This window comes from Saccharothrix stipae, from assembly GCF_054781895.1.
Window position 1 is genome coordinate 1 of sequence record NZ_BAAGTN010000012.1, and the last position, 113,331, is coordinate 113,331.

At 72.5% G+C, this 113,331-nt stretch carries 106 protein-coding genes (1 of these 106 only partly in view); 47 read left to right on the forward strand and 59 right to left on the reverse strand.

Annotation, left to right across the window (positions count from 1 at the left end; genetic code table 11):
• The 3 genes from ACYVLT_RS26670 to ACYVLT_RS26680 form a co-directional block, all read left to right on the forward strand.
• On the forward strand, positions 1–355 hold a 355-nt coding region (locus ACYVLT_RS26670; protein ID WP_461122951.1), incomplete at its 5' end, for an SCP2 sterol-binding domain-containing protein.
• A 368-nt stretch (positions 356–723) separates the two neighbouring features.
• The gene (locus ACYVLT_RS26675; protein WP_461122952.1) at positions 724–1,287 is read left to right on the forward strand and encodes a hypothetical protein; all 564 of its coding nucleotides are present in this window, start codon (positions 724–726) and stop codon (positions 1,285–1,287) included.
• Positions 1,288–1,291: 4 nt separating this feature from the next.
• Complete coding sequence (locus ACYVLT_RS26680) at positions 1,292–2,512, forward strand: DUF6239 family natural product biosynthesis protein (protein WP_461122953.1); 1,221 nt, start codon at positions 1,292–1,294, stop codon at positions 2,510–2,512.
• Positions 2,513–2,589: 77 nt separating this feature from the next.
• Here the strand turns inward: ACYVLT_RS26680 and ACYVLT_RS26685 are convergent, their stop codons facing one another.
• Together ACYVLT_RS26685 and ACYVLT_RS26690 are read right to left on the reverse strand one after the other, a co-directional pair.
• Positions 2,590–3,720, reverse strand: a complete 1,131-nt coding sequence (locus ACYVLT_RS26685) for a winged helix DNA-binding domain-containing protein (protein WP_461122954.1) — start codon at positions 3,718–3,720, stop codon at positions 2,590–2,592.
• A 39-nt stretch (positions 3,721–3,759) separates the two neighbouring features.
• Positions 3,760–4,185, reverse strand: a complete 426-nt coding sequence (locus tag ACYVLT_RS26690; protein ID WP_461122955.1) for an Hsp20/alpha crystallin family protein — start codon at positions 4,183–4,185, stop codon at positions 3,760–3,762.
• A 318-nt stretch (positions 4,186–4,503) separates the two neighbouring features.
• Here ACYVLT_RS26690 and ACYVLT_RS26695 point away from each other — a divergent pair, with 318 nt between their 5' ends.
• Positions 4,504–4,845 (forward strand): VOC family protein, encoded by a 342-nt coding sequence (locus ACYVLT_RS26695; RefSeq protein WP_461122956.1) that lies wholly within the window; start codon positions 4,504–4,506, stop codon positions 4,843–4,845.
• Between the two features lie 107 nt (positions 4,846–4,952).
• Here ACYVLT_RS26695 and ACYVLT_RS26700 read toward each other — a convergent pair whose 3' ends face one another.
• From ACYVLT_RS26700 to ACYVLT_RS26720, 5 genes are all read right to left on the reverse strand, one after another.
• Positions 4,953–5,369, reverse strand: coding sequence for an RbsD/FucU domain-containing protein (locus ACYVLT_RS26700; protein WP_360455234.1), 417 nt, complete (start codon positions 5,367–5,369; stop codon positions 4,953–4,955).
• A 5-nt stretch (positions 5,370–5,374) separates the two neighbouring features.
• On the reverse strand, positions 5,375–6,835 hold the full coding sequence (locus ACYVLT_RS26705) for a family 43 glycosylhydrolase (protein ID WP_461122957.1): 1,461 nt from the start codon (positions 6,833–6,835) through the stop codon (positions 5,375–5,377).
• Between the two features lie 281 nt (positions 6,836–7,116).
• The gene (locus tag ACYVLT_RS26710) at positions 7,117–7,680 is read right to left on the reverse strand and encodes a YdeI/OmpD-associated family protein (RefSeq protein ID WP_461122958.1); all 564 of its coding nucleotides are present in this window, start codon (positions 7,678–7,680) and stop codon (positions 7,117–7,119) included.
• A 54-nt stretch (positions 7,681–7,734) separates the two neighbouring features.
• Positions 7,735–8,022: a hypothetical protein gene (locus ACYVLT_RS26715; RefSeq protein WP_461122959.1), complete on the reverse strand. Its 288-nt coding sequence runs from the start codon at positions 8,020–8,022 to the stop codon at positions 7,735–7,737.
• A 110-nt stretch (positions 8,023–8,132) separates the two neighbouring features.
• Entirely contained in the window at positions 8,133–8,699 is a 567-nt protein-coding gene (locus ACYVLT_RS26720; protein ID WP_461122960.1) for a CGNR zinc finger domain-containing protein, read from the reverse strand.
• A 129-nt stretch (positions 8,700–8,828) separates the two neighbouring features.
• Here ACYVLT_RS26720 and ACYVLT_RS26725 point away from each other — a divergent pair, with 129 nt between their 5' ends.
• The 6 genes from ACYVLT_RS26725 (at position 8,829) to ACYVLT_RS26750 (ending at position 14,844) form a co-directional block, all read left to right on the forward strand.
• Positions 8,829–9,686 carry an alpha/beta fold hydrolase gene (locus tag ACYVLT_RS26725; protein WP_461122961.1) on the forward strand — a complete coding sequence of 286 codons (858 nt, stop codon included), beginning with the start codon at positions 8,829–8,831 and terminating at the stop codon, positions 9,684–9,686.
• Positions 9,687–9,986: 300 nt separating this feature from the next.
• A complete protein-coding gene (locus tag ACYVLT_RS26730) occupies positions 9,987–10,955 on the forward strand; it encodes an arabinan endo-1,5-alpha-L-arabinosidase (protein WP_461122962.1) in 969 nt (322 codons plus the stop codon).
• A 206-nt stretch (positions 10,956–11,161) separates the two neighbouring features.
• Entirely contained in the window at positions 11,162–12,433 is a 1,272-nt protein-coding gene (locus ACYVLT_RS26735; RefSeq protein WP_461122963.1) for an ABC transporter substrate-binding protein, read from the forward strand.
• Positions 12,430–13,401 carry a carbohydrate ABC transporter permease gene (locus ACYVLT_RS26740; RefSeq protein ID WP_461122964.1) on the forward strand — a complete coding sequence of 324 codons (972 nt, stop codon included), beginning with the start codon at positions 12,430–12,432 and terminating at the stop codon, positions 13,399–13,401. The genes ACYVLT_RS26735 and ACYVLT_RS26740 overlap by 4 nt, the downstream gene beginning before the upstream one ends.
• Positions 13,398–14,234 carry a carbohydrate ABC transporter permease gene (locus ACYVLT_RS26745; protein ID WP_461122965.1) on the forward strand — a complete coding sequence of 279 codons (837 nt, stop codon included), beginning with the start codon at positions 13,398–13,400 and terminating at the stop codon, positions 14,232–14,234. The genes ACYVLT_RS26740 and ACYVLT_RS26745 overlap by 4 nt, the downstream gene beginning before the upstream one ends.
• A 4-nt stretch (positions 14,235–14,238) precedes the next feature.
• Positions 14,239–14,844 (forward strand): hypothetical protein, encoded by a 606-nt coding sequence (locus ACYVLT_RS26750; protein WP_461122966.1) that lies wholly within the window; start codon positions 14,239–14,241, stop codon positions 14,842–14,844.
• Here ACYVLT_RS26750 and ACYVLT_RS26755 read toward each other — a convergent pair.
• Positions 14,808–15,803: a LacI family DNA-binding transcriptional regulator gene (locus ACYVLT_RS26755; RefSeq protein WP_461122967.1), complete on the reverse strand. Its 996-nt coding sequence runs from the start codon at positions 15,801–15,803 to the stop codon at positions 14,808–14,810. The genes ACYVLT_RS26750 and ACYVLT_RS26755 overlap by 37 nt on opposite strands.
• A gap of 116 nt (positions 15,804–15,919) precedes the next feature.
• On the opposite strand from ACYVLT_RS26755, the gene ACYVLT_RS26760 reads away from it, so the two are divergent.
• Positions 15,920–17,110 carry an MFS transporter gene (locus ACYVLT_RS26760; protein WP_461122968.1) on the forward strand — a complete coding sequence of 397 codons (1,191 nt, stop codon included), beginning with the start codon at positions 15,920–15,922 and terminating at the stop codon, positions 17,108–17,110.
• Between the two features lie 20 nt (positions 17,111–17,130).
• On the opposite strand, the gene ACYVLT_RS26765 is transcribed toward ACYVLT_RS26760, so the two are convergent.
• Together ACYVLT_RS26765 and ACYVLT_RS26770 are read right to left on the reverse strand one after the other, a co-directional pair.
• A complete protein-coding gene (locus tag ACYVLT_RS26765; RefSeq protein WP_461122969.1) occupies positions 17,131–19,491 on the reverse strand; it encodes an ABC transporter permease in 2,361 nt (786 codons plus the stop codon).
• Positions 19,488–20,180, reverse strand: a complete 693-nt coding sequence (locus ACYVLT_RS26770) for an ABC transporter ATP-binding protein (RefSeq protein ID WP_461122970.1) — start codon at positions 20,178–20,180, stop codon at positions 19,488–19,490. The genes ACYVLT_RS26765 and ACYVLT_RS26770 overlap by 4 nt, the downstream gene beginning before the upstream one ends.
• A gap of 205 nt (positions 20,181–20,385) precedes the next feature.
• Here ACYVLT_RS26770 and ACYVLT_RS26775 point away from each other — a divergent pair, with 205 nt between their 5' ends.
• Positions 20,386–21,723, forward strand: a complete 1,338-nt coding sequence (locus ACYVLT_RS26775) for a sensor histidine kinase (RefSeq protein WP_461122971.1) — start codon at positions 20,386–20,388, stop codon at positions 21,721–21,723.
• On the forward strand, positions 21,720–22,391 hold the full coding sequence (locus ACYVLT_RS26780; protein WP_461122972.1) for a response regulator: 672 nt from the start codon (positions 21,720–21,722) through the stop codon (positions 22,389–22,391). Before ACYVLT_RS26775 ends, ACYVLT_RS26780 begins: the two co-directional genes overlap by 4 nt.
• Positions 22,392–22,395: 4 nt before the next feature.
• On the opposite strand, the gene ACYVLT_RS26785 is transcribed toward ACYVLT_RS26780, so the two are convergent.
• Positions 22,396–23,604, reverse strand: a complete 1,209-nt coding sequence (locus tag ACYVLT_RS26785) for an alpha/beta hydrolase family protein (protein WP_461122973.1) — start codon at positions 23,602–23,604, stop codon at positions 22,396–22,398.
• 71 nt (positions 23,605–23,675) lie between these two features.
• Positions 23,676–27,014, reverse strand: coding sequence for a BTAD domain-containing putative transcriptional regulator (locus ACYVLT_RS26790; protein WP_461122974.1), 3,339 nt, complete (start codon positions 27,012–27,014; stop codon positions 23,676–23,678).
• A 181-nt stretch (positions 27,015–27,195) separates the two neighbouring features.
• Between ACYVLT_RS26790 and ACYVLT_RS26795 the strand changes: the two genes are divergently transcribed.
• Positions 27,196–28,068, forward strand: a complete 873-nt coding sequence (locus ACYVLT_RS26795; RefSeq protein WP_461122975.1) for an alpha/beta fold hydrolase — start codon at positions 27,196–27,198, stop codon at positions 28,066–28,068.
• Between the two features lie 211 nt (positions 28,069–28,279).
• On the opposite strand, the gene ACYVLT_RS26800 is transcribed toward ACYVLT_RS26795, so the two are convergent.
• Together ACYVLT_RS26800 and ACYVLT_RS26805 are read right to left on the reverse strand one after the other, a co-directional pair.
• Complete coding sequence (locus ACYVLT_RS26800; protein WP_461122976.1) at positions 28,280–29,305, reverse strand: TerC family protein; 1,026 nt, start codon at positions 29,303–29,305, stop codon at positions 28,280–28,282.
• Between the two features lie 21 nt (positions 29,306–29,326).
• Positions 29,327–29,473: a hypothetical protein gene (locus tag ACYVLT_RS26805; RefSeq protein WP_461122977.1), complete on the reverse strand. Its 147-nt coding sequence runs from the start codon at positions 29,471–29,473 to the stop codon at positions 29,327–29,329.
• A gap of 142 nt (positions 29,474–29,615) precedes the next feature.
• On the opposite strand from ACYVLT_RS26805, the gene ACYVLT_RS26810 reads away from it, so the two are divergent.
• From ACYVLT_RS26810 to ACYVLT_RS26820, 3 genes are read left to right on the forward strand one after another with little or no spacing between them, the layout of a single operon-like run.
• Entirely contained in the window at positions 29,616–30,002 is a 387-nt protein-coding gene (locus ACYVLT_RS26810; RefSeq protein WP_461122978.1) for an STAS domain-containing protein, read from the forward strand.
• Positions 30,003–30,051: 49 nt separating this feature from the next.
• Complete coding sequence (locus ACYVLT_RS26815) at positions 30,052–30,819, forward strand: YwaF family protein (protein WP_461122979.1); 768 nt, start codon at positions 30,052–30,054, stop codon at positions 30,817–30,819.
• Entirely contained in the window at positions 30,797–31,342 is a 546-nt protein-coding gene (locus ACYVLT_RS26820; protein ID WP_461122980.1) for a GNAT family N-acetyltransferase, read from the forward strand. Before ACYVLT_RS26815 ends, ACYVLT_RS26820 begins: the two co-directional genes overlap by 23 nt.
• A 92-nt stretch (positions 31,343–31,434) precedes the next feature.
• Here the strand turns inward: ACYVLT_RS26820 and ACYVLT_RS26825 are convergent, their stop codons facing one another.
• Positions 31,435–33,441: a GTP-binding protein gene (locus tag ACYVLT_RS26825; protein ID WP_461123058.1), complete on the reverse strand. Its 2,007-nt coding sequence runs from the start codon at positions 33,439–33,441 to the stop codon at positions 31,435–31,437.
• A gap of 308 nt (positions 33,442–33,749) precedes the next feature.
• Here ACYVLT_RS26825 and ACYVLT_RS26830 point away from each other — a divergent pair, with 308 nt between their 5' ends.
• On the forward strand, positions 33,750–34,295 hold the full coding sequence (locus ACYVLT_RS26830; RefSeq protein WP_461122981.1) for a hypothetical protein: 546 nt from the start codon (positions 33,750–33,752) through the stop codon (positions 34,293–34,295).
• A 54-nt stretch (positions 34,296–34,349) separates the two neighbouring features.
• Here the strand turns inward: ACYVLT_RS26830 and ACYVLT_RS26835 are convergent, their stop codons facing one another.
• The 8 genes from ACYVLT_RS26835 to ACYVLT_RS26870 all read right to left on the reverse strand — a co-directional run bounded on the left by ACYVLT_RS26835 (position 34,350) and on the right by ACYVLT_RS26870 (position 47,567).
• The gene (locus ACYVLT_RS26835) at positions 34,350–37,631 is read right to left on the reverse strand and encodes a discoidin domain-containing protein (protein WP_461122982.1); all 3,282 of its coding nucleotides are present in this window, start codon (positions 37,629–37,631) and stop codon (positions 34,350–34,352) included.
• The gene (locus tag ACYVLT_RS26840; protein ID WP_461122983.1) at positions 37,628–39,058 is read right to left on the reverse strand and encodes a glycoside hydrolase family 43 protein; all 1,431 of its coding nucleotides are present in this window, start codon (positions 39,056–39,058) and stop codon (positions 37,628–37,630) included. Before ACYVLT_RS26840 ends, ACYVLT_RS26835 begins: the two co-directional genes overlap by 4 nt.
• 29 nt (positions 39,059–39,087) lie before the next feature.
• Complete coding sequence (locus tag ACYVLT_RS26845) at positions 39,088–41,586, reverse strand: beta-L-arabinofuranosidase domain-containing protein (RefSeq protein ID WP_461122984.1); 2,499 nt, start codon at positions 41,584–41,586, stop codon at positions 39,088–39,090.
• Positions 41,587–41,652: 66 nt separating this feature from the next.
• Positions 41,653–42,495, reverse strand: coding sequence for a hypothetical protein (locus ACYVLT_RS26850; RefSeq protein WP_461122985.1), 843 nt, complete (start codon positions 42,493–42,495; stop codon positions 41,653–41,655).
• A 64-nt stretch (positions 42,496–42,559) separates the two neighbouring features.
• On the reverse strand, positions 42,560–43,363 hold the full coding sequence (locus ACYVLT_RS26855) for a carbohydrate ABC transporter permease (RefSeq protein ID WP_461122986.1): 804 nt from the start codon (positions 43,361–43,363) through the stop codon (positions 42,560–42,562).
• Entirely contained in the window at positions 43,360–44,331 is a 972-nt protein-coding gene (locus ACYVLT_RS26860) for a carbohydrate ABC transporter permease (RefSeq protein ID WP_461122987.1), read from the reverse strand. The genes ACYVLT_RS26855 and ACYVLT_RS26860 overlap by 4 nt, the downstream gene beginning before the upstream one ends.
• A 67-nt stretch (positions 44,332–44,398) precedes the next feature.
• A complete protein-coding gene (locus tag ACYVLT_RS26865) occupies positions 44,399–45,667 on the reverse strand; it encodes an ABC transporter substrate-binding protein (protein ID WP_461122988.1) in 1,269 nt (422 codons plus the stop codon).
• Between the two features lie 64 nt (positions 45,668–45,731).
• Positions 45,732–47,567, reverse strand: coding sequence for a glycoside hydrolase family 127 protein (locus ACYVLT_RS26870; protein ID WP_461122989.1), 1,836 nt, complete (start codon positions 47,565–47,567; stop codon positions 45,732–45,734).
• A 241-nt stretch (positions 47,568–47,808) separates the two neighbouring features.
• Between ACYVLT_RS26870 and ACYVLT_RS26875 the strand changes: the two genes are divergently transcribed.
• Positions 47,809–48,834: a LacI family DNA-binding transcriptional regulator gene (locus ACYVLT_RS26875; protein WP_461122990.1), complete on the forward strand. Its 1,026-nt coding sequence runs from the start codon at positions 47,809–47,811 to the stop codon at positions 48,832–48,834.
• A 121-nt stretch (positions 48,835–48,955) separates the two neighbouring features.
• Here the strand turns inward: ACYVLT_RS26875 and ACYVLT_RS26880 are convergent, their stop codons facing one another.
• The 4 genes from ACYVLT_RS26880 to ACYVLT_RS26895 form a co-directional block, all read right to left on the reverse strand.
• Positions 48,956–51,247: a heavy metal translocating P-type ATPase gene (locus ACYVLT_RS26880; RefSeq protein WP_461122991.1), complete on the reverse strand. Its 2,292-nt coding sequence runs from the start codon at positions 51,245–51,247 to the stop codon at positions 48,956–48,958.
• Positions 51,240–52,187, reverse strand: a complete 948-nt coding sequence (locus ACYVLT_RS26885; RefSeq protein WP_461122992.1) for a hypothetical protein — start codon at positions 52,185–52,187, stop codon at positions 51,240–51,242. Before ACYVLT_RS26885 ends, ACYVLT_RS26880 begins: the two co-directional genes overlap by 8 nt.
• A 149-nt stretch (positions 52,188–52,336) precedes the next feature.
• Positions 52,337–52,543 (reverse strand): heavy-metal-associated domain-containing protein, encoded by a 207-nt coding sequence (locus ACYVLT_RS26890; RefSeq protein WP_461122993.1) that lies wholly within the window; start codon positions 52,541–52,543, stop codon positions 52,337–52,339.
• A 28-nt stretch (positions 52,544–52,571) separates the two neighbouring features.
• Positions 52,572–52,853, reverse strand: a complete 282-nt coding sequence (locus ACYVLT_RS26895; RefSeq protein ID WP_461122994.1) for a metal-sensitive transcriptional regulator — start codon at positions 52,851–52,853, stop codon at positions 52,572–52,574.
• Between the two features lie 473 nt (positions 52,854–53,326).
• Here ACYVLT_RS26895 and ACYVLT_RS26900 point away from each other — a divergent pair, with 473 nt between their 5' ends.
• Entirely contained in the window at positions 53,327–54,133 is an 807-nt protein-coding gene (locus ACYVLT_RS26900) for an alpha/beta hydrolase (RefSeq protein WP_461122995.1), read from the forward strand.
• Between the two features lie 4 nt (positions 54,134–54,137).
• On the opposite strand, the gene ACYVLT_RS26905 is transcribed toward ACYVLT_RS26900, so the two are convergent.
• Positions 54,138–54,356 (reverse strand): hypothetical protein, encoded by a 219-nt coding sequence (locus tag ACYVLT_RS26905; protein WP_461122996.1) that lies wholly within the window; start codon positions 54,354–54,356, stop codon positions 54,138–54,140.
• 198 nt (positions 54,357–54,554) lie between these two features.
• Here ACYVLT_RS26905 and ACYVLT_RS26910 point away from each other — a divergent pair, with 198 nt between their 5' ends.
• The 5 genes from ACYVLT_RS26910 (at position 54,555) to ACYVLT_RS26930 (ending at position 58,973) form a co-directional block, all read left to right on the forward strand.
• Positions 54,555–55,199, forward strand: a complete 645-nt coding sequence (locus tag ACYVLT_RS26910; RefSeq protein WP_461122997.1) for a helix-turn-helix transcriptional regulator — start codon at positions 54,555–54,557, stop codon at positions 55,197–55,199.
• Entirely contained in the window at positions 55,196–56,287 is a 1,092-nt protein-coding gene (locus ACYVLT_RS26915; RefSeq protein ID WP_461122998.1) for an alanine racemase, read from the forward strand. Before ACYVLT_RS26910 ends, ACYVLT_RS26915 begins: the two co-directional genes overlap by 4 nt.
• Entirely contained in the window at positions 56,284–57,213 is a 930-nt protein-coding gene (locus tag ACYVLT_RS26920) for an ornithine cyclodeaminase family protein (protein ID WP_461122999.1), read from the forward strand. The genes ACYVLT_RS26915 and ACYVLT_RS26920 overlap by 4 nt, the downstream gene beginning before the upstream one ends.
• A gap of 120 nt (positions 57,214–57,333) precedes the next feature.
• The gene (locus ACYVLT_RS26925; protein ID WP_461123000.1) at positions 57,334–58,491 is read left to right on the forward strand and encodes a glycoside hydrolase family 6 protein; all 1,158 of its coding nucleotides are present in this window, start codon (positions 57,334–57,336) and stop codon (positions 58,489–58,491) included.
• A 122-nt stretch (positions 58,492–58,613) separates the two neighbouring features.
• The gene (locus ACYVLT_RS26930; RefSeq protein WP_461123001.1) at positions 58,614–58,973 is read left to right on the forward strand and encodes a DUF2203 family protein; all 360 of its coding nucleotides are present in this window, start codon (positions 58,614–58,616) and stop codon (positions 58,971–58,973) included.
• 64 nt (positions 58,974–59,037) lie between these two features.
• Here ACYVLT_RS26930 and ACYVLT_RS26935 read toward each other — a convergent pair whose 3' ends face one another.
• The 5 genes from ACYVLT_RS26935 to ACYVLT_RS26955 form a co-directional block, all read right to left on the reverse strand.
• Positions 59,038–60,636, reverse strand: a complete 1,599-nt coding sequence (locus ACYVLT_RS26935) for a S8 family peptidase (protein ID WP_461123002.1) — start codon at positions 60,634–60,636, stop codon at positions 59,038–59,040.
• Positions 60,637–60,832: 196 nt separating this feature from the next.
• Positions 60,833–61,471 carry a hypothetical protein gene (locus ACYVLT_RS26940; RefSeq protein WP_461123003.1) on the reverse strand — a complete coding sequence of 213 codons (639 nt, stop codon included), beginning with the start codon at positions 61,469–61,471 and terminating at the stop codon, positions 60,833–60,835.
• A complete protein-coding gene (locus ACYVLT_RS26945) occupies positions 61,455–61,895 on the reverse strand; it encodes a DUF4383 domain-containing protein (RefSeq protein ID WP_461123004.1) in 441 nt (146 codons plus the stop codon). Before ACYVLT_RS26945 ends, ACYVLT_RS26940 begins: the two co-directional genes overlap by 17 nt.
• 5 nt (positions 61,896–61,900) lie before the next feature.
• Positions 61,901–62,551, reverse strand: coding sequence for an STAS domain-containing protein (locus ACYVLT_RS26950; RefSeq protein WP_461123005.1), 651 nt, complete (start codon positions 62,549–62,551; stop codon positions 61,901–61,903).
• Entirely contained in the window at positions 62,523–63,479 is a 957-nt protein-coding gene (locus ACYVLT_RS26955) for a Ppx/GppA phosphatase family protein (protein WP_461123006.1), read from the reverse strand. The genes ACYVLT_RS26950 and ACYVLT_RS26955 overlap by 29 nt, the downstream gene beginning before the upstream one ends.
• A 100-nt stretch (positions 63,480–63,579) precedes the next feature.
• Here ACYVLT_RS26955 and ACYVLT_RS26960 point away from each other — a divergent pair, with 100 nt between their 5' ends.
• Positions 63,580–64,386 (forward strand): SDR family NAD(P)-dependent oxidoreductase, encoded by an 807-nt coding sequence (locus tag ACYVLT_RS26960; RefSeq protein WP_461123007.1) that lies wholly within the window; start codon positions 63,580–63,582, stop codon positions 64,384–64,386.
• Positions 64,387–64,469: 83 nt separating this feature from the next.
• Here the strand turns inward: ACYVLT_RS26960 and ACYVLT_RS26965 are convergent, their stop codons facing one another.
• Positions 64,470–64,649, reverse strand: a complete 180-nt coding sequence (locus tag ACYVLT_RS26965; protein ID WP_461123008.1) for a hypothetical protein — start codon at positions 64,647–64,649, stop codon at positions 64,470–64,472.
• A gap of 51 nt (positions 64,650–64,700) precedes the next feature.
• Here ACYVLT_RS26965 and ACYVLT_RS26970 point away from each other — a divergent pair, with 51 nt between their 5' ends.
• The 6 genes from ACYVLT_RS26970 to ACYVLT_RS26995 are packed head-to-tail and all read left to right on the forward strand — an operon-like array spanning position 64,701 to position 70,627.
• On the forward strand, positions 64,701–65,072 hold the full coding sequence (locus ACYVLT_RS26970; protein WP_461123009.1) for a hypothetical protein: 372 nt from the start codon (positions 64,701–64,703) through the stop codon (positions 65,070–65,072).
• Positions 65,073–65,082: 10 nt separating this feature from the next.
• Complete coding sequence (locus tag ACYVLT_RS26975; protein WP_461123010.1) at positions 65,083–65,577, forward strand: GNAT family N-acetyltransferase; 495 nt, start codon at positions 65,083–65,085, stop codon at positions 65,575–65,577.
• A 55-nt stretch (positions 65,578–65,632) separates the two neighbouring features.
• On the forward strand, positions 65,633–66,550 hold the full coding sequence (locus tag ACYVLT_RS26980; protein WP_461123011.1) for an anti-sigma factor RsbA family regulatory protein: 918 nt from the start codon (positions 65,633–65,635) through the stop codon (positions 66,548–66,550).
• 25 nt (positions 66,551–66,575) lie between these two features.
• Entirely contained in the window at positions 66,576–69,005 is a 2,430-nt protein-coding gene (locus ACYVLT_RS26985; protein ID WP_461123012.1) for an NACHT domain-containing protein, read from the forward strand.
• Positions 69,006–69,014: 9 nt separating this feature from the next.
• Positions 69,015–69,662, forward strand: coding sequence for an HAD family hydrolase (locus tag ACYVLT_RS26990; RefSeq protein ID WP_461123013.1), 648 nt, complete (start codon positions 69,015–69,017; stop codon positions 69,660–69,662).
• 8 nt (positions 69,663–69,670) lie between these two features.
• The gene (locus ACYVLT_RS26995) at positions 69,671–70,627 is read left to right on the forward strand and encodes an LLM class F420-dependent oxidoreductase (RefSeq protein WP_461123014.1); all 957 of its coding nucleotides are present in this window, start codon (positions 69,671–69,673) and stop codon (positions 70,625–70,627) included.
• Positions 70,628–70,659: 32 nt separating this feature from the next.
• Here ACYVLT_RS26995 and ACYVLT_RS27000 read toward each other — a convergent pair whose 3' ends face one another.
• The 4 genes from ACYVLT_RS27000 to ACYVLT_RS27015 all read right to left on the reverse strand — a co-directional run bounded on the left by ACYVLT_RS27000 (position 70,660) and on the right by ACYVLT_RS27015 (position 74,618).
• Positions 70,660–72,009: a serine/threonine-protein kinase gene (locus ACYVLT_RS27000; RefSeq protein ID WP_461123015.1), complete on the reverse strand. Its 1,350-nt coding sequence runs from the start codon at positions 72,007–72,009 to the stop codon at positions 70,660–70,662.
• Between the two features lie 298 nt (positions 72,010–72,307).
• On the reverse strand, positions 72,308–72,796 hold the full coding sequence (locus ACYVLT_RS27005) for a hypothetical protein (RefSeq protein WP_461123016.1): 489 nt from the start codon (positions 72,794–72,796) through the stop codon (positions 72,308–72,310).
• Between the two features lie 32 nt (positions 72,797–72,828).
• The gene (locus tag ACYVLT_RS27010) at positions 72,829–73,293 is read right to left on the reverse strand and encodes a hypothetical protein (protein ID WP_461123017.1); all 465 of its coding nucleotides are present in this window, start codon (positions 73,291–73,293) and stop codon (positions 72,829–72,831) included.
• Between the two features lie 56 nt (positions 73,294–73,349).
• Positions 73,350–74,618: a PucR family transcriptional regulator gene (locus ACYVLT_RS27015; protein ID WP_461123018.1), complete on the reverse strand. Its 1,269-nt coding sequence runs from the start codon at positions 74,616–74,618 to the stop codon at positions 73,350–73,352.
• A gap of 213 nt (positions 74,619–74,831) precedes the next feature.
• Here ACYVLT_RS27015 and ACYVLT_RS27020 point away from each other — a divergent pair, with 213 nt between their 5' ends.
• The 3 genes from ACYVLT_RS27020 (at position 74,832) to ACYVLT_RS27030 (ending at position 77,962) form a co-directional block, all read left to right on the forward strand.
• Complete coding sequence (locus tag ACYVLT_RS27020; RefSeq protein WP_461123019.1) at positions 74,832–76,262, forward strand: aldehyde dehydrogenase family protein; 1,431 nt, start codon at positions 74,832–74,834, stop codon at positions 76,260–76,262.
• Between the two features lie 183 nt (positions 76,263–76,445).
• Complete coding sequence (locus tag ACYVLT_RS27025) at positions 76,446–77,072, forward strand: hypothetical protein (protein WP_461123059.1); 627 nt, start codon at positions 76,446–76,448, stop codon at positions 77,070–77,072.
• A complete protein-coding gene (locus tag ACYVLT_RS27030) occupies positions 77,072–77,962 on the forward strand; it encodes a DUF4231 domain-containing protein (protein WP_461123020.1) in 891 nt (296 codons plus the stop codon). The genes ACYVLT_RS27025 and ACYVLT_RS27030 overlap by 1 nt, the downstream gene beginning before the upstream one ends.
• 131 nt (positions 77,963–78,093) lie before the next feature.
• On the opposite strand, the gene ACYVLT_RS27035 is transcribed toward ACYVLT_RS27030, so the two are convergent.
• Positions 78,094–78,582: a hypothetical protein gene (locus tag ACYVLT_RS27035; RefSeq protein WP_461123021.1), complete on the reverse strand. Its 489-nt coding sequence runs from the start codon at positions 78,580–78,582 to the stop codon at positions 78,094–78,096.
• Between the two features lie 139 nt (positions 78,583–78,721).
• Here ACYVLT_RS27035 and ACYVLT_RS27040 point away from each other — a divergent pair, with 139 nt between their 5' ends.
• Both ACYVLT_RS27040 and ACYVLT_RS27045 read left to right on the forward strand, forming a co-directional pair.
• Positions 78,722–79,705, forward strand: a complete 984-nt coding sequence (locus ACYVLT_RS27040) for an ArsR/SmtB family transcription factor (protein ID WP_461123022.1) — start codon at positions 78,722–78,724, stop codon at positions 79,703–79,705.
• A gap of 407 nt (positions 79,706–80,112) precedes the next feature.
• Entirely contained in the window at positions 80,113–80,628 is a 516-nt protein-coding gene (locus ACYVLT_RS27045; protein WP_461123023.1) for a lytic polysaccharide monooxygenase auxiliary activity family 9 protein, read from the forward strand.
• Positions 80,629–80,885: 257 nt separating this feature from the next.
• On the opposite strand, the gene ACYVLT_RS27050 is transcribed toward ACYVLT_RS27045, so the two are convergent.
• From ACYVLT_RS27050 to ACYVLT_RS27060, 3 genes are all read right to left on the reverse strand, one after another.
• On the reverse strand, positions 80,886–81,614 hold the full coding sequence (locus ACYVLT_RS27050) for an SDR family NAD(P)-dependent oxidoreductase (RefSeq protein WP_461123024.1): 729 nt from the start codon (positions 81,612–81,614) through the stop codon (positions 80,886–80,888).
• Positions 81,615–82,008: 394 nt separating this feature from the next.
• Positions 82,009–82,602 (reverse strand): UdgX family uracil-DNA binding protein, encoded by a 594-nt coding sequence (locus ACYVLT_RS27055; RefSeq protein ID WP_461123060.1) that lies wholly within the window; start codon positions 82,600–82,602, stop codon positions 82,009–82,011.
• Positions 82,603–82,636: 34 nt separating this feature from the next.
• On the reverse strand, positions 82,637–82,819 hold the full coding sequence (locus ACYVLT_RS27060) for a CsbD family protein (RefSeq protein ID WP_360455476.1): 183 nt from the start codon (positions 82,817–82,819) through the stop codon (positions 82,637–82,639).
• A gap of 74 nt (positions 82,820–82,893) precedes the next feature.
• Between ACYVLT_RS27060 and ACYVLT_RS27065 the strand changes: the two genes are divergently transcribed.
• Both ACYVLT_RS27065 and ACYVLT_RS27070 read left to right on the forward strand, forming a co-directional pair.
• A complete protein-coding gene (locus ACYVLT_RS27065; protein ID WP_461123025.1) occupies positions 82,894–83,022 on the forward strand; it encodes a hypothetical protein in 129 nt (42 codons plus the stop codon).
• A 335-nt stretch (positions 83,023–83,357) separates the two neighbouring features.
• Complete coding sequence (locus ACYVLT_RS27070) at positions 83,358–83,861, forward strand: ANTAR domain-containing protein (protein ID WP_461123026.1); 504 nt, start codon at positions 83,358–83,360, stop codon at positions 83,859–83,861.
• On the opposite strand, the gene treZ is transcribed toward ACYVLT_RS27070, so the two are convergent.
• The 6 genes from treZ to ACYVLT_RS27100 form a co-directional block, all read right to left on the reverse strand.
• A complete protein-coding gene (treZ, locus tag ACYVLT_RS27075) occupies positions 83,821–85,569 on the reverse strand; it encodes a malto-oligosyltrehalose trehalohydrolase (RefSeq protein ID WP_461123027.1) in 1,749 nt (582 codons plus the stop codon). The two genes, ACYVLT_RS27070 and treZ, sit on opposite strands and share 41 nt — an antisense overlap.
• An 8-nt stretch (positions 85,570–85,577) precedes the next feature.
• Positions 85,578–87,854 (reverse strand): malto-oligosyltrehalose synthase, encoded by a 2,277-nt coding sequence (treY, locus tag ACYVLT_RS27080; RefSeq protein ID WP_461123028.1) that lies wholly within the window; start codon positions 87,852–87,854, stop codon positions 85,578–85,580.
• Positions 87,851–89,974, reverse strand: a complete 2,124-nt coding sequence (gene glgX, locus ACYVLT_RS27085) for a glycogen debranching protein GlgX (protein ID WP_461123029.1) — start codon at positions 89,972–89,974, stop codon at positions 87,851–87,853. Before glgX ends, treY begins: the two co-directional genes overlap by 4 nt.
• 53 nt (positions 89,975–90,027) lie before the next feature.
• The gene (locus tag ACYVLT_RS27090) at positions 90,028–90,366 is read right to left on the reverse strand and encodes a hypothetical protein (protein ID WP_461123030.1); all 339 of its coding nucleotides are present in this window, start codon (positions 90,364–90,366) and stop codon (positions 90,028–90,030) included.
• 88 nt (positions 90,367–90,454) lie between these two features.
• Positions 90,455–92,344, reverse strand: a complete 1,890-nt coding sequence (gene malQ, locus ACYVLT_RS27095) for a 4-alpha-glucanotransferase (protein ID WP_461123031.1) — start codon at positions 92,342–92,344, stop codon at positions 90,455–90,457.
• A 107-nt stretch (positions 92,345–92,451) separates the two neighbouring features.
• Positions 92,452–93,369 carry a LacI family DNA-binding transcriptional regulator gene (locus tag ACYVLT_RS27100; RefSeq protein ID WP_461123061.1) on the reverse strand — a complete coding sequence of 306 codons (918 nt, stop codon included), beginning with the start codon at positions 93,367–93,369 and terminating at the stop codon, positions 92,452–92,454.
• Between the two features lie 109 nt (positions 93,370–93,478).
• On the opposite strand from ACYVLT_RS27100, the gene ACYVLT_RS27105 reads away from it, so the two are divergent.
• Entirely contained in the window at positions 93,479–93,943 is a 465-nt protein-coding gene (locus tag ACYVLT_RS27105; protein ID WP_461123032.1) for a peroxiredoxin, read from the forward strand.
• 7 nt (positions 93,944–93,950) lie between these two features.
• Here the strand turns inward: ACYVLT_RS27105 and ACYVLT_RS27110 are convergent, their stop codons facing one another.
• The 6 genes from ACYVLT_RS27110 to shbA all read right to left on the reverse strand — a co-directional run bounded on the left by ACYVLT_RS27110 (position 93,951) and on the right by shbA (position 101,504).
• Positions 93,951–94,532, reverse strand: coding sequence for a TetR family transcriptional regulator (locus ACYVLT_RS27110; RefSeq protein WP_461123033.1), 582 nt, complete (start codon positions 94,530–94,532; stop codon positions 93,951–93,953).
• 2 nt (positions 94,533–94,534) lie between these two features.
• Entirely contained in the window at positions 94,535–95,485 is a 951-nt protein-coding gene (locus ACYVLT_RS27115) for an LLM class F420-dependent oxidoreductase (RefSeq protein WP_461123034.1), read from the reverse strand.
• Between the two features lie 187 nt (positions 95,486–95,672).
• Positions 95,673–96,482, reverse strand: a complete 810-nt coding sequence (locus ACYVLT_RS27120) for a M23 family metallopeptidase (protein WP_461123035.1) — start codon at positions 96,480–96,482, stop codon at positions 95,673–95,675.
• Between the two features lie 408 nt (positions 96,483–96,890).
• Positions 96,891–99,005 carry a transglycosylase domain-containing protein gene (locus tag ACYVLT_RS27125; RefSeq protein ID WP_461123036.1) on the reverse strand — a complete coding sequence of 705 codons (2,115 nt, stop codon included), beginning with the start codon at positions 99,003–99,005 and terminating at the stop codon, positions 96,891–96,893.
• 380 nt (positions 99,006–99,385) lie between these two features.
• A complete protein-coding gene (locus tag ACYVLT_RS27130; protein WP_461123062.1) occupies positions 99,386–100,438 on the reverse strand; it encodes a PfkB family carbohydrate kinase in 1,053 nt (350 codons plus the stop codon).
• 370 nt (positions 100,439–100,808) lie between these two features.
• Positions 100,809–101,504 (reverse strand): RNA polymerase sigma factor ShbA, encoded by a 696-nt coding sequence (shbA, locus tag ACYVLT_RS27135; RefSeq protein WP_461123063.1) that lies wholly within the window; start codon positions 101,502–101,504, stop codon positions 100,809–100,811.
• A gap of 297 nt (positions 101,505–101,801) precedes the next feature.
• Here shbA and ACYVLT_RS27140 point away from each other — a divergent pair, with 297 nt between their 5' ends.
• From ACYVLT_RS27140 to ACYVLT_RS27150, 3 genes are read left to right on the forward strand one after another with little or no spacing between them, the layout of a single operon-like run.
• Positions 101,802–102,647 (forward strand): alpha/beta fold hydrolase, encoded by an 846-nt coding sequence (locus tag ACYVLT_RS27140; protein WP_461123037.1) that lies wholly within the window; start codon positions 101,802–101,804, stop codon positions 102,645–102,647.
• Positions 102,648–102,672: 25 nt separating this feature from the next.
• Complete coding sequence (locus tag ACYVLT_RS27145; RefSeq protein WP_461123038.1) at positions 102,673–102,870, forward strand: helix-turn-helix domain-containing protein; 198 nt, start codon at positions 102,673–102,675, stop codon at positions 102,868–102,870.
• Between the two features lie 4 nt (positions 102,871–102,874).
• Complete coding sequence (locus tag ACYVLT_RS27150; RefSeq protein WP_461123039.1) at positions 102,875–103,441, forward strand: nucleotidyltransferase family protein; 567 nt, start codon at positions 102,875–102,877, stop codon at positions 103,439–103,441.
• Positions 103,442–103,483: 42 nt separating this feature from the next.
• On the opposite strand, the gene ACYVLT_RS27155 is transcribed toward ACYVLT_RS27150, so the two are convergent.
• Both ACYVLT_RS27155 and ACYVLT_RS27160 read right to left on the reverse strand, forming a co-directional pair.
• Positions 103,484–104,107, reverse strand: a complete 624-nt coding sequence (locus ACYVLT_RS27155; protein ID WP_461123040.1) for a DivIVA domain-containing protein — start codon at positions 104,105–104,107, stop codon at positions 103,484–103,486.
• A 23-nt stretch (positions 104,108–104,130) separates the two neighbouring features.
• Complete coding sequence (locus tag ACYVLT_RS27160) at positions 104,131–104,949, reverse strand: lysozyme (protein WP_461123041.1); 819 nt, start codon at positions 104,947–104,949, stop codon at positions 104,131–104,133.
• A 294-nt stretch (positions 104,950–105,243) separates the two neighbouring features.
• Between ACYVLT_RS27160 and ACYVLT_RS27165 the strand changes: the two genes are divergently transcribed.
• Both ACYVLT_RS27165 and ACYVLT_RS27170 read left to right on the forward strand, forming a co-directional pair.
• On the forward strand, positions 105,244–105,621 hold the full coding sequence (locus ACYVLT_RS27165) for a hypothetical protein (protein ID WP_461123042.1): 378 nt from the start codon (positions 105,244–105,246) through the stop codon (positions 105,619–105,621).
• Positions 105,622–105,756: 135 nt separating this feature from the next.
• Complete coding sequence (locus tag ACYVLT_RS27170) at positions 105,757–107,889, forward strand: transglycosylase domain-containing protein (RefSeq protein WP_461123043.1); 2,133 nt, start codon at positions 105,757–105,759, stop codon at positions 107,887–107,889.
• Here ACYVLT_RS27170 and ACYVLT_RS27175 read toward each other — a convergent pair.
• The gene (locus ACYVLT_RS27175) at positions 107,874–109,043 is read right to left on the reverse strand and encodes an MFS transporter (protein ID WP_461123064.1); all 1,170 of its coding nucleotides are present in this window, start codon (positions 109,041–109,043) and stop codon (positions 107,874–107,876) included. The two genes, ACYVLT_RS27170 and ACYVLT_RS27175, sit on opposite strands and share 16 nt — an antisense overlap.
• A gap of 1 nt (position 109,044) precedes the next feature.
• Positions 109,045–109,800, reverse strand: coding sequence for a DeoR/GlpR family DNA-binding transcription regulator (locus tag ACYVLT_RS27180; RefSeq protein ID WP_461123044.1), 756 nt, complete (start codon positions 109,798–109,800; stop codon positions 109,045–109,047).
• A 112-nt stretch (positions 109,801–109,912) separates the two neighbouring features.
• On the opposite strand from ACYVLT_RS27180, the gene ACYVLT_RS27185 reads away from it, so the two are divergent.
• Positions 109,913–110,653: an SIS domain-containing protein gene (locus tag ACYVLT_RS27185; protein WP_461123045.1), complete on the forward strand. Its 741-nt coding sequence runs from the start codon at positions 109,913–109,915 to the stop codon at positions 110,651–110,653.
• Between the two features lie 62 nt (positions 110,654–110,715).
• On the forward strand, positions 110,716–112,284 hold the full coding sequence (locus tag ACYVLT_RS27190) for a penicillin-binding transpeptidase domain-containing protein (RefSeq protein WP_461123046.1): 1,569 nt from the start codon (positions 110,716–110,718) through the stop codon (positions 112,282–112,284).
• Positions 112,285–112,310: 26 nt separating this feature from the next.
• On the opposite strand, the gene ACYVLT_RS27195 is transcribed toward ACYVLT_RS27190, so the two are convergent.
• A protein-coding gene (locus ACYVLT_RS27195; RefSeq protein ID WP_461123065.1) for an ABC transporter ATP-binding protein crosses the window boundary here: on the reverse strand, positions 112,311–113,331 show its 3' portion. The gene runs 896 nt beyond the window's last position; only the last 1,021 of its 1,917 coding nucleotides appear in the window; the start codon falls outside the window, past its right edge; the stop codon is at positions 112,311–112,313.

Here is a 113,331-nt window from a genome sequence, read left to right on the forward strand (position 1 = left end):
CGCACCCATCAGCGTCGACTCCCTCATGCTCGCCCTCCACACCCTCTACGACCCACACCGCGCCGGGGAACTCACCGCTCAGGGCGCCACGCACGTCGCGCTCCAGCTGGGCGAGGAGACCGTCCACACCACCATCAGCCCGGACGAGGACACCCTCCAGGTCACCCGCAACCCCACCCACGGCCGCGAACCGCACGTGGTCATCCACACCGACACCACGACCCTGAACAGCGTCATCCAGGGGCGTCAGACCCTCACCGACGCCCACGCCGCGGGACACCTCACCGTGGACGGCGACACCGCCGTCGCCACCCGTTTCGTCACCCTCTTCCCGTTCTCGCCGGCCACCGCCTGACGGGCGACGGGCACCCGCCGGCCGAGCGCCGACCGCCCGTCCGACAATCGCGCGCACATCGGAAAGCACACCGGAACCTTGCGCGCTACTTCCGCGTTGCGCATTTCGCCGATGACGCGGATTCTTGACCGCTTCGTTGTCGACCGGTGACCGCACGGCAGAAGAGGACCGGGCACCCGGACGCCTAATAACATCGGCTCGCGGGTGTCGCACTGCCAACGAGGGCGACCACAGTACCGGCATTTGGACTACCGGGCTTCTCCAGGATTGCGGTGTCCGCACCTATGCGTTCTTCACGAGCCCGAAATCCCATATCGTCGCTGGTCAGGTGAAATGAACCGGTCGGGGCGAGCCATCAGGAGGAGCACATGGTCGACGCACAAGCCCATACGCACGCCAGGGGAGGCTCGCTCAACACCCACTGGCACAAGCCGGCGCTCTACGCGTTCATGCTGATCGTGATCGCGCACTGGGTGGAGCACATCACGCAGGCCGTGCAGATCTACGCCCTGGGCTGGCCGGTGCCGCAGTCCAAGGGCGCGCTCGGCCTGTGGTTCCCGTGGCTGGTCACGTCCGAGGTCATGCACTACGGCTACGCGCTGATCATGCTCACGTTCCTCTTCGCGCTGCGCAAGGGGTTCGTCGGGCGCGCGAAGACGTGGTGGACGATCTCGCTGGGCCTGCAGTTCTGGCACCACATCGAGCACCTGCTGCTGATCATCCAGTCGTCCGCGGGCACGAACCTGCTCGGCAAGCCCGCGCCGACGAGCATCATCCAGTTGATCATCCCGCGGGTGGAGCTGCACCTGTTCTACAACACGATCGTGTTCATCCCCATGGTGATCGCGATGGTGCTGCACATGCGGCCGTCGCGGGAGGAACGCGCGGAGATGCAGTGCACGTGCGCGCTCCCGGTCGGCGCTTCGGCCTGATCGCATGCACAACCACGGCGCCGTCGGCCTGCCGCTCGGTTTCACGCTCCTGCGGTTGATCCTCCTCGGCGCGGTGACGGTGGTCGCGGGTTGGGCCCTGGTCCGACCGTTCGCCCCCGCCGCGTCGGGGTTGGTGACGCGGCGGGTGGTCACCGGGTTCGCGGGCATCGGTGGCGTCGTGGTGCTGCTCATCGCGGAAGCCTCGTGGATGCCGGGGCTCGCCGCGGTGGCGTTGATCGGGCTGCTCGCGGCGCCTCCCGCGTTGCGCCGCGAGCGACCGGTGCTCGGCCTGCTCGTGGTGGCGGTTGCCGTGGTGACCGCGGCAGCCGCCGGCGCGTGGTTCGCCGGACCGCCGTCGTCGTCCGCCTACATCACGTTGATGGCGGCGTTCGTCGCGGCGTCCTGGCTCGCGCTGTGCCCGCCGACCGCGGTGGTGCGGGTCGTCGGGGCGGCGCTCGGCGTCACGCTGCTGGTGGGTCTGGGCACGGTCACGATCGCCGGACAGCTCACCACCCCGGCCGCGGGCGACCCGATGCTGACCCGCGTGCCGCTCGGCGGGAACCCGGTCGACGTGCTCGTGGTGCCGCACATGCCGGGCTGGAACATCGTGCACACCACCGACGTCCCGCTGTCGGTGGGCAACGCGTCGAACGCCCTCGTGCCCGCCGTGGCGCGGCCGGGGATGACGGGTCGGTGGGCGTTGGTCTGGCTGCCCGAGGGCCGCAGCGACCTGTGGCTGGAACGGGCGGGCACGCGCACCACGGTCCCGGTGGACACCGGTGGTGTGGCGTGGACCGGTCCCGACATCCGCGGCGCGGAGGGTCCGGACTACGCGTCGGCGGTGTTGGCCGCGAAGCTGACCGGCAAGCGCGGCGACCTGCCGTGGCCCGGGCTGACCGGTGACGACGCCGCGGTGCTGCGCGCACGGGTCGCGTCGATCGACGGGCCGTTCGCCGTCGTGTCGGACGGTTCGGCCCGCGCGGTCGAGGCCGCGGAGGTCGTCCGGGAGGAGGCCGCGCGCCTGGGCAGGACCATCACGCCCGACGCGTCGGACGTCCTGGTGCTCGGTGGCACGCCGCCCGCCGACCGGCGACACCACCTCGCGCCCTGGCTGACCCCGCCGGACCTGACGACGCCCGAGGCACGTCGGTACGTGCGGACGCTCGCGGCCGCGTTCCCCGGCGCCGCCCCGTCCCGTTCGGGACTCGCGGCCTGGACCGGCTAGACCGCCGCGAACCCCTGCCGGAAACCCTGTCCCACCGGTCTTCCACCCGGTCCCTGGTTGGTCGGTGAACCCGTTCTCTAATCACCCGGCAGCACGCGGACCTCGGCGGCGGGCAGGTCGGACCACCACCGGTCGTAGCGGCGGTAGGCGCCTGGTTCCCGGTCGGCGAGCAGGGCCACCAGCGCACGGGCCTCGACCGCGAGCCCTTGCCACACCTCGTCCGGCAGCGGGTGGAACGCGGTCGCCTCGACCCCTCCCCCGGCCGGTCGCCACACGCCGGCCACGTGGCCGTCCACGAGCAGGGTCGGCAGCACGTCGCCGTTGGCGCGGGTGACCAGCTTGCGGTACCCGGCCGGGATGATCCGGGACCGGTCGGCGTAGGCGAGCAGGGTGCTGTCCCACATGGCCATCAGCCTCGGCGGGGCCGGGGTGTCCTCGGGCGGGCGTGGTGCGTCGGGGAGGTCGAGCAGCTTCGTGCCGTCGGGGCCCTCCAGTCGTTCCAGGGTGTCGGAGAGGACGGCTACGGCGTCCCGCACCCTGGAGCGCTGCACCAAGGCGAACTGCGCCACGTCGGCCACCGACGCCGGGCCGAAGCCCTCCAGGTAGCGCCGGACCACCGCGGGCAACGACTCGTCGGGGGTGCCCGCGGGCTCGGTGTGGGCGGTGACGTAGGACGGCCGGGGGCCGAACGACCACGCGCCGCCCACCGGGGCGTGCAGCAGCGGCGCGAACGTGCGCAGCGCCCACCACACGCCCTTCGGCGGCACGTCCAGTCGCGCCGCGAGCCAGGCCTCGACCTCAGCGGCCGTGCGGGGTTGACCGGTGAACGCCAGCAGGTCCGGCACCACCGCGTCGGCCTCGGCGACGGACAGCCCGCTCGCGGTGAACCGGCGGTCGCCGAGCCTGGCCCCGCGCAACGTCGGCCGCATCGCGGTGTGCATGGCCGCGTGGTCGTCGGCGTGCACGAGGTGCAAGGTGATCCGCAGCAACGTCGCCTTCACCAGCGTGCGGTCGGCGATCGCGGCGTCGAGGGCGACCGGGTCGAAGTCGGTGAGCCGGTTCCACAGGGCGACGTACGGCGAGGCGGGGTGCTGCGCTTGCACCGCGACCACGCGGCGGACCGCCTCACCGACGTCGAGCGCCTCCCGGCGCAGGAGGAGCTGTCGGTGGAGCGTGGCCCGGTTGAGGCCGCGTGCACTGATCCGCATGCGGGGCAGTTTCCCCCACCGGCGGCGGGACCCACGCGCCTACCTGGTCGGCACCCGCACGACCACCATGCCGTCGAGCAACCACGCGTCGATCCGCTCGACGTCGACCGCCGCGGGCACGGTCGCGCAGTAGTAGTAAGTGCGCGTGGACCGGGTCGGGCGCACCGTGATCCCGACGCGGTCGCGCCTGATCTGCGTCCCGTCCGGCCGCAGGTCCTGGTCGCGCACCTCGACCCGCACGTCCCGCGGCCCCACGTCCTCCAGCAGCGTGGCGAAGAAGTAGGCCTTCGCGGTCACCGCCACGTCGACCAGCAAGGGCCGCTCGTCGGCCGTGGCCAGGTCCCACTCGCGGCCCAGGCTCCGACCGATGCGCTCCCACCACACGTCCATCTCGACCACCGGGTCCGGGCCGGAGTCCGTGCCCTCGCAGGGCTCCCGGCGTCGGACTGTCAACCGCTCGACCACGACGCCACCTTTCCGTTTGCCCCACCCTCGACCCGGGAAATACCCGATGTCACGGGGGTTCACGCTCGGTCGATCGGGTGAAGTCGGCGGCCGAATCCGCCGTGCTCGGCGCAGCGCGGTTCGGCCGAACGCGCGCGGGTGCTCCGACCGGGCAAGCGTCCACCCCGAGGAGTGGCGCGGTTCCGACCCGTCGACCGGCGAACGCGGCCGCCGATCCGCAGGCGGGCGCACCGCGCGGCTTCCTCGTTTTTGCTGGATCCGCCGCAGCGGCGGCGGTCCGATTGACGGCCTGCCGGGGAGCTCATTAGCTTGCAACACGTGGCTGCCGAACGCATTGCTCCCGTTGTCCCGACAGACGATCTCGCCGGCGCGGTCGAGCGGTGGTCGGCGTTGCTCGGCGTGGCGCCGACGTTCGTCGACGGCGACCGCTGGGCCCAGTTCGACGTCGCGGGCGGTCGGCTCGCGCTGTCCGGCGCGGACCGCGTGCACGACGGTCCGGCGATGCTGGTGAAGGTGCCCGACCTCGAAGAGGCACGGGAGCGCGCGCAGGCGCTGGGTTTCCAGGTCGGCGAGATCAGCACCGGCCCGCACGAGCGGCGGTGCGTCGCCGTCGGCCCGGACGGGTACGCGGTGATCCTGCACAGCCCCTTGGCTTCCTGACACCTCGGCGCACGGCCGTCCTCAGTGGACCCGAAGCCGCGTTCTCCGTCCACAACGGACCAGGCCCGGCTCCGGCCCGCACGCGGACGTGCGGGCCGGAGTCGGGATCAGGCGACGAACCCGACCGTGAGCAACAGGTTCGCGTAGAGCCGCCCGTCACCGGTGGCCACGCACACCGCCAGTTCCGGCGATCGGCACGCCGCGTAGAAGTCCTGCCGCGCCAACGGTTGCAACGGCAGGTCCGGCCCGAGGATCCGCTCGTAGTCGGCCCAGACCGGTGGCGTGCCCAGGTCGTCCGGCCGCATGGTGTGCACCGCCTCCACCGGGATCGCCGACAGCACCGGCTCCAGCACGTCGTCGACCGGGACGAGGCCGGGGCGCAGGTTGAGGTGGATCAGCGTGGCCCGGTGGTGCACGTTGGTCCGGTGCGCGTAGTTCGCGTCGGCGAGCAGGACCTTCGACCCGTGGCCCGCGGTGGCCAGGGCGTGCAGCAGCGGTGGGTGGAGCAAGGGGTAGCGCAGCACAGGGGTCACTCCAGGATGAAGGTGGCGTCGGCGCGTGCGACGGTGTCGGGCGTGGTGGTCAGGTTGATGTTGGTGCCATTGTGGCGGATGTACTCGCCGGGGTAGTTCTGCGACTCGAACGAGACGCCGGAGCCGGAGGCCAGCCCGGCGCGGCGGAAGAACGACGCGTCTGCGCGGAAGATGGCGCTGCCGTCGTTGCGCTCCACCCACATCTCGTGGTTGCGGTGCCGCAGGTAGTAGCCGGGGAAGTTGGTCGACTCCAGCGACACCGTGCCCGACCCGTTCAGGCCTGTGACGATGCGGAACTGGGAGTCGGCGAGCGGGTTCACGTTCGCCTCGACCCGGCCCCGGTACTCCCAGTGCCGGACGAACCGGTCCGGGTAGTTGTAGGACTTCAGCCGCACGGGCGTGACGCCGTCGGCCACCGGGATGCCGAAGTTCGGCGTGCCGTCGGCGTTCCAGTAGACCTTCTGCGCGCGGGTGCGCCGGTTCGGGTCGCGCAGCGGGTCGCCGGAGATGTCGCGGTAGTTGCGGTCGTGGTAGACGAGGATGTCGCTCTGGCCGTCCTCGGACACCGTGAACGAGTTGTGCCCGGGGCCGTACTGGCCGGTCGCGGCGTTGGAGGCGAACACCGGGTTCGCGCTCTTGCTCCACGACGAGGGGTTGAGCAGGTCCGCCGACGCGGAGGCGGTCAGCATGCCCAGGCAGTAGTTGGCGTCCGTGGCGCTGGCCGAGTAGGTGAGGAAGACCCGGCCGCCGCGCTGGATCACCGAGGGCCCTTCGGCGACCTTCACCCCGCCCCGCATCTCCCACGCCAGCGTCGGCACGGTCAGCCGGGTCACCGTGCCCGTGATCGACCACGGGTCGGCGCCCATGCGGGCGAGGTAGAGGTTGGAGTTCGTGGCGATGCCCGGCTCCGACTGCGCCCAGGTCAGGTACCGCACGCCGTTGACCGTGAAGGTCGACATGTCCAGGGAGAAGGTGTCCCACGGGACGTTGACCTTGCCCCGCTCGGTCCACGTGCCGGTCAGCGGGTTGGCGCTGCCGTTCTCCAGCACGTAGGGGCGGATGCGCCAGATGTCGTCGGTGCGACCGGCGGCGAAGTAGACGTACCACTTGCCGTTGATGAAGTGGATCTCCGGCGCCCAGATGTGCGCCCCCATCTCACCCGACGAGTGCCTGCGCCAGATCACCGACTCCGGTGCGGTGGCCAGGCCCTGGATCGTGGTCGCGCGGCGCAGGACGATCCGGTCGTACTCCGGCGCGGTCGCGGTGAAGTAGTAGTAGCCGTCGGTGTGCTTGAAGATGTGCGGGTCCGCCCGTTGGGCCGCCAGCGGGTTCGTGTACTGCACGGCGGGTGAGGCCTGTGCGGCGGGCGTCACGGCCAGGCCCGCGAGGGCGGTCACGGCCACCACCGCGACCACCGCCAACCGGCGCGATATCCAGCGGGGAACGGCACTGTTCATCGGATCCACTCCATCGTGGCGTCGGGACGTGGCGGCTGTTAACGCTAACAGCGCAGGTCCGCGCGCCTCAATACCCACTTACGAGACGATTGAGGTCTGAGATCCAGTGGGTTGCACCCGCTTGACGGCCGCACTTCATAGGGGCTGGTTATCGGCATGATCAGCAAAGAGGGCTGGTGTTAGCGATAACATTGCGCTACCTTCGCCGACACGCGAGCCCCGACTTGCCGGGTGGGCGGACGCGACTCTCCCCCGTCCCCCCACCCGGCCTCCACCTCACGTCACCGCGTCAGCTCACCGACGATCCGCCGCAGCTGCACGGCTCGGGCGGCCGGTGTCCTCGCCTTCATGAGCCGGAGGAACAGCGCGTACTGCCGGGTCCGGTCCAGCAGTCCGAACCGCTCGCGGGCGCGTTCGTCGGCGGCCAGCGCTTTGGCCAGGTCGGGCGGCACGGTGGCGTCGCGCTGCCGCTCGTAGGCCGCGTCCCACCGGCCGTCGGCCCGGGCGGCCTCGATCGCGGCGAAGCCCGGTGCCCGCATCCGCCCGGCGGCGATGAGCGCCTCGGCCTTCTCGACGTTGACCCGCGACCAGGAGCCGCCCGGTCGGCGCGGCGAGTACCGCTGGAGGTAGTGGTGCTGGTCGAGGCCCCTGCGGTGGCTGTCGATCCACCCGTGGCACAGGACGACGTCGAGCGCCTCGGTGATGGTGACCGACGACCGCCCGGACCCCTTCTTGGCGATCTTGAGCCAGACCCCGTCGCTGGTGTCGTGGTGCTCGGCCAGCCACGACGCCCACCCGGCGGCGTCGGCGAAGTCGAGCGTCTGCGGTTCGGTGCGCGCGTCCATGCCCCCATGGTGCGCCGGCAAAGTGCTCACCGAGTGAGCACTTTGCCGAAGCGGTCAGGCGTCGGACTCGCGTCGTTCCGCCATGGTGTCCGGTGCGGACTCCGGAACCTCGGTGCGCACGTCCGAGTCGCGCAACACCTCGCGTGCCTGGGCCTCGGGATCGGCGCTGCCGGTCCCCAGCTCCTCCGGCAGCAGGTTGGCCCTGGTCCGCGCCCGGCGGTCGACGTCGTTGCGCCGGTCGAAGACCTCCGGCCGGTCGAGGTCGTGCTCGCGCCTGGTGCGCTCCTCCTCGTCGGGCGACAGCCCGGTCGCGCCGAGGTCCAGCGGTTCCTGATGCGTCATGTGCCTTGCCATACCCCACCGGCGCCCGGTTGACGCCCCGCGCGGCGGCAGGGGTTCGGCACGGCCGGGTTCGGATGCTCGGGGTTCGGCGCGGTCAGGGTTCGGCGCGGTCAGGGTTCGGCGCGGAGCCTGCTGTGGTGGCGGCGGGCCTTCAGCCGGTTGCCGCAGGCCGTCATCGAGCACCACAGCCGCCTGCCGGTGCGCGAGGTGTCCTGGAAGTGCAGGACGCACTCCGGGTTCGCGCACTTGCGGATGCGGTCCGGGGTCGCCTCGCGCAGGCCGACGAAGTCGCGCAGGCACGCCCAAGCCGCGCGCCACCGCGGGTCGGCGACGTCGTCGTGCTCGACCCGGCCGTGCTCGTCGACCGCCAACCGCACCCGCCCCCGTGCCAGCAGGGAGTTGAGCGCGGTGTGGTCGGCCGGGTCCGCGATCACGGCGGCCAGCGCGTCCCGGGCCTGGCGCAGCGGCTGCCGGGGCACGGGTCGGCCGGCGGGGAGTGCCCGGTCCGCGAGCCAGGCCCCGGTCAGGTCGTCGTGGTCGAGCAGGTCGTACGGCACGCCGCCGGTCACCCAACGGGTGTTCAGCAGGTCGATGGCCAGGGGTTGGTCCGCCAGCGGACGCGCGGGCCAGCCGCGGGCCAGCAGCGCGCCGGTCACGGCGTCATCGGCACCGAGCACGGCCCGCACCTCCCCCTGCCTAACCGTTGAGAGTCGCTTGACAGGTTAACACGTGGCTGCTTACCTGAGCTCCCGCCTAACCGTTCATAGCCATCAGAACAGTTAGACCGTTCGAGACAGGAGCAGTCGATGACCTCGTACCGGTACGCCGACGTCAACGGGCAGCGCGTGTTCTACCGGGAGGCGGGCCACGCCGACGCCCCGGCCCTGGTGCTGCTGCACGGCTTCCCCACCAGCTCGCACATGTTCCGCGAGCTGATCCCGGAGCTCGCCGACCGCTACCGCGTGATCGCGCCGGACCACGTCGGCTTCGGCCACAGCTCCGCGCCGTCGGTGGACGAGTTCGACTACACCTTCGACGCGCTCACCGACATCACGCTCGGACTGTTGGACCACCTCGGCGTGCGGCGGCACGCGCTGTACGTCCAGGACTACGGCGCACCCATCGGGCTCAAGATCGCGTCACGCCACCCGGAGCGCGTCACCGCGATCATCACCCAGTCCGGCAACGCCTACACCGAGGGCTTCACCCCGTTCTGGGAGCCGTTGTTCGCCTACGCCACCGACCCCGGCCCCGACACCGAACCGGCGGTGCGCGCACTGCTCACGCCCGACGCGACCCGCTGGCAGTACACCCACGGCGTCAAGGACCCGAGCCGGATCGACCCGGACACCTGGGCGCACGACCAGGCCCTGCTCGACCGGCCCGGCAACGCCGAGGTGCAGCTGGCACTGTTCCGCGACTACCGCGACAACCTGGACGCGTACCCGGTGTTCCAGCAGTACTTCCGCGACACCCGGGTGCCGCTGCTCGCCGTGTGGGGACGGCACGACGAGATCTTCGGCCCCGACGGCGCGCTGGCGTACCGGCGCGACCTGCCCGACGCCGAGATCCACCTGCTCGACACCGGCCACTTCGCGCTGGAGGACCGCCTGGACACCGTCACCGGCTACATCCGCGGCTTCCTCGGTCGGGTGCTGAGCTGATCAGCCCGTTTGTGAGCGCTAACAGACACTGATGTCCGACCTGGGCAAGCCTGCCTGTTAGCGATAACAGACAGGCTTGCCCACCCCGACGGGGCTGCGCTACGGTGCCGGGAAGCGCTCCCGGTCAGGCCGCTCCGCAGGCGACCGGAGGCGCGTCACGATTCCTGCTCGCAAGGAGGCGACGCATGAGTCCGCGCACGTCGACATCTGTCGGGCCGAGACGCCGCGCCGTCCTCCCCTAGTCCACTCCGGACACCCCGCCGCCGCGTCCGCTACACCCCCCGAGAGATCGAGGAAACCGTGGCTGCATCGAGGAAACGCGCCCTCGGCCTGATCGCCGCGCTCGCGATGACCACCGCGTCGGTCGCGATCGCGCCGCAGGCTTCCGCCTACCCCGGACCCGGCGTGGTCACCGGCGACATCAGGGTGCACGACCCCAGCGTCGTCAAGCGACCCGACGGCAGTTACCTGGTCGCGCACACCGGTGACAACATCGGCCTGAAGACCTCCACCGACCGCACCGCCTTCCGCAACGCGGGCGTCGCCTTCCCCAACGGCGCGTCCTGGACCACCACCTACACCAACGGCAGCCGCAACCTGTGGGCGCCGGACATCTCCCACCGCAACGGCCAGTACTACCTGTACTACTCGGCCTCGACGTTCGGCTCGAACCGCTCGGCGATCTTCCTGGCCACCAGCCCCAGCGGCAACTCCGGCACGTGGACCCACCGCGGCCTGGTGATCGAGTCGCGCACCAGCGACAACTTCAACGCCATCGACCCCGACCTGGTGGTGGACGACCAGGGCCGCTGGTGGCTGAGCTTCGGCTCGTTCTGGTCCGGCCTCAAGATGATCGCGCTCAACCCGTCCACCGGGCTGCGGTCGGACTCGTCGCTGCGCTCCATCGCCGGCCGCAACGGCGGCCCGATCGAGGCGCCGAACATCGTCAAGCGCGGTTCCTACTACTACCTGTTCGCGTCCTTCGACTACTGCTGCCGCGGCGCGTCGAGCAACTACCGGGTCGTGGTCGGCCGCTCGACCAGCGTCACCGGCACCTACTACGCCCGCAACGGCACGGCCATGACCTCCGGTGGCGGCACGGAGATCCTCGCGGGTCAGGGCAGCATCCACGGCCCCGGCCACCAGGACGTGTTCTCCGACGTCGACAGTGACATCCTCGTCTACCACTATTACGGCGACGACGGCGCTTCGAGGTTGGGTATCAATTGGCTCGCTTGGGATTCCGCAGGGTGGCCCTACGTCCGATGACACTCGTGCGACTTGCCACCGCCCCTGGTCACCGCGCTCCGCGGTGGCCGGGGGCGGCGGCACCGCCGGACGGTCGCCGATCGGCCGCCGAACGGCTGCCGAAGCGGGCATTGACGTTTGCGCACCCTGCTCGTAGCCTCCCGGAAAGCGCTTTCCCCGCCGCACCGCCCTCAACGTCGGCAAGCGGTTGAGACCGGAGGAATCGAATGGGTGCACTGAAACGTTTCAGAGTCCTGGCGACGTCGGCCGTCGCGCTGCTGGCGGTCGCCTGCGGCGGCAGCGGTGGCGGCGGCGAGGAGACCCAGGCCGGTCCCGCCACGTTGCGGTTCTCGTGGTGGGGAAACGCCGAGCGCGCCGAATTGATGCAGAAGGCCATCGACCTCTTCCAGAGCAAGAACCCCGAGATCAAGGTGACGCCGAGCTTCCAGGAGTTCGAGGCGTACTGGCAGAAGATGGCCACCGAGACCGCCGGCGGCAACGCGCCCGACGTCCTGCAGATGGACTTCGCGTACCTGCGCGAGTACTCCGATCGCAACGCGCTGTACGACCTGAAGAAGCAGGAGGGCAAGAACCTCGAACTGGGCGACCTCCTGTCCGGGCTCAAGGGCGCCGGTGAGATCGACGGCAAGCTGTACGGCGTGCCGACGGGCGCCAACACCTGGGGTTACATCTACAACCCGGCGTTGTTCACCCAGGCCGGCGTCGAGGAGCCGAAGGAGGGGTGGACCTGGGACGACTACCGCGACGCCATGAAGACGATCGCGGACAAGACCGGGGTGCCCGGCGGCGGCAACTACGTGGGCAGCTACTACAACCTGGAGCTCCAGCTGCGCCAGGAGGACGGGTTGCTCTACACCGAGGACGGCAAGCTCGGGTTCGACAAGGCCCGGCTGGCGGAGTTCTTCAAGGAGGGCAAGGAGTTGGCCGACGGCAAGGTCGCGCTGCCGATCGAGAAGGGCGTGCAGATCAAGCCGTCGCACGCGCTGGAGCAGGACCTGGTCGCCGGTGACCTCGGCTGGGACAACTTCATGGCGCGCTACGACAAGGGCGCCAAGGCCGAGTTGAAGCTGGGGCCCGTGCCGACCGACAAGGCGGGCACGTCCGGCCAGTACCTGAAGCCGTCGATGCTGCTGAGCGTGTCGCAGAAGACCGAGCACCCGGCGGCGGCGGCCAAGCTGGTGTCGTTCATGGTCAACGACCCCGAGGTCGGCAAGATCTTCGGCGCGAACCGGGGCCTGCCGCCGACCAACGCCCAGCGCGCAGCCGCCCAGCTAGAAGGACCGCTGGCCGCCGTGGCCGCCTACGAGGACGGGCTGAAGGACAAGTTCGGCAAGACGCCTCCCGCGCCGCCCAAGGGCGCCGGCACGCTGGAGCAGGCGTTCATCCGGATCACCGAGGAACTCCAGTACGGCCGCATCACCGTGGACGAGGCGGTCGAGCAGTTCTTCACCGAGGCCGAAGAGACCCTCGGGTCGTGACGAAGGCGACGATCGCGCCGGACCGGCGCGCCGAGGTCGCGGTGCCGCGGCAGGCGGGTCCGCGCAAGCGGGCCCGCCTGTCCGGTGACGGGCCGGCGGGCTACCTGTTCCTGTCGCCGTGGATCATCGGGATCGTCCTGCTGACCCTCGGGCCGATGGTGACCTCGCTGTACCTCTCGTTCACCGACTACGACCTGTTCAACACGCCGACCTGGATCGGGCTGGAGAACTACCAGCGGATGTTCACCGACGCGCGGTGGCTGCGGTCGGTCGAGGTCACCGCGATCTACGTGGCGCTGGCCGTGCCGATCAAGCTGGCCGTCGCGCTGGCCGTGGCCGTGCTGCTCAACGGCAAGCGGGCGGGCCAGGGCTTCTACCGGGCCGCGTTCTACGGGCCGTCGCTCATCGGCGGCAGCGTCGGCGTCGCGATCGTGTGGAAGATGATGTTCAGCGACGACTCGGTGGTCGACCAGGTGCTCCAGCGGTTCGGCATCGACACCGGCGGCTGGGCGGGCAACCCGGACTTCTCGCTGATGATGCTGGTGCTGCTGGCCACGTGGCAGCTCGGCGCGCCGATGGTGATCTTCCTGGCCGGGCTCAAGCAGGTGCCGCGGGAGCTGTACGAGGCGGCCGAGGTCGACGGCGCGAGTCGGGCGCGGCGGTTCTGGTCGATCACGTTGCCGATGATCTCGCCGGTGCTGTTCTTCAACCTGCTGCTGGAGACGATCAACTCCTTCCAGGTGTTCACGTCGGCGTACGTGGTGGGCGGGCCGAACGGCCAGCCGGCGGGCAGCACGCTGTTCTACACGATCTACCTGTTCGACCGGGGTTTCGGCGACTACCGCATGGGTTACGCGTCGGCGATGGCGTGGATGCTGCTGCTCGGCGTCGGCCTGGTCACCGTGTTCCTGTTCCGCACCGCGCGCGGGTGGGTCTTCTACTCCGGGGATTCGGGGGACCGGCGATGACGCTGTCGTTGAGGCGGGTGGCGTGGCACGTCGGCGTGCTGGCGCTGCTGGCCGTCGTGCTGTACCCGATCGTGTGGGTGGCGGCGGCGACGTTCAAGCCGTCCGAGGCCATCATCGGGAGCCTGCGACTGCTGCCGAGCGAGCCCACGCTGGCCAACTACGAGCGGGTGTTCGAGGGCGTGGTGGGGATCGGCGTCGGCCGGTTCTTCTGGAACTCCGCGGTGCTCGCGGTGCTCTCGGTGGTGGGGACGGTCGCGTCGTCCGCGCTGGCCGCGTACGCGTTCGCCCGCCTGCGGTTCCGCGGTCGGACGGTGCTGTTCGGGATCATGATCGCGACGCTGCTGCTGCCGTTCCACGTGTTGATCATCCCGCAGTACGTGGTGTTCCAGAACCTCGACCTGGTCGACACCTACGTGCCGTTGCTGGCGGGCAAGTTCCTGGCGTCGGAGGCGTTCTTCGTCTTCCTGATCGTGCAGTTCATCCGGCAGCTGCCGCGCGAGCTGGACGAGTCGGCGAAGCTCGACGGCGCCGGGCACTGGACCGTGTTCTGGCACATCATCGTGCCGCTGTGCCGGCCGGCGCTCATCACCACCGCGATCTTCACGTTCATCTGGAGCTGGAACGACTTCTTCGGGCCGCTGATCTACCTGAGCACGCCGGACAAGTACCCGTTGCCGCTGGCGTTGCAGCTGTTCATCGACGAGTCGACCGGGTCGGACTTCGGCGCGTTGATGGCGATGTCGATGCTGGCGCTGGTGCCGGTGATCCTGTTCTTCCTGTTCTTCCAGCGGTTCCTGGTGGAGGGCGTGTCCACGTCGGGGTTGAAGGGGTGAGCCGGTGAAGCGGTTCGCGTTGTTCGGTGAGTGCCTGACCGCGGGGTTGCTGGTGCTGCTCGTCGCGCTGCCGGTGGTGACCCTGATGCCGGCGCTCGCGGCCGGGTGCGCGCACATCAAGGCGCACGTCGACGGGGAGACCACGTCGATCCGGGCGTTCTTCGAGCGGGTGCGGGCGGCGCTGCCCGGCGGTTGGGTCGCGTCGATCGCGGTGGTCGGCGCTTTCGCGGTGCTTGCGGTGGACGTGGTGCTGTTGCGGACGCGGGTGGCGGGGGGCGGGCTGGTGGCCGTCGTGTGCGGTGTGGCGGCGGTCGGTCTGGCGGTGGTGGTGCTCCGCGCCGCGGCGGCGTGGTCGGAGGACGTGCGGTGGGCGGTCGTGGGGCGTGCGGCGGCGCGGCGGGCCGCCGTCGATCCCGGTGGGTCGCTGCTGCTGGTGATGGCCCTGGCCGTGCTGCTGATCGTGACCTGGCAGCTGCCGCCGTTGGTGGTGCCGATGGTCGGGTGCGTGCTGATGGCGGCGGTCGCGGTGGATCGGCGGCACGCCACGGCGGCCACGCGGCCGCGACCCGGTGGTCAGGCGCTGTCCCGCAGGACCAGCGTGGAGGGGTAGAAGGTCAGCGGGCCCGGGGCGCGGCGGTCCAGGACGGCGGTCGTCGCTCCGGTGGCGATGGCCTCGACCGGGTTTGTGGTCGTGGTCAGGCCGGGGTGGCTGAGGGCGGCGAAGGCGATGTCGTCGAAGCCCGCGACCGCGACGTCGCCCGGCACGTCCACACCCGCGCGGCGCAGCGCGTCGAGGGCTCCCAGCGCGCAGAGGTCGCCCAGCGCGAAGATCGCGTCGGTGTCGGGCCAGCGGGCCATGATCTCCGCGGCCGCCGACTCGCCGCGGGCGGCGGTGAAGTCACCGGGGACCGAGCGGGGCGGGGTGGCCGACTCGGCCATGGCCCGGTGGTAGGCCGCGAGTGCCCGTTGGGTGCACGGCAGCCACGACGGACCGGTGATCATGGCGACGCGTCGTCGGCCGCCCGCCACGAGGTGCTCGACCAGGCGGGTGGTGGCGGCGCCGTTGTCCACGTCGAAGGACGGCACGTCGCGGGTGCCGACGCCGATGGCCGCGATCCGGCCACGCGCCGCACGCGGGACCGCGGCCAGGGCCGGTCGGGTCGGGTTCACCAGGACGATGCCGCCGATGCCCCGGTCCTCCGCCAACCTGCCCAGCTCGCCCGGGTCGTGCAGCGGCAGCCAGCGCACGGACACGCCGACGTCGCGGGCGGCGGCGGTGCGGGCGGTCGCGGTCAGGACGCGGGCGACGTACGGGTCGTCCAGCACGTGCGCGGTGTGGCCGCCGACGGCGACGACGACGTGGGTGCCGCTGCGGGTGGCGAGGGCGCGTGCGGCGGCGTGCGGGACGTAGTCGAGTTCGCGGGCGGCCGCGGCCACCCGGGTGCGCGCGGCGTTCGACGCCGGTCCGCGGCCGGTCAGCGCGCGGGACGCGGTGGCCACCGACACGCCCGCCTTGCGTGCCACGTCCTCCAGCGTCGCCTCGCGCCGCCGTGCCGGATGTGCGACCACGGCGCCAGTGTGCCGGCTCCGGACCTTGCGGTGGAAGCGCTTCCATGGGTGGGGTGGAGACGCCGGGGGTGGGTGTCGGGGAACGAGCGAGGCAGGAGCCGATGGGACGAGCACGCATGTCGGTCACCGGGGGGACGGACGGCTCGGCCGCCAGGTCCGTCCGCGCCACCACCGTCGGGGTCGCGGTGACGTTCGGGCTGAACGGGGTGGCGGTGGCGTCCTGGTTCGCCCGCGTGCCCGCCGCCCGCGACTCGTTGCACCTCGACCCCGCCGCGCTCGGCGTGCTGCTGCTGGCCATGTCGGCCGGCGCGACGGTGGCGATGCTGACGGCCGGCGAGGTGACCCACCGGCTGGGCGCGCGGCGCACGGTCCGCGTGTCGACCGCCGGTGTCGCGGTCGGGCTGGTGGTCGCGGGCGTCGCCATCGGCACGTGGCCGTCCGCCGCGGCGGCGGGGATCGGGTTGTTCCTGCTCGGCTACGGGTCGGGCACCTGCAACGTCGCGATGAACGTCGAGGCGGCGGCCGTGGAGCGCGAGCTCGGCCGGACGGTCATGCCGCGCTTCCACGCGGTCTGGAGCCTGGGCACGGTCGCGGCGGCCGGGTCGGCCGCGCTGGCCGCGTGGGCGCGCCTGCCGGTGACCGCCCACCTGTCGGGTGTCGCGGTGGTGACGTTGGTCGGCACGGTCGTCGCGGCGCGCACCTTCCGCCGCGGTGGCGACGACGCGGTGGGCGCGAAGAGCGGCGTGCTGGCGGCCTGGCGCGAGCCGCGCACGCTGCTGATCGGGTTGCTGGTGCTGGTGCTGGCGTTCACCGAGGGCACCGCGAACGACTGGCTCGCGGTGGCGTTCGTGGACGGCTACGCGTTCGGGCCGGCGGCGGGCGCGGTGGTGTTCGGCGTGTTCGTGTCCACGATGACGCTCGGGCGGCTGGTGGGCACGGTCGCGCTCGACCGCTGGGGACGGGTGCCGGTGCTGGTCGGCACGATGCTGCTGGCGATCGGCGGCGTGACGACGGCGGTGCTGGGCGGGTCGCCCGCGGTGGCCGTGGCCGGGGTGGCGCTGTGGGGGTTGGGCACCTCGCTCGGCTTCCCGGTGGGCATGAGCGCGGCGGCCGACGAGGAGGGCCGTGCGGCCGCACGGGTCGGCGTGGTGGCGGTGATCGGGTACACCGCGTTCCTGGCGGGCCCGCCGGTGGTCGGCATCCTCGGCGACCAGGTCGGCGTCCTCCGCGCGTTGCTGGTCGTGCCGTTGCTGCTGGTGCCCGCGCTCGCCCTGGTGCCCGCCCTCCGCCCACCTTCGCGGCGGTAGGCGGAGGGCGGGCACAGGCCCTACTCGGTGCGCAACGCGGTGGCGGTGGACGTCCGGGCCGCCCACGTCGCCGGCGGCAACGCCCCCACGATGGCGATCAGCAGGCCGCCGACGCCCAGCGCGACGAGCCGCAGTGGCTCGTGCACGGCGAAGGCCGACGCGGGCAGGCCGATGCCGGCGCTCTCGCCCATGGCGGGCAGCACCCACTGGTGCAGGGCGACGCCGACGGGCACGCCGACCGCACCGCCGAGCACGCCGATCACGACGACGGACCCCAGCACCATCGCGACGGTCTGCCGCGGCGTCATGCCGAGTGCTTTGTGGACGCCCAGGTCGCGGACCCGTTCCCGGGTGTCGAGCAGCACGGTGTTGAGCACGCCCATGGCGGCGACCGCGACGAGCATGAGGGTGAGCACCGCGGTCAGGCTGTTGATCAGGATGATCGTGTCGCTGGCCTGGTCGTCCCCACCGGGTGCCGCAGTGGCCCCCAGCGATTCCAGCGCCTTGTTCAGGCTCTCGACGTACGCGGTGACGTCGGTGCCCGGTTGGACCGCGATGTGGTGGCTCACGTCGGTCGGGGTGCCGGCGAACGTGGCGGTGTCGGTGAGGACGACCATGCCGTCGTTGCTCATCTCGAAGACGTCGCCGACGATCCGGACGGTGACCGGTTCGTCCCCGTCGTGCAGCGTGACGGTGTCGCCGACGCGGGTGCCGGTGGCGGTCAGGAACGGCGTCGCCGCGATGGCCTCGCCCGGTGCGGCGAACCACCGGCCGGAGACCATCTGGTAGCCGTCCCAGGTGGCGTCGCCGGTGAACGAGACGACCCTGGTGGACCCGGTCACCCCGGCGACGGTCACGTCGGTCCGCGTGGTGCGGTAGTGCGCTCGCGTCCGGGCCTGGGCGTCGATGGCGGCCGACACGGCGGCGGGGTCGGGGTCCGACCCGGGTTTCCCACCGCGAGGGCGGGAACCGGGGGCATTGGGCGCCGGGGCGCCGGGGCCCGCCATGCCGCGGCCCTCGACGCCGATCGTCACGTCGGCGCGGTCGTGGTTGCGGGCGATCTGCACCTGGTTGAGCGAGGCCGCCAACCCGACGGCGAACGTGACCGCGGTGGCGCCGAACAGGACGGCCGCCACCATCGCCGCCGCACGGACGGGTCGGGTGAACGGGCGGGCCAGCCCGAGGCTGATCGGTCGCGGCACGGCGAGCCGCGCGGTCAACCGGGCCGCCCACCGGCCGCGTCCCGGGCGCGGGGTGCGGCCCACGGCGATCGCGTCCACGGTGCGCAGGCGGCCGGCCCGGGACGCGCTCCCCCACGCCGTCACCGACACCAGCACCAACGCGCCGGCGATCACCGCGGCGTTCACCCACGGGGACACCGTGAGCGTCACCGCGCCGTAGACGTCCTCGGTCTCGGCCAGCACCGGGATGGCGAGGAGGTTGCCCGCCACGACCCCGATCGCGGTGCCGACGGCCGCCGGGATGAGCGCCTGGGCCATGTACGCGCGCACGACCTGCGCCGGGGTGAAGCCGAGCGCCTTGAGGATGCCGATGCGCCGGGTACCCGCGCCGACCGCGCCGGCCACCACGTTGCCGACCACGAGCAGCGACATGGCCAGCCCCAGCACGCCGAACGCGACGAGGAACGGCACGAACACCGCGATGGTGCGGTCGGCGGTCTGCTTGAGCACGAGCCAGGACTGCGACCCGGTCAGGGCGCCTTCGGGCACCGCCGCCTCGATCGCCGCACGGCCCGCGTCGACCTGCTCGGCGGTGGCCGCGGTGGCCAGCCGGTAGAGCACCTGGTGCCCGTCGGGCGTGGTGATCCAGGACGGTGGCACCCAGCCGTCGGCGGTGCGGCTGACCGAGCGGGCCAGGCCGACCACGGTCAACGCCGAGCCGTCGGCGAGGACGAGCTCGCGGCCGACGCCGGAGCCGCTGGGCGAGTGCGCGTACGGGCCGTCGGCGGACACCACGATCTCGCCGGGCGCGTCGGCCCAGGCGCCCTCGGTCAACGTCACCGCGTCCACCGGGCCGCTGCCGGGGTCGGCGCGGCCCACGACGGTCAGCGGCGCTCGCGGGCCGGGGCTGTCGTCGCCGGGCGTGACGGTCAGGACCGGGAACGGTCCGGCCGCCGCGGTGACGCCCGCGACCGGTGCGGACAGCTGCGCCGCGGTCACCTTGGTCGGGTCGAACCGGGCGGACAGGTGGGCGCCGCGTTGCTCGGCGAACGCCTCGTCGAACGGCGCGGTGGACGCCTCCAGCAGCGAGCCGCCGAGCACGGACGAGGTCACGGCCATGGTCGTGGCGAGTCCGATGAGGACGGTCTGCACGCGGCGTCGTGCCAAGCCGGAGCGCACGACGCGACCCAGCGCGCTCATCGGGTGGGCTCCGCCACGACGTCGCCCGCGATCCGGCCGTCGACCAGGTGGATCGTGCGGCGCGTGCAGGACCGGGCCAGGGCCAGGTCGTGGGTGACCACGACGAGGGTCTGGCCTTCGGCGTTCAGCTCGGTGAGCAACGCGCTGACGTCCTCGCCGGAGGCGGTGTCCAGCGCGCCGGTCGGTTCGTCGGCGAGCAGCAGCGCGGGCCGGTTCATCAACGCCCTGGCCACCGCGACGCGCTGCCGTTCGCCGCCGGACAGCCGGCCCGGGTAGGCGCGGGCGTGCCGGGCGATGCCGAGCTGGTCGAGCAGCTCCGCCGCTCGCCTGCCCGCCTCGCCGCGCGCCGTGCCGGCCAGCTGCGCGGGCAGCACGACGTTGTCGGCCACGGTCAGGTCGTCGAGCAGGTTGAAGAACTGGAAGACCATGCCGACGCGGGCCCGCCGGTAGCGCGCGGACCCGGCCTCACCCAGCCCGTCGACCCGCACGCCGGCCACGGTGACCGTGCCGGTGTCGGGTCGGTCGAGGCCCGCGATGAGGTTGAGCAGCGTGGACTTGCCGCTGCCGGACGGGCCGAGGATGGCGACGGCCTCCCCCGCGCCCACGGTCAGCGACACGTCGCTCAACGCCGGCGGCCCGTCGTCGTACCTGCGGCTCACGTCGCGCAGTTCGATCACCGGCGTGCTCATGGGTCTGCTCCCTGGGTCGTCCTGGTTCGGCGCGGTGGACGCTAGGAGCGGGGGTGGCCGGGGCGCGTCGGTCGGCCGGGGCATTTCCGGTACTCCGCCGGGATGAGGGCGGTGCGGTGTCATCCCCGCGATGTAGTCGAGCGGTGTAGGCGGAGGGGTCGGCGGGCGGATGTCCGGTGGCGGGGCCGTCGGTGAGAATGGCCGGGTGACGAGCGCGCCGGTGCTGGACCGACTGCGGGCCTGGGCCGCCCTGGTGGCCCTGCCGAGCGGTCCGCTGCCCCGGCCGACGCGGCGCAACTACCTGTTCGACGTGGTGCTGGCGCTGGCGATCGGCATCACGTCGGTGCGGTACGCGCTCGACAGCGGTGACGTGCCGGTGCGCGTGGTGGTCGGTGGCCTGGTGCCGCCGATGCACCCTCCCCCGCCCGAGCCGGGCGTGGTGGTCGGCGCGGTGATCGTCGCGGTGGTGGCGGCGACGGCCTTGGTGCTGCGCCGCCGTTATCCGCTGGCCGTGCTGTGGGTCGTGCTGTACGCGACCCTGGTGACGCCGTCCGACACGCCGAGGCTCACGTTCCTCGCCTGCATCGTCGCGGCGTACTCGGCCGCCGCGTACAGCCCGTTCCGGCCGCCCGCGTTGGCGAGCCTGTCGGCGGTGGTGCTGGCGGTGGCGGTGTTCCGCGAGTCGGAGCTGCCGGTGGTGCCCAACGAGTACGTCCCGCTGCTGATCCTGGTGCCGCTGATCGTGGCGGCGAACGGCCTGCGCACGTGGAAGACCCGCACGGACGAGGGCCGGGCGCAGGTGTCGGCGTTGGAGCGGGAGCAGGCCGAGGCGTTGCACCGGGCGGTCGAGCACGAACGGGCGCGCATCGCGCGGGAGCTGCACGACGTGGTGACCCACCACGTGAGCGTGATGACGATCCAGGCGGGCGCGGCGCGCAAGGTGATGGCGTCCTCGCCCGACCAGGCGCAGGAGGCGTTGCTCGCGGTGGAGGCGGGCGGGCGGGCGGCGATGACGGAGCTGCGGCACGTGATGGGGCTGCTGACGATGGACGGCCCGGAACCCGTCGACCTGACCCCGCAGCCGGGCCTGGACCAGTTGGAGGCGTTGGTGGCCCGGGTCCGCGACACCGGTGTGCCGGTCCGGTCGAGGGTGACCGGGCGGCCGCGCCCGTTGCCGTCCGGGGTCGAGCTGGCCGCCTACCGGGTGGTGCAGGAGGCGTTGACGAACGCCGTCAAGCACGCCGCGGGCGCGTCGGCGGCGGTGACCGTGGACTACGGCGCCGACCACCTGCGGGTGGAGGTGGTCGACACCGGTGGCGAGCCGGGGCCCGGTGCGGCCACCGGCGACGGGCACGGGCTGATCGGGCTGCGGGAACGCCTCGCGGTCTACGGCGGCACGCTGGAGGCCCGGCGCCGGCCCGAGGGCGGCTACCAGGTGACCGCGTCGATCCCCGTCGAGCCCGCACCACCCACCTCGGAGCCCGCACCACCCACCTCCGAGCCCGCGCCCAACACCGTCGAACCTGCCGCGGAGGCACCGTGACCGACCCGCTGCGGGTGGTGGTCGCCGACGACCAGGTGCTGGTCCGCACCGGTTTCCGGATGATCCTGACCGCCGACGGCATCGACGTGGTCGGTGAGGCGACCAACGGCGCGGAAGCCGTGGAAGCGGTCCGCCGCACCGTGCCCGACGTGGTGCTGATGGACATCCGGATGCCGGAGCTGGACGGCCTGGAGGCCACCCGGCGCATCCTGACCGGCGGCGACGCCGAGCCGCGCGTGATCATCCTGACCACGTTCGACCTCGACCACTACGTCTACGCCGCGTTGTCCGCGGGCGCGAGCGGGTTCCTGCTCAAGGACGTCACGCCGGAGCACCTGGTCGCCGCGGTCCGCATGGTCCGCTCCGGCGACGCGCTGCTGGCGCCCGCCATCACCCGTCGCCTGGTGGAGCGGTTCGCCAACCGCGGCGCGGACACCGCCGCGCTGCACCGCGACCTGGCCGCGCTGACACCGCGTGAGCTGGAGGTCCTCCGGTTGCTGGCGCGGGGGTTGAGCAACGCCGAACTGGCCGGTCGGCTGCACCTGTCCGAGGCGACGGTGAAGACCCACGTCGCCCGCATCCTGGCCAAGCTGGGCCTGCGCGACCGCGTCCAGGCCGTGGTCGTGGCCTACGAGACGGGCTTGATCACGCCCAGCGGCCAGGCCTGACGGCTCAGCCGAGGGGCCGCACCTCGGGGTACCGCGCGGACAGGCCGTCGAACAGGTGGCTCGGCCGGTGGCGCAGGTGCACGTCGAAGAACGCGGTCAGGTGGGCGCGCTGGGCTGCGGTGCTGCGGGCCGGGTCGACCGTGCCGACGACGGGCGCCGTCACCGCCGGGTCCAGGCCGAGGTGGTCGGCCAGCTGCGGCACCAGGGACTGGTGGTCGGTGAACGAGGAGTGCTCGCCGTCCGACAGGTGCGGTTGGCGGACCCAGGCGCGGTGGTTGGCCAGGAACTCCTGCCACGACGCGTCCGACGCCGAGCTGTGGTCGCCCGCGCTCATCAGCAGGAACGGCCGGTCCAGGCCTTCGTCGGCGACGCGGCCGAAGTCGCGCGTGGACTGGGCGTAGGCCATGCTGCCGTCGAGGTTCGCGCCCGCGTCGATCCGCCGGTCGGACACCATGGCCTCGCCCGCGGTGAAGCCTCCCGCGGAGTGGCCGGCTATGCCGACCCGGGTGAGGTCGAGCGACCGGCGCAGGCCCGGCGGCAGGTGGCCGGCATCCGGGTTTCCGCCCCTGGTCAGGGTTTCGAGTCGGTCGAGCACGAAGCTCGTGTCCTGGACGCGCGTCGCCACCAGTTTCTTGTTGACCTCGACGGTGAGCGGCGACGGGACCGATCGCGGTGCGACCCGTCCGTCGGGGAACTGCACGGCCAGGGGTTCGTGGGTGTGGTCGATGGCGACGACCACGTACCCCTCGCTCGCCAGCTGTTCCAGCAGGCCGGTGCCGAGGGCGCGCGGGTTGCCGCGGCCGGGCGAGTACAGCACGACGGGCCGTCGACCGGGCAGGGCGGGCGCGTCCGGGATCGAGTGGGTGGCGAAGCCGTAGTCCAGTTCGGCCGGGTCGATGCGCAGGGCCGCGGCGTCGGACCTGGCCACTGCTTCGGCTACCGCGGGCGGCAGGAACGGCGCCCGTGCGCCGCCACGGGACGAGGTCGGGTAGCGGACGGTGACCATCAGCTCCCGGGTCCGGGTCGGCAGCCAGGGATCGGCGCGGGCGTGGTCGACGAGGTGGAGCTCGGTGATGCCCACGGCGTGGGGTCCGGTGGGTGCGGGCAGGTGGAACCGCAAGGCCTCCGGCGAGGCGGTCGCGGTCGGGGCGGTGGCCGCCAGGGCGGCGCCGGTGAGCAGGGCCAGGCCGCGCACGAATCGTTTTCCGGTCACCAGGCGAACGTATGGCGGTCCGAGGTGCGTGAGATCGGGATGTTCACCCAAGGCGACCCTGCGACCGCGCACTAGGTGACGCGCGGGACGGTCCACTGTGGAGTGTTCAGCCGGTCGGCGATCTCCTCGGCCCGGCGGTGGTGCGCCGCGGCCTCTTCGTGGCGTCCCAGGACGGTGGCGAGGTTGCCGAGGTGGTGCGCGGTGGGGCCGAAGGAGATCAGACCGCTGCCCGCGCCGGCGAGTTCTCCGGCCGCCGGGAGCAGGCGGGCGTAGAGGCGTTCCGCCGCAGGCCGGTCGCCTGCTTCGACGGCGATCACGGCGTGCAGGCACGTCCTGGCTTCGAGGAGCAGGTCGTGCGGCGGATCGGGCACGGTGGCGGCGAGGGCTTCGGCGCGCTTGCCCCGTGCCAGCAGCACGACGGGGCGTGCCCACGGCTCGTGCGGACCCCAGTCGCCGTCCTCGACCACGCCGAGGCTCAGCAGGGCCAACGGGAGCATCCCGCGTTCCACGCCGGGCATGCCGGCGCTGGCGAGCCGGGACGCGGCGGCGCGGTAGGCGGCCTCGGCCTCGTCCCGCCGACCGGACACCGCCAGTCGCAGCGCGGCGTACCAGGCGGTGAAGACGCCGACCAGCGGCAGGTCGTGGCGCTCGGCGAGCGCGTCGGCCTCGGCCGCGTGCCGGTCGGCGGCGGCCAGGTCGGCGAGCGCGGCGCGGGCCTGGAGCCCGATCAGGTGGCCGAGCACCTCGAACGTCACCAGGCCGTGGCGCGCGGCCAGGTCGAGCAGGTCGTCACCGATCCGGGCCCGGTCGGGCGCGAGGCCCGCCCGGTGGCACGTCTGGAGGAAGCGGCCGTTGAGCGCCAACGCGAGCAACGACGGGTCGTCCAGGTCGCGGGCGATCGCCTCCGCTTCCCGGGCCGCCTCCATGCCCCTGTGGCCGGGGTCGGCGCGCCGTTCCATGGCGATGGTGATCAGCAGGCGCGCGCGTTCGGCCTCGTGGCCTGGCGGGAGGAGGGTCAGGGTTCGTTCGGCCGCGCTGGTGAGGCGGGCGGACAGGGCTTCGTCGTCGTTGGTGGTCCAGATCGCGGGGACGTCGAAGGAGCCGATCGTGCGCGCGGTCAGCACCGGGTCGCCGACCGCCTCGGTGGCCGCCTCCGCCCGGTACCGCCGGGCCTGCTCCAGGTCGCCGGTCACCGCCAGCGACCGCACCAGGCCCATCACGGCCTCCAGGCGTGCCGTCGGTTCGGTGGTTGGTGAGCGGTCGAGCGCCTCCCGCCACAGCGCCGCGGCCTGGTGGGGCGCGAACCGGCGCTCGGCCCGTTCGGCGGCGGCACGGGCGTAGTGCGCGGTGCGTGCGGCGGTGGCCCGGCTCCCGGCGCGCAGGAGGTGGTGGGCGATGGCCTCGACGTCGTCGGGGTGCGCCCGCTCGACGACGTCGGCGGCCGCGGCGTGCCACCGGGCCCGGCGGGTGCGGGTGATGTCGTCGTACAGGGTTTCGCGGACCAGCGCGTGGGCGAACCGCAGGCGGTCGGCGTCCGGTTCCACCAGGAAGCCGGCGAGCAGCGCCGACTCGACCGAGTCCAGCACGGCGTCCTCGTCGTCCCCGGTGAGCGGGATCAGCACGTCCAGGTCGACGTCCTGACCGAGGACCGACGCTTGCCGCAGGTGGGTGCGGGTGGTCTCGGTGAGCTGGGTGAGGCGGTGGCGGATCACGTCCCGGACGCCGGCGGGCACGGTGCGCAGGGCCGGGTCGGTCTCCCAGAGCCGGGTGAGCTCGCGGACGAAGAACGGGTTGCCGCCGCTGCGGGTGTGGATCGCGCGGACGTCGGCGGCCGTCGGCTCGCGGTCCGCGATGGCCTCGACCAGTTCCCGCACCCCCGGTTCGGTCAGCCCGCCCAGGTAGACGCGGGTCGGTTCGACGCGGGCGGCCCGGCCGAGGGCTCCGGTCAACGCGGCGGGGATCTCGGTGGAGCGGTAGGTGGCGACGATCAGCACCGGCCCGGTGTCGCGGTCGGCGGCCAACGAGGTCAGCAGGGCGAGGGTCTCCTCGTCGGCCCAGTGCACGTCATCGAAGACCAGCAGCACCGGGCGACGCGCGGCGACCGCGGCCAGGTAGGCACCAATGGCCCGGTGCCGGTGAAACCGCGCCGCGACGGGGTCCTCGACGGTCGCGGTGTCAGCGGGCGTCGCGGCGGGGGTCACAGCGGTGGTAGCGGCGGGGGTCGCGGCGGCGGGGGTGTCGGCGGCGGCGGGGGTGTCGGCGGCGGCGGGGGTGTCGGCGGCGGCGGGGCCGGCGGCGGGGCCAGCGGTGTCGGCGGCGGCGGTGCCGAGGGTGGGTAGTGGCTGGTGGTCGGCGGCGAGGGCGTCGCGCATCTGCGTCCACGGCCAGGCGGCGGGCGCGCCGCGCAGTTCGGGGCACGTGCCCCACGCGGTCGTCCAGCCGGCGGCGGCGAGTCGTTCGGTCAGCGCCGCGGCCAGCGCCGTCTTGCCCGCGCCCGCGACCCCGGACACCAGAGCCAACCTCGGCCGCCCCGCCGCTGCCGCCGTCGCGGCTGCCCGCGCCAACTCGGCCAACTCGTCCGCGCGGCCGACGAACGGGACGGGCCGCGGGTCCGGCGCGGGTGTGGCGGGCGGTGCCGCGGTGTCCGAGCCGGTGGTCAGGTCCGGGGCGTGGGCGAGGATGTCGGACTCCAGCCGGCGCAGGGCGGGGCCGGGGTCGACGCCGAGTTCGGTGCGCAGCGACTCACGGGCCTCGCGCAGCGTCGCCAACGCCTCGCCCTGCCTGCCCGTCCGGTAGAGCGCGAGGGCGAGCAGCCTCCGGCCGTCCTCGCGCAGCGGGTGCGCGGCGACGTGCGCCCCCAGCTCCGGCGCCGTCTCGGCGGCCTTGCCCAGCGCCAACGCCGCCTCGGCCCGCCGTTCGACCGCCAGCAGCCGCATCTCGTCCAGCCGGGTCGCCTCGGCGCGGGCCCAGGGTTGGTCGGCGAACTCGGCGTACGCGGGGCCGCGCCAGAGTGCCAGCGCCTCGCCCAGCAGCGCGTAGGCGTCCGCGGGCCGGCCGGCGGCGTGCGACCGGGCCGACGACGCGACGGCGTCCTCGAACCGCCGGGCGTCCACGTCCTCCGCCCGCAGTGCGTAGCCGGGCGGTGCGGTGACCAGGAGCCGGGCGGGCGTCCGGGGCGGGCGATCCGGTTCGAGTGCCTTGCGCAACGCGCCCACGAACGTCTGCACGGCGCCGAGCGCCCCGTCCGGCGCGTCGTCCCAGAGGTCGTCGATCAGCCGCGTGACCGGCACGACCCGGCCGTTGGCGACCAGCAGCCGTGCCAGCACGGCCCGGTGGCGCGGTCCCTTGAGGTCCACCGGCCCGCGCTCGTCCACGGCCTCCAACGGCCCCAACACCCCGAAACGCACCATCGCCGACAACGTATCCGACGCCCCACCCACCGGCCGACCGAGTCGACGCTGATCAGACCGCTGGTCAGACCGCTGACCAGACCGCTGATCGACGGCTGACCGAACGCTGATCGGCACGACGCACAGTTGTCGACGAACCCACCAACACCCCTTCGACCGACCGATCGACCGGGAGCCGAACATGAAGATCGCCTCGTTCACCCAGCAGCGCGTCACCGTCGCCGACGGCGTCGCGCTCAACGTCGCCGTGGGCGGCTCGGGCAGCCCCGTCGTGCTGCTCCACGGCTTCCCCCAGACCCACCTGATGTGGCGGCACGTCGCCGCCGACCTGGCCGCCGACCACACCGTCATCTGCCCCGACCTGCGCGGTTACGGCGACAGCGACAAGCCGGTCGACGTCGACGGGCAGACCTACGCCAAGCGCACGATGGCCGCCGACGTCGTCACCCTCGCCCGTGCCCTCGGGCACGACCGCTTCGCGCTCGCCGGGCACGACCGGGGCGCGCTGGTCGCCATCCGCGCCGGGCTCGACCACCCGGACGTGGTCACCCACCTGGCGTCGCTGGACGTCCTGCCGACCCTCGACATGTGGGACGTGCTGCACGGCACCACCGCCGCCGTCGGCTTCCACCTCTACCTGATGGCGCAGCCGCCCGGCCTGCCCGAGACCATGATCAGCGCCTCGGCGGACGCGTTCTTCGGCCACTTCCTCGACCTCTGGGGCACCGACCCGGCCGCGATCCCGGCCGACGTCCGCGCCGCCTACCTGAAGGCGTCACGCGAGGCGGTCCCCTCGATCGTCGCCGACTACCGCGCCTCCGCCACCGTGGACGTCGACCACGACCGGGCCGACCGCGAGGCCGGGAACCGGCTGCGGATGCCGGTGACCGTGCTGCAACAGGACTGGGGCGCCGCCCTCGGCTTCGACGCCGCCGCCCGGTGGCGCGAGTGGGCACCGGACCTGGAGCACCACACCGTCTCGTCCGGCCACTTCATGGCCGAAGAGGCACCCGGCGACGTCGTCAAGGCCCTCCGCCACCTCCTGACCCGCTAACACCCCCACCCCCGCGCGTGTCCTACCTCCAGAACACGCGTGTCCTACCTCCAGAACGCGAGAGTCCTACGTTCAGAACGCGAGAGTCCTACGTTCGCGTACCCCGAGTTCAACACTCAGAACGCCCGGCACCGTTCTGGACGTTCAACTCGACTGTTCCGAACGTAGGACACGCGCGTTCCGGACGTAGGACACGCGCGGGGTGGCAAGGTCACGTCGGTTCCCCGCGACGTGGCTGCGGCCGTTCGGCGCCCGAGCCGCCCTCCGCCCTGGCACGACGGGCCCGCAACGAACCCGGACGTGCCTTCACCGACGGGTCACGCCGCGTCTTGACCAGGCTCGCCACGGTCACCACCGACAACACCACCACGATCACCGCGAGGCTGACCAACGTCGGCACCTCCGGCACGCGGGCGTCCACGTCCTTGTGCACCCACTGGAGGATCAGCTTCACCCCGATGAACGCCAGGATCAGCGACAACCCCGTCGACAGGTACACCAACCGGTCCAGCAACCCCTTGACCAGGAAGAACAAGGCCCGCAACCCCAGCAGCGCGAACGCGTTCGCGACGAACACGACGTAGGGCTCCGACGTGATCCCGAACACCGCCGGGATGGAGTCCAGCGCGAACAGCACGTCGATGCTGCCGATCGCGAGCAGCACCACGAACAGCGGCGTGGCCATCGGCCTGCCCCCGTCGCGGGTGAACAGCTTGCCGCCGTCGTAGTCGTCGGCGACCGGCAGCACCCGGCGCGCGGTCTTGACCACGACGTTGTCCTCGACGTCGGGATCCTCGTCCCGGTGCCGGAACAGCTGCACGGCCGTGTAGATCAACAACAGCCCGAACACCAGGAACACGAACGAGAACAACGCCAGCAGGGTCGCGCCCACCGCGATGAACACCCCGCGCAAGGCCAGCGCGAGCACGATGCCGAACGTCAGCACCTTGTGCTGGTGGTCCTCCGGCACGGAGAACGTCGACATGATGATCACGAACACGAACAGGTTGTCGACCGACAGGCTCTTCTCCACCAGGTACCCGACGAAGTACTCGGTCCCCGCCTCCCCGCCGTGCGCCATCGTGAACCACACGCCGAACAGCACCGCGAACAGCACGTAGAACACCGACCAGGCGGTCGCCTCACCGATCCCGACCCGGTGCGGCCGCACCACCGCCTGCACCAGGTCCACCGCGAGCAGCGCGAGGACGACGCCGATGGTGACCACCCAGGTCATGACCCCGATGTCGGCCACGGATCAGGTACCCGAGGTGGGTGGCACCGGCGGGGGCAGCGGCTTCGGCGGTATCGGCTCGGGCCCGGTCGGCTGCGGCCGGCGCGGCACGGGATCCGGCACCGACGGGTCCGGCGGGTCGGGCTCGTGGTCACGGGGGTACGAGCTCACGCGTCCCTCCTCACGGCGTCGACGGCCTCGACGGCCTCGTGGCGTCGTCGTGATCCGGGTTCCCCGCTCACGCCGGGCGTAACGCCGAGCCGGACCGGGACGACGCCACGGTCACACAAACCCATCCCGAGGGAGCGCGTCCATGACCGATCGGCATTGGCAGGCCGATGAACTCGCCGTCGACACGATCGAGGTCCGCGGCTTCGCGGTCACCCGTGTCACCGGCGAGGTCGACCTGGCGGGTGTCGACCTGATCCGCGCCGAGTTGCACGCCCAGCTCGAACGGCGGCCGCCGGTGCTGGTGGCGGACCTGACCGAGGTGACCATCCTCGGTTCGCTCGGCATCGCGGCGCTGCTCGACGCCCACCACCGCGCGGTCGCGGCGGGCGTCGGGTTCGCGGTCGTGGCGAACCGCCGGTCGGTGGTCCGCCCGCTCCAGCTCACCGAGGTCGACCGGTTGCTCACCGTGGTGCCGACACTCGACCTGGTGAGTGCGCCGACCACACCCGGCGAGCGCCGCCCCGGCTGAACACCGACCGTCGGCGTATCGACGGACCGTCACCCGGGTAGCCCACCGTGTGGCGTACGAGCCCGACTTCACCCCGTACGGCCCCTCGCACTGGGTCGTGCTGGGTCTGTTCGCGGTGGGAGCCGCGGTCGTGGTGGCGCTGGGCCGCACGCGGCCGTCACGTCGCTTCTCCCGCGCGTTCGCCGCCGTGGTGCTGTTGCTCCAGGTCGGCATCCACACCTACCTGATGCTGCCGCCGCGCTGGGACGTCCAGCACTCGCTGCCGCTGCAACTGTCCGACCTGGCGGGCCCGATCGCCGCCTGGGCGTTGTGGACGCAACGCCGGTGGGCCTGCGCGCTCACCTACTACTGGGGGCTGACGTTGAGCGTCCAGGCCCTGGTGACGCCCGTGCTGCGGGTCGACTTCCCCGACCTCGGGTTCCTGCTGTTCTGGGCCACGCACCTGTTCGTCGTCTGGGCGGCCGTCTACCTGACCTGGGGCCTGGGGCTGCGGCCCGACTGGCGCGGCTACCGGCTGGCGGTGCTGATCACGGTGGCGTGGGCGGCGGCGATGTTCGCGCTCAACGCGGCGCTCGGCTCGAACTACGGCTACCTCAACCGCAAACCGCCGACCGCGTCCGTGCTCGACCTGCTGGGTGACTGGCCGTGGTACCTGGTGCCGGAGAGCGCGTCCGTGCTGGTGGTGTGGGCGTTGATGACGTGGCCGTGGACCCGCCGGGACGGTGGCGGTCGGTCCGGCGGGCACCCGTCGGACCCGGGAAATCCGGTGGACGGCGACGCCGGCGGCAACGACCATGCGCACCGTGACAGCGGATGACGTGCGTTTCGTCGAGCTGGACGGCCGCGTCATGGCCGCCCTGCTCGACGGTGACCTGACCGCGGCCGAGGTCGCGCTCACCGAGTACTTCCTGACCGACCGGGCGCGGTGGCTGTGGCGGTACCGGCTGGACCAGATCGCCGCCGACCCCGGCAACGCCCGGTGGATGGCGCGGCTCGCCGTGGTGGACGAGGGCGCGGTGGACGGTGAAGCGGTCGGCGACGTGGTGGTCGGGCACGCCGGGTTCCACGGTCCGCCGGACGCCGCGGGCATGGTCGAGATCGGCTACTCCGTCGACCCGGCGTTCCGGCGGCGCGGCTACGCCAGGGCCGCGTTGGTGGAACTGCTGCGCCGGGCCGCCGCCGACCCCGGCGTCCGGACCGTGCGGGCGACGATCGGCCCGGACAACGAGGCGTCCCTGGCCACCATCGCGGGCTTCGGGTTCGTCGAGGTCGGCGAGCAGTGGGACGACGAGGACGGGCTGGAGCTGATCTTCGAACGCCCGGCGACCCAACCGGTGTAGCCCACCCGGTGCAGCCGAGCCGGTGCCGCCCAGCCGCTCTGGCCAGTCGGTGCAGCGCAGTCGGTGCAGCCCAGTCGGTGCAGCCCGGCCGGTCACCGGGTGGCCAGGTTCCGGTTCGACAGGAACCGCAGGTACTCGTCGTGGTCCAGCGGGTTGCCGTCCGTCCTGGCCCTGGTCGGCGGCTGCCCCCTGACCACCCGGGCCGGCCCCGGCTCGTGCCAGATGCTCCCCTCGCCGCGGGTCAGGCCGGGCAGCGCGGCGGCCAGGTCGTGCAGCGACCGGGCCGGGATGCCACCCGGCACCAGCCACGCCGAGCCGGACGCCACCGCCGGTCCGAGGTCGGCGCCCAGCGAGAGCAGCAGACCCGTCACCGCGCTCAGCGCGTCGTCCGGCACCTCCACCTCCACCCGGTAACCGGGCTCGTGGACCGCGCTGCCCGCCCGCCGCAACGCCCGCAGCAGCACGATCGGCGTGAGGTGCCGGAAGTCGGCGGCGACCGTGTTCGGCGCCAGGCAGCCGACCCGCGTGACGGTGACCGCGCAGTCGGTCACCTCCCACCCGTGCAGGCCCTGCTGGAGCGTCGTCCGCACCGCCTCCTCGATGGCCCGGTGGTAGGCCTTCGGCAGCAGGCCGAGCTGAGCCTGCCTGGTGAACGTGGTGCCGGTCCCCGGCGGCAGCGGCTCGACGCGCACCCCCACCGTCTGCCAGAAGTCGTTCGGGCCACGCGGGTCGAACTCGTGCACGGCCTCGCCCCGGCCCACCGGCCGCTCGAAGTACACCGGCCGGACCTGCTCGAACACCGCCTTGATGCCGTACTCGCGGTCGAGCCGATCCGCGATCACCTCCCGCTGCACCGCGCCGTAGAGCAGCACCGACGTCGCGCCACCGGCCGCTCGCGTGCGGATCAGCGGATCCTCGTCGGCCAGCCGGGTGAGCGCGGCGTGCAACTCGGCGGCACGGCCGGGCCGCTCGGGTCGCACGACCGACTCCAGGATCGGCGGCGAGAAGTGCGACCCCGGCTCGTCGTCGTCCGTGCCCAACCGGTCACCCACGCGCACCCCCGGCAGACCCCGCAGCTTGCCGATGTCACCCGCGGTGAGCGGTCCGGACCCGCCGCCGACGACCTCCAGCCCGGCGATGCGCCCCTGGTGCTCCTCGACCGCACCCGAGCCGTCGCGCCGCCGCAACGCCACCCGCTGCCGACCGTGCAGGGTCCCGGAGAACAGGCGCAGGTAGGCGACCTTCTCCCCCTTGCCGGTGCGCTCGACGGCGAACACCGTGCCGCGCAGGCCCTCGGACGACGCCGGGCGCGGCGCGAGGAACCTCCGCACCCCGTCGGCGAGCTCCGCCGTCCCCGCGCCCGACATCGCCGAGCCGAAGAACACCGGGTGCACCACCCCGCGGCACGTCTGGTCGCGCAGCAGGCCCGCGACGTCGTCGGGCGGTTCGCCGTCGACGAGCCGGCCGAGGAGCGAGAGGTCGTGGTCGGCGAGGACCTCGGCCACCTCGGCGGCGAACGCGCGGTCGGCGAACGACCGGGCGAACACGGTGGCGTCCCGCGTGCCGAGCCGCTCGACCCGCGCCACCGGCACGACGGCCGGTGTGAGCCTGCGGCGGATCTCGGCGAGCAGGTCGTCCTGCCGCGCGCCCATCCGGTCCACCTTGTTGACGAAGATCAGCGTCGGCAGGCGCAGCCGCCGCAGCGACCTCATCAGCACCCTGGTCTGCGCCTGCACGCCCTCGACCGCCGAGATGACCAGCACGGCGCCGTCGAGCACGGACAGGGCGCGTTCGACCTCGGCGATGAAATCGGGGTGCCCCGGCGTGTCCACCAGGTTCACCTGGAGATCACCCAGCGCGAACCACGCCACGGCGGAGCGGATGGTGATGCCGCGACGGCGTTCCAGCTCGCCGCTGTCGGTCTGGGTGTCACCGCCGTCGACGCTGCCCAGCCGCGGGATCCTCCCGTGGTCGAACAGCAGCCGTTCGGTGAGGCTGGTCTTACCGGCGTCGACGTGCGCGAGCACGCCCAGGTTGAGGGTTCGAGTGGAGATGACGGTCCTCGGGGGTGTGGGAAGGGGCGTCTGACCGGAGCACACCGTCGAGTCGCCGCATCTCACTCCTCCTCGTGGACCACACCGCACACGCGGACCGGAACACGGTAGATCGAACCGCCGGATCCCGCCGGCCGATTTCGCCGCGGCAGCGGCCGTGCCGGGCGATGACAAAGGCGAGCGGCCCGGCGGACGGCCACCGCATACCACGGTCAGCCAGTCAGAAAATCTCCCACTTGGCCGCTGTGCGGTAACCCGCCGGCTCCTAAGCTGGCCGTCGACCCTGCCGCACCCCTGCACCGGCCCGGTCACCCCGGGTCCGACGAGGGCTGCCCGTCGAAAGGACAGTTCCCATGCGTACCGGTCGATTCCGCGCCGCCCTCGTGGCCGTCGCCACGGCACTGCTCACCATCACCGGCGCGACCACGGCCTCGGCGGCGCCCGCCGAAGCCGTCCAGGACACCGTCTTCCACCCCGCCGCCGAGACGCCGGTCACCGCGCTGGTCACGAAGCTGACCCACGCCGACGCCGCCGCCCGCTTCCGCGCCGCCGGCATCACGTGGTCCTCCAGCGGCGGTTGCAGCGACCGCAACAACCCGACCTGCACGTCGTTCTCGCAGATCAACCTGACCACGGTGCAGGGCGCGGTGACCCTCAAGAGCGCCAGCGGTTGCGCGTTGAACATCACCGGCGGCACCGAGACCGGCCACGCGAGCGGCACCTACAGCCACTGGAACGGCTACAAGCTCGACTACAGCCTCTACAGCTGCGTCGGCAACTACATCCGCGGCAACTTCGCCTACATCGGTGGCAACAAGTGGCAGTCCGGCTCCGGGAACATCTACTTCCTGGAGAGCAACCACTGGGACGTCACCTACTACAACTGCGGCGGCTGCTGACACCGCCGCGCGAGGAGGGGGACCGGCCGGCGCGTGGCCGGTCCCCCGCCGCGGTCAGCCGAAGACCTTGACCTCCAGCAGGCCGACCGAGTCGGCGCCGCTCTGGAGCACCACCCGCAGCCGGGTCGTGCTCACCGCCGTGAACGTCACCTCCTGGTACCGGTCGGCCGCCACCGGGTACCCGCTCGCACCCGGCACGTCGGCGTAGGCCGAGCCGTTCCAGTGCTGCACCTTCCACGACGCGGGCAGGTCGACGCCCTGGCCGTCGTCGAAGAAGTACACGTGCGCGGACTTCACCGACCTGGCCGAGTCCCAGGTCAGCTCGGCCCACTGCTCGCCCGTGTTCGGCCAAGTGCCCCACCGCGGGTTCACCGTGTCGTTGGACGACGGCGGGTCCACCCCGTCGTTGATCGCGGCCACCGACTCCCACGACGAGGTGTAGGACGCGGACGGGGCCGCTGACGGCGCCAGGTTCCCGGGTGGCGGGTCCGGATCGCCGCCACCGCCCCGGTTGTGCACCTTCACCTCGGTCAACCCGGTCTTGAACCCGGGCGCGTGGGTGACCTGCACCCGGATCCGCTGCGTGGACACCGGGGTGAACCGGACCCGGTTGTAGTTGGCCCTCGGTGTCGTCGGCGTCCTGGTCTGCGCCGCCGCGCCCACCCAGGCGGAGCCGTTCCAGTACTGGACCGCGTACGACGACGGCGCGCGGTAGCGGTTGCCCGCCCGGTCGTCGCGGAAGTACAGCCGCGCCTCGTCCACCGTGCGCTGCTGCCGGAAGTCGATCTCGTACCAGTCCGAGGAGCCGGGCGATCCCGAGGTGCCCCACAGCGGCTCGTTGATCGGGAACCCGTCGACGGCGGCGCCGGTGGACGTGCCGGCCGCCGTGTACGACGCCGTGACGGCCGCGCCCTGCGCCAGGTTCGGCGTGGTCGAGGTCAGGTCGACGCCCGCCTTGGCGAACATGTCCACCATCCGCGCGCCGCCGTGCGCCACGTCCTGCGGCGCCCGCAACCCCGCGATCGCCACGCTGTAGTTCACCGTGCCCGCGCCGGACGGGAACGTGACCTGACCGCTCGCCGGGTCGTAGAGCACCCGGGTGAGCCGGTCGACGGTGAACGCGCGGGTGCCGTTCAGGTAGACCGAATAGCCCTGCGGCACGCCGTTGTAGCGGGTGACGCCGTCGGCCGGGTCGTCCCACACCACGCTCAGGTCCATGTTGCGGTAGCGCAGGTTGTTGACCGCGAAGTGCGACCAGCCGATGTCGATCGGCGAGAGCTCGATCCGGCTGTCCGTGCGCGGGCGCAACCCGGCCACGTCCTCGACCACGGTCCAGTTGCTGCTGCCGAGGATGTTGTGGTGGATCCACGAGCGGTAGTCGATGCTCTTGGCGCCCGCGTTCCAGTTCGCCCAGAACTCGTTGGCGTCCGGCCACTGCGTGTTGCCGCCGACGTACTGCGCCCAGGTGTTCCAGTAGAGCAGCTTCTTGTAGTCCTCCGCGGTCATCCACTGGTTTGGGTAGTTGCGCAGCACCGACGAGTACAACCGGAACTGCACGGTGGAGTTGATGGTGGAGAAGTTGTTGGATCCGGGGTGGCCCGCCTGCGCCGCCTCCGCCTTGTCCCGCTGGTTGGCCGTGTAGAACGGGAACACCGGGTACTCGGCCGGGTCGGCGAACAGCCGCAGCGCCTGCTTGTACTGGTCGGTGCTCGGCATCAGGCCGACCGAGAACGGGTAGTAGTTGTTGATCTCCTTCCACGGCACGTGCGCGTTCGTGGCCACGTGCTTGTGCTCCACCAACTGCCGGGACGGGTTCCACAGCGTGTTCACCACGCCGGTGCGGATCCGGTCGGCCAGCGCCTGCATCTCGGTCGCCTTCGCCGAGTTCCCGGTCAGCGCGTACGCCTGCTGGGCCGCCATCGCGCCGCTCCACACGTACGCCGTCTCGGCCCGGTCGAGGTTGCCCGCCCGCCAGTCGAACGACACCGCGTCGGCGTCGTTGCCGGTCATCGCGCCCCAGTCGTACTCGATGACGCCGTTGTTGTTGGTGTCGAACGTGGCCAACTGCCCCTTCACGTCACCCTCGGCGTACTTGGCCAGGTTCCCGGCCACGGCGGGTTGGCCGCCGTGGACCTGGTAGCTGCGCCAGGCCGCCTCGGAGATGTACTGGGTGTAGGAGTTGGACCAGTTCTCCGGGTCGCCGGGGTTGTCCATGAACCGGCCGCCCTTGGACGACTGGCCCACCGACAGCCACGGCCCGTACGAGTAGACCGGGTCGCGCAGGTACTTCAGGTCGTCGATGTGCATCGGCTGGGTCAACGCGATCGCGTTGTTGTAGCCGGTGACGCCCTCGATCGAGACCGGGAACTGGAAGTCCTGGCCGGGGATGTCCACGTCGAGGTGGTTGAAGCGCATCAACCACCAGCGGTAGTACACGTTCTTCTCGATCGCCGGGTCGGGCACGTCGATGTACGGGATGTTGTCGGCCCACCAACGGTTGTAGGCGCGCACGTGGGTGGCGAACGCGACCGACGGCGAGTGCCCCCGGTAGGCGTTGTACTCGGTCAGCGACTCGGGGATCTCGTCGGTGACGAACCCCATGACGACCTTGGTGGTGGTCGACTGGCCCGCGCCCAGCGTGATCGACCGGGTGAGCGCGCCGCTCGCGGCGGTGAACCCGTCACCGGCCAACCTGGGCCGGATCGTGGTCAGGTTGTTCTTCACCAGCCGTGCGCCGGTCAGCTCCGAGCCGCTGACCGCGGTCGCGTACGGCGAGGTGACGCGCAGCGGCAGGGTGGTCGACGCCGAGCCGGTGTTGGTGACGGTCAGGTTGGTCACGGCGACGTTGTCGTGCGTGATGAACTTCGCCACCTCCACCCGGACGCCGGTGCCGGTGTAGACGCCCTTCCAGTGGCTCGGCGCCTGCCACCGGCTCGCCACCTGCTCGGTCAGCGTCCCCGAGCCGACGGTGACGGCGTAGGCGTTCTGGCTGCTGATGTTGTCCCAGTACGCGGCGTTCCCGCCGAAGCCGATGACACCGGGGTTGTGGGTGTACATGAACAGGCCGCGGCCGCGGGTCATCAGCCACGGGCCCGCCGGGTCGTTGCCGGGCCGGGCGAGCAAGCGGTCGACCCAGAAGTCCGTGCCGCCGCTCTCGGCGTCGTAGATGGCGCGCATGGTGCTGCCGGTGTTGTAGCCGACCGGCGGCGCAGGGGTCGACGGTCCGGTGAACGTCGGGTAGCCGATCGTCTGCGCGGCGGCGGCGCTGTGCACGGACATGGGCACGGGCACGAGCAGCGCGCCGAGCACCACCGCGACCGCCAGCCGTCGGGTCACGCCTGGAAGGCTTGCCATTCCAACACCCCCGTCGAGAAGTCGGGCTTCGAGGTGATCGACAACCGCAGCCGCGTGGTGTTCACGGCGGTGAACGTGGTCGTGTTGACCGTGTTGCCCGCGACGCCGCACGCCGACTGGCCGGGCACGGCGACGTAGGTGCCGCCGTTCCAGTACTGCACCTCGCACGACGCGGGCAGGTCGATGCCCTGGTCGTCGTCGAACCAGTACGTGGCCACCTTGTCGATCGACTTGGCGGTCGGCCACTGGTACTCGACCCACTGCGTGCCGCGCTCGGGCCAGTTGCCGTAGGCGAGGTTCGAGCGGTCCGCGGAGTTCGCGGGCGTGCCGCCGTTGTTGAGCGCGGCCACCGTCTCCCACGCCGAGACGTACGACGTGGACGAGGTCGCCGAGGTGGCCAGGTTGGTGCCCGTGCCGGGGTTGCCGCCGGGGTTCGGCGGCGGCCCGGTGGTGGTCTGGGTGACCTTGCGCATCGTGCCGTCGGCGTTGAAGTGCAGCAGGTCGACCGCGACGGACCGGCGGAAGTTGCCGCCGCCGGGTGCGTTCGCGTTGTGGTAGACGATGTACCACTGCCCGTTGAACTGCACCACGCCCGCGTGGTTGGTGGTCGAGGAGACCTGGTCGAGCACGACGCCGCGGTGCGTCCACGGCCCCAGCGGGCTGGTGGCGGTGGCGTAGCGCTGGCAGGCGTAGTTGGAGTTGGTGACGCAGCCGTTGGTGTCGTTGGCCGCGTACATCATGTAGTACAGGCCGTTGCGCTTGAACATCCAGGGCGCTTCCCAGAAGTTCGCCAAGCCCTGCGGCGTGCTCACGGCACCGTCCAGCTCGATCATGTTGGGCTTGAGCTTGGCCGCCCGCGCGCCCCAGTAGCCGCCCCAGTAGAGGTAGGACTGGCCGTCGTCGTCGGTGAACACGGTCGGGTCGATGTTCAGCCCGGACGAGTTGGGCGTGCCGTCGCTGACCAGCGGCCCGCCCTTCGCGTCGCGGAACGGGCCGAGCGGGCTGTCGCCGACCGCGACGCCGATGTCCATCCAGCCCGCGCCGTTGCCGTTGACCGAGGTGTACCAGTAGTACTTGCCGTTCTTGGCCTCGACCTCGCTCGCCCACGCGTCCGCGCCCGCCCACGGGAACGTGCCGATGTTCGCCCGCGCGCCGTGGTCGGTCCAGGTGGCGGCGTCGGTCGAGGACAGCACCCGCCACTCGCGCATGACGAAGTTGTTCGTGCCCGAGGGCGCTTCGTCCCGGCCCGCGTAGACGTACATGGTGTTGCCGACGACCAGGGGCGCCGGATCGGCGGTGTAGTAGTTCGTGACGATCGGGTTGGCCGCGAACGCGGCCGGTGCGACGGCGGCGGAGGCGACGAGCGCGAGTGCCGCGCCCAGCTTCACCGCCCGGTGTCGGGTGCGCATGGGTGTGTCCTCACGGTGGGGGATGTGGGCTAGCGGCCGGTCGCGTGCAGGTCGGCCACTTCGGCGGCGGTGAGGGCGCGGCCGTGGACGCGGAAGGAGTCCACGGCGCCGTCCAGGTAGGGGTCGCCCGCGTACTGGGAGCGCCCGATCCAGTTCTGCGTGGTGCTGCCGAGCGCGGACGGCCGCACGGTCAGCGCCGTGTTCCGGGCCACCTCGGCGCCGTTGACGTAGAGCACGCCGAGGTTGCCGGTCTGCGTCACGGCGACGTGCGTCCACACGCCTGCGGGCAGCGGTGCCGGCGCGTCGATGCGCTGCTCGGCGCCCGCGCCGCCGGTGGTGATGGCGAACCTGGCGCCGCCCGCCGAACCGCGCGGGGTGAGGAACAGGTACGTGCCGGGTCCGGCGCCGAAGTCGAACACGCGCGCCCACGTGGCCACCGTGCCCAGCCACACCCACGTGGCCACGCTGAACGCCGTCGCACCCGCCAGCAGACCGGCGGGCAGCAGCACGTGCTCGCCGGCGCCGCCGAGGTCGACCGCCGAGCCGCTGCGGCCCGTGGTCCACCGCGCGCCGCCGGCGAGGGTGGCGGTCCGGCCGTTCCCGGTGGCGTCCGCCGCCACCGAGCCCGCCGCCTCGTCGAACGGGTAGTGCGCGATGAACGGCGGCGGCGCGGGCGTGTCGGTGACGTTCCAGTAGACCGTGTAGCGCTGGCCGTGCACCTGGTAGAACGGCAGCAACGTCACCTGGCCCGTGCTCGCCGTCGCCGTGTACCGCAACGGGGTGGTCGTCGCGCGCAGCGTGGCGGGCTGGAGCGTGGGCATCGACGTCAGGTCCGTCGTGCCGTACCCGCCCGCGAGCACGATCGGGCCGTGCTTGACCGCCTGCACGCCCGGGTTGTCCGGCGCGGCCTCCCGGGTCAGCGTCATCGGCAGGCTGATGTCCAGCACGTCACCGCTGCTCCACGTCCGGTCCAGGCGCGCGTACGTGCCCGGCACGGCCGGCACGTCCTGCACCACGCCGTTGAGCTTGAGCTGCGCGCCCGCCGCCCAGGACGGGATCCGCACGCGCAGGTCGATCGGCCCGGACCCGGTGACGGTGAGCCGGGTCGCCGCCGACTCCGGGAACCCGGTGTCCTGCCGCACGCCGATCCCCCGGCCCGGCCAGGTGAGCACCGAGGCGATGAACAGGTTGACGTACAGGGTGTTGCCGGCGTGGAAGTAGATGCTGTCGCCGTGCTTGGTGTTGGTCTCCATCCCGGTGCCGTGGCAGCAGGTGAAGTCCTGGTAGTCGTTGCTGTAGGTCCGCCTGCCACCGGGCCGCAGCGGCACGTAGTAGCTGTGGTGGCCGTGCGCGGACGACGGGTCCTGCCCGCCCAGCAGGTGGTTGAAGAGGGCCTTCTCGTGGAAGTCGAAGTAGTGCGCCCTCGGGTCGGTGCGGAACAGCTGACGGGTCAGCTTGAGCATGTTGTAGGTGTTGCAGCACTCGCACGTGTGGTCCGACAGCTCCGACGCGATCCGACCGGGCGCCTTGAAGTACTCGCCGTTGGAGTTGCCGCCGATGGCGTAGGTGTGCCCGCCGACCACGATGTGCCAGAAGTTGGTCGCGATGTCGCGGTACCGGGTCAGGCCGGTGGCGTGGTACTCGCGGATCGCGCCGAGCGCCTTCGGGATCTGCGTGTTCGCGTGGTAGCCGTCGAGCGCGTCCGTGTTGGCGGCCAACGGGTCGAAGACCTCCGCGTGGTCGAAGTGCTGCGCGGCGGTCAGGTGCGCCGGGTCGCCGGTCAGCTGGTACACGTTGGCCAGCACCTCGTTCATGCCGCCGAACTCGGTCCTGAGCATGTTCTGCCGCTGGGCCTGGGTCAGCCTGCCGTTGCGCCACCCGACCCAGGCGGCCATCCGGGTGAGCACGGTGAGCGCCTGGGCGTTGCCCGCCAGCAGGTGCACGTCCAGCAGGCCCGCCAGGATCTTGTGCAGGGTGTAGTAGGGCGCCCAGACCTGCTGCCGCGCCTCCACCCGGTCGATGAAGCTCTCCGGGAACGCGGACAGGTAGCCGGTGTTGAACCCGGCCGCCCGCGCCCGGTCCTGGCAGGCGGCGAGCTGGGCGACCAGGTAGTCGCCCTTGGCGCGGAACGCGGTGTCGCCGGTGCTCGCGTAGGCCTGCGCGAGCGCGGTCAGCACGTGGCCGGTGGAGTGGCCGCGCAGCTCGGTCGTCGGCGACTCCCACCCGCCGCACGGCGTCGCCGAGGACGCCAGGCCGACGTTGAGCCGGAACGTGTGCAGCAACCGGTCCGCGTCGAGGAACCGCAGGTAGGCGTGGGTGCGGGAGGTGTTGGACTGGAACGGTCCGGCGAGCAGCGTGACCGCGCCGAGGGGGAACGCGTGCGCCGACACGCCCGTGTCCGGTCTCGCGGCCGCTGCGGCAGGGGCGGCAGCGGCGGGCGTCGCGGAGAGGGCCGGCAGGGCGGTGGTCGAGGCGACCACCGCGCCCGCGCGCAGCACGGCGCGACGGGATGGGGTGGGCAGGGACATGGTCGTGACCTTCCGTGGCAGGGGGCCGGCGCCCCCGGTGCGGGGTCCGGGGGCGCCGGCGTTCGCTCAGCGGCCGTAGCGGCTCTTCAGGTGCCGCCACCAGTCGCGGAACATCCAGGCGTCGAACTCGGTGATGTTGCGGGCGCTGCCGGCCTTCATGATGAAGTTGGACACGCCGCTGGGCGTCCAGTCGTAGAAGTCGTCCAGGCCGAACGTGTGCCCGATCTCGTGCAGCAGGATCGTCATGTCGGTGCTGCCGAGGTTGTTGACGAAGTACTCGCTGCCCATCCGCTGGCCCCAGTCACCGCCCGCGCCGCCGCCCATGCCGGCGGTCAGCCACAGCGACTGGTCGTAGTGCCGGGGCACCCCGCCGGGACAGTTGCGGTACTGGCCGTCGCGGACGAAGAACCGGCCGCACTGCTCGGCGCACTGCGGTGCGTTCTCCCGGATGTTGTTGACGTAGATGTCGACCGAGTTGTCGTTCCACTGCAACGTGTTGCGGTCGCGCACCGCCCAGCCGACGACCTTGATCGGCACCTGCGCGTAGGGCCAGTTGTTGTGGCCCACCATGAGGTCGGTCCACTTCTTGTACTGCTCGGCGAGCTTGGCGTGGACGCGGTCGCGCAGCGACGCGCTCACCGGCGCCGACGAGTCCCACCGCACGCAGAAGTTCAGGTACCCGCCGTTGACGAACACCTGGTCCCAGCCGTAGTTGCGGAACCCGTAGAGGTTGCCGTACGTGCTCTCCTGGTGCGACCACACCTGGTTCAGCGGGGTCACCAGGTTCGACGGCGGGCTCCACGTCGCCGGGTTCGCGGCGGCCGTGACGTCACGCGCCTGCTCGGCCTGCGCGACGCCCGCACCGCTGACGGCCAACGCGAGCGCCACGGCGCCGAGCACCGTTCTCATCCATGATCGTGACACGATCATCTTCCTTCCGGTTGCCGGACGGAGCAGCGTCGGACCGGCCGGGTCACCCCTTGACGGCGCCTGAGGTGAACCCGCGGACGTAGCTGCGTTGCATGGCGGCGAAGAGCACGAGGCAGGGAACTGCCATGAACACCACCCCCGCTTCGAGCGCGGCGTAGTCGATCGACCCGTGGCTCGCGGTCCGCAGGTTGACCACGGCGAGGGTGGTGGTGAACTTGTCGGTCGAGTTGAGCAGGATCAGCGGCGCGAAGAACTCGCCCCACGAGGTCAGGAACGCGAACAGCCCCACGGTGACCAGACCCGGCCGCACGGCGGGCAGCATGATCCGCACGAGCGTGCCGACGCTGGTGCAGCCGTCGACCCGGGCCGACTCCTCCAGCTCCACCGGCACGGCCTCGAACGAGTTGCGCATCATGAACACCGAGAACGGCAGCTGGAACGTGATGAGCACCAGGCTCAGCCCGACCAGCGAGTCCTCCAGCCCCAACCAGCCCAGCAGCACGTACAGGGCGATGAGGATCGTCGCGTACGGCACCATGAGGATCGCCAGGGTGAGCAGGAACAGCACGTCGCGGCCCGGGAAGCGGAACCGGCCGAACGCGTAGCCGCCGAGCGTGGCGATGAACAGCGTGCCGCCCACCGTGAGCGCGCTGACGACCACGCTGTTGAGCACGTGCTTGAGCCGCACGCCGTTGGCGGAGCCGAACAGCCGGTCGTAGTTCTCCAACCCGAACCCGGTGTCCGTGCGCACCGACGCGAAGGCGCTCCACACCAGCGGGAACAGGAACAGGATCGCCAGCGCCGTGCCGGTGACGTAGTAGCCCCAACGCGTGCCCCGGGCGTTCACGACGACCTCCGGCGCAGCACGCGGAACTGGATGGCGTTGAACACCACGAGCACCACCAGCAGCACCACCGAGATGCCCGCGGCCGAGCCGAGGTCGAGCCGGACGAACGCCTCCCGGTAGATCACCATCACCAGCGAGGTGGTGCTGTTGTCCGGTCCGCCGCGGGTGAGGATCCAGAACTGGTCGAACGCCAGCAGCGAGCCGGTCGTCATCAGCGTGAGCACCAGCGCGATCGTCGGTCGCAGCAACGGCACCGTGATGCGCCAGAACGTCTGCCACCGGTTCGCGCCGTCCACCCGCGCGGCCTCGTAGACGTCCGGCGGGATGGCCTGCAACCCGGTCAGCAGGATCAGCATGGCGAACCCGGCGAACCGCCACAGCACCAGCAGCACCGCGGACGCGAGCGCGGAACCGGGACTGCCGCTGGTCCACGACACGTACCCGTCGACCAGCCCGAGCCACGACAGCAGGTCGGTCACCGGCCCGATCTCGTCGCTGAGCAGGCCGAGGAACAGCAGCGAGGCGCTGGCGAAGCCGACGGCCATCGGCAGGAAGAACGCGGTGCGGAAGAAGCCGACACCGGGTCGCCGGTGCTGCACCAGCAACGCCAACCCGAACGCGACCACGAACAGCAGCACCGTGATGATCACCGTGTACTTGACCGTGAACCAGGCCGCCGAGCGCAGCAACTCGTCCTCGGCGATCCCGCCGTAGTTGGCCGGCGCGTTGAACTCCGCCTTGCCCAGCAACGGCCAGCGGTGCAGGGACATCCAGGCCACCAGCGCCAACGGCACCAGGAAGAACAGCCCCACCATCACGGCCGTCGGCGCGGCGTAGGCGGCGCCGACGAGCGCGCGCAGCCGACGGCTCCTCCTCGCGGGCCGGTGCTCCTGGCGTGGTCGGGGAGTTCTCGTGCTCGGTGTCGACGTGGTGCCGGTGTTCGACTTGGTGCCGGTGTTCGGCGTCATGCCGGGATTTGGCGTCGTGCCGGGGTTTGGCGTCGTCGTCGTGGACATCCGAGCCTCCGGTGGTCGCTCAGCCCTGCTGGAGCGACTTGGTGATGGCGGTGTTGCCGTCGGCCAACGCCTTGCCCGCGTCGCCGAACAGCGCGCCGCGCACGGTTCGCAGCCACGGGCTCTGCGGGTCGTTGAACGAGACGTTGAAGTTGCGCGCGTAGGGCGTGCGGCCCTTGGCCACCAGGCCGTTGACCAGCACCGTGCGCGGGTCGGCCGCCGAGTACCTGTTGTCCGCCAGGTCCGTGCGGGTCGGCACGCCCTTGTTCTTGGCCACGACCTCGACCTGCGCCTCGTCGGACGTGGTCCAGGACAGGAAGTCCCACGCCTGCTCGACCTCCTGCGTGGTGGCGCCGATGCCGAGCGCGTCACCGCCCACGAAGGTGGACTCGCCGCCGGCCGGCCCGCTGATCGGGGCCACGCCGAGCTTCAAGCCCTGCTGCTCCAACGCGTCCAGCCAGACCGACGGCGCGGGCGCTATGCCCACGTTCCCGCTCTGCAACGCACCCAGCCACGTCGGACCGGCCTCGTCCTTCGACGCGGGCGCCGCCACGCCCTCCTCGTACAGCGCGCGGTAGATCCCGAACACCTCCGCCATCTCCGGCGAGTCGACCCGCGCCTGCTCGCCGTCGGCGTCGAGCACGTCGCCGTCGGCCGCCCAGACCGACGGCCACAGGGTGAACTCGACGCAGCCGCCGCAGTTGCCGCCGAAGTACGTGCCGTGCACGTCGCCGCCGAGCCGGTCGACCTCGCGGGCGTGGTCGGCGAACTCGCGCAGGGTGCGCGGCGGCCGTTCCGGGTCCAGGCCCGCCTTCGCGTAGAGGTCTTTGTTGTACAGCAGCACGGACAGGTCGATCGTGTGCGGCAACGCGTAGTTCGCGCCCTCCCAGGTGCCCGCCTTCACGTGCGACGGCGCGAGCCGGTCCCGCACCGGCAACCCGGCCAGCCGCTCGGTGACGTCGGCCCACAGGCCTTGCGAGGCGTACTGCGGCGCGAACACCACGTCGGCGGCGAACAGGTCGGGCAGCGACTTCGCGCCCGCCGCCGAGGCGAGCTTGGCCGGGTACTCCTCGTTCGGGTACGCGGTCACCTCCACCTTGTTGCGGTGGGTGGCGTTGTAGGCGTCGGCGTAGGCCTTGGACACCGATTCGGTCGCGGCCCGCGTCCACAGCGTGAGCACCGCGCCGTCGTCCGCGCCGGCCGGGCTTTCGGCTCCCCGGTCGCCGCACGCGGCCAGCACCAGCACACCCACCGCCACGGCGGAGGCAACACGAAGCCCTCTGGTTTTCACCGGTCTCTCCTTTGAGCACGGTCCGGGTGGGTCATCAGGTCCTTGTCGGTCAGGTCCTCGTCGGTCAGGTCTTGGGCAGCCAGACCCGCATGGTGGACGGGCCACCGCGCGCCCAGCGGTGGTACGGGACGAGGTTCAGCGGGGTGGTCGGCCGGGTGATGCCGCCGGTCGGCTCCGGTGGGCCGTAGGGCCAGTCGTCGGCGCCCGGCGCGTCGAACCGGGCGGCGACCTCGACGCCCGCTTCCGTGTCGACCGGCGGCACGGTGTCGTCCACGCGCAACGTGTCGAGGTCCGCCTCACCCGCCGACTCGGCGCAGTACACCAACGGGCCCCGTTCCACGGCCACGCACCCGCGCGTCGCGTCGATCCTCGGGTCGGGCGCGGTGAAGCGCGGCCGCGTGGGCAGTTCCAGCCGGATCTCCTCGCCGACGGCGAACGACCGGTACACCACGATGTCGCCCACCGGCACCTGGCGGCGTCCGTGGGTGGTGACGAGCGTCGCGCCCGTCGCCCACCGCGGCACGCGCAGCGTGATCGACCAGGGTTGGTGGTCGGTCTTGGTCACCCGCACGGTCACCGACCCGTCGTCGGGCAGGCCGGTGCGCACCTGCAACCCCACCTCGCGGCCGTCGGCCAGGCGGGTGGACACCTCGGAGTCGACGTACTGGTGCAGGCGCAGGCCGGTGTCGTCGGCCGTGACCAGGTAGCACGAGAGGCCGGCCAGCAGGCGTGCCGCGTTCGGCAGGCAGCACGACACCTCGAACCACGGCGCCCTGGGCCCGCCGCCGAACCCCAGCCGCTCCTCGTCCGCCGGCGGTGCGGTGGTCGGTGTGCGCTGGTGCAGGGTGTGGGCGTAGAAGAACGAGCGGCCGTCGTCACCGATCGCGGTGGCCACGACGTTGTAGAGGATGCGCTCGACCACCTCGTCGTAGCGCCCGTCGCCGGTGGCCAGCAGCAACCGCCAGGCCAGCATGATCGCGGCGACCCCGGCGCACGTCTCGGAGTACGCCCGGTCGGCGGGCAGCACGAAGTCGTCGCCGAACGACTCGTCGGCGTGCCGCGACCCCATGCCGCCGGTGAGGTAGGTGCGCCGCGCCAACGCGCGGTCGAACTGCGCCGCGACGGTCTGGAGCAGCTCGTCGTCACCGGTCTCGACCGCGACGTCCACCGCGCCGGCGGCCAGGTACAGCGCGCGCACCGCGTGCCCGTGCAGCACGGTGGCCTGCCGCACCGGCTGGTCGTCGCTGAAGTACGACCAGCCGAAGTGGTGGCGCGGCAGCGTGCGGCGACCACGCCGTTCGACGAACAGCGCGGCCTGGTCCAGGTAGCGCTGCTCCCCCGTCGCGCGGGCCAGCTCCACCAGGCCCGGCTCGATCTCCGGGTGGCCGCAGACGCCGGGCGTGCCGTCGGGTCCGAACGCGTCGCAGACGTGGTCGGCGGCACGGCGGGCCACCGCCAGCAACGGGTCCGCCGCACCACCGCCGGTGCGGGCGCGGGCGACGGCCGCCTGGAGCAGGTGCCCGGTGCAGTAGAGCTCGTGGCCCCACAGCATGTCGCCGTACCGGGCGGGTTGGCCCGGGCGACCGAAGGCGGTGTGCAGGTAGCCGTCCGGCGCCTGGGCCGCCGCGATCGCCGTCGTCAGCTCCGCGACCTGGGCGTCGAGGGCGGCCGGCGCGGTGCGGCCGATCTCCCAGGACATGGCCTCCAGCAGCTTGTAGACCTCGGAGTCGGTGAACTCCCGGCCGCGCCGGTTGGCCGAGGCGGCGTCCGGCGCGGTGAAGTTCCCGGTCCAGCCCAGGCGGTCCATCCATCCGCGAGCGTGCGGGATGGTCGCGGTGGCGTTGACGTCCTGGCGTCGGCGCCAGAAACCACCGGTGATCCGGACCTCGTCCTGGCCCAACGGGCGCAACCTCCCCCGCGAGGGGACGACGGGACGTCCTCCGACGGCAGTGGTGCTCGGCGACGTCACTGTCATCCCGACCTCCCGCGGTCCGCTTGCCTCGTCCCGACTCTGACAGCCGAAAACCTTTTCGGCAATCGTCCTCGTGGCCGCCCGAAAACGTCCCCACTATGGCGGTTCACGGTCGTGAAGAGCACCTACAATTGGTTCGGCGTTCGACAAACTTTTCGAAAGGCTTTCGATGGGCAGACGGCGGTCCGACGCGGTGACCCTCAGCGACGTGGCGCGGCTGGCCGGCGTCTCGATCTCCACCGCGTCCAAGGCCATCAACGCCCGGGACGAGGTCGCGCCCGCCACGCGTGAACGCGTGCTGCGTGCCGCGGCCGAGTTGTCGTTCCAGCCCAACGCCTTGGCCAGGGGGCTGATCTCGGGGCGGACGCGCACCATCGGGCTGCTCACCGACGAGCTCGGCGGCCGGTTCGCCATCCCGATCCTGCTGGGGGCGGAGAACGCGTTGGCGAACGAGCAGATGTCGGTGCTGCTGTGCGACGCGCGCGGTGACGCGATCCGGCGCAGGCACTACATCAGCACGCTGCTGGCCAGGCAGGTCGACGGGTTCATCATCCTGGGCGACGACAACGACATCCGGCCCTCGCTCACCCGTGACATCCCGGTGCCGGTCGTCTACGTGTACTGCGAGTCCAGCGACCCGGACGACCTGTCGGTGATCGCCGACGACGAGGGCGGCGCGCGGCTGGCCGTCGAGCACCTGGTGTCGTTGCAGCGCAAGCGCATCGGCCACATCACCGGCCCGCGGACCTACCGCGCCGCGCGCGACCGCGTCACCGCGCTGCACCGCGTGCTGGCCGAGCACGGGCTGGACCTGGCCGGCGGCGCGCCGCTGTACGGGGAGTGGTCGCAGCGGTGGGGCAGGCACGCGGCGCGGGTGCTGCTGGCCACCGATCCCGAGGTGGACGCGGTGTTCTGCGGCAACGACCAGATCGCGACCGGCGTCGCGGACACCCTCTCCCGCCTGGGCAGGCGGATACCGGAGGACGTGGCGATCGTCGGCTACGACAACTGGGAGGAGTTCGCCGCCGACTGCCGGCCGCCGCTGACCACCGTGGACCTCGACCTGGAGCGGTTGGGCACGACGGCGGCGAGGTACCTGTTCGACGCCCTGGACGGCCGCCGCCCGTCCGGCGTGATCCGCCAACCGTGCCGCCTGGTCGTCCGCGAGTCGACCTCGGCCCTGGGTTCCGCGTGACCTGAGCGTTGAACCCGGGGTACCTGAACGTAGGACTCTCGGCCCCCGAACGTAGGACTCTCGCGAGAGTCCTACGTTCAGGTCGCGAGAGTCCTACGTTCGCGTACCCCGAGTTCTACGTTCAGGAGACGGTGGCGGGGAGCTTGTCCGGTGTGGACTCGGCGGCACGGGACGGTTGGTCCGGTGTGGTGGCCGTGCTGCGGAAACCGCGCAGCCGCAGGCTGTTCGACACCACGAAGACCGAGGAGAACGCCATCGCCGCACCCGCGATCATCGGGTTGAGCAGTCCGGCCGCGGCCAGCGGCAGGGCGGCGACGTTGTAGGCGAACGCCCAGAACAGGTTGCCCTTGATGGTGGCCAACGTGCGCCGCGACAACCTGATCGCGTCCGCCGCCGCACGCAGGTCGCCACGCACCAGGGTCAGGTCGCTCGCCTCGATCGCCGCGTCCGTGCCGGTGCCCATGGCCAACCCCAGGTCGGCCTTCGCGAGCGCCGCGGCGTCGTTCACGCCGTCACCGACCATCGCCACGACCTTGCCCTCGCCCTGGAGCCGGGCGACGACGTCGACCTTGTCCTTCGGCAGCACCTCGGCCACGACCTGGTCGATGCCGACCTCGGCCGCCACCGCCCGGGCCGCCGCCTCGTTGTCACCGGTCAGCAGCACCGGCGTCAACCCCAGGTCGCGCAGCTGCCGGACGGCCTCGACCGACGTCGGCTTCACGGTGTCCGCGACCACGAGCACCGCCCGCGCCTCGCCGTCCCACGCGAGCAGCACGGCCGTGCGGCCACGCCGCTCGGCCGCCTCCTTCGCCTCGGCCAGCCGACCGTCCAGGTGCACGCCCCACTCGGCCAGCAACCGCTCGCGCCCCACGAGCACCGCGTGCCCGTCGACCACGCCCTGCACGCCGAGCCCTTCGAGGTTCTGGAAGCCCTCGACGTCGGGCAGCTCGCCGACCCGTTCCGCCGCACCGACCGCGATGGCCGCGGCGATCGGGTGTTCGGACGCGTGCTCCAACGCACCGGCGAGCCGCAGGGCCTCGTCCTCCTCGACGCCCTCCGCCGTGTGCACGGAGACCAGGCTCATCCGCCCGGTGGTGACGGTGCCGGTCTTGTCCAGCACCACCGTGTCCACCCGACGGGTCGATTCGAGCACCTCCGGCCCCTTGATCAGGATGCCCAGCTGCGCGCCGCGCCCGGTGCCCACCAGCAACGCCGTCGGCGTGGCCAGGCCCAGGGCGCACGGGCACGCGATGATCAGCACCGCGACCGCCGCCGTGAACGCCGCCGACGCACCGCCGCCCGCGCCGAGCCAGAACGCCAGCGTGCCCACCGCCAGCGCGATCACGACCGGCACGAACACCGCCGAGATCCGGTCCGCCAACCGCTGGGCCTGCGCCTTGCCGTTCTGCGCGTCCTCGACCAGCTTGGCCATCTGCGCCAGCTGCGTGTCCGACCCGACCCAGGTGGCGCGCACGACCAGCCGACCGCCCGCGTTGACCGTCGCACCGACCACCGCGTCGCCGGGACCGACCTCGACCGGCACGGACTCGCCGGTCAGCATGCTCGCGTCGACCGCCGAACTGCCCTCGGCCACCACGCCGTCGGCGGCGATCTTCTCCCCCGGCCGCACCACGAACCGGTCGCCGACGGCGAGTTCGCCGATCGGGATCCGGACCTCACGGCCGTCCCGCAGCACGCCGACGTCCTTCGCGCCCAGCTCCAGCAACGCCCGCAACGCCGCACCCGCACGTCGCTTGGACCGCGCCTCGAAGTAGCGACCGGCCAGGATGAACACCGTCACCCCGGCGGCCACCTCCAGGTAGATCGCGCCTGCGCCGTCGGTGCGCTGCACGGTCAGCTCGAACGGGTGCGTCATGCCGGGCGTGCCCGCCGTGCCGAACAGCAACGCGTACAACGACCAGGCGAACGCCGCGATCGTGCCCATCGAGATCAACGTGTCCATGGTGGCCGCGCCGTGCCGCAGGTTCGCCCACGCCGCCCGGTGGAACGGCCACGCGCCCCACACCAGCACCGGCGCCGCCAACGTCAACGAGATCCACTGCCAGTAGGTGAACTGCAACGCAGGCACCATCGCCAGCAGGATCACCGGCACCGCCAGCACCGCCGAGACGACCAACCGCTGCCGCAACGCCCCGGTGGGGTCCTCCTCGACCGGGGCGTGCGCCTGCTCGGTCTCCACGACCGGCAGCGCGGCCTGGTAGCCGGCGGCCTCGACCTGCTCGACCAACGTCCGCGGGTCGAGGTCGTCGGGGAACGTGACGCGCGCCTTCTCGGTGGCGTAGTTCACCGTCGCCGTGACACCGTCGAGCTTGTTCAGCTTGCGCTCGATCCGCGCCGCGCACGAGGCGCAGGTCATGCCGGTGATCGCCAGTTCGATCCGCGCGTCAGCCATGACCGTGCTCCTCTTCCTCGTGGCCGCCGCCCTCGACCGGGGTGTTCGCGGTGTCGACGGTGAACTCGGCGGTGCGCACGACCCCGTCGTGCCGGAAGTCCAGGAACAGCCGGTAACCGCCGGCCGACGGCACCTCGGCGACGAACGCGATCTCCGGGCCGGCGGGCGTCTTGCCGTCGCCGGGCACGCCCTCCGGGTGCACGTGGAGGTAGGCCAGGTCGCCCTGGCGCAACGCCACCAGGTGACCGTACGCCGCCAGGTAGGGCTGCAGATCGGTGACCGGCGCGCCGTCCTTGCTGACGGTCAGCCGCACCGGCGAGGCCTTGCCCGGCACCAGGTCGCCGTCCAGTCGCACTCGGTAACCGTCGACCTCGGCCACCCGGGACGGCGCGTGGGCACGGGGCTCGTAGTGGCCCGCCGCGTTCACGTCGACACCGAGCGTGGTCGCCTCGCCACCGGTGGGCTTGAAGTCGGCGAACACCCGGTAGGAGCCCGCCTCGGGGACGTCCAGCGGCACGGTCCACGTGCCGTCCGGCGCCATCTCGGGGTGGACGTGCCGGAAGCCGGACGTGTCGCGCCGGATCACGATGAGGTGCATCCGCTTGTCGTGCTCGACGTCGAACGCGGTGACCGCCGCGCCGTCGGGGCCCAGGATGCGGAAGGAGAAGGAGTCGGTTCCCGTGGTCAGCGTCGTGTCGGTGGGCGCGAGGGTGTGACCGCCCCTGGACGACGCCAGCCCCGCGGGCTGGTCGGGTGCCTCCGCGACGGTGCCGCCGTGGTCGTCCCCGTGCCCGGCGCCCTCAGCACCGGACGTGCCGTCGTGACCGCCCGGGGCGGCTTCGACGGAGAAGGGACCGACAGCGCTGCCGGCCGCCCAGGCGCCACCGGCGACCAGGGCGAGTACCGCACCGTAGGCGGAGAGCTTCACTGCTGTGTTCATCGGTTCAGTCCTCGAGACTGGTGGAGCCCGCCTCGCGACGGGCTCCGGATCGGCCGCTGTGCCGTTCGTGCTCGTCCTCACCGGTTACCACCGGCGGGGCCGTGGTCATGCGCCTCTCGCGCCGGCGCCTTGCCGGCGTCGCGCCGGCTTCAGCCGGCGAGCGCGTAGCCCGCCTCCTCGACGGCCGCGCGGACGTCCGCCTCCGCGACCGGGTCGGCGCTGGTCACCTTGACCGCGCCGGTCGGCAGGTCGACGGCCACGTCGGTCACGCCGTCGATCTTGGTGACCTCCTCGGTCACGGACGCCACGCAGTGGCCGCAGGTCATGCCGGTGACGGTGAAAGTGGACTCGGCCATCGTGAACTCCCGGTTTCGTCGTGTCGGTTCAGGACCGCACCAGGCGCGCGATCGCGTCGCTCGCCTCGCGGACCTTGGCGTCGGCGCCCTCGCCGCCCTGCGCCAGCGCTTCGGCGACGCAGTGCTTGAGGTGCTCGTCGAGCAGCCCGAGGGAGACCGCCTGCAGGGCCTTGGTCGCCGCCGCGATCTGGGTCAGCACGTCGATGCAGTACTCGTCGTCCTCGACCATCCGCTGCAACCCGCGGACCTGCCCCTCGACCCGGCGCAAGCGCTTGAGGACGGCATCCTTGTCCGAGGTGTAACCCCGCACGTCCCACACTCCCTTCGGCCACCCGTCGTGTTCCGGCGTGGTGCCTTCAGGGACATTTATACCCCCGGGGGGTATCAGGGTCAACTCGGACGCCACGCCCGGTGACCGCGGTCACCCCGGGGCGGAGCCGTACCAGCACCCTACCCCCGTACTGTACCGGCGACGGTTCGCCGCATGGGTCGGCGGGTGCGGTGTGACCATCCAGGAAGAACCGCAGCCGCCGGCCACCTCCACCGCCCACCCGGTGCCGACGCTCACCCAACGGCCGGATCCCCCGACGTCGCCCCATCCCACCGACCCGTCGACGACCCCGGCACGACCACCACCGGCTCGGCTCGCTGGTCGGCCGAGCCCTGAGCCGGGCCCGCTGACCCCCGCCGCACGTGCCCGCCCGGGCGAGCCGCGTCGCGCGCCCTCACCACCACGACACCCGGCGTTGACGGGCGTGGCGGTCCCGGCCGCATGATGGTCCGATGCGCAGGCGGGTGTTGTCCGTGGTCGCCGTGATCGCCATCATCGTGACCGTGGTGTTCGGCGGCGCGTTCGCGTTCCAGCGCAAGCTCATCTACCTGCCGACCGGCGGGCCGCTGCCCGGCGCGGCCGAGGTCCTGACCGGCGGCGTGGACGTCACCCTGACCACCGGCGACGGCCTGCGCCTGGCGGCCTGGCACTTCCCGGTCGAGTCGGCACGCGCGACCGTGCTCGTCGCGCCCGGCAACGCCGGGAACCGGCACCTGCGCGTCCCGCTCGCCCGCGCGCTCACCGCCCGCGGCCTGTCGGTGCTGCTGCTCGACTACCGCGGCTACGGCGGCAATCCTGGCGACCCGACCGAGGCGGGGCTGGCGCTGGACGTGCGCGCGGCCCGCGAGTTCCTGGTCCGAGACGCGGGCGTGCCGGCCGGGCAGGTGGTGTACTTCGGCGAGAGCCTGGGCGCGGCGGTGGCCGCCGAACTCGCCACCGAGCACCCGCCCGCCGGGCTCGTGCTGCGCTCGCCGTTCACCGACCTGGCCTCGGTCGGCGCGCGCCACTACCCGTTCCTGCCGGTCCGGTGGCTGCTGTCGGACGAGTTCCCGACCGAGCGGCACGTGGCACGGGTCGACGCGCCGGTCACGGTCGTCTTCGGCACGTCGGACACGATCGTCCCGCCCGAGCAGAGCCGCGCGGTGGCGACGGCGGCGCGCGGCCGTTCCGTCGAGGTCACGGGAGCCGACCACAACGACCGCGTGCTGCTGGACGGCCCGCAGGTGGTCGACGCGATCGTCGACGCCGCGCGGCCCTGATCGGCTACCAGCCCTCGTCGGGCTCCGGACCGTCCTCGGGCAGCGGCACGACGCGGTTCTGGTCCGCGACGTCCGCCGGGTCGGCCTCGACCACCTCCGTCGGCTCCGCCGCGGCTTGCGCCCGGCCGACGGAGGCCTCCTCGTCCTCCACCCCGGCGTCGGTCTCCGGCTCGACGGGACGCAGTTGGTCCGCCACGTCGTTCCACGGCTTTTCCAGGCTCATCGGCGTGATCCTCCACAACGGCGCGGGCAGGACGGCGCCCGCCGCGACCAAGCGTCGCAGTGGGCGGTCGGATACGACGGTCAGAAGTGGATTCACCCACCATCGGGGGACTCAAACCCGCGTGGCGGCGCCGCCAGCACCACTCGACCTCACTGGACGGATTGTCCAATCATCAGACTTTATGTCTAAGCTGTGCGCATGACAGCGGACGCGATACTCGGCGCGCTCAAGGCCGTGGTGCCCGGGTTGGCGGCGACGTTCGGCCGGTCGTGCGAGGTGGTGCTGCACGACTACCGGCGGCCCGACAACTCGGTGGTGGCGGTGGCGGGCGAGGTGACCGGGCGGCACGTCGGTGGCGCGATGAGCGAGATCGGCCTGGCCGTGCTCGCCCGCGGCAACGAGGCGGTCGACGAGCTCAACTACCTGACCCGCACGCCCGACGGCCGGGTGGTCAAGTCGTCCACCATGCCGTTGCGCGACGAGCACGGCGACGTGTTCGGTGCGTTGTGCGTGAACCTGGACGTGACGGCGTTGCGCCAGGTCGGGGACCTGCTCGCGGACCTGGCCGGTGGTGGCGGCACGGCGACGACCACGACGTTCACCGACGACGTCGAGGAGCTCGTCGACGCCGTCGTGCGCGCCGAGGAGCCGGCCCTGGCCAAGCCGGTGGCGGGCCTGGCCAAACCCGAACGCCTGCGCCTGCTGCGGGCACTCGACCAGCGCGGCGTGTTCCACCTGCGCGGCGCCGCGCCCCGGGTGGCCGCACGACTGGGCATCTCGCGCGCCTCCCTCTACGCCGACCTGGCCGCGTGCCGCACCGAACCCACCGATGAGGAGCGATGACCCCTTACCTGCTCGTGGACGAGGCGAAGGTGCGGCGCAACGTCGAACGCCTGCGCGCCCACCTCGACGCGCTCGGCACTCCCCTGCGCCCGCACGTGAAGACGGCGAAATCGGTCGACGTCGCCCGGTTGGTGTTCGACGGCGGCACGGGGCCCATCACGGTGTCGACGTTGCGCGAGGCCGAGGCGTTCGCCGACGCGGGTTTCACCGACATCGTCTACGCGGTCGGCATCGCACCGTCCAAGTTGGACCGGGTGCTCGCGCTGCGGCGACGCGGGGTGGACCTGGTGGTGCTGCTGGACAGCGTGGCGCAGGCCCGCGCGGTGGCCGAGGCGTCGACCGCGGCCGGCATCGCGATCCCCGCCCTGGTCGAGGTCGACTGCGACGGCCACCGCGGCGGCGTGGCGCCCGGCTCGCCCGAGGTGACGGCGATCGCCGCCGCGCTCGACGGCGCGGAGCTGCGCGGCGTGCTGACCCACGCGGGCGAGTCGTACTTCTGCTACACGCCTGACGCGCTCGTCGAGGCGGCGGAGAACGAACGCGCCGCCGCCGTCCGGGTGGCCGAGGACCTGCGCGCGGCGGGGTTCGCGTGCCCGGTGGTGAGCGTCGGCTCGACGCCCACCGCGCACGCCGCTGCCGACCTGACCGGGGTGACGGAGGTCCGCGCGGGCAACTTCGTGTTCTTCGACCTGGTGATGGCGGGCATCGGCGTGTGCTCGGTGGACGACCTCGCGCTGTCGGTGGTGGTGACGGTGATCGGCCACCGGCCCGGCAAGATCATGACCGACGGCGGCTGGATGGCCACCTCGCGCGACCGCGGCACGTCCCGGCAGCCGGTCGACCAAGGCTACGGCCTGGTCGCGCCGCTGGACGGCCCGCCGTACCCCGACCTGCTGATGACCGACGCGAGCCAGGAGCACGGAACCCTGGCCGTGCGGCCCGGCAGCGACGCGCCGCTGCCCGACCTGCCGATCGGCACGCTGGTCCGCGTGCTGCCCAACCACGCGTGCGCCACGGCCGCGCAGCACGACGCCTACCGGCTCGTCGGCGACGCGGGCACGACGTGGCGGCGGGTGAACGGCTGGTGATCTTCCTGTCCGAGGAGGAGTCGAGCGCGCTGGTCACCCGGGACCTGGCTTACGCGGCCGCCCGGTCGGCGTTGCTGGAGGCGGCGGGTTCCGGTGTCCTGTTCCCGGCCGTGGTGGGGCACGGGTCGTCGCCCGGCAACCGGTTCACGGTCAAGTCCGCCGCGTCGGCGGAGGCGGCCGGGGTGAAGATCGGCAGCTACTGGCCCGGCAACGCCGAGCGCGGGGTGCCGCGGCACAGCTCGGTGGTGCTGCTGTTCGACCAGGACACCGGCCGGATCGGGGCGGTGGTCGAGGCGGGCCTGGCCAACGCGTTCCGCACCGCCGCGGCCGACGCGGTCGCGGCCGACGTGCTGGCCCGGCCGGACGCCCGGTCGTTGGCGGTCTTCGGCACGGGCCCGCAGGCGTGGCACGAGTGCCTGGCGCTGGCCCGGGTGCGCGACCTCTCGGTCGTGCACGTGGTGGCGCGCGATGCCGATCGGGGCGCGCGGTTCGCGGCGTCGCTGGCAGCCGAGGGGCTGGTGGCGGTGGTGACCGGGCCCGAGGAGGCGTGCCGCTCGGCGGACGTCATCGTCACCGCGACCACGGCCCGCGCGCCGTTGTTCGAGGCGGGGTGGGTGCGGCCGGGCACGCACGTGGCGAGCATGGGGTCCGACGCCGAGGGCAAGCAGGAGCTGCCGGTGGCGTTGCTCGCGTCCGCGCGGCTGTTCTGCGACTGGCCGGCGCAGTCCGCGGTGCTCGGCGAGTTCCAGCACGTGCCCGACGCCCGCCCGACCGCGTTGGGCGACGTGCTCGCGGGCCGTGCGCCGGGACGGACGTCGGCCGACGACGTGACGGTGTTCGACAGCTCGGGCATCGCGCTCCAGGATCTGCACCTCGGCCTGGCCCTCCTGCGGGCCGCCGGCCTCGCACCGTCACCGGCAAGGTAACGACCGCATTGCGAAACGGTGCCCGCACCCGTGACCGGGGGTTGTGATGCAGCTCATGAACACGCATGCTTGCGGCCGGTTGGGAGCGCTCCCAGGCAGCGTTCCGTGAGGAGCAGACGAGTGAGCAGCGGAACGGGACGACGGCGCGTCGGGCTGACCCTGGCGGCGACCGCGGTGTGCGCGTTGATCGGCGCGAGTGGCGCCGGAGCGGAGGGGATCGTGACGGCCGCAGGACCGCCCCACCTGCCCAAGGGCACGTCGTTCTACGTCGAACCGGACGGCAACGCCGCGCGGCAGGCCGCGCGGTGGCAGGCCGAGGGCCGGGTCGCGGACGCCGAGCTGATGAGGGGCTTGGCCGCCCAGCCGACCGCGATCTGGTTCACCACGGCGGGCGCCGAGCAGGTGCGCGAGAACGTGCGCAACGTCGTGCGGGCCGCGCGGGCCAAGCACCAGGTGCCGGTGCTCGTGGCGTACTTCGTGCCCTACCGGGACTGCTCGCAGTGGTCCGCCGGCGGCGCGCGCAGCGAGCAGGAGTACAAGGAGTGGATCGACGCCTTCGCCGCCGGCATCGGTGACGAGAAGGCCGTCGTGGTGGTCGAGCCGGACGGCCTGGCCCTGCTGACCAGCGAGCCGTGGTGCACCATCGGGCCGGACGAGGAGCTGGTGCCGCAGCGGTTCCGCGAGATCAACCACGCCGTGGACGCGCTCAAGCGCGGCAAGCACACCCGCGTCTACCTGGACGCCGGGCACTCGGCGTGGCAGGCGCTCAACGACTACGACGCGGGCTACGGCGAGCCGCGACAGCAGCTGGGCATCGTCAACCGCCTGCTCCGGGGCGGTGTCACGCGGGCGGACGGGTTCGCGCTCAACACCTCGAACTACCGCTTCACCGAGGACCTCGTCCAGTACGGCACGCGTGTGTCCAAGTGCATCTACCTGCGCACGGAGGAAGGTGCGACCAGCTGCCCGGCCGACGAGGAGCTGGACGCGATGCCGGTGCGCAAGTCGAAGATGACCCACTTCGTGCTCGACACCAGCCGCAACGGCCGCGGTCACTACACGCCGGGCGAGGGTGAGACCGACTGGTGCAACCCGCCCGGCCGCGGTCTGGGCGCCCGCCCCACGGCGAACACCGGCATCCCGCTGGTGGACGCGTTCCTGTGGATCAAGCGCCCGGGCGAGTCGGACGGCGAGTGCCAAGGTGGCCCGGCCGCCGGCCGCTGGTGGCCCGAGCAGGCCCTGGAACTGGCCAAGCTCGCCTCACCGCCGCTGCGCTGAGGTGACCCGGGGCCGCCTGACGACCGCCCAGGCGGCCCCGACCCACCTGCCCGGCAGCGGCACGTCGCCTCGGACGGCGGCGGGTAACCTGGTCGGGTAAGGCGGATCACGGCGGACCAGGGGTGGCATTGTTCAGCGTGCCCGAGGCGCGGGAAGAGCTGGCCGGGCTGCTGCCCGTGCTCACGGAGATCGTCGCGATCCGGGCCGACGCCGCCGAGCTGGCCGCCTCGCTCAACGGCGGCGGGCCGACCGACCTCGGCGGGCTGCCGGAGCTCAAGGCGGCCCAGGCCCGGCTCGACGAGCTGATGACCGCGGTGCAGGAGACCGGCGCCGAGCTGAAGGGCTTCGCTCCCCTGCTGGTCGACTTCCCGGCCGAACTCGACGGCGTGCCCGTGCTGCTGTGCTGGCTCGAAGGCGACGAGGGCCTGGACTGGTACCACCGCACGGACCTCGGCTTCGCCGGACGACGTCCGCTGGCGTGACGACGGGCGGGCGGGACCGGATCCGGTCCCGCCCGCACCCTCTCGGCCGGTTGGCCCTCGTGCCCTAGAAGGCGATGGACCAGGCGTCGATGTTGCCGGTGTCGTAGGTGTAGACGTCCTTCACCCGCAACTTCCACGTGCCGTTCTTGTTCTCCGCCGACGTGTCGACCTTGAAGGTCTCGTGGATGCCGTCGGCGTCCTTGCTGGTGCCCGCGGGCCGCAGCGCGAACACCGCGCCGCTCGGTCCGATCAGGTCCACCGCCAGGTCGGCCACGTACGGGTGCACGATGTCCACCTTCACGGCGGTCGCCGCGACGCCCTTGCCCTCGCAGTCGGCGACCACGATGTCGGACGTGACGGCCTCGCCGGCGTCCGGGATGGCCACGTCCTCGGCATTCGAGCCACCGGCGCAGGTCGGCGGGTTCGGCTTGTCGCCGCCGATGAACCCGGTGTACAGCAGCTTGTTCGGCGAGCCCGGCCCCGAGTTCTTGACCGCGCCGGCGGTGGCGTTGTCGGTCAGGGCCTTGGCCACGTCGGCCGGGGACGCCGCCGCCGCGGCGCCCAGGAACAGCGCCGCCGCGCCCGCCACGTGCGGCGACGCCATCGACGTGCCGCTGATGGTGCGCTCCGCGCCGTTGTTCCAGGCCGAGGTGATGTTCTGGCCGGGCGCGAAGATGTCGGTGCAGGAACCGAAGTTGGAGAACGAGGCCCGGTTGTCCGCGTCGTCGGTCGCGTTGGCCGTGATCGCCTCGCGGGTGCGCGCCGGCGAGGTGTTGCACGCGTCGCGGTTGTCGTTGCCGGAGGCCACGGCGACGGTGACGCCGGCCGCGACGGTCTTCTTGACCGCGTTGTCCACCGACGTGTTGGCCGAGCCGCCGAGGCTCATGTTGGCGACCGCGGGCTTGGCCGCGTGCTGCGCGACCCAGTCCAGGCCGCCGACGATCTGCGACCACTGGCCGGAACCCTGGCAGTTGAGCACCCGGACGCCGACCAGCTTCACGCCCTTGGCCACGCCGTAGGTGGTGGCGCCGATGGTGCCCGCGACGTGCGTGCCGTGGCCGTGGCAGTCCTGCGCCTCGGCGTCGCCGTCGATGAAGTCGTGCCCGTCGACGGCCCGGCCGCCGAAGTCGGTGTGCACCTTGTGGATGCCCGTGTCGATCACGTACGCGGTGACGCCCGCGCCGGTGCCCTTGGCGGTGTACTTCTTGTCCAGCGGCAGGTTCTTCTGGTCGACCCGGTCCAGGCCCCAGGGCGGGTTCTCCTGGGTACCGGTGCCAGTGGCGTGCGCGATGCCGGTGGCGTGCGCGATGCCGTCCTGCTCGACGTACTCCACCGCCGGGTCGGCGGCCAACTCCCGCGCCTGGTCCTCGGACATGGCGGCGGAGAAGCCGCGCAGCACGGTGGTGTAGGTCAGCTTGACCTCACCGCCGTAGGTGGCGACCAGCGACTCCGCCACGGCGGGCGTCTCCTGCATGTCGACGTGGGACTCCCGCAGCGCGACGATGTAGCTGCCCGCCACCGCGCCCTCCCGGTCGGCGCCGAGGATCCCGCCCTCGCCTGGTCGCCCGGCGCCGCGGCCGGGTTCGACCCCGGCCAGCAGCAGGCCTGCCGTCGCCAGGCAGGCGATGACGACCCGTCGCCGGGTCGAGCGATCGTGTCGCATCGGTCGTTCTCCGTTCCACTGGACCGCCCAGCAGGAGTTTCGTCAGAACAGGCGGCCACGTGGACCCACCCTCCGGCGACGAGGGACGTCCAACGATCCGGGTAGCGGCGAACAGGGCTGGACAAACCAGGAGGACGGTGGGCTCCGGACCCCGACGGACTCGTCATGACCTTCGACTACCCGGAGCAACGCACGATCATGCGTCCGGAGCAGTCACCGGATCGGGCGATCGGCCGCGTCGACTGCCCCGGTAGGCGCGCTCGCGGGCCCGGGCGAGCGCGGCGGGAGCCAGGTCGAGGCCCGGCGGCCGGTTCCGGACGGGGTCGAACGCGGGCAGGTCGCGGTCGACGTCCAGCGGCCGGACGACGAGCCTGCCGACGGGCCGCCACGGGCCGCCGACCTCCAGCGTGAAACCCAGTTCGGCGGGCAGGTCGTCCAGCGCCGCCGAGCCGACCCGGCAGGCATCGGGGACGGCGGCCAGCCACACCAGCCGGCCCCGCCAGCGGAACGGGCTGATGGTGCCGTACCGGGCACTGGTCCACCGCCGCGCCGGCCTGGGCAGCACGCGGGCGAAGGAGGTGGACAGCAGCACGTCCCACGGTCCCGGCAGCCGGAACGCCAGCCCCAGCACGTCGGGCAGCCCGCCCGGCGTGCCCACGCCCTTGGACAGCCGACCGACCACCTCCGTCACGCCGACCGGCAGCGGCAGCGCGGGGTCGAACGTCGCGGTCACGACGCCCTCGAACCACCGGCCGCGCGGGTGGAATGCCTTGGCGTCGCGAGCGCCGGCCAGCACCCGGAACGCGGGCTCGACGACGTCAGGCACTGCGAGCATGGGGGTTTCCCTTCAGCGCTAGGCCGAGCGCGACCATGCCGAGGCCCAAGCCGAGGTGCAGCCAGTCGTCGGCGTCGTTGACCGGCACGAAGTTCGCCGTGCCCGCCTTGTCCACGACCAGTCCGTAGAGCCACAGCACCAGGTACACCGCGCCGCCGCCGATCAGGAACGCCCGCCCGGCCGACGCGGTGCGCGCCATCGCCAGGCCGATCGCGCCGAACAGCAGGTGCACCAGGTTGTGCAGCACGGACACGTGGAACACGCCGAGCAGGTGCGCGCCGGACCCGGGCCCGGCGAACGTCATCCGGTCGACGTGGGTGGTGATGCCCGGCACGAACCCGAGCACGCCGACCACGAGGAACACGACCGCGACCGCCATCGCCGCCGCGCGGACCGGGTGCGGCAACCGCGTGGTCGCACTCATGCGGATCACCTCGCCTGTGACGGTGGTTCCCGCTCGACTACCCCGCGATCACCACCCGAAACGACCTGACCGTCACGACCGGCCGCGGCCGGCCCGGCACCACCCGATCCGGCATGCCCGTCCACACCCGCGCCACCACGCCCATCCGCACCGGGAACCACCCGCCCGACCGCACCCGGACCGCCGCGCCCATCCGCACCCGCGCCACCACGCCCGTCCACACCGGGAACCACCCGCCCGACCGCACCGGCACCCCCACGCCCGTCCCCGCCGGGCACCACGCGCCCGGTCGCCGCCGACGTCACGTCCGGGTAGCGCGGGAACAGCCGGTCCAGGTCGGTGCGCTCGAACACCCGCCGCACGTGCGGCGGCACGGCGGCCAGCCGCAGCCAACCACCCGACCGCTGGGCCCTCGCCCTGGTGCGGACCAACGCGCTCATCGCCTGCGCGCCGCAGAACGCCACCCCGGCCATGTCGAGCACGATCCGGTCGCGTCCCTCGCTCACCAGGCGGTCCATCCGGTCCAGCACCCGCCGCGCGCCCGCCAGGTCCAACTCCCCGGTCGCCACGACCACCGCGCACCCCGTCCGGTGAGCCTCGACCGACAGCGCCAGCATCCCGACCCCTTCACGCCACCCGGCAGTACTCGTCGTCATCGCCCGTCCCGATCAGCGAGAGCAGCAACCCCTCCCTCGTCGACCACGGGCATATCTCCACCTCGTCGTGACCGGTGGCCACCATCAGCGCCTCCGCCACCAACGCGCCCGCCAACGACTGCGCCGCGCGGTGCCGGGAGATGCCGGGCAACCGGGCGCGCCGGGGCGCGGGCATCCGGGCCAGCCGGGGTATCCAGCCGCGCAGGTCGGCCAGCCGCAGGGTGCGCGGCACGAACGGCCCCTCGTGCTGCGGACGTGCCCCGGCCAGCCGCGCGAGCTGCTGGAACACCTTCGAGCAGCCGACGGCCCGGTGGTCGGCGACGGACACGCCGTCCAACGCGGCCCGCACCCGGTCGTGCACCGGCACCTGCGCGCGGGCCAGGCCCCGGTGGTCGCGCGGCAGGGCCCCGTCAAGCGCGAGCCGCCGGGTCATCGTGCGGGCGCCGAACGGCAGCGAGCGCGTCAACGACGGCTCCACGTCCTCACCGGCCGCGAGTTCCACCGTGCCGCCGCCGACGTCGAGGACCAGCAGCGCGCCGACGTGCCAGCCGAACCAGTGCCGCGCGGCCCGGTAGGCCAGGCGGGCCTCCTCCTTGCCCGGCAGCACGCGCAGCTTCGTGCCGGTGCGGCGGGTGACCTCGGCGATCACCTCGCTCGCGTTGGCGGCGTCGCGGATGACGGAGGTGGCGAACGGTACGACGCCGGAGACGCCGGCCCGTTCGGCGGCCCGGTGCGCGGTCTGGACGGCGGTCACGACCTGTTCGACGCCTTCGCGGCGCAATCGGTTGTGCGAGTCCAGCGCCCGGTCCAGCCGCAGGCGGGTCTTGTGCGAGAGGACGGGGTGTAGCGGTGAGCCCGAAACCACGACGAGGTGTGCGCTGAAGCAGCCGACGTCCAGCACACCGACCTGACGGGGTCTTCCGGACATGCGTCACCACCATTCACGAGTGAGAGGTACCGGAGGGAATGCCCAACGGTGCGCCGGGCGAAACCGGATTGGGTGATCCGACTCCGGGTAGTTCACCGCCATGAGTGCTTCCGAGAGGCCGTTGGCGGTGGTGACCGGCGCCTCCAGCGGGATCGGGCTGGAGCTGGCGAAGGTGTTCGTCGAGCACGGGTTCGACCTGGTGGTGGCGGCGGAGAACGACGTGGTGCACGACGTGGCACGTGAGTTGGCCGCCGGTGGCGCGCGGGTCGACCCGGTGCGGGCCGACCTGGCCACGTTCGAGGGCAACGAAGACCTGGTCGCGGTGGTCGAGGAGGTCGGACGACCGGTGGACGCGTTGGCGGTCAACGCCGGCGTGGGCATCGGCGGCGACTTCGTGGACGACAGCGACCTGCGCGCCCACCTGCGGGTGGTCGACCTCAACATCGGCTCGGCGGTGCACCTGGCGAAGCGGCTGGTGCCCGCGATGGTGGAACGCGGTGCCGGCCGGGTCCTGTTCACCTCGTCGGTGGCGGCGACCGCGCCCGGACCGTTCCACTCGGTGTACGCGGCGTCGAAGGCGTTCGTGGCGTCGTTCTCCCAGGCGCTGCGGGAGGAGCTGCGCGACAGCGGGGTCACCGTGACGGCGTTGATGCCCGGTCCGACCGACACCGACTTCTTCCGCCGGGCGGGCATGACCGGCACGAAGGTCGCCACCGGGCCGAAGGACGACCCGGCGGACGTCGCGCGGGCCGGGTTCGCGGCGCTGATGGACGGCGACGACCACGTGGTGGCCGGGTCGCTGCGCAACAAGGCGCAGGCGGTCGCCGGCCGCGTGCTGCCCGACCCGGTGAAGGCGCGGGCGATGCGCGCGATGACGGAACCGGGCTCGGCGCCGTCCGGGTCCTGAACCCCCGCCCGGCCGAGTCGTGGGCCTCGGCCTGGTCGGGTCGTGTACCCGGCCAGGCCGTGGTCCGGCGTCGGCGCGCCGGTTCAGAACTCGGGGATCTCCGGCCCGCCGTCGTCGCGCTCGGGCACCTCGTCGCCGATCAGCGCGCGGTACTCGTCGACCTCCTGCGGGGTCGGGTCGATCGGCGCTTCCTCGGCGACCTCGTCCGGGTCGACCGGCTCGTCCACTGATTGCTCCGGCGCGGTTCCCTCTGCTGCGGTCATGGTCGCTGGTTACCCCGTGTGCGCCTGGTCGAACGGGGTAACCGTGACCCCGTGACCATCCACGCCAGACGAGATGTCCCCGCCCTGCCCGACCTGGTGTTCAACGCCGCCGCCGACCCCGTCCGGCTGGCCTCCTGGCTGCCCCGGCCGTACCAGGTGATCGGCCGTTCGGACGACGTGCTGATCCTGCGCGCGCACGACGAGCCGCACCAGGTGAGCCTGGCCGCCGACTACGACCAGCTGCTCCTGACGTGGGAACCGCTGGCCGACCACGGCTGCCGGGGCCGGTTGCGGGTCTCGCTGGCGGGTGCGGCGGGCAGCGTCGCCGAGCTCCGGGTGGACGACTGCCCCGACGACCAGCTGCCGGCCCGCCTGCTCGAAGCGCTGGCGAACGAGGTTGAGCGCAACCTCACCGCCGGCTGATCATGGGCCGGTGGAACTCCGCCCCGCCCGAACGGACGAGCTGCCGTCGCTCCCCCCGATCGAACGCGCCTCCGGTGAGCCGTTCCGCGACTTCGGGATGCCCGAGATCGCCGACGACGACCCGATGCCGCTGAGCACCCTGGAACACCTGCACGTCTGGGTGGCGGCCGACCCGCACCCGGTGGCGTGGGTCGCGGTCGAGGTGGTCGACGGCGCGGCGCACGTGGAGCAGCTCAGCGTGCACCCGGACCACGCCCGGCGCGGCATCGGCGCCGCGCTGCTCGACCACGTCGAGCGCTGGGCCGCGACCCGCGGTCTGACCGCGTTGACCTTGACCACGTTCCGCGACATACCGTGGAACGGCCCCTACTACCGGCGCCTCGGGTTCCACGAGGTGACGGACCTGTCGCCGGGTCTCACGGCGATCGTCGCGGCCGAGGCCGCCCGCGGTCTGGCCCCGGAGACCCGCGTCTGCCTGCGCAGGCTCGTCCGTAACGGTGTTTGAGAGCGATACTGGACAGGTAGCCTCCCCGCCAGTACACCGTTCGGAGGGCCTCCCGGTGGTCGATTTCGTGCACGAGGCACTGCTGTACCGCGACGACGAGCAGTACCTCGCGGGCACGGTGCCGTTCGTGCGGGACGGTCTCGCGGCGGGCGAGCCGGTTCTGGTGGCCGTGCCGCAACGGGGCATCGACCTGCTGCGGCGCGCGCTGGGCGGGCAGGCCGAGCAGGTCGAGTTCCTGGACATGAGGCGGGCCGGCCGCAACCCGGGCCGCATCATCCCCGGTGTGCTGACCGCGTTCACCGACAACGTCGCCACCACCGGCCGGGTGCGGATCATCGGCGAGCCGATCTGGCCGGAGCGCACGGAGCTGGAGTACCCGGCGTGCGTGCAGCACGAGGCGCTGATCAACACCGCGTTCGAGGACCGACCGGCCTGGATCCTGTGCCCGTACGACACGACCAACCTCACGACGACCGCGGTGCGGGACGCGGAGACCACGCACCCGATCGTGGTCGAAGGGCTGCGGCGCAGGCCCAGCGTCGGCTACCGCGAGCCGTTCCTGATCGCGGAGGAGTTCAACCGGCCGCTGCCCGCGCCGCCGCCGGACGCGCTGACCCGCCGGTTCGACCTCGACGGCCTGGGCGCCGGCCGGCGGTTGGTCGCCGGGTTCGCCACCGAGGTGGGCCTGACCGCCGACCAGGTGGAGGACCTGGTGCTGGCGGTCAACGAGCTCACCACCAACAGCGTGGTGCACGGTGGCGGTTCCGGCACGCTGCTGCTGTGGCGCGAGGGCGATGCGGTGGTGTGCGAGGTGCGTGACGCGGGCCGGCTCGCGAATCCCATGCTGGGCAGGCGCAACCCCGGCGCGCACGGGCGTGGCGGGTACGGCGTGATGCTGGTGAACCTGCTGTGCGACCTGGTGCGCGTGCACGCGCACCAGGACGGCACGGCGATCCGCGTGTACGTCGGCTGATCACCCGCCCGGCACAATCCCGCTCATGCACAACAGCTTCGACGGCACCGCGTCGTTCGTGTTGCAGGCCAGGGACGTGCACGGCGACGTGCACGTCCACCTGCCGCCCGCGGCCGAGCCGGTCGACCTCGCGGCGGCCGAGCTGGCCGGGCTGGTGCTGGCGCAGTGGCGCGACGAGTCCGCCGCCCGCGACCTGTTCGACCCCGCGCCGCTGCCGGTGGTGTGGCGAGCCGGCCGCGAGCACGCCGACCACCCGGCGAACATCGGTGGCGAGGTGCCGGAGGGCGACGACCTGGCGCGCCTGGCCGGGGCGTTCCGCGCGCTGCCCCGCGGCAGGCTGGTGGTGCTCGGCGAGCCCGGTTCGGGCAAGACCACGTTCGCGATGCTGCTGGTGCAGCAGCTGCTGGTGGACCTGCGCGAGCGGCAGACGGTGCCGGTGCTGCTGTCGGTCGCGTCGTGGGACCCGGTCCGCGAGCGACCCGCCGAGTGGTTGCTGCGCCGGATCAACGAGGAGTACCCCGGTCTGCACGTGACGCACGGCCGGGCCGCGGTCGAACGCCTGGTGCGCGACCGGCGGGTGCTGCCGGTGCTGGACGGGCTGGACGAACTGCCCGCGCCGGTGCGGGGCCGTGCCCTGGCGGCGTTGACCAAGGGCCTGGGCGAGGTGATCGTCACGTCCCGCGCCGCGGAGTACGCGGCGGCCGTCGCCGACGGCGAGGTGCTGCGGTCGGCGGCGGTGCTGCGCGCCGTGCCGCTCACCGCGTCCGCCGTCGTCGCGCACCTGCGCACGGCCGTCACCCCGGCCCGATTACCGGCCTGGCGGCCCGTCCTGGACGCGATGGCGGCCGAACCGGACGGCGACCTGGCCGTCGCGCTGTCCACGCCGCTGATGGTGTGGCTGGCGCGTCGCGTGTACCGCTCCCCCGCCACCGACCCCGCCGAGCTGACCCGCCTGCCCGACCGCGCGGCCGTGGCGGAGCACCTGCTCGACGGGCTCATCCCGGCCGCCTTCGACGAGGAGCACCGCGGCCGGTGGGACGTCGGCCAGGCCACCCGGTACCTGGGGTTCCTCGCCGACCACCTGACCGCGCGCCGCGAGCAGGACATCGCCTGGTGGCGGCTGAGCCTGGCGCGCCCCGCCCGGGTCGTGTACCTCGCGCTGGCCTCGCTGGTCGGCGCGTCGGTCGTGGCGTCGTGGTGGTGGGTCAGCCGCGGGATGGACGATCCCGGACGGCTCGGCGGGATGCTGTCCGGCCTGGGTTTCCCGATGGGTGTGACCATCTGGCTGCTGGTGGAGATGACCTCGGGCGAGGTCACGCCCGGTGGCCGGCCGCCGACCGGCCGACCGGGTCGGCTGGCGGTGCGCCGACGGCTCCGGGCGCTGGCCGAGCAGGCCCGGCACCGACCGGGGCGGGCAGTGCTGGCCACCGGCGGGTGGGTGGCCGCCTCGGCGCTGTACGGCACGTCACTGGCGTCCATCGGCGACCACTCGGGCTGGCTCCTGCTGCCCCTGGCCCTGCTGCTCGGCTTCGCCAAGTCGACGCTGATGTCGCCGGTCGACGCGGACCGCGCGGTCGACCCGGACGACCTCCTGCGCGGCGACCGCAAGGCGGTGTGGGCCGTGCTCCTGCTGGTCGCGCCGCAGGTGGGCTCGCTGATGTACGTGCCGACCCTGCACGCGGACCGGCCGGTCGCGGTGCAGGTGCTGCTGGGCGTGCTGTTCGGGGTGGGGGCGTGGGCGGGTGCCGGTGCGCTGGTGCTGCTGACCAGCGCGTCCGGCCGGTGGGTCCTGACCAGGGTGGGGCTGGTGCTGGCCGGTCGCCTGCCGTGGTCGGCCATGGCGTTCCTGCGGGAGGCGCACCGGGTCGGCGTGCTGCGCCGGGTCGGCGGCGTCTACCAGTTCCGGCACGTCCGGTTGCGGGAGCGGCTGGCCACGGTGGGACCCGCGCCGCAACGGCTGTTGACCACCGTGCCCGTCCGGACCGGCGCGGTGGTGTTCCGGCAGGCGAACATCCTGCCGCCGACCAGGATCGTGATGTTCTTCGGGCTGCCGGCGGCGGTCATCGCGTTCGCCGTGCTGTACCCGACGATGATCCCGGCCTGGGCGGCCGCGGCCGTCCTCGGCGTGTGCGCACTGGTCCTGCACTGGGTGGTGCGGGGTGCGCCGTGGCGGCCCAACCGGCTGCGGGTCGAGCCGGACCGGCTGGTGGTGACGTGGCGCGGCTACTCGCGCGAGTTCACCGCCCGCGAGGTGGGTCGGGTGGAGATCCGGCGCATCAACGAGGAGACCTTCGGCCTGCGCCTGCGGGCGAGAGCCCGGATCCGGCCGTTCGGCGACGACGGTTGGCTGGTGGTGTGGCCGCTCGGCGCCACCGCCGGGCAGCACCCCGACCTGGACCGGGCGCTGGCGCGGTTCGCGAGGTCCGCCGGTTTGCGGGTGGTGCGGTCGGGTTAACCAGGCCCCATGACCAACACGCTCGTGCTCGACGTCGACGGGACGCTGGTGGACACCAACTACCACCACGCGGTGGCCTGGTTCCGCGCGTTCCGACGCTTCGACATCACCGTGCCGACCTGGCGGCTGCACCGGGCCATCGGGATGGGCGGCGACAAGCTCGTCGCCGCGGTCGCGGGCGAGCACGTGGAGCGGGAGCACGGCGACGACCTGCGCAAGGCGTGGGAGGCGGCGTTCGAGCCGATGCTCGCCGAGGTCAGGCCGCTGGAGGGCGCGCACCGCCTGGTCGGCTCGGCGCTGGAGCAGAACTTCACCGTGGTGCTGGCGAGTTCGGGCAAGCGCCACCACGTGGACCACTACCTGAAGCTGATCGACACCCCCGGCATCACGTCGACGTCGGCGGACGACGTGGAGGACAGCAAGCCCGCGCCGGACCTGATCGAGGTGGCGTTGCGGCGCGTCGACGGCGGCGGCCGGGCCGTGGTCATCGGCGACTCGGTGTGGGACTGCGAGGCCGCGCGCCGGGCCGGGCTGCCCTCGGTTTGCCTACTCACGGGTGGTTTCGGCGAAGCCGAGTTGCGCGAGGCCGGCGCGTCGGCAGTCTACGAGGAGCTCGACGGGTTGCGGGCGGACCTGACCGACCTGCCCATGGCGTAGGAGGAAGCGTGCGGATCGGCTACACCTTGATGACCGAGCAGGCCGGCCCGCGCGAGTTGGTCGAGCACGCCGCCCAGGCCGAGCAGGCCGGGTTCGACTTCGAGGTCATGAGCGACCACTACTCGCCGTGGCTGGACGAGCAGGGCCACGCCCCCTACGCGTGGAGCGTGCTCGGCGCCGTGACGCAGGCGACCGACCGGGTCGAGCTGATGACGTACGTGACGTGCCCGACCGTGCGGTACCACCCGGCGGTGGTGGCGCAGAAGGCGGCGACCGTGCAGCTGCTGTCGGGCAACCGGTTCACGTTGGGCATCGGCGCGGGCGAGAACCTGAACGAGCACGTGGTCGGGCGCGGCTGGCCGCCGGTGAACGTGCGGCACGAGTTGCTGCGCGAGGCGGTGGAGATCATCTCCCAGCTGTTCGACGGCGGGTACGTCAACTACTCGGGCCAGCACTTCAGGGTCGACTCGGCCAAGCTGTGGGACCTGCCCGAGCAGCGCGTGCCGATCGCGGTCGCCGTGTCCGGCGGGCAGTCGGTGCGCACGTTCGCGCCCCTGGCCGACGCGATGGTGGCGACCGAGCCGGACGCGTCGCTGAGCCAGGAGTGGGACGTGTTCCAGGGCGGGCGGTCGCGCAAGATCGGCCAGCTGCCGATCTGCTGGGACCTGGACCGGGACGCGGCGGTCGAGCGGGCGCACGAGCAGTTCCGCTGGTTCGCGGGTGGGTGGAAGGTCAACTCGGAGCTGCCCGGGACGGCCGGGTTCGCCGGCGCCACGCAGTTCGTGCGGCCGGAGGACGTGGCCGCCCGGATCCCGTGCGGCCCGGACGTCGGACCGGTGGTGGAGGCGGTGGCGAAGTTCCGCGAGGCTGGCTTCACCGACCTGGCGCTGGTGCAGATCGGCGGCGACCACCAGCCGGAGTTCCTGGAGTTCGCCAAGGGCGAACTGCTCCCGGCCCTGCGCTGACCAGGCCTTTCCCGACCGCGCCGCCGGTCCGGTCAGCCCCTGCCGGACGAACCGCCGCGTTGCTTCGAGGGCGGGCCGACGTCCGTCGGTGGCGCGGGGTCGGGTGCGATCACGACCGGTGCGTTGGCCGGTGTCTCGCGCCGGGTCGTGGTGGTCGTGGCGGTCGTTTTCGGGACGGTCGTGGTCGGGGTGGCGTCGTCCGCCCGGTCGTCATCGTCCTCGGCGTCGTCACGACCGCCCGCGCCGTCCCGCGTCTGCCGCACGGGCGCGCCCTCCACCACGGTCACCGTCGAGACCGACGGGTCGACCGACACGGCCGCACCCGGGTCCGGCGCCTGCTCGGCGACCCGGCCCGGCACCGTGCTCGTGGTCGGCCGACCGGACCGGTCACCGGAGTCCGGCGTGAACGGGTTGCCCATCGCCAGGAAACCCACCACCGTCAACACCCCGGCCGCCGCGGCCGCGCCGAACAGCAGCAGCCGGTTGTCCGACTTCTCCACCGGCTTGCCTGCCTCCGGCTCGGCCTCCACCGGCCGGTCCATCACCGCGGCCTCGACCAGCGGCGGCAGCCCCGCGCTCGCCCGCTGCGCCCGCGCGAGCAACCGCTCGCACTCGGCCGCCGACGGCCGCCGGGCCGGGCTCGACGCGGTCATCGCGGTCAGCACCTCGGTCCACGGGTCGGGCAGGCCGGTCGGGATGCGCGGCTCCCGGTGCAGCCGCGACAGCGCCGCCTCCGTGTCGCCGCCGGGGTACTCGGGCCGCCCGGTCAGGCACTCCAGCAGCACCAGGCCCAGCGCGTAGACGTCGGCGGCGGGCAGCACGTCGGCGCCGCGCACCTGCTCGGGCGCGAGGTAACCGGCCGTGCCGACCAGGACCCCCGACCGGGTGACCCGGGTGACCTGCGCCTGGAGTGCCAGCCCGAAGTCGGCCAGGTACGCGCGGCGACCGGTCGCGTCGAGCAGGATGTTCGACGGCTTCACGTCCCGGTGCACCACGTCGTTGGCGTGCACGTGGGCCAGCACGCCGGCGACCTGCGACCCGATCGCGGCCACCACCTCGGGCGACATCGCGCCGCGCATCCGGCGGCGCAGCGTGCCGCCCTCGACCGGCTGCATCACGAAGTAGGGACGGCCGCGGAAGCTGCCGGTGCCGTACACCTCGACCAGGCCGGGGCAGCGCAGCGCGCCCAGCACCTCCGCCTCGCGGTCGAGCCGGATCCGGTCCTCGCCGGAGGCCTCGCCCTGGAAGAACTTGATCGCGACCTTCCGGTCGAGACGGGTGTCCAGCGCGCGGTACACCTCGGCCATGCCGCCCGAGCCGTACAGGCTGCCCAGGGCGTACCTGCCGTCGACCACCTCGCCGGTCAGCTCACCGTCCCACATCCGGTTGAACCTCCGCTGTGTCGACGACGTCGGCCCGGACGCCGGAAGCTACCGGTAGCACGGCACGACCAGTTACCCCTTTTGCCGTTTCGGGGTCACCTACCCGTAGTGCGCCTGTCACAAACCACCGATCTGTTCGGCTCCCCGAAGCCGTGTCGGACACCTGTCGGACATCCGACCACGACCCGGACGAACAGTACGAGCACGCCGCGCTCGACGGGAGCGAGCAATCGACTGCGCGCCGAAGACCACCCGTCCGAGTGACCTCCGGCGCACGGCCGGGCGAAATCGCGCCACGTTAGGCCGTGGCGGTCGCGCAGGTTGTCGTCGGCGGGGTCGTGGTGGTGGTAGACGGCACGGTGGTCACCGGCGGGCCGCCCGAAGCCGGTCGGGTGCCGCTGCACGAGTGCGACTCCACCCGGCGGTCGGCCGAGTCGCCGTGGGCGAACACGACGTAGTCGACGCCCACGAACAGCCTGATGCCGCACAGCCCGTCGCTGGTGGACGTCAGGACGTCCACCCGGCGCGGCACGTCGCCCTTGTACTCCTTGCGGACGGCCACGGCGTACCGGTACTTGTCGTCGTAGGGCGACGTCGGGTCGCCCGCCTCCACCGACTCGCTCAGCACGACCCCCGAGAACACGTGGGTCGCCCGCTGGAAGCGCTCGCCCTCCGTGCTCGGCAGGCAGCTGCACGCGCTGGCGGGGTTGGTGAACACGGCGGTGAGCAGGGCGGCGGTGACGGTGACGACACCGGCCGCGTGGGCCAGGAAACGGAAACGTGCCAAGGGAATCCCCTTCGGGGTCAGGGCGTCGACCGTCACGGGGTGGCGGTCGCGCAGGGCGTCGTGGTCGGGATGGTGGTGGGGGTGCCGGCCGGGGAGGTGGTCACCGGCGGGCCGCCCGCGGCGAGCCGGATGCCGCTGCACTGGTCGGTCTCCACCCGGCGGTCGGCCACGTCGCCCTTCGCGAACACCAGGTACTCGGTGCCCACGCGCAGCGTGAGGCCGCAGGAGTTGTTGCGCTGCGTCAGCACGTAGACCCGGCGCGGCACGTCGCCCTTGTACTCGGTGTCGACCACGACGGTGTACCGGTAGACGGACTGCTCCACCTTCTCGGCGACCACCTCACCGGAGAACACGTAGGTGGCCTGCTGGTAGCGCAACGCCTCGTTGCCGGGGTTGCAGATGCACGCACTGGCCGGGCTGGTGAACACGGCGGCGAGCAGCACGGCGGTGGCGGTGAAGACGCCGGCCGCGTGGACGGTGAATCGTAGGCGCGCCAAATGATCCCCCTTGTGGAATAAGGAGTGGTCGGTGGCGGTGTGCGCCCAGCGTACGGTCAGGCGTGCAGGGCCAGCCAGAGTTCCGCGCGCACACCTGCGGATTCCAGCGAACGCCCCAGCAGCTGCTCCACCCGTCGAAGGCGGTTGCGCACGGTGTGCCGGTGCACGTTCAGCCGCGTGGCGGCCGGGTCGGCCTGGCCGTGGCACGCCAGCCACACCCGCACCGTCTCGCGCAGCACGTCGTCCAGCGGCGCGAGCAGGGTGGCGGCGAACCGCGCGGCGTCCGGCGCCAGCAGACCGGCGCCCGCGACTTCCTCGAACGTGGCCACGCCCGCCTCCAACGCCCGCAGCGCCTCCCGGTAGCCGCGGGCGACGTCGGTCGCGTCGACCGGGCTGGACGCGGCGGCGGGCACGTCCACGGCTTGGGCGAGCACGACCACCCGTCCGTCCAGCTCCGCCCAGAACCCCTCGGGTTCGACCCGCTCGTGCAGCACGAAGACCCGGAACGACCCGTCGGGCACCCCGTCCACCGCGACACCGGCCAGCGCCAGCCGCAACCGCGCCTCCCGCAGCTCCCGCCGCACCGCCTCCACCTCGTCCGACCGGGCCAGGGCCACCGTGAGCAGCGACGCGGCGGTGTTGACCACGCCCGCGTCCAACGGCCGCCCGGCCGCGACGGCCAGGTACCCGCCTCGCCCCAGCACCTGCATCGCGACGTGCCGCTCCCCCGCCCGCCACGCGGCGCCCGCCGGTCCGCCGGCCGCCGCGAGCCGCCGCACGTGCCCGGCGAGGTCGGGCAGCGAACCCACGGCGTGCACCGGCGACCCGTGCGGGTCCAGCAACGCCGCCGCGCCGTCGATGAGCCGGGCCAGCCGCCGCACCACGCCCGGCGGCCCGTCGGTCACCGCGGCCCGCGTCAGCGCCCGCTGCGCCGCGCCGGTGCGGGCCAGCGCCGCGTACTCGTCCGCCGCCACGGCCCGGGACACGGCTTTGGTGATCGCGATGAACGGCGTGTCCCGCGGCACCTCCAGCAGCGCCAGGCCGACGTCCCGGGCGGCCTGGACCAGGTCCTCGGGCACCCGGTCGTGGCTCAACCCGGTGCCGAACCCGAGCCCCGCCGCGCCCGCCGCCACCAACCGCCGCACGTACTCCTCGTGCGGCCCGAGCGCGATGCCGGTGGTCAGCAGCAGCTCACCGCCCTCCAGGAACGGCGTCGGGTCGGCCAGCTCGGTGCTGTGCACCCACGCCACCACCCGGTCCAGCCCGCTGTCCACGAGCACGGCCAGCCCGACCTCGCGGGCCAACGCCCGAACCGTCAACGCCATGGCCACTGTGTACAGCCCGAGCACGGCTGCCGGCCACCTCGGACACTGTCCTCCGGCGCCCGACCGGTCGATGCTGGAGCCATGGCCCCGACCGCGCCCGGAGACACCCGCTCACCCGGAGGCACCCGCTCCGCGAGCCCGCCGAACGGCGCGGTCGCGGCGGCCGAACTCGCCGGCCGAGCAGGCCCGGACGTGCTTGAAGGAGCCCATCCAGTGACGACGACGCCGTACTGGGTCGCGGGACAGCCCGCGACGAGCGACGACCCGGTCGAGATCCGCACGCCGCACGACGGCGCGGTGGCGGGCGTGACGTCCAACGCGACCGCCGAGGACGTCGAACGGGCCGTCGCCGCCGCGCACGCCGTGGCCGGCGACTTCGCCGACCTGCCCGCGCACGCCAGGGCGGCGGCGCTGGACCACGTGTCGCGACGGCTCGCCGAGCGCGCGGACGAGGTGGCCGCGCTGATCACCGCCGAGTCGGGCAAGCCGGTGAAGTGGTCGCGGATCGAGGTGAACCGCGCGGTGTCGACGTTCCGCTGGGCCGCCGAGGAGGCGCGCCGGTTCTCCGGCGAGTTGCAGCGGCTGGACACCGACCCGGCGGCGGACGGCAGGCTCGCGCTGGTGCGGCGCGCGCCGCGCGGCCCGGTGCTGGGCATCGCGCCGTTCAACTTCCCGTTGAACCTGGTGGCGCACAAGGTCGCGCCCGCGCTGGCGGTGGGCGCGCCGATCGTGGTCAAGCCGGCGCCGACGACGCCCCTGGTCGCGCTGCTGCTCGGCGAACTGCTGGCGGAGACCGGGTTGCCCGCCGGGTCGTGGTCGGTGCTGCCGGTGCCCAACGAGGTGGCCGGGGCCCTGGCCGAGGACCCCCGGCTGCCGGTGGTGTCGTTCACCGGCTCCGGCCCGGTGGGCTACTCGATCCTGGACCGGGTGCCGCGCAAGCACGTGGTGCTGGAGCTCGGCGGCAACGCGGCGGCCATCGTCTGTCCGGATTGGACGGACCTCGACCGGGCGGCGCGGCGGATCGCCACGTTCTCGATGTACCAGGGCGGGCAGTCGTGCATCTCGGTGCAGCGCGTGTACGTCCACGAGGACGTGTACCCGGCGTTGGCCGAGGCCGTGGTGTCGCACGTGCGCGAGCTCGGCACGGGCGACCCGACCGACCCGGCCACCGACGTCGGCCCGCTGATCAACGAGGCCGCGGCGCGGCGGGTCGAGGCGTGGGTGGCCGAGGCCGTGGCCGCGGGCGCACGGGTGCTGACCGGCGGGCGGCGGGCGGGCGCGACCTACGAGCCGACCGTGCTGGCCGACGTGCCGCCGGGGTGCAAGGTGGTGGACGAGGAGGTGTTCGGCCCGGTCGTGGTGCTCGACTCGACGCCGTCGGTGGAGGATGCGTTCGACCGGGTCAACGCGTCGCGATTCGGCTTGCAGGCGGGCGTGTTCACCCACGACGTCCGGGTGGCGTTCCGCGCGGCCAAGCGCCTGTCCGTCGGCGGGGTGATCGTGGGCGACGTGCCGAGCTTCCGCGCCGACCAGATGCCCTACGGCGGCATCAAGGAGTCGGGCACCGGCCGCGAGGGGGTGCGCGCGGCCATGGAGGACCTCACCGAACAGCGGGTCCTCGTGCTCACCGACCTGGAGTTGTAGGACCTTGACACCACGACACGCCGTCGTCGCGATCGCCACCGACCCGACCGCCGCGCTCCACACCGGGCCTACGACGAACGGACCCGTTCGACCGCGCGGATCTCACGATCGGACTTCCGGGTGCCACGTGCGCGGAAACGCGGTGGCATGGGCGACGCGCCGGTACGGTCGCCGATCGTGGACATGGTGCGGGTCACGTCGAAGGTGCAGCTGAGCGGGGCGGGCCTGCCGCTCGGCCGGCCGGTGCTGGTGCTGGTCGGCGGCGCGGACGGGATGGAGCGAACGGACCTGGACGCGTTGGCGGGGGCGCTGCGCGACTTGGTGCCGTTGCTGGACGAGTGCGGCGCGGTGGTGGTCGACGGTGGCACGGACGTCGGCGTGATGCGGGCGGCGGGCCGGGCGCGGGCGGCGGCGGGCGGGGCGTTCCCGCTGATCGGGGTGGCCGCCGAGGTCGCGGTGGACGTGGGCGTGTTCGAGCCGAACCACACCCACCTGGTGCTGGTGCCCGGTGGCACGTGGGGTGACGAGTCGCCGTGGCTGGCCGACGTGGCGGACGTGGTCGCCGGGTCGCGGCCGTCGTTGACCGTGCTGGCCAACGGCGGCTTGATCACCTTCGACGACGCCGAGCACAGCCTGGACCGCGACCGGCCGCTGGTCGTGCTGCGGGGCAGCGGGCGCACTGCGGACGCCATCGCCCAGGGCGCGGACGAGCGGTCCACCGCGATCGCCACCTCGCCGTTGACCACCGTGCTCGGCTACGCCGACCTGCGGGCCCACGTCGAACAGGTGTTACGCCGGGAAGGGGAGTGATGACCGCGAGGGGTCTGGGGGACGACGACCTGCCGGGGCTGTTCGAGGCCGCGGACAGCGCGTCGCTGGACGGCCAGCGCCGCTACGTCCGGGCGGTGCGGCTGCGGCTGCTGCTCGCGGTGACCGCCGCCGCGACCGGCGCGGTGCCGTTCATCCTGGGCCGGGTCGACGTGGCCGCGATCGGCACGGCGATCGCGCTGGCCGCGGTGATGGTCACCGAGCTGAACCTGAAGGCCGCGCGCCCCGAGGACCGCTGGTACGACGGGCGGGCGCTGGCCGAGTCGGCGAAGAGCCTGGCGTGGAAGTTCAGCGTGGGCGGTGTGCCGTTCGACAAGGTCGGCGGCGAGGGGGCGACCGAGCACCGGCTCATCCAGCAGATGCACGAGCTGCTGGAGGACGCGCCGGCGACGAGCATCAAACCGTCGCAGCGGCCGGTCGTCACGGAGGGGATGCGGCTGCTGCGCGCCGCGCCGCTGGCCGAGCGCAAGGCCGCGTACCTGGAGGCGCGCATCGCCGACCAGCAGCGTTGGTACACGGCCAAGGCGGCGCGCAACGAACGGCTGGCCGGGTGGTGGCGGGCCGGGCTGCTGGCGATCGAGGTGGTCGGCATCTGCGCGGCGTTGGCGAAGGCGGTCGGCGCGGTGCGGTTCGACCTGGCGGGTGTGGTGGCGGCGGTGATCGCGGCGGGCACGGCCTGGATCAGCCTGCGCCAGCTGTCCACCCTCGCCCGCGCCTACACGTTCGCGGCCAACGAGCTCGCGATCGTGCGCGGCCGGTTGGAGTTGGTGCAGGACGAGGCGTCGTGGGCGAGCGAGGTCGCGGACGCCGAGGAGGCCGTGAGCCGGGAGCACACCATGTGGCGGGCGTCCCGGACGCGTCCCTCCAGTTGACGTGAGCCGGGGGGCGGCCCGGGCACTCGCCCGACCGCCCCCCTTCACCCCCCGGGACACCGCTGGTAGCCGGCCGGCGCGGACCACTCCCCGTGTGCGCGCCGGCTCACCGCTCAGCTACGAACGCGCCCCTAGAAGGGGACGCAAACGCTCACGCCGCGATAGCAGACGACACCTTCGAGGAAGTAGTCGGGATCCTCGGTGGTCATCCAGATGTAGACCTCGTTGGCCCCGCCGACGGCGTTCGCGTCGAGCGCGAAGGGTGCCGACCCGGACCGGTTGCACCAGGTGCTGGAACTCGCGACGTCCAGGAAGGTGTTGTTGTTCCACGCCTCTCCGTAGATCCGCCGGCACCCGACGGCCTTGAACGACCCGGTGACGCCGACCGCCCGGTTGTACCAGGTGACCGTGCCCTTGTAGTAGCTCGCCCCGACCACGATCGAGAAGCTGCTGGTGGGGTAGCCGGCGACGGTGGCGGTATCGGCGGGGGCGGGGGCAGCGGTGGCCGTGGCGGGTGCCACCGCGAAGATCAGCCCGGCCACCGACGCCACCGCGGCCAGGAACGCACCGACCCTCCTCGTGCGGCTCTTCGCTTTCGGCGTGTCCTTCAGCCTCACCATGACAAACCACTCCCAGGTTCTTCGAGTAACGGGTCCACTGGCCGCTTTTCGGCAGCACCACTCAACCCCGCGCGGACCTCGCACCGGAAAGCATTCGAACCGGTTCAAATCCGCCGCGACGACTGCTAGCGTCCGGGCGGTGCTCACGCTGCGTGTAGACGCCGACACGGTGGCCAGGACGCGGTTGTCGCCCTCCCCGGCGTCGGAGTCCATGGCGTGGCTGAAACTCACCGCCGCGTCGGGACGGCACCCGGTGTTCGGGGATCCCGGCCCACTCGCCCGCGCGTCTCTCGCCCACCCGGACGTCGCCCTGCTCGCGGACCTGTTGCCGCGCAACGGCGACACCTACGCGCCCGACCTGCTCACCCCGCAGCCGGGGACGGACGCGCGGCGTCGTGACCTGCTCGACGAGCAGATCGCGCAGATCGAGGCGGCGGCGCAGGACGACCTCGAAACCCAGGTCTTCACCTACACCCGGACCCACTGGAGCAGGCCGCTGCGGGCCGCGACCCGCCGGATCGCGGAGTCGGGTCGGATGCAGCGGCGCCTGGCCAACGGCCTGGCCCGGTTCTGGCGGGACACCCTGTCCGACGGCTGGCCGGAACTGCGCTCGATCATCGACCGGGACATCGCCCACCGCGCGACGGCCATCGCCACCCACGGCGTCGGCCACATGCTCGGGGCGCTCCACCCCGACGTCGACTGGGCCGGTGACGCGGTCACCCTCGCCAGGTCGTCGACCGGCGAGATCGACGTCACCGGCCGGGACCTGGTCCTCGCCCCCGGCGTGCTCAACTGGTCCGACGTCGTCATCCAGGTCGACGTACCCGGGCAGTTCGTCCTCTACTACCCCGCCCAGCGGATCGGAGCCGGCCGGGACCGCGGGTCCGGTGGGATCGTGCAGGTGGTCGGCAACACCCGGGCGGCCCTGCTGGCGGACCTCGACACCGCCCGGTCCACCGCGGAACTCGCCGCCCGGATCGGGTACGCGCCGGGCACCGTCTCCTACCACCTCGGCGCCCTGCACCGCGCGCGCCTCGTCACCAAGGTCAGGGACGGGCGCTTCGTGCTGTACCAACGGACCGCCCAGGCAGCGCGTCTGCTGGAAGAGGCCCACGACTAGCCGTACCGCCCGCAGGCCAACGGCAACCAACCCGACGGCGTTCACCTCCCTGCCGCGCGAAGTCGGCGGGGACAGCGCGACCAGCGGCTCGCCAAGTAGGTCCACGGGTGGCGGGCTTCCGTTCATCGACCCGAATCGGATGCCGGACCACCTCGGCGTCATCCGCGGTGTCACCCGTGCGTGACACCGATTCACCGGCTTGCACACCGGGACGGACTCAGCGGGATCGTCGACCTGCTCGGCCCGGCTGGAACGCACGGATGAACCCTCTGGTTGACGGTTGTCACGCGCCAATCACAGAGAGTATGGTCTAGACCTGCCGCCGCGTTTGGGTGAACGCTCCACCCAGCGCACTCGGGTTGGCGTTCGCCACAAGCGTTTCCGCCCATCCGATCAGAGGAGTCCACATGTCACTCCGCCGAAGGATCGCCGCGGTGGCGGCGGGCGTGCTCGTCGCGCCGCTCGTGACGGTCGCCCTGCCCTCGGCACCCGCGTTCGCGCACGGGTACGTGTCGTCGCCGGCCAGTCGTCAGGCGCAGTGCGCCCGCGGTCTGGTGTCGTGCGGCGACATCAAGTACGAGCCGCAGAGCGTCGAAGGCCCGAAGGGGCTGCGCAGCTGCAACGGCGGCGTCGCCAGGTTCGCCGAGTTGAACGACAACAACAAGGGCTGGAGGGTCGCGAGCACCGGCCGCTCCGTCACGTTCAACTGGACCTTCACCGCCCGGCACCGCACCGCCAACTACGAGTACTACGTCAGCGGCAGGCGGGTCGGCTTCTTCGACGGCGGCAACCAGCAACCCCCGGCCACCGTGTCGCACACGGTGAACCTGGGCGCGTCCGGTCGCCAGACCGTGCTCGCCATCTGGAACATCGGCGACACCTCCAACGCCTTCTACGCCTGCATCGACGTCAACGCCGGCTAACCCGAGAGTCCAACCCCCACACCGCGAGAGTCCAACCTCCAGCACCCGAGAGTCCTACGTTCAGACCGCGAGAGTCCTACGTTCAGGCACCCCGAATTCAACGCTCAGCGTGGGTGCTCCCTGCCCTGAGCGTTGAACTCAGGTGCTCTGAGCGTTGGACTCTCGCGGCGCGAACGTTGGACTCTCGCGGCGCGAACGTTGGACTCTCGCGGCGCGAACGTTGGACTCTCGCGGTGTGAACGTTGGACTCTCGGGGGTCAGGCGGTGAAGCCGCCGTCGACGTGGAGTTGGGCGCCCGTCACGTAGCGGGCCTCGTCGGAGGCGAGGAACGCGACCGCCGCCGCCACCTCCGCCGGCTGCGCGTAACGCCCGAGCGCGGTGAAGCCGCGGATCACGTCGGCGCTCGCACCGTCCGCCGGGTTCATGTCGGTGTCGGTCGCACCGGGGTGCACCAGGTTCACCGTGATCCCCCGCGGCCCCAACTCCCGCGCCAACGCCTTCGTCAACCCCACCAACGCGGACTTGCTCGCCGAGTACAGCGAAAACCCGGGGAACACCGCGCGCTCGGCCACGTTGCTGCCGATGCCGATCACCCGCCCACCGTCACCGAGGTGCGGCAACGCCGCCTTCACCGCCAGGAACGCCGCCCGCACGTTCACGTCGAACGTCCGATCGAACTCCGCCGCCCCCAACTCCTCCACCGGCCCCACGATGAACTCACCGGCGTTGTTCACCAGCACGTCCAACCGCCCCAGCACCGCCACGGCCTCCCCGACCGCCGCGACCACCGCCTCAGGGTCACCGCTGTCCGCCTGAACGGCGACCACCCGCCGCCCCAACCCCTTCACCCGGTCGACCACGTCGCCCGGGTCGTTGCGATAGGTGAACGCGACGTCCGCGCCCAACTCCGCCAACCGCACCGCGATCGCCGCACCGATACCCCTGCTGCCGCCCGTGACCAGGGCGACCTTGCCGTCGAATTCCATGCCACCGATCCTGCGGCCCCACGCACCGCGAGTCCGGCGGGAAACGGACGTCACGCCCCGCCGGGCAGGTGACCGGGCCTTCCCCGGACCGAGCAGGAATTCACGTTGCGAGGCCCGCCGCGGCTCGCATAAGTTCGTGGTACACGAGGAAGGAGGTGGTCCGAAGTTGAATAGCTATAGGACTCGTCGTGAGGTGGCTGTCCGCTAGGACCGACCTTTCCCAGGTGGTCTGGGCGAATCCCAGGCAGCCACCCGGCCCCCGTGACCCCGAGCCCAGTCCAGCTCGGCCCGCACCTGGTGCGGGAAGCGGTCAGGGGGCCGTTTCACGTCCACGGCGGCGGACAACGAACCGCGAAGAACGAACCGCGAAGAACGAACGGCGAACGACCGCGGATCACTCGCCCAGGTGGGCGCGCACGACCCGCAGGTCGGCCAGGAACGCCTGATAAGCCTCGTCCCGGTCCGGGGCGCGGAGCACCGCCGACGGGTGCACGGTCGCGATCACGTCGTGCTCCTCGACCCGCTCCACCTGCCCCCGGCGCTCGCTGACCTTGAACGCGGTGCCCAGCACGGCCTTGGCCGCCGTCGCACCCAGGCACACCACCAGGTCCGGCCGCACCCGCGACAGCTCCGCCCGCAACCACGGCAGGCAGGCCACCACCTCGCCCCGCGTCGGGTTCTTGTGGATGCGCCGCTTCCCGCGCTCGGCGGGCACGAACTTGAAGTGCTTGACCGCGTTGGTCAGGTAGACACCCTCACGGGCCAGGTCGGCCTCGTCCAACGCCTTGTCCAGCAACCGCCCGGCCGGCCCGACGAACGGCTCGCCCTGCCGGTCCTCGACGTCGCCGGGCTGCTCCCCGACGAGCACGAGCCTGGCGTCCTCCGGCCCCGTGCCGAACACCGCCTGGGTGGCCGGTGCGTACAACTCGCAGCCCCGGCACCCGGCCGCCGCACGGCGAAGCGCCGCCAAGTCCGCACCCTCGGGCACGAACTCGGCGGCGCTGGAAGGCCGACCGGTGGAACTAGCGGTTGTCACCACGGAAGGCGTCCTTGACCTTCTCCCCCGCCTGCTTGAGCGAGCCCTTGGTCTGCTCGGCGCGCCCCTCCGCCTGCCACTGCTCGTTGTCGGTGGCGTCCCCGACCGCTTCCTTGGCCTTGCCCTTGAGCTCTTCGGCCTTGTTGTTGAGCTTGTCGTCGGTCCCCATGACCGCTCCTCTCGTCCGCGTCTCTTCCGTCTCCGGAGGGATACCCCTCACCCGGACGGGGAAACTCCGACCCCATGACCGCACACATAGTCGCCATCGCCGTCGACTGCCCGTCGGGCCAGGTCAAGGCCCTGGAGGAGTTCTGGTACGCGGCCCTGGGACACCGCGTGGCACGCCGTTGGCAGGACCCCAGGGGGATCTAGCACACCGAGTCGACCGGCGACGGCCCGCCGCTCCGACGGGCAACGGGTTCTGCGTGCTCCCGCCGCGCTGAGGTCGCGTTCTGCGGGGTGACCGGGCCGCGACGCGGAGCGACGCGACCCGACACGACCCCCTCCTAGTTGCACCGGACGACCCGTCCTCTACTACGGTGATCGTCTACGCGGTTGAAAAGCCAGCCGCAAGCCACCCGGCACCCGCAAGGGCACCAGGGTCAGCGAGAGCTGTGGGCTTGCCGGTGCTGGCACCCGCGTGTCCGGACGCTCTCGCACTGCTGGCCTGGCTGACCGGTACCGAAGTGCGAGAGAGGAGCCCGACCGTGGTCGGGGACAACGGGCGTGACGATTCGCTGACCGCGCGGATCGCCGGCCTTGAGGCCGAGATCGTGGGACTGCGCAAAGCGGTGCAGACGCGCACCGTGATCGGGCAGGCCACCGGCCTGATATCCGCCGTGCAGGGCTGCACGCCCCAGGAGGGCTTCCAGCTACTCGTGCGGATGTCACAGCACCACAACGTGAAGCTGCACACGATCGCGCTGAAGCTGCTCGACCTCTCCGCCGAGCTGGGACCGCGCCAGGCCGTGCGGGCCGTCCACGCCTCCACCGAACCCGACGACGGCCAGGTCGCCGTGTCGGGGTGGCCCGGGGTCGAGGTGGTGAACGCGGCCCGCCGGCTCGTCGCGGCCTACGACGCGGCCGAGGCCTCCGGCGCCGACCGGCCCGAGGTGCGAAGACAGCTCGCCGACCAGGTCGAGCTGGCCGGTCGGCTGCTGGCCGAGAAGCTCACCGAGGTCGGGTGGCTCGTCCCGGATCACGAGGGGTGACCCCCACCGCACGGTCCACGATCGCGAAGGAGTCGGCGGGCAGGCGCACCGCCTGCCCGTCCACCTCCACCTCCGCCGACGCGATCAGCACGTCGCCGACCTCGACGTCGAGCCGCACCTCGGCGTCGTCCCCGAGGTTGCACACCACCCGCAACCCGCCGCGGTGCAGCACGAGCACCGATCCCTCCGCGCGCACCGCGAACCGGTCCAGCCGCGGATCCGCGAGCTCGGGGCGCGACCGGCGCAGCGCGATCAACGCCCGGTAGAGGTCGAACAGCTCGCGGTGCCCCGGCTCGGACACCTCGTCCCAGCGCAGCGTGGACCGGCGCACGGTCTCCGGGTCGATCGGGTCGGGCACCTCCGCCTCGCCCCACCCGTGCCGGCCGAACTCGCGCCGCCGCCCGGTCCGCACCGCCTCGGCCAGCTCCGGGTCCGGAAACGACGCGAAGAACTGCCAGGGCGTGCTCGCCGCCCACTCCTCGCCCATGAAGATCATCGGCGTGTACGGGGAGCACAGCACGATCGCCGCGCCCACCGCCTGCCGCCGCCACGGCACCGTCGCCGACAACCGGTCGCCGGTGGCGCGGTTGCCGACCTGGTCGTGGTTCTGCAGGTAGGCGAGGAACCGGTAGCCGGGCAGCCGGTCGCGGTCCACCGGCCGGCCGTGGCTCCGGCCGCGGAACGACGACCACGTGCCCGCGTGCAAGAACACCTCGCGCAGGGTCTTGTCCAACGCGCCCTCGAAGTCGGGGTAGTAGCCGAACGTCTCACCGCTCAACGCGACGTGCAGCGCGTGGTGCAGGTCGTCGGCCCACTGGGCGTGCAGGCCGTAGCCGCCGCCTTCCCGCGCGGTGACCAGCCGGGCGTCGTTGAGGTCCGACTCGGCGATCAGCGTCAGCGGTCGGCCCACCGCGGCCGACAGGGCGTCCACCTCGACGGCCAACTGCTCCAGCACGTGCAGCGCGCTGCGGTCCACGAGCGCGTGCACGGCGTCCAGCCGCAGCCCGTCGACGTGGAAGTCGCGCAGCCAGCCCACCGCGTTGTCGATCACGTACCGGCGCACCTCGTCGGCGCCCTCGCCGTCGAGGTTGAGACCGGGTCCCCAGTCGTTGCTGCCCGCGAAGTACGGCCCGAACCGGTCGAGGTACGCGCCGGAGGGCCCGAGGTGGTTGTAGACGACGTCCAGCAGCACGGCCAGCCCTCGCGCGTGGCAGGCGTCCACGAACCGCTTGAACCCGTCCGGCCCGCCGTACGGCTCGTGCACCGCACCCCACAGCACGCCGTCGTAGCCCCAGCCCGCGGTGCCGTCGAACGAGTTGACCGGCATCACCTCGACGTGCGTGACGCCCAGGTCGACCAGGTGGTCCAGCCGCTCGACCGCGCCGTCGAACGTGCCCGCGGCCGTGAACGTGCCGACGTGCAGCTCGTAGACGACCGCACCCGGCAGCGCACGGCCGGTCCACGCCCGGTCGGTCCACTCGAACGTGGCGTGGTCGTAGACCCGTGACGCCGCGTGCACCCCGTCCGGCTGCCACCGCGACCGCGGGTCGGGCAGCGCCTCGTCCGAGTCGCCCAGCAGGAACGCGTAGTCGACCCCGGAGACGTCCGCGTGCCACCACCCGCCGTCCCCGGCGGTCATCTCGTGGTCACGGCCGTCGACCCGGACGCGGACGCGTTCGTGCGCCGGTGCCCACACCGAGAAAGTCACTGATCTCCTCAGTCCGATTGTCGGCTTCGCCGACCGTCCACCGATCGTCGGCTTCGCCGACCGTCCACCAGCAGTGCCACGGGGTAGCGGTCCAGCAGGTCGGCCAGTCGCGGGGTGGCCGGGCGGGACGTGAGCACGTCGGTCCACTCCCCCGCCGGCAGCGGCAGCACCGTGTCGCCCCAACCGCCCGCTCTCGCCAGGCCCACCGGGAGCCGGGTCGCCACCGCGACCAGTCCCGTCCGCTCGAACGCGACCACGTGCGCCGCGGCCGCACCGGAAGCCACCAGCGGCCGGTAGCCGCGGAACAGCTCCGGCCGGTCCCGACGCAACCGCAGCGCGCGCTGCACCACGAGCAGCTTGGCCGCGCCCGAGTCGTCCACGTCCGGCAGCCAGCCGTCCTCGATCCGGTCCAGCAGCCGTCGCCGCACCTCGTAGTCCACCGGTCGACGGTTGTCCGGGTCGACCAGCGACAGGTCCCACAGCTCGGTGCCCTGGTAGACGTCCGGCACGCCGGGCGCGGTGAGCTGCACCAGCTTCTGCCCCAGCGCGTTGGACCAGCCCGGCGCCACGACCAGGTCGACGAACGACGCCACCTCGGCGGCCACCGGACCCGTCAGCACCTGCTCCGGCCACGCCGCCACGGCCGCCTCGAACTCCTCGTCGTGGTCGATCCACGTGGTGCGGACCTTCGACTCCTTGGCCGCCTTGTCCAGGTAGGCGCGCATCCGGTCGGGGGTGATCGGCCACGCGCCGACCAGCGACTGCCACGCCAGCGCGTTCAGCGACGGCTCGTCGATCGGGTGCGCGGCGGTCCACCGGCGCACCGACTCGGCGAACTCCTCGGGCAGCTCGGCCAGCACCGCGAGCCGGGCCCGCACGTCCTCCGACCGCTTGGTGTCGTGGGTCGACAACGCCGTCATGGTCGCGGGCGTCGAGGCCTCGCGCATCGCCGCCCGCGCGTGGAACTCGTCCACCGGCACGCCGAACCGGTCCGGCGCGCCGCCGACCTCGTTGAGCGCCACGAACCGGGTGAACCGGTAGAACGCGGTGTCCTCGGTGCCCTTGGCGACCACCATGCCGGAGGTCTGCTGCACGCGGGTGGCCAGCTCGCCGTGCGGTTCCGCGCGCACCTGCCGGTCCAGCGCCAGCGCCGCCGGTGACGACGACGCGTGCACGGCCGCCGTCCACGCGTCGAGCCCTTCGGGCAGGTAGGAGCGGTACACGGGGAAGCGGGCCATGACCTCGGCGACCGCCCGCTCGGCCTCCTCGCGGTCCGCGTCACGCACCAGGGCGGCGATCCGGCGCACCTCGGCGCGCAGGATCGTCCGGGTGACCAGGTCGCGGCACTCGTGCTCGACCGCGGCGAAGTCCGTCGGCACGCCCAGCTCGTCGGCCAGCGCGGTGAACGCCCCTTCGGCCGCCGGGTCCACGAACAGCCCGCACACCTCGCGCAACGCGTCGTAGCCCGTGGTGCCGTCGACGGGCCAGCTCGCGGGCAACCGCTCGTCCGCGCCGAGGATCTTCTCCACCACCAGCCACACGCCGCCGCGTTCCTTGAGCCGCCGCGCGTACCCGCCGGGGTCGGCCAGGCCGTCCGGGTGGTCCACCCGCAGCCCGGTCACCTCGCCCGCCGCCACCCAGCGCAGCACCTCGCCGTGTGTGGCGTCGAACACCTCCGGGTCCTCGACCCGCACCGCAGCCAACGTGGTGATGTCGAAGAACCGCCGGTAGTTCAGCTCGCCGTTGCCGCGCCGCCAGAACACCAGCCGGTAGTGCTCGTGCTCCTCCTCGGAGGCCTCGTCGCCCGCGAACGGCAGCAGCAGCGGCCCGGCGTCCCAGTCGATGTCGAAGTACCCCGCGTACCGCGACGCCCGCCCGTGCCGCAGCACGTCCCACCACCACGCGTTGACGTCGTCGGGACCGACCGCCATGTGGTTGGGCACGATGTCGAGCACGAACCCGAGGCCGGCCCGCTTGAGCGCCTTGTGCAACGCCACCCGGCCCGCCTCGCCGCCCAGCTCCTCCCGGGCTCTGGTCGGGTCGACCACGTCGTAGCCGTGCGTGGAACCGGGCACGGCCTCCAGCACCGGCGACGCGTACAGCGCGCCGACGCCGAGCGCGTCCAGGTAGTCGACCACGGCCTCGGCGTCGGCGAAGGTGAAGTCGGGGGTGAACTGGATCCGGTAGGTCGAGGACGGCGCCGCACCGACCGAATCGCTGCGCAGGCGTCCCCCCTGGGGGTCCCCTGCTTTCAGATTACCGGTGGGGTCCGACAATTCCGTCATTCCTGCTCCAGCCGCTGGAGCACGACCAACGACCGCGCCACCAGCGTGAGCGTGCCGCCCGCCGGCACCACCTCGCCCTGCTCCGGCGGCGTCACCTCACCGGTCGCGGTGTCGATCACGACCGTCCACTGCGGACCGTAGCCCTCCTCGGGCAGGGTGACCTCGATGTCCTCGTGGTGGGCGTTGAACGCGAGCAGGAACGAGTCGTCCAGCACCCGCATGCCCCGCTGGTCGAGGTCCGGGATGCCCTCGCCGTTGAGGAACACCACGACGCAGCGGCCGAAGTCGTCGCCCCAGTTGCGCTCGGTCATTTCTTCACCCGAAGGTGTGAACCAGGCGATGTCGCGCAGCTCGTCGCCCTTGCGGATCGGCTTGCCCTGGAAGAACCGGCGGCGCCGCAGCACGGGGTGCTGCCGGCGGAACGCGGTCAACGCGGAGGTGAACTCGACCAGGTCGCGGTTCTTCTCGACCAGCGTCCAGTCCACCCACGACAGCTCGTTGTCCTGGCAGTAGGCGTTGTTGTTGCCCTGCTGCGTGCGGCCGAGCTCGTCGCCGTGCAGCAGCATCGGCACGCCCTGCGACAGCAGCGTCGTGGCCAGCAGGTTGCGCCGCTGCCTGGCCCGCAGCTCGTTGACCTCCGGGTCGTCGGTCGGGCCCTCGACACCGCAGTTCCACGACCGGTTGTCGTCCGCGCCATCGCGGCCGTCCTCGCCGTTGGCGGCGTTGTGCTTGTCGTTGTACGACACGAGGTCGTTGAGGGTGAACCCGTCGTGCGCGGTGACGAAGTTGATCGACGCGTACGGGCGGCGGCCGTCGTCCTGGTACAGGTCCGACGAGCCCGTGATGCGGGAGGCGAACTCACCGAGCGTGGCCGGTTCGCCGCGCCAGAAGTCGCGCACGGTGTCGCGGTACTTGCCGTTCCACTCGGTCCACAACGGCGGGAAGTTGCCCACCTGGTAGCCGCCCGGCCCGACGTCCCACGGCTCGGCGATCAGCTTCACCTGCGAGACCACCGGGTCCTGCTGCACCAGGTCGAAGAACGTCGACAGCCGGTCCACGTCGTAGAACTCCCGGGCCAGGGTGGCGGCCAGGTCGAACCGGAACCCGTCGACCCGCATCTCGGTCACCCAGTACCGCAGCGAGTCCATGATCAGCTGCAACGTGTGCGGGCTGCGCACGTTCAGCGAGTTCCCGGTGCCGGTGTAGTCCATGTAGAACTTCGGCTCGTCGTCCACCAGCCGGTAGTAGGCCTGGTTGTCGATGCCGCGCATGGACAGGGTCGGCCCGAGGTGGTTGCCCTCGGCGGTATGGTTGTAGACCACGTCGAGGATGACCTCGATGCCCGCCTCGTGCAGGGCCCGCACCATGCCCTTGAACTCCTGCACCTGGTTCGCCGTCTCCGGCATCGCCGTGTAACCGGCGTGGGGCGCGAAGAACCCGATCGTGTTGTAGCCCCAGTAGTTGCGCAGGCCCTTGTCCTGCAGTCCGTGATCGGTGATGAAGTGGTGCACCGGCATCAGCTCGACCGCCGTGACGCCGAGGCCCTTGAGGTGGTCGATCACCGCCGGGTGCGCCAGGCCCGCGTACGTGCCGCGCAGGCTCCGGGGCACCTCCGGGTGGTTCATGGTCAGGCCGCGCACGTGGGTCTCGTAGATGACCGACTCGTTGTACGGGATGTTCGGCGGCCGGTCGTTCGACCAGTCGAAGAACGGGTTGACCACGATCGACAGCGGCACGTGGCCCGCCGAGTCCTGGTCGTTGCGGGCGTCGGGATCGCCGAACCGGTAGCCGAACAGGGACTCGTCCCAGTCGACGTCACCCGCGATCGCCTTCGCGTACGGGTCGATCAGCAGCTTGTTCGGGTTGCACCGCAGGCCGCGCTCCGGGTCGTGGGGCCCGTGCACGCGGTAGCCGTACTTCTGGCCGGGACCGACGCCGAGCAGGTAGCCGTGGTGGACGAAGCCGTCCACCTCCGGCAGCCGCACGCGCGTCTCGGTCCCGTCATCGTCGAACAGGCACAGCTCGACGTGGTCGGCGACCTCGGAGAAGAGGGTGAAGTTGGTGCCCACGCCGTCGTAGGTGGCACCGAGCGGGTAGGGAGTTCCGGGCCAGGGCCGCACAGGGTTTTTCCTCCGGACGAGCGAGAACGATTCCGACCCCTGACCGTGCTGGGTCAGGATCTGCCTGTGTGCGACCTGGCGAGCTGGCCGCGGGCGGCGACCAGCAGCAGCCTGGCCTCCTGCAGCTCGCAGTAGCGCAGGTGCTCGCAGGCGGCCTCGGCGCAGGCCACCGCCTGGACCAGCGCGTCGTCCGCACCCGCCTCGGTGCGCCGCAGCGCGTCCCGGAGGGATTCCTCGGCGTGGTGGGCTCCGGCGAGCGGATCGGCGAGGTTCGACGGCCGCACGGCCACCAGGACCCTCTCGACGGTCGACTCAAGGACGTCCACCGGGCTGCTCTGGGGGATCATCTGCTCGGGCACGAGCCCGGTGCGGGACACCAAGTCGGTGTTCACGGGTGACTGCCACCTCCAACCATGGCGCGGGTGACTGGTTGACGATACTCCGCGGCCGGGCCGCGTGCTGTGACGTGCGCGTTTCGCTTCATCGCGAACCGCCGGCGGCTTCGGGCGCGCGACCCGCCGCCAGCACCTCGGCCACCCGCCGCACGCCCGGGTCGACGAACAGGTCGTCGAGCGCGACGGGCAGCGGGATGCGCCAGTTCGGGTACTGGTCGGTGGTGCCGGGCAGGTTGGGCTGGCGGATCTCACCCAGCGCATCCTGCGGCGATGTCAGCACGAGCACGGAACGGGCCTTCGCGAGCAGGGCGTGGAACGCGGTAACCAGGTCATCGGCAGGCACACCTTCCTGCTTGAGGAGTTCGAGCAACTCCCCGCGCTCACGCTCGGCTGCCCGGTATTCCCCGTCCACCGCCCCTTCAAACCGCCCCAGTTCGGCTCGAACCCGAACGTGTTCGGCGGCCAGGAACCCGGCCACCGTCGGCAGGTCGTGGGTGGAGATGCTCGCCATCGCAGACGCGGTCCACTTCTCCGGCGGGATCAGCGGGTGGTCGGGCAGGTCGTACTCGCGCTGGAACCACAGCACCGCCGAGCTGAGCACGCCGTGCTCGTGCAACGCCTCGGTGACCTTCGGCTCGACCGTGCCCAGGTCCTCGCCCACGACGACCGCGCCGGCCCGGTGCGCCTCCAGCGTCAGCACCGCCAGCATCGCCTCGGGGTCGTAGTGCACGTAGGTGCCGCGCTGGGGCGGCTCGCCCGGCGGGATCCACCACAGCCGCCACAGGCCGGCGACGTGGTCGATGCGGATGCCGTCCGCGTGCCGCAGCACGCTGCGCACCACGGCCCGGAACGGCTCGTAGCCCTGCTCGGCGAGCCGGTCGGGCCGCCACGGCGGCAGGCCCCAGTCCTGGCCGAGCCGGCTGAACGCGTCGGGCGGCGCGCCGACCGTGACGTCCGCGGCGAACGCGTCGCGCACCGCCCAGGTGTCCGCGCCGCCGGGGTGCACGCCCACCGGCAGGTCGTGCACGACCCCCACCGGCATGCCCGCGTCGCGCGCGGCCCGGCGTGCGTCGGCCAGCTGTCGCTCGCACAACTCCTGCAGCCACGCGTGGAACGCGACCCGGTCGGGGTCGGCGGTGGCCGTGGCCGGGTCGCGCTGCGCCGGCGGCCACGTCCGCCAGTCCGGGCCGTGCACCTCGGCCAGCGCGCAGAACCGGGCGAAGTCCAGCAGGTCGCCCTCGGGCGCGCGGTGCTCCTCGCGCCGCCAGAGCAGTTCGAGCGCCTTCGCCTTCGCCGTCCACACCGCGTCGTAGTCGATCAGGTCGGTGTCGTTGGGCGGTCGCAGCGCGTCGATCTCCGCGCGGGTGCCCGCGTCGGCGTCCCGGTAGCCGGGGATGTCCGATATCCGCAGGTAGAGGGGGTTGGCGAAGCGTCGGCTGGAGGGTGAGTACGGCGAGCGCTCCACCGGCAGGGTGGGGCTGACCGCCTGCACCGGGTTGACCAGCAGCACGCCCGCGCCGAGCTCGGCGGCGCTGCGCCGGGCCAGGGTCGCCAGGTCGCCGTAGTCGCCCATGCCCCACGACTCGGCCGAGCGCATGGCGTAGAGCTGGAGCATCCAACCCCACGACCGGGGAACGGGCGGGAGCGTGCGCGGCGCGACGATCACGGTGCGCTCACCGAGCCGGTGGTAGCCCGGGGGCAACTCGGCCGGGAGCTCGACGCGGCCGCCGTCCTCCAACTCGACCGTGCCGTCCTCGTCCAGGACGTCGCCCGTGCGCAGCACGACGGTCCGGGGCGACGGCTTGGGCCGGGCGAGCGCGCGGCGCACCGCTTCGGGTGTGGAGGCGTCCACGTCCAGCTGCGCCAGCACGGCCACCACGACATCGGCGTCGACGTCGGCCCGGCGCTGGTTCGCGTCCTCGTAGTAGGTGGCCACGCCGTGTGCGTCGGCCAGTGCCGCGAGCTCGTCGTCCACGCTGGACAGCTTCGTCCCCCTCGGTAGGCCGGTGCCAGGGCGGTTGCGCCTGGTCACCCAAAGGTTGCAGGAAGTTCCCCGTGGTTAATGGCCCGGTCGAGTGGCCGTCAAACCTTCGGCGCGGTGGAATCCCGCACCACCAGCAGCACCGAGGGCGGCGCGGTGTCGTGCTCGTCGCCGCGCAGACCGGCCAGCAGCACGTCGACGGCGTGCTCGCCGCGTTCCCGCCAGGCGCCCTCCACCGCGGTCATGCCCACCGCGCGGGCCAGGTCCGTGCCCTCCAGGCTGACGATCGACACGTCACCGGGCACGTCCCGCCCGTCGCGGCGCAGCCGCAGGAACACGCCGAGCGCCACCTCGCCGCTGGTGCTGATCACGGCGGAGGGCAGGCGTTCGCCGTCCAGCAGCGCGTCCACCACCTGCTCGCCGCCCGCCACCGTCGAGGACGACCACAGCGTCCACTCCGGACGGGCCGACAGGCCCTCGGCGACCAGCACCTCGTCGTAGGACTCGTCGATGTCGCCCGCCAGCACCAGCGCGACGTCCCGGTGCCCCAGCTCCACCAGGTGCACCGCGGCGAGCCTCAGCGCCTCGCGCAGGTCGTCGTCCCACACCGCGACCACGGGCACGTCCAGGCCCTTGAGCGCGGCGTCCTCGGCGTCGGTGAGGTTGACCGCCAGCGCCAGCACGCCGTCGACCCGCCGGCCGAGCGGCAACTCCTCGAAGAACCGCTTGCGCGCGTCGGCGTCGCGCAGCACGTAGAGCAGCACGTCGTACCCGGCCTGCCGCAACGCGCCCTCCGCGCCGGCGAGCAGGTCGCCCCGGCCCACGTCGGCGGTGAGGACCGCGATCGCGTACCGCCGCCCGCCCGCGAGGCTGGAGGCGTCCCGGGCGATGGCGTACCGCATCCGCTTGGCGATCTCGGTGACGTACCGACGGGTCGCCTCGGACACGCCGGGCTCGCCGCGCAGCGCCCGCGACACCGTCGCCGCGGACACCCCGGCGGCCCGCGCGACGTCGGACATGCTCGTCAACTCACACCTCCCGGCCTGGTACGAGATTAGCGAGAACCGTACGGTTGGCCTGCCGCGAGCACCCTGCGAGACGTGATCGACACCCTGCGGAAGGACTCCCATGAAGCCCGGCGACCAGGCTCCCGACTTCACCCTGCCCGACCAGGACGGCACTCCGCAGACCCTGTCCGGCCTGCTCGCCGACGGTCCCGTGGTGCTGTTCTTCTACCCCGCCGCGATGACCGCCGGCTGCACCGCGCAGAGCTGCCACTTCCGCGACCTCGCGGCGGAGTTCGCCGAGGTCGGGGCGCGGCGGGTGGGCATCAGCCCGGACTCGGTGCGCCGGCAGAACGAGTTCGCCGCGGTGAACGGCTTCGACTACCCGCTGCTGTCCGACGGCGACGGCGAGGTGGCCGCGGCGTTCGGCGTGAAGCGCCGCTTCGGCCCGCTGCCGGTGAAGCGCCACACGTTCGTCATCGACGTCGACCGCACCGTGATCGACGTCATCAAATCCGAGTTCGCCATGAACGCCCACGCCGACAAGGCGCTGGCCGTGCTGCGCGAGCGCGCGGGCCGCACGGCCTGACCGGTCGTCAGGGCCTCAGCCCGGCGAGGACGAAGTCGGCGATCTCCTCGCCGAGCCGCGTCGGCGACTTGGGCCCGTCCGGCCGGTACCAGGTCGGCAGCTGGTTGACCACGCCCAGCGCGATCAGGACCGCCGTGTCGGCGGGCACGGCGGCGCTGAACTCACCGGTCCGCTGCGCCTGCTCGACCACCGACCGGAACGTCTCGTGGTACCGGCGCCGCTCGGTCCGGAAGCTGGCCATGCGGTCCGCGTCGAGCCGGTGCATCTCGCGCACGAACACCGCGGTCTCGTCCACGCTCTCCGCCGTCGTCTCGACCAGGCTGACCACGATCCGCCGCACCGTGCTCGCCGCGTCCAGCCGGGCCGCCACGATCCGGTCCAGGTCGGCCATCTGGCGCCCGATCAGGGACCGGTAGATCTCGAACAGCAGGTCGTCCTTGGACCCGAAGTAGTGGTACAGCGCTCCTTTGGTGACCGAGGCGGCCTCGACCACCTCCTGCACCGTCGTCGCGTCGAACCCCTTGGCGGCGAACAACCGCACGGCCGCGCCCACGATCCGCTCGGACGTCGCCCCGGTCCGCCGCGCCACCGTCAGACCCCTGGCGCCAGTGCGCGCACCAGGTCGAGCTGGTCCGCGCCGGTGGGCAGCAGGGCGATGACGGGCGTGTCGACGCCGTTGGCCGCGTACTTCGCCACGTGCGCGCGGCACTCGTCCACGCTGCCGTGCACGACCAACGCGTCCACCACCTCGTCCGGGATGAGCGCACCGGCGCCTCGCCGGTCACCGGACGCCCACGCCTCGTGCATCGGGCGCAGGGCCTCGCCGCGGCCGAGCCAGTCGTGGAACGCCGCGTACGCGGGCACGGTGAGGTACGTGCTGATCAACATGCGGCCCAGCGCGCGGGCCGAGTCGGCGTCCTCGGTCGGGCACACGAAGATCCGGGCGGCCAGCTCGCCGCCGTCCATCTCGGCGCGCACCTTGGGCACGTCGTCGGCGCCGAGCCAGTTGGTGATGGCGCCGTCGGCCTCGCGGCCGGCCAGCCGCAGCATGTTCGGGCGCAGCGCGGCGAGCATGATCGGCACCCGGTGCCCGGGCGCGCGCTCCAGCTTGAAGCCGCGCACGGAGAACGTCTCGTACTCCTCAGTCACCTTCTCGCCGGTCAACGCCGCCTTGAGGAACCGCAGCGTGTCCCGCGTGCGCTTGAACGGTTCGCGGAACGGCACGCCGTTCCACCGCTCGACGATCGCGGGCGAGGAGGACCCGATGCCCAGCACGAACCGACCGCCCGACACCTCGGCCAACGTCGCCGCGGTCATGGCCAGCGTGGCCGGGCCGCGGGTGTAGACCGGTGCGATCGCGGTGCCCAGGCGGACGCGGTCGGACCACTGCGCCGCGAGGGCCAGCGGGGTGAAGGCGTCGGTGCCCGCGGTCTCGGCGGACCACACGTCGGTGTAGCCGAGCTCGGCCAGCTCGGCGACCAGCGCGCGGTGGTCGAGCACCGGCACGCCGGTCAGCGGCAGGGTGATTCCCCAACGACCCACGATCGCCTCCTGAAGGTGTCCGACCGCCACCGTACCTCAGGTACCGACCAGTCGGTATGCCCGCTTCGGGGGCCACGCCGGTCGTCCCCCGGACGCCGTTCTGCCCCGCCGGGAACGATCCCAGCGGGGCAGAACGCGGTACGCGCGGTCGAGCCGTCGCGCGTGGCTCGGGCGCGGGGTGGGGGTGTCAGAGGGAGATGCCGCGCTCGCCCAGCCAGCCGACCGGGTCGATCTTCTGCGAGCCGTTGATCCACACCTCGAAGTGCAGGTGCGGGCCGGTGGACTGGCCGCGGTTGCCCATGGTGGCGATCTGCTGGCCCGCGTGGACCTGCTGACCCGCCGACACGAGGGTCTCGTTGACGTGGCCGTAGATCGTGATCGTGCCGTCGTGGTGCTGCACGCGCACCCACAGGCCGAAGCCGGACGCCGGGCCCGCCTCGACCACGACGCCGTCCATCGCGGACAGGATCGGGGTGCCGATGGAGTTCGCGATGTCGACGCCGTAGTGGGTCGTGCCCCACCGGGCGCCGAAGCCCGAGGTGAACGAGCCCTCGGCGGGCTTGGCGACCTTCGGCCGCTTCGCGGCCTCCTCGGCGGCCTTCTGCTCGGCCGCCCGGGCCTGCTCGGCGGCGATCCGGGCGTTCTCCGCGTCCACGCGGGCCCGTTCGGCCGCCGCGGCGTCCTGCTGCCGCTTCAGCTCGGCCTGCCGCGCGGTGTAGCCGTCGGAGGCGTGGCGGATCGCCTGGTCCACGTGCTGGCGGACGAAGAGCCCTTCGGAGCGCATCAGCTTCGCCGCCTCGAACGCGGGCTCGACGGCGTGCACCGTGCGGACCTCGGTCGCGCGGGGCGCGGAGCTGTGGACGAGCGCGGCCGCCAGGTCGGAGCTGGCGCCGACCGGCAGGAACCGGGTGTCGCCCGCGTCGAGGCCGCCGCTGGCGCCCACGCCGGTGGCGAGGGCGCCGGCCGCGACGACCACGGCCGCGACGCGACCGCTCACGGGTTTGCGGTCGCACTCCGCGCGATGGGAGCGGTTGCGGGACGGCGCGTGGGGCGCGGTGAACGCGCGTCGACCGTCGGCTTTCGTGTGCCGTGCCAAGGTAGTGCCTTCCTGCATCGGGGAGCACGGCCCGGCCACAGGGACACCTGGCGGGGGATCCAGGCTGGCGACGCTTTCGGGGAGCGACGCCGTGTCCCTATGGTGACCGAACCGTGACATGCGGCCGGGACCGTAACCCGATGTAACAAGAAGGTGCAACCCTAAGCACAACCACTAGTGCTTTTTGGTGACGTAACCCACTCGCTGTCACTCAACGTGTTCAAGCACTTGTGAGTTCCGTATGTGGCCGTTATAAAAGGCCAGGTCAGAGGCTGGTTCGGGGGTGACGTAACCCGTGACGAAGGTCGACTACCGGTACCGCGGGTTGACCGGTGGGAGATCGGCGGGCGGCTTGCCCTCGTGGATCACCCGCATGGCGTTGAACCAGGTCGGCGCAGCCACCTGACCACCGTAAACACCGCCGGCGTCGTTCGTGCCGCACAGCCTCGGCGGGGTGCCGTTGCAAATCACCTGGGGAGACACCCCATCGGTGAACGTCATCACCGCCCCGGCGAAGTGCGGAGTGGCGCCCATGAACGCCACCGACCAGTGGTTCTCGGTGGTGCCGGTCTTGCCGATCATCGGCCGGTTCCAGCCGCCCGCCGCGCCGGCGGCCGTGCCACCGGGCTTGATGTCCGCGCTCATGCCGACGGCCAGCGCGTTCGCCACCTCGGGCGCGACGGCCTGGTCGCACGCGGCTTCCTTCAGCTGCACGGGCTGGCCGTTGCGGTCCACGACCTTCTCCACCGGCGTCGGCGGGCACCACTTGCCGCCGTTCACGATGGTGGCCGCCACGTTGGACAGCTCCAGCACGCTGGTCGGACCCGCGCCGAGGGTGAACGAACCGCTGTTGTCCCGCTTGTACTCGTCACCCTGGGACGGGCCGTTGGAGCCGTCGGCCTTGAGCGGGTTGCCCTGGCCGTTGACGCCCTGCATCGACTCGCGCAGCCCCAGCCGGTAGGCCATGTCGACCACGTTGTTCAGCCCGGCCTTCTCCTCCAGGATGATGAACGCGGTGTTCGGCGACTGGGCCAACGCCTCGGTCAAGGTCATCTTGTCCTTGTAGTCGCCCGCGTTCTTGACCGTGTAGGGCTTGTTGCCGTCCTTGTAGACCTTCGAGGTGTAGGTCTTCGGCACGTCAATCTGCTTGTCGATGCCCGTGACGCCGCGCTCCAGCGCCGACGCGGCGGTGAACACCTTGTAGATCGAGCCCGCGCCGAACCTGGTCACCTCGGCCGGGATGGAGTAGGCGCTCTGCCCGGCGTCGGCGTTGTTGCCGAAGTCCCGGTTGGCGGCCAGCGCGCGCACCCGGTGCTTGTCCGGGCCGGGCTGCACCACGGCCATCGCGTTGGCCACGCCCGGCTGGGTCTTGGGCACCTGCGCCATGGCGGAGTCCTTGGCCGCGCGGGTGGCGACCGGGTCCATCGTGGTGGTGATCGTGTAGCCGCCGCGCAGCAGCTCCTCGGTCGGCAGGCCCGCCTTCTCCAGGTAGTCGACCAGGTAGCGGCAGAAGAAGCCGTAGACCGGGCCGTCGCCCGCGCCGACGCAGCCGTTGGGCAGCAGCTTCAGGTCCGGGACCACGCCGATGTCGGCGGCCTTGTACTCGTTGGCCTTCTCCTCGGCGACCGCGGCGTCCGGGCCGAACGCGCCGTTGTCGCGCATCCGGTCGATCACCGTGTTGCGGCGCTTGATCGCGGCGTCCACGTCGGAGCCCGGGTTGAGCCGGCTGGGCTCGTTGACCAGGCCCGCGAGCATCGCGGCCTGCGGCACGGTCAGCTTGTCCGGGGTGGTGTCGAAGTAGGTGCGGGCCGCCGCGCCGACGCCGAACGCGCCGTTGCCGAAGGGGACGACGTTCAGATAAGCGGTGAGGATCTCGTCCTTGCTCATCTTCTGCTCCAGCTGGGTGGCGATGCGGGCCTCGCTGATCTTGCGGCCCAACGTCACCTCCGTCGCCTTCTCGTACGCCTCCTCGGAGCCCTTGCCGACCACGAAGGCGAGGTAGTTCTTCACGTACTGCTGGGTCAGCGTCGAGGCGCCCTGGGTGGTCTCGCCGTCGACACCGGCCTTGGCGGCGGCACGGGCGATGCCCTGCCAGTCGACGCCCTTGTGCTCGAAGAACCGCTTGTCCTCGATCGCGATGATCGCGGCCTTCATGGTGTCCGCGATGCCCTCGGACGGCACGGGGATCCGGTACTGGTCGTAGAGGTAGGCGATCGGCTGGCCGTTCATGTCCAGCACCGTCGTCACGAGGGGCAGTTCGGCCTTGGTCAACTCACCCGAGGTCTGGTCCACCGTGTCGGCGGCCCGGTTGGAGGCCAGCCCGAGGCCGCCCACCACCGGGAACAGCACCGCCGCGACGAGCACGCCCGCCATCAGGCACAACCCCACCAACTTGACCAGACCTGTCGCGCGCGCGGCGAACACTGAACCAGCAACCCCTTCCACAGCCCCGCAGGAACCCCCACTGACTAAGTCGCACGAAGACCACCGCGGGTTGCTCCGTGACGAGCAGAAGTTTCGACGCGATCTTCGACAACAGCTGTCGAAGTTACTCCTGCCCGCCCGAGCCCGTGGTCAAACCCCGATGGGCCGGACGGCGGAGCCCGCCAGGCACGAGAGGGTGATCAGCCTCACCCCGCCCGGAGCAGGGCCGGCGCCACGGTCGGGGGGCTCGACCGGTGCCGCGCCACGTCCATGGTCGAACACGCGTTCGCCCGCCGGCAAGATCACGATCGGGTGACCACGGCGGCGGCCCGGCGTGTCGGAGATCCCGGCGGCGCCGGCGGGCGACCCGCGGCCCGTGATCAGCCCGAGGCGCGCAGCCGGATCGTCGCGCTGGCCCGCCGGACCTCGACCCCCGCGTGGTGCGGCAGCACGTCCTCCAGGAACCCGTACCCCTTGAGCTCGTCGTCCGGCCGCCGCGACACCGTCCGCCACCAGGTGGCGATGTCCGCCCAGCCGGGCGCCGACAGCGACCCGCCGAAGTGCTGCACCGACAGCGCGGCGCACAGGTTCGCGAACCGCACCCGGTGCGCCAGCGGCCACCCGGCCAACGTCCCCAGCACGAATCCCGCGCCGAACACGTCGCCCGCGCCGGTCGAGTCCAACGGCGCGACGTTCAGCCCCGGCACGTCCACCACCTCGCCGGTGGTCGAGTCGACCGCCACCGCGCCACCGCCGCCGCGCGTCACCACCACCACCGGCACGTGCTCGGCCAACGCCATCGCGGCGCGCTCAGGCGTGTCGGCCCGGGTGTACCGCTGGGCCTCGGCGTCGTTGGGCAGGAACACGTCGTACCGCTCCAGCCGGCTCAGCAGCTCGGGTGCCCACGCCTCGGTGCGGTCCCACCCGATGTCGGCGAACAGCAGCGCCCCCTGCTCCTTGGCCTGCGTCACCCACCGCTCGTCGTCGGCACCCACGTGCACGAAGCACGCGCGCGTGCGGGGCGGCGGGTTCAGGATCTCGTCGGCCGACACCGGCGGCCGGTGCCCGTGCGTCACCATCGAGCGGTCGCGGTCCATCGCCATGGACACCGTCACCGGGGAGTGCCAGCCGTAGAACCGGCGGCAGTAGGAGAGGTCGACGCCCTCCTGCTCGGCCAGGACCTCCCAGCAGAAGTCGCCGTAGACGTCCTCGCCGAACGCGGCGGACAGCGCGGTCCGCAGTTGCAGCCTGCTCAGCGCCACGGCCAGGTTGGCGATGCCGCCGGGGCACGAGCCGAGGCCCTCGGCCCAGACCTCGGTGCCCGGCGCGGGCGGCCGGGGCAGGCCGGTGAAGATGATGTCCAGGAACACCGTCCCCGACAGCAGCACGTCGAAGACGGGCGACGAACCCGCGCCCTGCTCCGAGGGCGACAGGTCCGACGACCGCACGGGCGGCAACGGCGCGGGCGGCGGAGCGACCACCGGCGCGGCCACCGACGCGGGCGGCGGTGCGGGCTGCGGTGCAGGCGGCGGGGCGGGCGGCAACGGAGCAGGCGACGGGGCGGCCACCGGCGCGGGCGGCGGTGTGGGCGGCAACGGTGCAAGAGGCGGGGCGGCCGGCGGTGTGTCCGGCCGAGCGGCCACCGGGGTGGGCAGCGGTGCAGGCGACAACGGTGCGAGAGGCTGAGCGGCCGGTGGTGTGTGCGGCGGAGCGGCCACCGGCGCGGACGGCGGGGTGGGCGGCGGTGCAGGCGAAGGCACGGGCGGAGGCGTGGCAGCCATGACCCAACGATGCCAGGCCGGGTCAGCCGTTGACAGCCGCGAACATCTCACGCATTCGGGCCAACGCCCGGTGCTGCGCGACGCGCACCGCCCCGGCGGTCGAGCCGACGGCCGCGGCCGTCTCCTCCGCCGAGAGGCCCACGGCGATCCGCAGCACCAGGATCTCGCGCTGCCGCTCGGGCAGCTTGCGCAGCAGCTGGGTGACGTGACCGATCAGCTCACCGGTCATGGCCCGCTGCTCCGGGCCGTCCTCCAGGGTCGGCGTGTCGGGCAGCTCGGGCACGACCTCGGCCCGGCTGCGCACCGCACGTCTTCGCGCGTCGGCCACCTTGTGCGCGGCGATCCCGTACACGAAGGCCAGGAACGAACCGGGCTCGTACTGGTACCGGCCGAGCGCCGACACCACCGCCAGGCAGACCTCCTGGGCGATGTCCTCGGCCGAGACGAGCGTGCGCTCCCTCGACCCGACCCTCGCCCGGCAGTAGCGCAGCACCAGCGGCTGGATGCGCGCCAGGAGTTGGTCGACCGCGCGCGGGTCCCCCACCAGCGCCCGGTCGACCAGTTCGGACAGTTCCGCCTCGGCCAGCCACTGGGTGGTCACCCGGTGCGGGCCCTCGCCCACGACCAGCCTGACCTCGGGACGACCGGGTACGTCTGCGCCGTCGCGGACCGCGCCGACCCCCACCTCGACGTCAGCTCGCACGGATGCGTGCTGCACCATCCGGCGACCTCCTCACGCTCGTCATTCCTCCCGGCCATCCCGGCTCATTGATGAGGAGCGCGCAGCGGGGCTCCTGATACGGGACGAACCAAAGCTGACCACGATCAGACTCTTCGTGACCTGACCAGCACCCTCCGGTGACCTCGGATGAGCCGATCGGCCGAGTGCCGCGCCCGGATTGCGTCGCCACGGTGTACCGCGGACCACCTGGGTGGCCCAGCGGCGCGCCCGCTTCGGAGCAAGCGGCGCGCGTCACGCGAAGATGTCGGGCGGAACGCGTGGACCGGTCGAGGGATGGGACTGAAGATCACCGTGATCGAACAGCTGAGCGTGCGGACCGACGAGGGCGACTTCGACGCGATCGCGGCGGGCCCACCGGACGGCAGGCCGGTGTTGCTGCTGCACGGCTTCCCGGAAGCCGCCGTCGAGTGGGAGCACCAGGTGGCGGTGCTGGGCCGCGAGGGGTTCCGGGCGGTGGCGTTCGACCAGCGCGGCTACTCCCCCGGCGCGCGGCCCGAGCGTGCCGCCGACTACGGCATCGAGGCGCTGGTCGGCGACGTGCTCGCGGTGGCCGACTCCCTCGGCTGGCCGGTGTTCGACCTGGTCGGCCACGACTGGGGTGGCGCGGTGGCCTGGTGGACCGCCGCCGAGCACCCGGACCGGCTGCGTCGGCTGGCGGTGGTGTCCACGCCGCACCCCGGCGCGTTCGCCGAGGCCCTGCGCACCGACGAGGACCAGCACCTGCGGTCCGGGTACATGACCGAGTGGCGCAACAGCAACACCGAGAAGCGGATGCTGGACGAGGACGGGGCGGCGTTGCGGCAGATGTTCGAGTGGCGGGTGCCGCCGAGCCGGGTCGACGAGTACGTGCGGCGGCTGTCCGAGCCGGGCGCGTTGACCGCCGCGCTGAACTGGTACCGCGCCGGGCGGCCGGGTGGGAAGGCCGGGCAGGTGTCGGTGCCGACCCTGTACGTGTGGAGCACGGAGGACGTGGCGTTCGGGTCCACGGCGGCGCTGGCCACCGGCGACTGGGTCACCGGCCCGTACCGGTTCGAGATGCTGGAGGACGTCTCGCACTGGGTGCCGGAGGAGGCGCCGGAGGCGCTGACGGCACTGCTGCTGGAACATCTCTCGACGTGATTGAACCGTTGTAGCGGTGCGGCACGTGTTCTGGCGTATGACGGAGTTGACCTACTCGGAGCGCCGGGTCGCGACCCTCGCCGCGTGTGGCCACAGCAACCGCGCGATCGCGATGCGGTTGCACATCACCGTGAGCACGGTGGAACAGCACTTGACCAGGGTCTACCGCAAGCTCGCGGTGGCCAGCAGGGCGGAGTTGAAGGGCCACCAAGCCCTAGTGTGACCCCATGCGGGTCGCGGGGTTGCTGCTCGCCGCGGGCGCCGGGCGGCGGTTCGGCGGGCCCAAGGCGCTGGTGTCGCACGGCGGCGTGCTCTGGGTCGACCGGGCCGCGGCGGTGCTGCGCGACGCCGGGTGCGCGCCGGTCGTCGTGGTGCTCGGCGCCTCGGCGTCGTCGGTGCGCGCGGGGGCGGCGCTGGAGGGCTGCGTCGTGGTGGACAACCCCGACTGGGCCACCGGCATGGGCTCGTCGCTGCGCGCGGGCCTGGACGCGCTGTCCGGCGCGGACGTCGCCGCGGTCGTCGTGCTGCCGGTGGACACGCCGGGCGTCACCGCGGCGGCGGTCGAGCGCCTGCGGCCGCTGGCGGCACCCGCGGCGCTGGCGCGCGCCTCGTACGACGGCGCGCCGGGCCACCCCGTGCTGATCGGCGCCGAGCACTGGGCGGGCGTGTCCGCGGCCGCGGTCGGCGACGCCGGGGCGCGGGACTACCTGCGCGTGCACGGCGCGCTCGACGTGCCGTGCGGCGACGTCGCGGACGGTCACGACGTGGACCGCCCGGGCGACCTGCCCGCGTGACATGCCGACTCGACGGGTCGTGCGCCGGGGCGCCGTGACCCGTCACGCCGTGGTGGGGCGTTGCTCCTCCGCTTCGGGCTGCACCACGGGCAGCGGGCCGGAGATGAGCCGGGGCATCGGCACGTCCAGCGACGGCTGGGTGTCCGCGGTCCACCGGTCCGGCCCGTCCAGGTGACCGGCCAGCAGGGCGCGCGCCTCCGCGGTGGCCTGGTCGACGATCTCCCGGGCCCGCTGCTCGGCCTCGGCGAGCCTGCGTTGCGTCTCCTGCTCGGTCTCGTCCAGCAGCACGGCCTGCTGCCGCGCCACCTCCTCGGCCCGCTTGAGCATCTGCTCGCTGCGCTCCCGCGCGTCGGTCTCGAAGGCGTCCGCCTTCTGCCTGGCCACGTGCATCAGGTAGCGGATGCACCCGGACACGGCGTTGTCCTTCGAGTAGCCGGCGTGCAGCACCCGGTACTCGCCGATCTCGCTGCGCGCGTCCTCCAGCTCGCGGATCAGGTCGTCGGCGGTGGCCACCGCGCCGTCCCGGTCCAGGCGGAGCACCTCCAGCTCCTCCCGCAGGCGCGCCACCTCCTGCCGCAGGCGGGTCAGCGACGCGTCGACGTCCCGCCGGTCGTAGCCGCGCCACCGCACCGGGAATGAGGTGCCCTTGGCCTTGTCGTTGTGCATGGCTTGCCGCCGTTCCGGACGACTCAGCCCCGGGCCAGCGCCACGAGGTCGTCCATGGTGCCGTTGAACAGGTTCTGGTCGATCGGGGTCGACGTGTGCTGCCAGATCGCGTGGACCGACCACGGGTGCGGCAGCGGGCCAACGCTCTCGGCGTACCGGGCCACCCACAGCGGGTTCGTCCCGGTGAAGTCACCGAGCGCGCCCGTGCACATGTCCCACCACGAGGTGGACGTGTAGATCATCGGCCAGCGGCCGGTGCGCGCCTGGTAGGTCTCGCTGAACTGGCGGATCCAGGCGACCATCGCCTCCGGCGCGAGGCCGTAGCACTTGTCCTCGCCGTACGGGTTGTACTCGACGTCGAGCGCGCCGGGCAGCGTGCGGCCGTCCGCCGACCAGCCGCCGCCGTTGGCCACGAAGTAGTCGGCCTGCGCGGCGCCGTCGGACCGGTCGGGCAACGCGAAGTGGTACGCGCCGCGGACCATGCCGACGTCGTACGAGCCGTTGTACTGCTGGCCGAAGTTCGGGTTGCGGTAGCCGGTGCCCTCGGTGGCCTTGACGTAGGTGAACCGCATGCCCTGGCCCCACCAGTGCGGCCAGTCGACGTCGCCCTGGTGGCTGCTGACGTCCATGCCGGGCACGGTCGGGCCGTCGAGCACGAGCTCGGACGCGTCGACCGGCGTCGCGCCCTCGTGCTTGGCGATCTGCGACCCCGCGTAGTGGTCCGCGGCGCCCTCGCGCGACGGCTGGGCCGCCGTCGTCGGCACGTGCGGCACCGCGAGGCAGGCCAGCGCCACCACCGACGCGGTCGTGCGGGACAGCCATCTCTGGGATCGCGTCGGCATCGGACATTCCTCCCCTGCTCCGCCCGGTGTGGGTGGGGCCGTGCTCCTCGCGGCGGCTCGCGCCGACTCGCGGTCGTGACTTCTGCCGAACGGCTACCACCGTTGGTGCCAGGACAACCTGAAGATGTCTTATCCACCTGATCGAATGACAAAAGTCGACTTTCGAGGCACGCGTCGTGACCAGGCGGTCCGCGTCGGTGACGATCAATTCCTCGACCGCCGAGAAATGCCGGCATGAAGTGACACTTCCAGGGGCACTCACCCGATGAGCACGACGTACGGAAGGTGAGAATCATGACCTCGACCCAAGTGGACTGGGAGCCCTTCATCGAGTCACTGCACGAGGCCGCCGGTCTGTGGGACCGCGGCCTGGCCTGCCGGGCCAGCCGGCAGGACGTCGACGAGGAGGTCGACGCCGACCTGCCGCGGGTCGTGCCGATCACCGAGGCCGAGGCCGAGCGGCTGATGAGGGCCGTCGCGTTCCTCGCGCGGCGGCTGAGCGTGGCCGCCGAGTGCGTCGTCTACGTGACCGCCGAGTCGCGGTTGGAACCCACCGTGGGCGATCCGGCCGGGCAGGCCGACGCGCTGTCGCTGACCGCGCTGCACGCCGCCGCGATGCGGCACGCGGCCGATCTCGCGAGCGCCGCTTTCAACCGCACCGACGCCGCGTAGCAGACCCTGAGTAGAAACAGTCCACTAACGGGTGAACAAAGCCGGGTTAAACGCCGGGGTGTCATTGTCCGTACGTTGCGGTGAACCCGGTTCCGCCGACGTTTCCGGTGCCCGTCCCAGCGAAACTCCCTCATCATGCGAACCGCCAGCCTCGCGAAACTCATGGGCCTCTGCATGGTGGCCGGGTTGCTGTTGGCCGGGATGGCGATCCCGGTCGTCGGCGCGGCCGGCCTGGTGTCCAACCGGATGAGCGACCAGGTCGCCGCCACCACGGTCAGCATGTTGGAGGCGCCGCCGCCGTTGATGACGACCATCACGGACAAGGACGGCGTCCCGTTCGCCTACCTCTACGACCAGTACCGCCTGCTCACGCCGCCGGACAAGGTCGCGCAGGTGATGAAGGACGCGCTGGTGTCCGCCGAGGACCGCCGGTTCTACGAGCACCAGGGCGTCGACTGGCTGGCCACGCTGCGCGCCGCGATGAGGAACCAGTCCGAGGGCACCGTCTCCCAGGGCGCCTCGACGATCACGCAGCAGTACGTGAAGAACCACCTCGTGCACGTGCTGGAGCGGGAGGACGTCGGCGGCCAGAAGGAGGCGCAGGAGCAGACGATCGCGCGCAAGCTGCGCGAGGCGCGCATCGCGATGCACGTGGAGAGCCGGCTGAGCAAGGACGAGATCCTGTCGCGGTACCTGGACGTGGTGCCGTTCGGCGGCACGATCTACGGCATCGCCGCGGCGTCGCAGGCGTACTTCAACACCACGCCCGACCAGTTGACCGTGCCGCAGGCCGCGATGCTCGCCGGCATGGTCAACAGCCCGACGTTCCTGGACCCGGAGGCGCGGCCGGACAAGGCGGTCGAGCGGCGGAACATGGTCATCGACCTGATGGCGGAGAACGCCAAGCTGTCGCGCGAGCAGGCCGAGGTGCACAAGCGGGCACCGCTGGGGCTGGCCACGCCCGTGCGGCCGCTGTCGACCGGGTGCGTCGGGTCGGGGCCGGAGGTCGGCTTCTTCTGCTCGTTCGTGGTGAACCACCTGACCCGCAACGGCTACTCGTTGAACGAGTTGAAGATCGGTGGCTACACCATCCAGACCACTCTGGACCGCGCGCTCACCCTCCAGGCCAAGCAGGCGGCCGAGGCGCAGGTGCCCAAGACCACGCCGGGCATCGCGAACGCGGCGGCGATCGTGCGGCCGGGCAAGGACCGGCACGAGGTCGTGGCGCTGGTGGCCAACCGCGACTACGGGCTCAAGCAGGACCAGTTCCAGACGCAGTTCGACCTGCCCAGCGCGGTGGAGAACAAGTTCGGCGCGGGGTCGGTGTACAAGGTGTTCACGGCCGCGGCGGCGATGGAGAAGGGCGGGCTCGGGGTCGACAGCGTGGTCCAGTCGCCCGGTTCGTACGCCTCAAGCGTGTTCCGCGGCGGCGCGCCGGGGTGCCCGGGCACCGGCGAGCCGTTCACGTACTGGTACTGCCTGCGCAACCACGACGGCAGCTACCCGCCCCAGATGACGTTGACGCAGGCGTTGTCGACCTCGCCGAACACCGCGTTCGTGATCCTGGAGGAGAAGGTCGGGTTGGACGCGGTGGTCGACATGGCGCACCGGCTCGGCATGCGGGAGACGTTGGCGACCAACATCGCGGGCGTGCCGCCGGACCCGAAGGCGAAGCAGAAGGAACTGCGGGTGACGCAGGCGGAGTTCTACAAGGGGTCCGGGAACGCGTCGTTCACGCTGGGGCCGGCGCCGACGAACACGCTGGAGCTGGCGAACGTGGCGGCGACGCTGATGTCGGGTGGCACGTGGTGCCGGCCGACGCCGATCGTGAAGGTCACCGACCGGCACGGCAAGGACGCCGCGTACGCCGAGCCGCCGTGCGAGCAGGTGGTGGAGGAGCCGCTGGCGAACGCGCTCGCGGTGGCGATGAGCGAGGACGACCAGGACCGCGGCACGGCCGCGGCGGCCGCGAAGCAGTTCGGCTGGACGCGGCCGGCGCTGGGGAAGACGGGCACGACGGAGGAGTACAAGTCGGCGGCGTTCCTCGGCGCGACCCCGGACTACGCCGGTGCGGTGCAGGTGTTCAACGACAGCACGTCGCCGCGCGGCATCTGCGTGCAGGGAGGCCCACCCCGCCTGTGCGACGAGGGTGACATCTACGGCGGCACCCTGCCCGCGCGGACGTGGTTCGACTTCATGATGAAGGCGCACGCCAACCTGCCCGAGAAGCCCTTGCCGCCGGTGGACCCGCGCTACCGCGGCCGGTGATCGGGGCCGGGTCGCCCCTGGCCGAGCGACCGGGCGCCGAGCACCACGCACAGGCACAGGACCGGCAGCACGGCCAGCGCCCGGCTCTGCGAGCTCGCGTCCGCCACCAGCCCGATCAGCGGCGGCCCGAGGAGGAACCCGGCCCAGCCGGCCGTGGCCACACCCGCGATCGCCTGCGCCGCGTGGGCATCGGACTGGGCCGCCGCCGCGCTGAACCCCACCGGGACGATGCACGCCAGGCCGAGGCCGAAGGCGCCGAACCCCACCAGCGCGACCCAGAACTCCCCCACCACCAACGCCACCGCCAGGCCGACCGCGCCGAACCCCGCCAAGCAGCCGACGACCCGGGCCGCGCCGAACCGCGCCACCCACCGGTCGCCCATGGCCCGCCCGAGGAGCATCAGCGCCGCGAACACCGCGTAACCCCAGCCCGCGCGCTCCGCCGGCACCCCGACGGTGTCGCGCAGGTACAGCGCCGCCCAGTCGCCCACCGCGCCCTCGCACAGCAGGCCCGCGAACATGATCGCGCCCAGCAGCAGCACCCGGCGGTCCCGCCACGGCAGCCCGAGCCGGTGCCCGTCCACGGCGTGGTCGTCGCCCAGCATCGCCCTGGTCAGCGGCAGCGCGAGCAGCAGCACCACGCCCGCGGCCACAAACATCTGCGTGGCCAGGTCCAGCCCGGTGGCGATCGCCAGCGCGCCCAACCCGACCCCGACGAACGCGCCGAAGCTCCACCACGCGTGGAAGCCGGACAGGATCGGCCGGCCGTACCCGGCCTCGACCGCGATGCCCTGGGAGTTCATCGCCACGTCCAACGCGCCCTGGAACCCGCCCCACAGCGCGAGCCCGGCGAACAACGCCCACGGCGCCCAGGCCAACCCCAGCAACGGCGACGCCGCCCCGTACGCGAGGAACGCCACCAGCACCACCCGCCTGCTGCCCCACCGCGCCACCCAGCCGCCGACCAGCAGCATCGCGCCCACCGAACCGACCGGCGCGCCCAGCAGCGTCAACCCCAACGTGCCGTCGCCGAGCGCCAACCGGTCCTTCACCGCCGGGATGTGGGGCGTCCACGCGGCGAACACGGCGGCGTGCACGGCGAACACGACCGCCGTGGCCACCCGCGCGCGGCGCGGCGGCGGGTGCACCACCACGTCAGACAAGCCGTACCTCCACACCGGCGTCCCGCATCCGGGCCACCTCCTCCTCCGGCGCCTCGGAGTCGGTGACCAGCACGTCGATCGCCTCCACCGGGCACACCCGCCCGAACGCCGTGCGCCCGAACTTCGAGCTGTCGATCGCCGCGACCACGCGCGCCGACGCGTCGACGGCCGCCTTCTTCACCGCACCCTCGGCCAGGTCGTGCGCCGACACGCCGTCGCGCACGCTCAGCCCGCAGCTGCCGAGCACCACCGTGTCGAACCGCATCACCTCGAACGCGTGCTCGGTGAGCGGTCCGACGAACGCCAGCTCGCCGGGCCGGAGGTCGCCGCCCGGCAGCACGAGCCGCACCTGCTCCGCGCCGCGCAGCAGGTCCGCCGCGTGCAGCGACAGCGGCAGCACGGTCATCCGCCGGTCGATCAGCACCCGGGCCACCTCCACGGTGGTGCTGCCGCCGTCGAGCACGACCGCCTCACCGTCGTCCAGCAGCGCGGCGACCGCCGCGCCGATGCGCCGCTTGACCTCCAGCCGCTGCCGGGACCGCGCCGCGTACGGCGTCTCCTCGCCCGTCAGCATGCCGACCGCCGCACCGCGCACCCGCCGGAGCAGGCCTTCCCGCTCCAGCACGTCGAGGTCGCGCCGCACGGTCATCTCCGAGGCTCCCACCAACCCGGCCAGGGTGCCGACCGCCACGCGTTCACCGCCGCGCAGGCGCTGGAGGATCTTCTCGTGCCGCCACGCAACATCCATGGTGTTCAGCTGAACATCCGCGATGTTTGAAGGTCAACACCCTGGCGGGTGATGGGACGATCCGGTAGGACTGGGCACCGGCACCGTTTGGTATAGACCACTGGAGGACCGCATGACGACCGAGCTCGCGACCGATTCCGACTACGGCGACGTCGTGCGCAACCACCTGACCAGGGTGGAGCAGCAGAACGCGGGGGCACTGGACGACGTGGCCGAACTGGTGCTGGCGAGCGTTCGCGCGGACGGCATGGTGCTCACCGCCGGCGCCGGCCACTCCCTCGCCGCGGTCGCCGAGACGTTCTACCGCGCCGGCGGCCTGGCCTGCGTGCGCCCGATCTACCACCCGGAACTGCTGCCCATGCACGGCGCGGTGAGCAGCACGGCCGCCGAACGCCGCTCCGGCCTGGCCGCCGAGGTGCTGCGCGAAGCGGGCCTGGCCGCGCACGACCTGCTGTTCGTCTTCTCCACCTCGGGCGTGAACCCCTACCCGGTGGAACTGGCGGTGCTCGCGGCGGACGCCGGCTGCCCCGTGGTGGCGGTGACGTCGGTCGCGGCGAGCGCGCTCGCACCGCGCCGTGCGGGCACGACGCTCGCCGAGAACGCCACCGTGGTGCTGGACAACCTGGTGCCGCCCGGCGACGCGACCTACCCGCTCGCGAACCCCGTCACCGCCGCCGTCTCCACGATCGCGACCGCGTTCCTGTGGAACCTGCTGATGGTGCGCCTGTTCGACAAGGCGGCCGAGGCGGGCGTGCCGCTGCCGCTGTGGCGCAGCGCGAACGTCGAGGGCGGCGACACGGCCAACGCCGACCTGCTGCGCAAGTACCACACGCGGGTGCCCCAGCTGGGCTGAACCGAAGTTCACGAATTCTCCACACGGTCGGGTTAATCTCCGACCGGCAAGGGGGGTTATTCGTGAACGAGAGAACGAAGCGGTGGGTGCTGACCGGTGGGGGCGTCGCGTCGGTCGCGGTGATCGTGGCGGGCGTGCTGGTGCTGTGGCCGGACGACGGGCCGGCGACCGAGGACAAACCCCCGAGGGTGGGCCCGGGTGTCGTCGCCCAGCAGTTCTTCACCGCGATGATGTCCGGCCAGGCGGGACAGGCCGCGGCGGCCACCGACGCGGTGGACGCGGCGGGCGCGGCGATCGCCCGGACCCAGCAGGGCATGCCGGGGGTGTCGTTCCACGCGCAGCTCGGCGCGCTGCCGCAGGTGCCCGAGGGCGCCACGACGACCTCGGTCGACGCGGCCGTCACGTGGACGCTGCCCGGCGGCGTGCCGTTGCGGTACCCGACCCGGGTCGAGCTGCGGCTGGCGGACGACCGGTGGCGGGTGCACTGGTCGCCGACCCTGCTGCACCCGCAGCTCGCCGAGGGCCAGAGCCTGGCCTACACCACGACCGCCGCCGACGGCGCGCTGCTCGACCGCCACGGCGCGCCCGTGCCGCCGGGCTTCGCGCCGGTGGTGATGGACTCGGTGCGGCAGACCGTCGGCGCGTTGAACGGCACGCCCGGTTGGCAGGTCGCCATCGTCGACCCGAACGGGGCACCGGTCGCCGTGGTGCAGGAGCAGAAGGCGCAGGGCGCGAGGACGACCACGGTCACGTTGGACCCGAAGACCCAGGCCGCCGCGCAGGCCGCGGTCGACCAGGTCGGCGAGGCGGCGATGCTGGTGGCGATCCAGCCGTCGACCGGCGAGATCCTGGCGGTGGCGCAGAACCAGACCGCCGGACGCGACCCGCTCGCGCTGTACGGCCGGTACGAGCCCGGGTCGACGTTCAAGGTCGTCACCGCCACGGCGGCGTTGACCGGCGGGTTGGCGACCGCCGACACGCCGGTGGCGTGCCCCGGCAAGGCGACCATCGGCACCCGGCAGATCACCAACGAGGACTCGTTCGAGCTGGGCACGGTGCCGCTGCGCCGGGCGTTCGCGGCGTCGTGCAACACCAGCTTCGGCCGGCTGGCGGCGTCCCTGCCCGCGACGGCGCTGCCCGAGGCCGCCGCGTACTTCGGGCTGGCGTCGGACTTCACCGTCGCGGGCATCACCACGAACACCGGCAAGATCCCGCCCGCCGACTCCGTGCCCGCCCGGGTGGAGGCCGGCATCGGCCAGGGCCAGATGCAGGCGACGCCGTTCGGCATGGCGCTGGTCGCGGCCACGGTCGCCAACGGCCGCACGCCCGTGCCGCAGCTGATCCGGGAGATCCCGACCGAGGGCACGCAGCCGACGGCGTTGCCCGGCGGGGTCGCGACCGCGCTGCGTTCGATGATGGGCGAGGTGGTGACCGGTGGCACGGCCCGGGAGCTCGCCCCTTACGGTGCGGTGCGCGGCAAGACCGGCACCGCCCAGTTCGGTGACGGTTCGCGGGCGCACGGGTGGTTCATCGGGTACCGGGGCGACCTCGCGTTCTCGGTGCTGGTGGTGAACGGCGGCTCGTCCAAGGTCGCGGTGGCCGCCTCCGGCACGTTCCTCGGCGGTCTCTAGCTCGGTGGTCTCCCAGACAGCGGTCTCTAGACGGCTGCCTCCGCGGTCCGCGCGGGCGCGCCCGTCGTCTCGGCGGGCTCCCCGCCCTTCTCCGACTCGTCGAACTGCGTCCGGTACAGGTCGGTGTAGCGCCCCTCGGCCGCGAGCAGCTCGGCGTGCGTGCCGCGTTCCACCACTCGCCCGTCCTCCACGACCAGGATCTGGTCCGCCGCCCGGATCGTGGACAGCCGGTGCGCGATCACCAGCGCGGTCCGGCCGCGCAACGCCTCGGTCAGCGCGACCTGCACGGCGGCCTCCGACTCGGAGTCCAGGTGCGCGGTCGCCTCGTCCAGGATCACCACGCGCGGCCGGGCCAGCAGCAGGCGGGCGATGGTCAACCGCTGCCGTTCACCGCCGGACAGCCGGTAGCCGCGCTCGCCCACCACGGTTTCGAGGCCGTCGGGCAGTGATCCGACCAGGGTGTCCAGGCGGGCGCGGCGCAGCGCGTCCCACAGTTCGTCCTCGGTCGCGCCGGGACGCGGGTAGCTCAGGTTCGCGCGGATGGTGTCGTGGAACAGGTGCCCGTCCTGGGTGACGACGCCGACCGCGCGGCGCAGCGACTCGAACGACAGCTCGCGCACGTCCACGTCGGAGAGCCGGACGGTGCCGGCATCGGCGTCGTAGAGCCGCGGCACCAGCGAGGCGATGGTCGACTTGCCCGCGCCGGACGAGCCGACGAGTGCGACCAGCTGGCCGGGCTCGGCGCGGAAGCTGATGCCGTGCAACACCTCCTCACCACCGCGTGTGTCCAATGTGGCCACTGATTCCAGTGAGGCCAACGAGACCTTGTCCGCCGCCGGGTAGGCGAACCGCACGTCGTCGAACTCCACCGACACCGGGCCGTCGGGCACGCGGCGCGGTCGTTCCGGTTCGGTGATCATGGGCTTGAGGTCCAGTACTTCGAACACCCGTTCGAAGGACACGAGGGCGGTCATCACGTCGACCCGGGCGTTGGCCAGGGCGGTGAGCGGCGAGTACAGGCGGGTGAGCAGCAGGGCCAGGGACACC

Bases quoted from the DNA above. Each gene is read 5' to 3' on its own strand.
- ACYVLT_RS26965 (WP_461123008.1), bottom strand. From the start codon at position 64,649: ATGACCGCAGCAGAGGGAACCGCGCCGGAGCAATCAGTGGACGAGCCG.
- ACYVLT_RS26940 (WP_461123003.1), bottom strand. From the start codon at position 61,471: ATGCTCGCAGTGCCTGACGTCGTCGAGCCCGCGTTCCGGGTGCTGGCC.
- ACYVLT_RS27140 (WP_461123037.1), top strand. From the start codon at position 101,802: ATGGGACTGAAGATCACCGTGATCGAACAGCTGAGCGTGCGGACCGAC.
- ACYVLT_RS27150 (WP_461123039.1), top strand. From the start codon at position 102,875: ATGCGGGTCGCGGGGTTGCTGCTCGCCGCGGGCGCCGGGCGGCGGTTC.
- ACYVLT_RS26900 (WP_461122995.1), top strand. From the start codon at position 53,327: ATGCGCAGGCGGGTGTTGTCCGTGGTCGCCGTGATCGCCATCATCGTG.
- ACYVLT_RS26960 (WP_461123007.1), top strand. From the start codon at position 63,580: ATGAGTGCTTCCGAGAGGCCGTTGGCGGTGGTGACCGGCGCCTCCAGC.
- ACYVLT_RS27165 (WP_461123042.1), top strand. From the start codon at position 105,244: ATGACCTCGACCCAAGTGGACTGGGAGCCCTTCATCGAGTCACTGCAC.
- ACYVLT_RS26880 (WP_461122991.1), bottom strand. From the start codon at position 51,247: ATGGCTGACGCGCGGATCGAACTGGCGATCACCGGCATGACCTGCGCC.
- ACYVLT_RS26985 (WP_461123012.1), top strand. From the start codon at position 66,576: ATGCACAACAGCTTCGACGGCACCGCGTCGTTCGTGTTGCAGGCCAGG.
- ACYVLT_RS26795 (WP_461122975.1), top strand. From the start codon at position 27,196: ATGAAGATCGCCTCGTTCACCCAGCAGCGCGTCACCGTCGCCGACGGC.
- ACYVLT_RS26850 (WP_461122985.1), bottom strand. From the start codon at position 42,495: ATGAGAACGGTGCTCGGCGCCGTGGCGCTCGCGTTGGCCGTCAGCGGT.
- ACYVLT_RS26860 (WP_461122987.1), bottom strand. From the start codon at position 44,331: ATGACGCCGAACACCGGCACCAAGTCGAACACCGGCACCACGTCGACA.
- treY (WP_461123028.1), bottom strand. From the start codon at position 87,854: ATGACGGAATTGTCGGACCCCACCGGTAATCTGAAAGCAGGGGACCCC.
- ACYVLT_RS27100 (WP_461123061.1), bottom strand. From the start codon at position 93,369: ATGTCCGACGTCGCGCGGGCCGCCGGGGTGTCCGCGGCGACGGTGTCG.
- ACYVLT_RS26770 (WP_461122970.1), bottom strand. From the start codon at position 20,180: ATGAGCACGCCGGTGATCGAACTGCGCGACGTGAGCCGCAGGTACGAC.
- ACYVLT_RS26735 (WP_461122963.1), top strand. From the start codon at position 11,162: ATGGGTGCACTGAAACGTTTCAGAGTCCTGGCGACGTCGGCCGTCGCG.
- ACYVLT_RS26950 (WP_461123005.1), bottom strand. From the start codon at position 62,551: ATGACGACGAGTACTGCCGGGTGGCGTGAAGGGGTCGGGATGCTGGCG.
- ACYVLT_RS26905 (WP_461122996.1), bottom strand. From the start codon at position 54,356: ATGAGCCTGGAAAAGCCGTGGAACGACGTGGCGGACCAACTGCGTCCC.
- ACYVLT_RS27000 (WP_461123015.1), bottom strand. From the start codon at position 72,009: ATGTGGGACGGTGAGCTGACCGGCGAGGTGGTCGACGGCAGGTACGCC.
- ACYVLT_RS27045 (WP_461123023.1), top strand. From the start codon at position 80,113: ATGTCACTCCGCCGAAGGATCGCCGCGGTGGCGGCGGGCGTGCTCGTC.
- ACYVLT_RS26885 (WP_461122992.1), bottom strand. From the start codon at position 52,187: ATGAACACAGCAGTGAAGCTCTCCGCCTACGGTGCGGTACTCGCCCTG.
- ACYVLT_RS27160 (WP_461123041.1), bottom strand. From the start codon at position 104,949: ATGCCGACGCGATCCCAGAGATGGCTGTCCCGCACGACCGCGTCGGTG.
- ACYVLT_RS26725 (WP_461122961.1), top strand. From the start codon at position 8,829: ATGACCTCGTACCGGTACGCCGACGTCAACGGGCAGCGCGTGTTCTAC.
- ACYVLT_RS26810 (WP_461122978.1), top strand. From the start codon at position 29,616: ATGACCGATCGGCATTGGCAGGCCGATGAACTCGCCGTCGACACGATC.
- ACYVLT_RS26675 (WP_461122952.1), top strand. From the start codon at position 724: ATGGTCGACGCACAAGCCCATACGCACGCCAGGGGAGGCTCGCTCAAC.
- ACYVLT_RS26680 (WP_461122953.1), top strand. From the start codon at position 1,292: ATGCACAACCACGGCGCCGTCGGCCTGCCGCTCGGTTTCACGCTCCTG.
- ACYVLT_RS27025 (WP_461123059.1), top strand. From the start codon at position 76,446: ATGGTGCGGGTCACGTCGAAGGTGCAGCTGAGCGGGGCGGGCCTGCCG.
- ACYVLT_RS26800 (WP_461122976.1), bottom strand. From the start codon at position 29,305: ATGACCTGGGTGGTCACCATCGGCGTCGTCCTCGCGCTGCTCGCGGTG.
- ACYVLT_RS26945 (WP_461123004.1), bottom strand. From the start codon at position 61,895: ATGAGTGCGACCACGCGGTTGCCGCACCCGGTCCGCGCGGCGGCGATG.
- ACYVLT_RS27065 (WP_461123025.1), top strand. From the start codon at position 82,894: ATGACCGCACACATAGTCGCCATCGCCGTCGACTGCCCGTCGGGCCAG.
- ACYVLT_RS26820 (WP_461122980.1), top strand. From the start codon at position 30,797: ATGCGCACCGTGACAGCGGATGACGTGCGTTTCGTCGAGCTGGACGGC.
- ACYVLT_RS26760 (WP_461122968.1), top strand. From the start codon at position 15,920: ATGTCGGTCACCGGGGGGACGGACGGCTCGGCCGCCAGGTCCGTCCGC.
- ACYVLT_RS26840 (WP_461122983.1), bottom strand. From the start codon at position 39,058: ATGCGCACCCGACACCGGGCGGTGAAGCTGGGCGCGGCACTCGCGCTC.
- ACYVLT_RS26710 (WP_461122958.1), bottom strand. From the start codon at position 7,680: ATGGACGCGCGCACCGAACCGCAGACGCTCGACTTCGCCGACGCCGCC.
- ACYVLT_RS27105 (WP_461123032.1), top strand. From the start codon at position 93,479: ATGAAGCCCGGCGACCAGGCTCCCGACTTCACCCTGCCCGACCAGGAC.
- ACYVLT_RS26765 (WP_461122969.1), bottom strand. From the start codon at position 19,491: ATGAGCGCGCTGGGTCGCGTCGTGCGCTCCGGCTTGGCACGACGCCGC.
- ACYVLT_RS26685 (WP_461122954.1), bottom strand. From the start codon at position 3,720: ATGCGGATCAGTGCACGCGGCCTCAACCGGGCCACGCTCCACCGACAG.
- ACYVLT_RS26745 (WP_461122965.1), top strand. From the start codon at position 13,398: ATGACGCTGTCGTTGAGGCGGGTGGCGTGGCACGTCGGCGTGCTGGCG.
- ACYVLT_RS27185 (WP_461123045.1), top strand. From the start codon at position 109,913: ATGACGACCGAGCTCGCGACCGATTCCGACTACGGCGACGTCGTGCGC.
- ACYVLT_RS26955 (WP_461123006.1), bottom strand. From the start codon at position 63,479: ATGTCCGGAAGACCCCGTCAGGTCGGTGTGCTGGACGTCGGCTGCTTC.
- ACYVLT_RS27060 (WP_360455476.1), bottom strand. From the start codon at position 82,819: ATGGGGACCGACGACAAGCTCAACAACAAGGCCGAAGAGCTCAAGGGC.
- ACYVLT_RS26915 (WP_461122998.1), top strand. From the start codon at position 55,196: ATGACCCCTTACCTGCTCGTGGACGAGGCGAAGGTGCGGCGCAACGTC.
- ACYVLT_RS26715 (WP_461122959.1), bottom strand. From the start codon at position 8,022: ATGACGCATCAGGAACCGCTGGACCTCGGCGCGACCGGGCTGTCGCCC.
- ACYVLT_RS27170 (WP_461123043.1), top strand. From the start codon at position 105,757: ATGCGAACCGCCAGCCTCGCGAAACTCATGGGCCTCTGCATGGTGGCC.
- ACYVLT_RS27050 (WP_461123024.1), bottom strand. From the start codon at position 81,614: ATGGAATTCGACGGCAAGGTCGCCCTGGTCACGGGCGGCAGCAGGGGT.
- ACYVLT_RS27030 (WP_461123020.1), top strand. From the start codon at position 77,072: ATGACCGCGAGGGGTCTGGGGGACGACGACCTGCCGGGGCTGTTCGAG.
- ACYVLT_RS26830 (WP_461122981.1), top strand. From the start codon at position 33,750: ATGCGTACCGGTCGATTCCGCGCCGCCCTCGTGGCCGTCGCCACGGCA.
- ACYVLT_RS26935 (WP_461123002.1), bottom strand. From the start codon at position 60,636: ATGCGACACGATCGCTCGACCCGGCGACGGGTCGTCATCGCCTGCCTG.
- ACYVLT_RS26910 (WP_461122997.1), top strand. From the start codon at position 54,555: ATGACAGCGGACGCGATACTCGGCGCGCTCAAGGCCGTGGTGCCCGGG.
- ACYVLT_RS27035 (WP_461123021.1), bottom strand. From the start codon at position 78,582: ATGGTGAGGCTGAAGGACACGCCGAAAGCGAAGAGCCGCACGAGGAGG.
- ACYVLT_RS26845 (WP_461122984.1), bottom strand. From the start codon at position 41,586: ATGTCCCTGCCCACCCCATCCCGTCGCGCCGTGCTGCGCGCGGGCGCG.
- ACYVLT_RS27155 (WP_461123040.1), bottom strand. From the start codon at position 104,107: ATGCACAACGACAAGGCCAAGGGCACCTCATTCCCGGTGCGGTGGCGC.
- ACYVLT_RS26790 (WP_461122974.1), bottom strand. From the start codon at position 27,014: ATGGTGCGTTTCGGGGTGTTGGGGCCGTTGGAGGCCGTGGACGAGCGC.
- ACYVLT_RS27015 (WP_461123018.1), bottom strand. From the start codon at position 74,618: ATGGCGTTGACGGTTCGGGCGTTGGCCCGCGAGGTCGGGCTGGCCGTG.
- ACYVLT_RS26990 (WP_461123013.1), top strand. From the start codon at position 69,015: ATGACCAACACGCTCGTGCTCGACGTCGACGGGACGCTGGTGGACACC.
- ACYVLT_RS27180 (WP_461123044.1), bottom strand. From the start codon at position 109,800: ATGGATGTTGCGTGGCGGCACGAGAAGATCCTCCAGCGCCTGCGCGGC.
- ACYVLT_RS26875 (WP_461122990.1), top strand. From the start codon at position 47,809: ATGGGCAGACGGCGGTCCGACGCGGTGACCCTCAGCGACGTGGCGCGG.
- ACYVLT_RS26890 (WP_461122993.1), bottom strand. From the start codon at position 52,543: ATGGCCGAGTCCACTTTCACCGTCACCGGCATGACCTGCGGCCACTGC.
- ACYVLT_RS26705 (WP_461122957.1), bottom strand. From the start codon at position 6,835: ATGAACAGTGCCGTTCCCCGCTGGATATCGCGCCGGTTGGCGGTGGTC.